A 102,929-nucleotide genomic window follows, 5' to 3' on the forward strand; every position below is an offset into this window, starting at 1 on the left:
GTACCGCAAGCACACTTCCGAACTGAGTCCGCTGGTCGAATTCACCGTGGAATGATGATTTCCCCTGTAGGCGCTGCCGAAGGCTGCGATCTTCTGATCTTGAAAAAGCAGGATCAAAAGAACGCAGCCTTCGCCAGCGCCTACGGGGACATGCTCATTAAGGTCATTCGGGTTTATGATGCCCAACGGCAGAATAATAGAAGTCCCCTCAGGGATGAACTCGACCCCTTACGGAGCGCGCAATGCAGACTTTGTACCCGCAGATCAAACCCTACGCCCGGCACGATCTGGCCGTCGACGTGACTCACACGCTGTATGTCGACGAAAGCGGTTCACCGGAAGGTTTGCCGGTGGTGTTCATTCACGGCGGGCCTGGTGCCGGTTGCGACGCGGCGAGTCGTTGCTATTTCGATCCGAACCTCTATCGCATCGTCACGTTCGACCAGCGCGGTTGCGGTCGCTCCACCCCTCACGCCAGCCTCGAAAACAACACCACCTGGGATCTGGTCGCCGACCTTGAACGAATCCGTCTGCACCTGGGCATCGACAAGTGGGTGGTGTTTGGCGGCTCCTGGGGTTCGACCCTGGCGCTCGCTTACGCGCAAACCCATCCGGAGCGCGTGCACGGTCTGATCGTTCGCGGGATTTTTCTCTGCCGTCCGCAGGAAATCGAATGGTTCTACCAGGCCGGTGCCAGTCGTCTGTTCCCTGATTATTGGCAGGACTACATTGCGCCGATCCCGCAGGAAGAGCGCCACGACCTGCTCAACGCCTTCCACAAGCGCCTGACCGGCAACGACCAGATCGCCCAGATGCACGCGGCCAAGGCCTGGTCCACCTGGGAGGGCCGGACCGCGACCCTGCGTCCGAACCCGTTGGTGGTCGATCGTTTCTCCGAACCTCAGCGCGCGTTGTCCATCGCCCGCATCGAATGCCATTACTTCACCAACAACGGCTTCCTCGAGCCCGACCAGTTGATCCGCGACATGGGCAAGATCGCCCATCTGCCCGGCGTGATCATCCATGGTCGCTACGATGTGATCTGCCCACTGGACAACGCCTGGGAACTGCATCAGGCCTGGCCGAACAGCGAACTGCAGATCATCCGTGACGCGGGCCATGCCGCCGCCGAGCCGGGGATCACCGATGCCCTGGTACGTGCTGCCGACCGGATGGCACGACGCCTGCTCGACCTCGCCCCAGACGAAGCATGAAGGGTCTGCTGCAGCGCGTGCGCGGCGCGCGGGTCGAGGTAGCGGGGGAGGTGGTAGGCGCGATCGACCAGGGTTTGCTGGTGCTGGTGGCCGTCGAACCTCAGGACACTCGGGCCAGTGCCGACAAACTTCTCAATAAGCTGCTTAACTATCGGGTGTTCAGCGACGCCGAGGGCAAGATGAATCTGTCCCTGGCGGAGGTGGGCGGCGGTTTGCTGCTGGTCTCGCAGTTCACCCTGGCCGCCGACACCAAGAGCGGGCTGCGCCCGAGTTTCTCGACCGCGGCGCCTCCCGCCTTGGGCGAAGAGTTGTTCGACTATCTATTAGGCAAAGCGAAACAGGTGCATGGCACTGTGGCATCAGGTAGATTCGGCGCGGATATGCAGGTGCACTTGGTCAATGATGGCCCTGTGACCTTCCTGTTACAGAGCTGAAAGCGCTTGAAACATCTTTTTACGCGCTTTTGCGCTGAAAACAGGCGTTTTTCACGATAAATACTTTGTTACCCCTGATGCGTTGTAACGCGGCCTACTAGATAATCGCGCGCTACGGGGATCAGCGTTCGTTGGTCCATTTTGACTTAGGTAGAGACTTGTCTGGATCCGATTGGGGAATCATTTTGCCCCAGCGGAGTCGGAACAATGCTCGCCAACTTGGCAAGAGTGGTCTGCAAGGCCGGTGTTTTTCTACCGGGCACCGTACAGACCCTTTAACTGGCCGTTGGTTTTTTGATCTGTTTTCGGCGAGGGTTGCTCGTGATTGTTAGTCCCTGTAACGCACCAAAATTGTCTGCCAAACGGTTGCGCAACGCCTTGGTAGCGGGCTCTGCCCTGCTTTGCCTGCTCGGCGCCGGCCAGCTTTGGGCATTCAGTCTGGACGATGTGTCGGCCAAGGCAAAAGAGCTGGCCGGTCAGAAGTACGAAGCGCCGCGCAGTAACCTGCCGAACGAATTCCGAGAGATGAAGTTCGCCGACTATCAGAAAATTCGTTTTCTGACGGAAAAAGCCGAATGGGCCGATCAGAAAACCCCGTTCAAGCTGTCCTTCTATCACCAGGGCATGCACTTCGATACGCCGGTGAAAATCAACGAAATCACGGCGAACACCGTCGAAGAGATCAAATACGACCCGACTCGCTTCGACTTCGGCGACCTCAAGTTCGATCCTAAGGCGACCGAACAACTGGGCTATGCCGGTTTCCGCGTGCTGTACCCGGTCAACAAGGCTGATAAACAAGACGAAATCATGACCATGCTCGGCGCGAGTTACTTCCGCGTTGTCGGCAAAGGACACGTCTATGGTTTGTCCGCGCGCGGCATGGCGATCGATACCGCATTGCCGTCCGGCGAAGAGTTCCCGCGTTTTCGCGAGTTCTGGATTCAACAGCCGAAACCGGGCGACAAGCACCTGGTGATTTTCGCGCTGCTGGATTCGCCACGCGCCACCGGTGCCTATCGCCTGACCTTGCGTCCGGGCAGCGACACCATTGTCGACGTCAAGGCGCAGATGTTCCTGCGTGACAAGGTCGGCAAGCTGGGCATCGCCCCGCTGACCAGCATGTACCTGTTCGGCGCCAACCAGCCGTCCAAAGTCCTCAACTACCGTCGTGAACTGCACGATTCGAGCGGTTTGGCGATCCATGCCGGCAACGGCGAGTGGATCTGGCGTCCGCTGAACAACCCGAAACACCTGGCCGTGAGCAATTTCTCGGTCGAGAACCCGCGTGGTTTCGGTCTGCTGCAGCGTGGCCGTGACTTCAGCCACTACGAAGACCTCGATGACCGCTACGACAAGCGCCCAAGCGCCTGGATCGAGCCAAAAGGCGACTGGGGCAAGGGCACCGTCGATCTGGTCGAGATTCCGACCGCTGACGAAACCAACGACAATATCGTGGCGTTCTGGAGCCCGGAAACCATGCCGGAGCCAGGCAAGCCGCTGGACTTCGCCTACCGCATGCACTGGACCATGGACGAGGCCGCGCTGCACGCGCCGGACAGCGCCTGGGTCAGCCAGACGCTCAAATCCACCGGCGACGTCAAACAGTCCAACCTGATCCGCCAGCCAGACGGCAGCGTGGCCTACCTGGTGGATTTCGAAGGCCCGTCACTGGCGGCACTGCCAGCCGATACCGACGTGCGCAGCCAGGTCAGCGTCGGCGACAACGCCGAGCTGGTCGAGAACAGCGTGCGCTACAACCCTGAAACCAAGGGCTGGCGCCTGACGCTGCGGATGAAAATCAAGGATCCGGGCAAATCCACCGAGATGCGTGCGGCGCTGGTGCAGAGCATCGTGCCTGCCGATCTGAAGACGTCGATTCCAGCGTCCACCTCTTCCGTGGCCAAGGCCGACAAGGTTGCTGCCAAGCAAGCGGAAAAAGCGGACAAGGAAGCGAAGGCGGCCGAGGCCAAACAGGCTGACGCCAAGCCGGTCGCCGATGCCAAGGACAAGGCCAACAACAATGACGCCAAGCAGCCTGCTGCTGCCGACGCGGCCCCAGCCACACCGGAATCGGCACCGACTGAAGAAGTCCTGACCGAGACCTGGAGCTATCAGTTGCCTGCCGATGAGTAATTCTCAAGTCCAGCCAGAGACTCTGTCCGAGTACCTGGCCCATTTGCCGATGACCGACCAGCAGCGCGCCGAACTCGCGGGCTGCAAGACCTTCAGCGAACTGCACGAGCGTCTGTCATCCAAGACGTTCGACGCGCCGACCGAAGCCGCCCAGGCTTCGGTGGGCACGCGTCTGACCCTGAGCACCGCCGAAGAATTGCAGGACGCGGAAATGCTGGGGCTCGATGCCAGCGGTCGTGTCGTGCTCAAGGCGACCCCGCCGATCCGTCGCACCAAGGTCGTCCCAGAGCCGTGGCGCACCAATATTCTGGTGCGCGGCTGGCGCCGCATGACCGGTCGCACCAACCCGCCGAAGCCGCCGAAGGATGAAAACGTCCTGCCGGCAGCGCGCTGGCGCACCGTCGGTTCGATCCGTCGCTACATTCTGCTGGTATTGATGCTGGGCCAGACCATCGTCGCCGGCTGGTACATGAAAGGCATCATGCCGTACCAGGGGTGGTCGTTCGTCGACCTTGAAGAAGTCCTGCACCAGCCATTCCTGCAAACCGCCACGCAAGTGCTGCCGTATGCGCTGCAGACCAGCATCCTGATCCTGTTCGGGATTCTGTTCTGCTGGGTGTCGGCCGGTTTCTGGACTGCGCTGATGGGCTTCCTGGAACTGCTCACCGGTCACGACAAATACCGCATTTCCGGCGCCAGCGCTGGCAACGAGCCGATTCCGAAAGACGCGCGCACCGCACTGGTGATGCCGATCTGCAACGAAGACGTGCCTCGGGTATTCGCCGGTCTGCGTGCGACTTTCGAGTCGGTCGCGGCCACCGGTGACCTGGATCGCTTCGACTTTTTCGTCCTCAGCGACAGTAACGACGCCGACATCTGCGTCGCCGAGCAACAGGCCTGGCTGGACGTCTGCCGCGAAGCCGGGGGCTTCGGCAAGATCTTCTATCGCCGCCGCCGTCGCCGCGTGAAGCGCAAGAGCGGCAACCTCGACGACTTCTGCCGTCGTTGGGGCGGTGACTACAAGTACATGGTCGTGCTCGATGCCGACTCGGTGATGAGCGGCGAGTGCCTGACCAGTCTGGTACGCCTGATGGAAGCCACGCCGGACGCCGGGATCATTCAGACCGCGCCGCGGGCGTCGGGCATGGACACGCTTTATGCGCGCATGCAGCAGTTCGCTACTCGCGTATATGGCCCGCTGTTCACCGCTGGCCTGCACTTCTGGCAGTTGGGCGAATCCCACTACTGGGGTCACAACGCGATCATCCGCATGAAGCCGTTCATCGAGCACTGCGCCCTGGCGCCGTTGCCGGGTAAAGGCGCGTTCGCCGGCGCGATTCTGTCCCACGACTTCGTTGAAGCCGCACTGATGCGCCGCGCCGGTTGGGGCGTGTGGATTGCCTACGATTTGCCGGGCAGCTACGAAGAACTGCCGCCGAACCTGCTGGACGAACTCAAGCGTGACCGTCGCTGGTGCCACGGCAACCTGATGAACTTCCGCCTGTTCCTGGTCAAGGGCATGCACCCGGTGCACCGCGCGGTGTTCCTGACCGGCGTGATGTCCTACCTGTCGGCACCCTTGTGGTTCTTCTTCCTGGTGCTGTCGACGGCGCTGCTGGCGGTCAACACGCTGATGGAGCCGCAGTACTTCCTCGAACCGCGTCAGTTGTATCCGTTGTGGCCGCAATGGCACCCGGACAAGGCGATCGCGCTGTTCTCGACCACAATCGTGCTGCTGTTCCTGCCGAAGCTGCTGAGCATCATCCTGATCTGGGCCAAGGGCGCGAAAGAGTTCGGCGGCAAGTTCAAGGTGACCCTGTCGATGCTGCTGGAGATGCTGTTCTCCATGCTGCTGGCGCCGGTGCGGATGATTTTCCACACCCGTTTCGTGCTGGCCGCGTTCCTCGGCTGGGCCGCGACCTGGAACTCTCCGCAGCGTGACGACGACTCCACGCCATGGAGCGAAGCGGTCAAGCGCCACGGTCCGCAAACCTTGCTGGGCTTCTTCTGGGCCTTGCTGGTGATCTGGCTGAATCCGAGCTTCCTGTGGTGGCTGGTGCCGATCGTCGGTTCGTTGATGCTGTCGATTCCGGTGTCGGTGATCTCCAGCCGCGTGGGCCTGGGCCTCAAGTCCCGTGACGAGAGCCTGTTCCTGATCCCTGAGGAATACAATCCACCGCAGGCGTTGCTGGCAACCGACCAGTACACCCATGAAAACCGTTATCACGCGTTGAACGACGGCTTCATTCGTTCAGTGGTCGATCCACAGCAGAATGCCCTGGCGTGTGCATTGGCGACCTCCCGTCACCGTGAGGCCGAGCCGATCGAATGGCTGCGGGTCGAGCGTGTACGGCATGCGATGAAAGTCGGGCCCGATGGCCTGACCAACAACGAGCGTGTGCAGTTGCTGAGCGACCCGGTCGCCCTGGCCCGCCTGCATGATCAGATCTGGAGCGAAGGCCACGCAGAGTGGCTGGACGCATGGCGCAAGTCGGTCAAGGCCGACCCCCACGCCCCGCTGCTACCGCTGCAGCCGATGAGCGTACAGCCTCAGTTGGCCTGAATGAAAAAACCCGCGAAAGCGGGTTTTTTTATGTCTCTACCCTGTGGTCATTTCGGATATCAACGGCTGCGACTCTCCCGCTGCGGTGATGGCCGTTACGCTTACTGCGTATCGAGTGTTTCTGTGCATCAGCGGGTTCAGCGTGGGGCTGACGGTTTTGTAGCTGATTTCATTACCGCCAGGGCCAGTCAGGACAATCTTGTATTCCCTGACCTCTTGCCCATCAACAGGCGGATCCCATTCAAGAATATGTCTTAAAGCCGCGTATCTATAACGGAAGTTATCCGGGCTGGCGGGGTCTTTGATGTCAACGGTGATGGATGAGGCTGTCGAGGCATTCCCGGAATCATCCAGCGCCACCACTTCAAAAAAGTGCGTCCCGGACATCAAGCCGATCGCGACGTACTGAGTCAGCGGCGTCGTATCGAAGTATTCCCTGTTGTTGTAAATGACATATTCGCAGACGCGGATATCGTCGGTTGACGCGTCCCAGCTGAGCGTAGTGGTGTCTGTAATTGTCGATTTCAGATGGGTCGGAGGGGTTGGGGGAGTAGTGTCCTTTAGTTCGTGCTTAAGTAGGGTGGGTTCGGATAGTTGTCCATAGATGTCAAATTTCGAAAAGCTGAAGGTGTATTCGACATCCGTTGCCAGGTTGGGGACGTTTACGCCTGGCAGTAAAAACACGTCGTGCCAGTGCTCATCGTTTATCGAAATACGCACGCCTGATGTTCCTCCTTCGAAAGCGCCCCATTCGAACCTGAGCGAATCGGTGGTCTCTTCAGTGATCGACACGACGGGGGCTGGAGGTGGCGGCAGAGGTGCTTGCCCTGTGGTTTTGAAAATCGTTCTGTCGCTGATTGCGGAGGCGTTGCCGTCTTTGTCCACGGCGCGTACGTTTACGAAGTGAAAGGCGCCGCTGACTAGCTTCGTTAAGGTAAAGCGTGTGTCCGGCGTATTGAACACAAGGAATGCATTGAGGACGACCTGATAGCCCGTCACACCCACGTTGTCACTCGAACGTTCCCACGTCAGCGTCGCTGATGTATCCGTAATGTCGCTGACAACCGGCGTGCCGGGTTTGGTGGGAGGAACCCCGTCGGTCAAGCTTTTTTCCAGCACGCTCTCTTCAGAACTGGCACCGTCGAGCCGGGCGCGAACCTTGAACGTGAAGTGGTGGGGCGCAGGCCCCGGAGAAAGGTCGGCCAGGTTGAAGCTATAGCCGTAGCGTCCTGGATCCGTGTTGAAAATCTTGCCGTTGATCGAGACCTCATGAGACGGCAGTTGCCCGAAAATCGGATTCCACGCCAGCCTGCAGCGCCCGTTTTGATGGCTGAATCTGAGGTTTACCGGTGCAGTCAGCCGGGTTTTGAACGTCACGGAACTCGGCTCGGATACCCCCAACTCATTGAAGGCGCGAATCTCTGCCTGATAATCCCTGTGGCTTCTCAGGTGTGTAATCGTGAACTCGAGCTGATCGGTCTGCGCAATCACAAAGCCGTTCAGGGAAATTCTGTAGCGAACATTCAGGCCCTCCGAGGCCGTCCAGGTCAGCGTCGCGGATTTGTCAGTAAGATGACTCACTGTCGGGGCACCCGGTTTTTCAGGGGGGGCGGTGTCGATGACCAGCGATTCATAAACAGAGGGAACGTCGAAAACGTTGATTGCCCACACCTCAACCAAAAATTTCTGATCTGAGGGCAATTTTTCAAAGGTATGGGTGTTCACCGTGTTCGGAATCAACGTCGGTGCTTCTTCGTTGACGGATATGGCGTAATTGACGACGTTGCCACTGGTCGAAGGGGACCAGGAAATAGAGGTCGCATCGACTGTCTTGGACGTGATCTTCAGGTTGCTGACAGGCTCCGGTGGCGTCGCATCAAACGTGAACTCATAGTCAAACGTGCGGGCCCCCGTCAGGAAGTGTGTAAAAAACATATGACACTGATGCACGATGTGCTCTCCCTGACTGGCCTGGAAGGCAAAGCTGGGGATTTGGCCGGGTTCAAGGATATGGTTGGAGGGAAAGTCTGCTGTCATGACGTTGTAAAACGTGGTCAAGTCAAGCGCAATACTGGTTTCCCATATGATGTTGGCATCATAACGTTTGGTTTGTTCATCGTATTCTTTGATCGATACCCTTGGATTGAGCAGGTAGTGTCTTGGCGGTATTGTTATTGACCCGTACTCGGAATAAAGATCATTGATGTCAACTGCGCGAACTTTTAGGGCATAGCTGTCGTCGGGGTTCAGCGAACTAATGTGAACGGCTGGTTTGACAGTCCCGGAGTTCACGAACTCAAGGAATACGTCTGCGAGATACACTTCATAGCCTCTCACGCCTGCTGCGTCGATGGCATGATCCCATTCGATATAGGCAGAGTCGGGAGTTAGACTAAGAAATATGAAATTCTCAGGGATGGTCGGAGGAATGACGTCTTGTATAAGAACAAAAGTGTTGGACCACTCCGACTCGTTGTCCGTTGTATCAATGGCTTTAACCTGAAACTCATAATTTTTCAGAGTGAAATTTTTACGCTCGTAAGGCATTCTGCTGGTTGAAGCAAAATGTTGGCCATTCGCATAAATGGCGTAATAGCGAACGGCGGTATTATCCACAGAGGGGGTCCACGTAAATCGCAGCGTGTTTTGAAACTTTCCATCGATGACGGCTTCATCCAAGGCAATGACTACCAAGTCGGAGGGTGCCGTCGGAGGGGATTTGTCTGCGGCCCGTAGTTTGTTTAGTTCAACGCACTTGTTGACCACGCTCGTTCTGGCATTTTCGCTGTTGATAAAGTCAATCATCAGGATCTTTACGTTCTGGAATCCCGGTTTGAATGCTTCAGTGCGCACGGGGCTGGTGGGCGGCAAATCCTTGGGCTTGTTGTTTTCGGTGACGGCGGCTGACAGCACTGAGTATTGAGCCAGTGGAGGATGTTTCATCATGTCCGTAACGAGTGATGTTATGCCTTCTTCCGAAGCGTCGGTTGAATTCCATAGGTGTTGGAGGGGGGACCAAAGCTGTTCTTGGGTGACCGTACCGCTCGGCCAGGCAGCGGCCTCGCCTGCGTCATAGCTCATGCATAAAATAACGTTCCGCCCCGGATATTCCTTGCGAAGATCGCCAATGCTCAGATTGCTTGCCAGCGGCGGTATCAGCATGTCCTGCAGTGAGCTGAATTTGGGCAGGCACCGTTTAAAACTGGTGTGTGAATAATTTCGCCCGCGATCATAACTATGGAAATCCATTATTATGAATTCGCCCGGGTTTGCCACAGCAAAACTCCTGACGGCCTCGACCAGATGCTCAAGCCGTCGGCCTACGCTGACAATTCCGTGCTTGAACTCGAAAATCTCGATGAACTTATAAGTTGGGTATTTATTGCCGATGGTTTTTTTATAACTGCTGTCCACCAGGCGAAGATCGAGATAGCGTGCGCCGGCTGCCAACTGTCGAGCAAAGTTATTGTATTGGCAAACCGCCCAGGGCTTACCCACGTCAAAATGCCCATCCTCGTCTACGCCGGAGTTGTGAGCGCCGGGAATTGCCAGTTGATGCAACCTCAAGTGATCGATCTGTGCCGAGATGTCAGTCATCCAGCGGCCTGTATTGACGGTCAGGCCCGAATCATCAGTTGAAGTCGATACCGTGGGTGGCGGAGTGTTGGTCATGATGGTGCTCCCGAGACAAGCAGAGCACCAGTGTGCGGCCAATTAAAAACTGGCGTAACTAGCAGAACTGTTAGTTGCAGAGCACGATGGATATGCTACTGGTTAACAGTTAAATCATCAGTAGCGGGCATCAGACCTTGAACTTACCGACCAGCATCTGCAAATGCGTCCCCAGCCGCGCCAGCTCGACGCTGGAGGCTGCAGTCTCTTCACTGGCCGCCGATGTTTGATCCGACACATCCCGCACATTCAGCACGCTACGGTTGATCTCTTCGGCAACGGCGCTTTGCTGTTCGGCCGCGGCGGCGATCTGCTGGTTCATCGCCTGAATGGCCGAGACGGTACGGGTGATGCTTTCCAGTGAGCCACCGGCGCGGCGGGTCAGCTCGACGCTGCTGTCGGTCAGGCTGCGGCTGTTGTCCATGATGGTCGCCACTTGCTGGGTACCGTTTTGCAGGCCGACGATCAGTTCTTCAATCTCTTCGGTAGATTTCTGAGTGCGCTGCGCCAGGCTGCGCACTTCGTCGGCGACCACCGCGAAACCGCGTCCGGCCTCGCCGGCACGGGCGGCTTCGATCGCCGCGTTGAGGGCCAGCAGGTTGGTTTGCTGGGCCACGGACTTGATCACGTCGAGCACGCTGCCGATCTTGTCGCTCTCGCGCTTGAGCTCACCCATGGCCTCGGTGGAATTGCCCACTTCCAGGGCCAGGCGCTCGATCTGGGCGATGGCTTCACCCACCACCTTGTCACCCTCGCGCGCCTGCTGGTCGGCGGCGACAGCGGCCTCGGAGGCTTCCTCGGCATTGCGCGCCACTTCCTGCACGGTGGCGGTCATCTCGTTCATGGCGGTGGCCACCTGATCGGTCTCGACCTTCTGGCTTTGCACCCCGGCGCTGGTCTGCTCGGTAACGGCGGACAATTCTTCGGCGGCGCTGGCGATCTGCGTCACGCCATCGCTGATGCCGCCGATCAGTTCGCGCAGGCCCTGGGTCATGTTTTGGATGGCCCGCTGCAGCTGGCCCAGTTCGTCCTGGCGTTTGGAGCTCAGGGAGTGTGTCAGGTCGCCGGCGGCGATGCGCTCGGCCACCTTGAGGGCCTGGTTGAGTGGGATCACGATCTGCCGGGTGATGGCCCAGGCCGCGAACAGGCCAAAAACCAGGGCCAGCGTGGTGGCCAGCAACAGCATGTTCTTGGCATGCGCCACGTCAGTATCGCGTACGTTGGTTTGCGAGAGCGTGAGTTTCTTGCTGACGTCCAGCAGGATTTCACCCTGGGCGGCCATGTGCTTGAGCGCTTCGGCACTGGCGACCTGGGAGTCACGGTACTGGCTGACGGCGGCGCGGTAGGCTTTGAGCGAGTCGGTCGCCTGCTGCAGGTTGGCGATGTGCTGCTCCGGCAGTTTCGACGGCAGGCTTTCCAGGTATTTCAACGCATTGTCGATGGCGTCCAGCGCGGGTTGCTCGGCCTCGGTCTTGCCGCTGTAGGTGTAGCCCCGCACCTGGAACCGCGCTTGCTGGATCAGCTTGCTCAGGTCGATGACGCTGTTGAACTGCACAACGCTATCGCCTTGAAGCAGGGTTTTTTCGACTTCGTTGACCTTGGCCACGGCATTGTCGGCGGTGGCGCCCAGTTTGCCGCGAGCATCCTCACGGTTTGCTCCAGCCTGGATCATGGCGGCAAAGGCTTGTTTGTACTGACCGACAGCGGCCAGTTGCTGATCGATCAACGCCACGTCGGCCGGTTGTTCGATCATCTGGCGGGCGGTTTGCAGGCTGCTGTCGAGCTTGCCCAGCATGTCGTTTACGGCACCGGGGCCTTGCTCGCCACGGCGCATTTCGTAGTCGAGGCGGGCGATGCGCAGGTCTTTGGTCATTCCGTTGATGTCGGAAATGAAACCCAATTTATCGCCCCGGCTGCTCACATCGCTCAGGCCGTTCCAGCCTGTGACCGTGATCAGCAGAGTCAGCAGCAACACAAGGCCAAAGCCGACTCCGAGTTTACGATTGACGCTTACATTCCCTAGTTTATCGGCCAGCCATTGGTACATGTTGCAACTCTCCCTGACCACTCATTGGTTTTATGGGAGTTGTATCGGCTGCAGGCAGGCAATCTGTAGGAAAAGTCTGACAGATGGTTAACAGTGGAAAGGGGCTTAGAAGAGGCGGGCCAGCAATGCCGTAACAGCAGTTTCGACCCGCAGGATGCGCTCGCCCAGTTGCACCGGTTGCAGGCCGGACTTGCCCAGCAGGTCGATTTCGTAGGGAATCCAGCCACCCTCGGGGCCGATGGCCAGGGTCACCGGCTCGCTCAGGGCCCGGGGGCAGGGCGGATAGTGACCAGGATGGCCAACCAGGCCGAGGGTGCCTTCGGTAATGGCCGGCAAACGGTCTTCAACGAACGGCTTGAAGCGTTTCTCGATGATCACTTGCGGCAGCACGCTGTCCCGGGCCTGTTCGAGGCCGAGGATCAACTGCTCGCGAATCGCTTCAGGCTCCAGGAAAGGTGTCTGCCAGAAGCTCTTCTCGACGCGATAGCTGTTCACCAGGACGATACGCGGCACACCCATGGCCGAAACGGTCTGAAACACCCTACGGAGCATTTTGGGCCGTGGCAGGGCCAATACCAGGGTCAGCGGCAGCTTGGCGGGCGGTGGCTGGTCGAGAATCACGCGCAGTTCCGCTTCAGCGGCGTCCAGGCGCAACACCTCGGCCGTACCCATCAGGCCGCCAAGGCGCCCGACGCGCATGCTGTCGCCCACTTCGCAGCGATGCACTTCCTGCATGTGGGTCAACCGGCGATCGCGCAGGATCACCCGGTCCGCCGCTATGAAATCGGCGTCTTCGAGCAGCAGCAGGTTCACGCTTGGGTCGCTGGCGGCTGGTCGTTGTGATCGTCAGCCGGCTGATCGTCCGGGTGTTCGCCGCGCTTGCTGATCAGGCCGCCAAACAGCACGCCGATCTCGAACAGCAGCCACATCGGCACCGCCAACAGCGTCTGCGAGAAGATGTCCGGCGGCGTCAGGATCATGCCGACCACGAAGCAGCCGATGACCACGTACGGGCGGATTTTCTTCAGGTATTTGACGTCCACCACGCCGATCCACACCAGCAGCACCACGGCCACCGGGATCTCGAACGCCACGCCGAAGGCGAAGAACAGCGTCATGACGAAATCGAGGTAGCTGGTGATGTCGGTCATCATTTCCACGCCGGCCGGGGTGGCGGCGGCGAAGAATTTGAAGATCAGCGGGAACACCAGGAAGTAGGCGAAGGCCATGCCCGCGTAGAACAGCAGGATGCTCGACACCAGCAGCGGCACGGCAATGCGCTTTTCATGCTTGTACAGGCCGGGCGCGATGAAGCCCCAGATCTGATGCAGGATCACCGGGATCGCCAGGAACAGCGAGACCATCATTGTCAGCTTGAGCGGCGTCAGGAATGGCGACGACACGTCGGTGGCGATCATCGTCGCGCCCACCGGCAGGTACTGGCGCAGCGGCGTGGAGACGAAGGTATAGATCTGCTGGGTAAAGGCGAACAACCCGGCGAAGATGATGAACACTGCCGCTACACAGCGCAGCAGGCGGGTACGCAACTCGGTGAGGTGCGAAACCAGCGGCATGTGCTGGTCGTTTTCAGGAAGATCGCTCATGGGGCTCGCGGCGGCAGTGTAGGGTCTTGAGGGGCCGGCGGGACAGGCGCGGCGGCAGGGACGACGGGTTCGACCGGTGTCGCTGCAAGCACGGGCGCCGCCTCGGCAGGGGCGACGTCGGCGGCAGGCACCGGGGTCGACGTTGCCTCAGGCTGGACCGGGGTCGGCTCCTGCTGAACCGGCGTGAAAATCTTCCGCGCCTCCTGCTCCAGCGACAGAATGTGTTCGTTGTGCAGTTGCCGACGAATTTCGTCGGCACCGATTTCACGTTCAACTTCCTGTTTGATCGCGTTGAAGCTGCGCTTGAGGCGTCCGACCCACAGGCCGGCGGTGCGCGCAGCGCCCGGCAGGCGCTCGGGACCCAGCACCAGCAGGGCAACGAGGCCGACGAGCAGCAGTTCAGAGAAGCTGATACCAAACATTAGTCAGTGCTCACACGTCTTTGCGGATCGGCTCTTCGACTTTTTGCGCCTGCACGTCGATGGTGTGCGGCGGGTTCACGTTCTGAGTGGTCTGCGGCTGAACGGGCGGAACCGGTTGGGCCGGGGTCACGCTCGGGTCGGCCGGTTTTTCGTCATCGTTCATGGCCTTGCGAAAGCCCTTGATCGACTCGCCGACGTCGGTGCCGAGGTTTTTCAGTTTCTTGGTGCCGAATACCAGCACGACAACAACCAGGATGACGATCCAGTGTTTCCAGTCAAAAATGCCCATGTTGCTGCTCCTCTCTAATAATTGTTCAGGCGGACGGACGCGAGGCTTTCTCGACGTGTCCGGAGAGACCGAAGCGACGGTCCAGTTCATCGAGTACAGCCTGGGGATGCTGCCCCAATTGGGCAAGCATGACCATGCTGTGGAACCACAGGTCGGCGGTCTCGTAGATCACATCGCTGCAGTCACCGCTGACGGCGGCATCTTTGGCGGCAATGATGGTTTCGACCGACTCTTCGCCGACTTTTTCCAGAATCTTGTTCAAGCCCTTGTGGTACAGGCTGGCGACATACGAGCTGTCGGCGGCGGCGCCTTTGCGCTCTTCCAGGACGGCGGCCAGACGGGTCAGAGTGTCACTCATGTTTGTGTCCTGCGGAATAGATGGCGTGTGGATCTTTCAGGACCGGGTCGACGGTTGTCCAGTCGCCGTTCTCATAGACGCGGTAGAAGCAGCTCTGGCGGCCGGTATGGCAGGCGATGTCGCCGATCTGTTCGACCATCAGGATGATGACGTCGGCGTCGCAATCGAGGCGCATCTCGTGCAGTGTCTGTACGTGGCCGGATTCTTCGCCCTTGCGCCACAGCTTGCCACGGGAACGCGACCAGTAGATGGCACGGTTCTCGGCGGCGGTGAGCTCCAACGCTTCGCGGTTCATCCAGGCCATCATCAGGACGCGCCCGGTCTTGTGATCCTGGGCAATCGCCGGCACCAGGCCATCGGCGTCCCACTTGATCTCGTCCAGCCAGTTTTTCATCTTTGGTTCCTGAAAAGCAGCGACAAGCTTCGAGCTTCAAGCCGCAAGTAAAAGCCTTTGCGCTTCGGTGTTTCGTATTCTGCAGCGCATATCCACCGGCGTGAATTAAACATGAGTGCTATCAACATCGCTTGCAGCTTATAACTTACAGCTGATTCAGGCTATCGACGCACGACCAGATACAAACCGACGGCCATCATGATTCCCGCTGGCCAATAAGCCAACTGATTCAACGGACCTCCGGCGGCAAGGATGGCGCCGCCGGCCAGATGCGCCGTGCCGAGCAGGCGCAGAAACCAGTCGTCCCGGCGGCGATGCCAGGGTGGCGGCGGGTCGTAGGCGTGGGGCTGGGACATGCGTTCGAGCAGGTCGCGGGCCATGTTGGCCAGGTGCGGCAGTTGTTCGAACTGGCTCTGCACGTTGCCGAGCAGGGCCTTGGGGCTGACGCGCTCGCGCATCCAGCGCTCGAGGAACGGCTGCGCGGTGTTCCACAGGTCCAGGTCCGGGTACAGCTGACGGCCCAGGCCCTCGATGTTCAGCAGGGTTTTTTGCAAGAGAACCAATTGCGGCTGCACTTCCATGTTGAAGCGGCGTGCCGTCTGGAACAGGCGCATCAGCACCTGACCGAAGGAAATATCTTTTAACGGTTTTTCGAAGATCGGTTCGCACACGGTACGGATCGCCGCTTCGAATTCGTTGAGTTTGGTTTCCGCCGGCACCCAGCCCGAATCGATGTGCAGTTGTGCCACGCGGCGGTAGTCGCGCTTGAAGAAGGCGAACAGGTTGCGCGCCAGGTAGTCCTGGTCTTCGGGGGTCAGGCTGCCGACGATGCCGCAGTCGATCGCGATGTACTGCGGGCTCCACGGGCTCACGGTGCTGACGAAGATGTTGCCGGGGTGCATGTCGGCGTGGAAGAAGCTGTCGCGGAACACTTGGGTGAAGAAGATCTCGACGCCGCGTTCGGCGAGCATTTTCATGTCGGTGCGTTGGTCGGCCAGGGTGGCCAGGTCGGTGACCTGAATGCCGTAGATACGCTCCATCACCAGCACTTTCGGCCGGCACCAGTCCCAATAGACTTGCGGCACGTACAGCAGCGGAGAGCCTTCGAAGTTGCGCCGCAATTGGCTGGCGTTGGCCGCTTCACGCAACAGGTCGAGTTCGTCGTAGATGGTTTTTTCGTAGTCGCTGACCACGTCCACCGGGTGCAGCAGGCGCGCATCGGCCGACAGTTTTTCAGCGGCGCGGGCCAGGATGAACAGCCACGCCAGGTCCTGGGCAATGATCGGCTTGAGGCCCGGGCGGATCACCTTGACGACGACTTCTTCGCCTGTTTTCAGTTGCGCGGCATGCACCTGCGCCACCGAGGCCGAGGCCAGGGGTTCGACGTCGAAACGGCTGAACACCTCACTGATCTTTTTGCCCAGTTGCTCTTCGATCAGCTTGACCGACAGCTGCGAGTCGAACGGCGGCACGCGGTCCTGCAACTTCATCAGCTCATCGGCAATGTCCTCGGGCAGGAGGTCGCGGCGAGTGGACAGAATCTGCCCGAACTTGATGAAGATCGGCCCGAGGTCCTGCAGCGCCAGGCGCAATCGCGCGCCACGGCTCAGGTCCAGGGTTTTTCGCGGGAACCAGCGCCACGGCAGGGCGTAGCGCAGCACCAGCAGGAACCAGGGCAATGGCAGGGCGAACAGCAGGTCATCGAGGCGGTAGCGGATCACGACGCGCTGGATGCGCAACAGACGGCGGACGGCAAGCAGCTTCATGCGTTATCGCTTGGGTCGAGGGATCGGGAAAGGCGCGCGAAACGCGCCTCGAGTCGTTCCAGATCGAGTTTGATCCGGTCCAGTTCACTGAATCGGGCTTCGGCTTCGCGCTGACCGACGAGGGTGCGCGATTCTTCGGCCAGGTATTCGCCCAGGTTCTGGCCCAGGCTGGCAAATCCTTGCTGATACCAGCGTGCACGACTGCGCAGGTGACCGCCCACCAGTTGGGTGGCAACGGGACCGAGCCAGCGCGAGAGTTCGTACTCCCAGTCCAGCTCAAGGTCCTGGAGAATCGCCGCCAAATCCAGCAGCACACCGCTGTCGCCTTCGAGCTCGACTTGCGGGCCATGCAGCACGGCCGTCTTGTCTTTGCTCATCGCCAGTTTCAACAGGCTCGAAGCCGGCGCGCGCAAGGTGCAGTCGGCGCCGGTTTCCCACTGGGAGGCGAGCATCAGGCCTTCATCGCTGGGCAGGATGAACAGGTGCAAGGCCGGGCTGCGGCAGTCGACGGCAATCACCTTGCCGCTCAAATGCGCCAGCCGCGGCAGCGCCGTGCTGTCGAGGCGCAGCACCCGGTTCAGACCGAGTTCAACGCTGGCGAACAGTCCGGCGAGCAGCATCAGGGCTTGATGCCGCGGTGCAGGGCGACGATACCCGCGGTCATGTTGTGATAGGTCACGCGGTCGAAACCGGCCTCGACCATCATCGACTTCAGGGTTTCCTGGTTGGGGTGCATGCGGATCGATTCGGCCAGGTAGCGATAGCTTTCCGAGTCGTTGGTGATCAGCTTGCCCATCAACGGCATGAAGGCGAACGAGTAAGCGTCGTAGGCCTTGGACATCAGTGCGTTGGTCGGTTTGGAGAACTCCAGCACCAGCAGGCGGCCACCGGGCTTGAGCACGCGCAGCATGGAGCGCAGCGCGTCTTCCTTGTGCGTCACGTTACGCAGGCCGAAGGCGATGGTCACGCAGTCGAAATGGTTGTCCGGGAACGGCAGTTTTTCCGCGTCGGCCTGAACGAATTCGACGTTGCCGGCCACACCCAGGTCCAGCAGGCGGTCACGACCGACCTTGAGCATGGACTCGTTGATGTCAGCCAGCACCACCTGGCCGGTGGGGCCTACCAGGTGCGAAAACTTGCGGGTCAGGTCGCCGGTGCCGCCGGCGATGTCGAGCACGCGGTTGCCGGTGCGTACGCCCGACAACTCGATCGCGAAACGCTTCCACAGACGATGCATGCCGCCCGACAGGAGGTCGTTCATCAGGTCGTACTTGGCGGCTACCGAATGGAAAACTTCAGCGACTTTTTCCGCTTTCTGGCTTTCCGGAACGTTTTTGAAGCCGAAGTGAGTGGTGGGTTCGGCATCGCTGCCTTTGCGCTGATCAGTCATATCGCTGTCACCAAGAGAGAATGCGCGACATTCTAATCCCCAAGGGATGCTTTGTCTTGGCAAGGCTGAAGGTAAGATGGATCCCCCTCGGGACGTTTTGCCGCGGTGACGGTCAAGATTCACCGAACACGTATTCATAGAACAGGAGTTGATCGATGGCCCATATCAGTGTTGAGCGTGCCCACAGCCTGGGCAAGGACGCGGCCCGCGAGAAGGCTGACAAACTGGCGCAGAAACTCTCCGACCAATATGGCCTGGAGCCCCAATGGTCTGGCGACACCCTGAACCTCAAGCGTTCGGGGGTAAAAGGGGCGGTGCATGTCGCCGACGATTCGATCCGGGTCGAAGTGGAATTGGGCCTGATGATGTCGGCCATGAGCGGCATGATCAAATCGGAAATCGAGAAGGCGCTGGATAAAGCGTTGGTCTGATCTCTGGGTGAAATGAGATCCCCTGTGGGAGCGGGCTTGCTCGCGAATGCGGTGTGTCATTCAGCATTGTTGTTGACGGATGCACCGCCTTCGCGAGCAAGCCCGCTCCCACATTTGTTTTGTGGCGTGCCCAGGGTTTCATGTCAGTTGTTAGGGTGCCGTTTCTAATTTTTCTCCCTACTTTGTGCATGAGCCCGACACTTTCGCGGGCAGTTCCTCAAACCTTCTGCGCGTGAGGTGCACCATGGCCAAAGTTATTTTGAAGAAAAAAATCGACGCTTCGACTACTGCTTTGAGCGACGTCAAATCCTATGCCCGCAAGATCTGGCTGGCAGGCCTGGGTGCCTACACCAAGGTCGGCCAAGAGGGCAGCGAGTACTTTCAAGAGCTGATCAAGGCTGGTCAAGTTGTTGAAACTAAAGGCAAAAAGGTAGTTGCCGAGAAACTTGAAGCCGCCAACTCCGAGATCGATGAAGCCAAGAGTGAAGTGACCACTTTCAAGGGCAAGGTTGAAGTCCAACTCGACAAGGTCGAGAAGGCGTTCGACTCGCGTGTTGCAAGTGCCTTGAATCGTATCGGCATTCCGTCTAAACATGACGTTGAGACACTCTCTGCTAAGCTCGATGAGCTGACGGCATTGCTCGAACGCGTCGCGCGTAAATCTTAAGGAGAACGGGATGGCTGTTAAAAAGAACACCGAAAAAGAAGGCAGCTCGTGGATCGGGAAAGTCGAAGACTACTCCCGAAAAATCTGGCTGGCTGGTTTAGGCGTGTACTCGAAGATCGACACTGACGGCAGCAAACTCTTCGATGCATTGGTCAAAGACGGCGAGAAAGCCGAGAAGCTCACCAAGAGTGCCGTCGGCAAAAAAGTCGACGCCGCCAAGGACTCTGCTTCTTCGGCCAAATCGCGCATCACTGGCGTGAAAGATCGCGCACTGGGCAAGTGGGATGAGCTGGAAGGGGCTTTCGACAAGCGTCTGAACAGCGCCATTTCCCGTCTGGGCGTGCCGAGCCGCAATGAAGTCAAGGCACTGCACAGCAAGGTCGACACCCTGACCAAGCAGATCGAAAAACTGACCGGTGCCAAGGTTGCGCCTGTTGCGGCGAAAACCGCAGCGGCCAAACCTGCTGCCAAGCCGGCCGCAAAAACTGCAGCCAAGCCACTGGCCAAAGCAGCGGCTAAACCTGCTGCCAAAACCGCTGCCGCCAAACCTGCTGCCAAAGCAGCGGCCAAGCCGGCTGCCAAAACTGCCGCAGCAAAACCAGCCGCCGCCAAAGCAGCGGCTAAACCGGTAGCGGCAAAAACGGCTGCCAAGCCAGCGGCCAAGCCAGCAGCCAAGCCGGCCGCCGCTAAAACTGCAGCGGCCAAGCCAGCAGCCAAACCCGCGGCCAAACCTGCCGCTGCGAAAAAGCCCGCAGTGAAAAAGCCGGCCGCTCCAAAAGCCGCCGCGCCAAAACCTGCCGTGGCCGCCGCCAAACCGGCAACCCCGGCCGCTCCGGTCAGCGCCTCGAACTCTGCGACCGCGCCGACCCCAGCCACCACCCCGACTGCCGCGCCAGCCCCATCGACGCCAACCAGTCAGTCCTGATTGTTCAGGGCTCTAGAAAACGCCCGGCCTGCCAAGGTCGGGCGTTTTTGTTCATGCACGGCCTACACAATACCTGTAGGAGCCGAGCTTGCTCGCGATGGCGTCGTGTCAGTCAACACTGAAGTCGACTGATACGACGCCATCGCGAGCAAGCTCGGCTCCTACAGAGGGCGGTGGGTTATTCGTGTTCTTCCAAGTACTGCATCGCCAAATGCTCGGTCGCCACTTTGATCGGCGGCAACAGATGCGGCGCCACCAGCATCATGATTTGGTAAACCACCAGCCTCACTTCGCCCTCGCGGTCGAGAATCCGCTGATAGTCCAGCGAGAACAGCAGCGTCATGGTGATCTGCTCCACCAGTTGCCCCAGGGCCTGGGTGTCGCTGACCAATTGCCCCTGTGCCTTCAAGCGCGCCAGCAACGAAGCGAGTGTGCGCTTGAGCCCGTTGAGCAGGTTGCGAATGCCCTTGGCCAGCTTCGGCAAACGCCCGGCCAGGTTCGACAGGTCCTGGAACAGGAACCGGTAGTGAGCCAGACGCTCGACGATCAGGTGCAGGAACAGCCAGTAATCCTCGGGGGCCAGTTCGACGTCGGACGGTGGGTCGAGCAGCGGTGCCAGCTCCGCCTGAAAGCGCTCGAACAACCCGAGAATCAGTGGTTCCTTGCCGTGGAAGTGGTAGTAGAGGTTGCCGGGGCTGATGCCCATTTCGTTGGCAACTTCCATGGTGGAGACGTTCGGTTCGCCCTTGTGATTGAACAACTGCAGGGCACATTCGAGGATGCGGTCGCGGGTTTTCATCCAGTCTTCTTAATGATCATGCCAAGTCAATTTCCAATCCTGTGGGAGCGAGCCTGCTGGCGATGGTCGCTAACGATTACGCGGGCTTTCTGAATACCCGCGGCGTCTGCGTGTTCATCGCGAGCAGGCTCGCTCCTGCGGATTTGGATGCGGCGTTGAAGGTTCAGCGCACACGCACGTAGGTACCGGGTGCGGCTTCCATCGGTGGGTAGTTCTGGTTGCCCAGGGCCATGTGGGTTTCTTTCTGCGCGCCGGAACGCTCCTGAATCCAGCCCAGCCATTGTGTCCACCAACTGCCGTCGACCTGCTTGGCATCGTAGTACCAGGCCCGTGGGTCGCTGCTCAGTTTGGCGCCTTCGACGTAGTTGGCTTTCGGGTTGTTCGGCGGGTTGAGGATGCTCTGCACATGGCCGCTGTTGGACAACACGAAACGCCGCTCGCCCCCCAGCAGCAGCGTCGAGCGATACACCGCGTCCCATGGCGTGATGTGATCGTTGATGCCGGCGACGCTGAAACTGTCGACGGTGACTTTCTGCAAATCGATCGGCGTGCCGCACACTTCGAGGCCGCCGGGATGGCTCAGCGGGTTGTGCTTGAAGAAGTCCAGCAGGTCCCCATGCAAGGCGGCCGGCAGGCGCGTGTTGTCGTTGTTCCAATAGAGGATGTCGAACGCGGGCGGCTCCTTGCCCAGCAGGTAGTTGTTGACGAAATAACTCCAGATCAGATCGTTGGGGCGCATCCAGGCGAAGACCTTGGCCATGTCCCGGCCATCGAGCACGCCCTTCTGGTAAGAGCGGCGCTTGGCGGCTTCCAGGGTCTGCTCATCGGCGAACAGGGTGGCCGGGGTGTCCAGCTGGCTGTCCAGCAGGCTCACCAGGTACGTCGCGCTAGACACCCTGCGCAGTTGCCGCTTGGCCTGCAAGTGCCCCTGCAACGCGGCGATGGTCAACCCGCCGGCGCAAGCGCCCATCAGGTTGACTTCTCGGGCGCCGGTGATCGCCCGGCAGACATTCATGGCTTCTTCCACCGCTTCCACATAGGTCGACAGCCCCCATTCACGGTGGCGCACATCGGGGTTGCGCCAACTGATCATGAAGGTTTGCAGGCCGTTCTTGAGCGCGAACTGGACGAAGCTGTTGTGGGGGCTGAGGTCGAAAATGTAGTACTTGTTGATCTGCGGCGGCACCACCAACAGCGGTTTGGAGTACTGCTTTTCGCTCATCGGCTTGTACTGGATCAGCTCCAGCAGTTCATTGCGAAACACCACGGCACCGGTGGTGGTGGCGACGGACTTGCCGACCTCGAAAGCCTGTTTGGTGACTTGGCGGGGCAGGCCATCGTTGTGCAGTAGATCATCGACCAGATGGCTGATGCCACGGACCAGGCTGTTGCCGCCGGAGTTGAAGATCTCCTTGATGGCCAGCGGATTGAGCAGGCTGTTGGACGGCGCCATGGCATCGTTCAGCAAGGAGAAGGCGAAGTGTGCGCGGGTGCGATCGTCGGGGCTCATATTGCTCTCGTCGATCCAGCTTTTGACCTGCTTTTGCCAGGCCAGGTAAGCCTGCAGGCTGCGACGATAGAAGGGGTTGAGGCTCCATGCCGGGTCGGCGAAACGACTGTCCTGAGGGTTGGTGGGGTGCAGGGTCTCACCCAGCAGGACGCGGCCCAGTTGACCCCCCAGTTTCAAGGCGTGCCGCGCGCTGTGCACCGGGTTGCGCAAACCATGGGCGGCAACGCTGCGCAGCGTTGAAAACAGATCGCGGCCACGCAGGCCGGTGATCGCACTCTGTGCGTTGATGAACGCGGCGGGAGAGGGCACCAAGTCCCTCGCTGGTTTGTCACGCATCAGTCAACACTCCTTCGTCTTCAGGCCAAATACAAACACACCGAACCAGAACACCATAGTCGCTGTAGCAGGTTGTTGCGCGGCCCGGCGTCCTGCCGGGCGATGACGAGTCGATTAACCGCCCAGTGGCGACGGATGCGGGTGCATCACCGCGCGCTGGCGCTCCTCCTCGAGAAATTTCATGATGATCGGCGCCACGGCTTCGGCGCGGGTAATCAGGAACAGGTGCCCGTCATCGATGATGTGCAACTGGGCGTTGGGGATGCGCCAGGCCAGCAGGCGCATGTTGACCAGCGGGATCAACGGATCGTCGTCACCGGCCAGCACCAGGGTCGGCTGGTTGATCTTGTGCAGCCAGTGAATGCTGGTCCAGCCAAGGCCCGCGAACAGCTGCCAGTAGTAACCGAGCTTGCCCGCCGAACGCACCTTCGCCGCATGGCTTGCCGCCAGTGTCGGGTCGCGACGGAACGAGCCGCCGTAGATCATCGGCGCGATGCGGATCACGTGCGAAGGCTGGATGTAGCGTCGTGGGCTGGCCATCATCCACAACACTTTCGGCTTGCCCGGCACCATCACCGCACCGGCGGCCGTCGCCGCCAGTACAAGCTTCTTGCAGCGCTCCGGATAGTCGTAGGCGAATTGCTGCGCCAGGGCACCGCCCCAGGACACGCCGATCGCATTGACCTGTCCGTAATCAAGGTAATCGAGCATGCGCGCCGTGAGCTTCGCCAGGCCCGGAAACCGGTACGGACGATTTGGCGTCGACGAACCGCCCACACCGGGAACGTCGAACGCGATGACCTCCAGGTCCGGGTCCAGCGCCGCGACGAACGGGAACACCAGCTCCAGGTTGGCGCCGATGCCGTTGAAAATCAGCAAGGGCGTCAAGTGAGGCTTGCCGGGGCGCACCGCCGTGCGGAGGGTCTGGCCATCCAGGTCGACGGTACGGAATATGAACGGTTGCGGCATGCTCTGGCCCTGTGGGTCACTTTTTCAAATTCTTCCCCGATCCCCTGTGGGAGCGGGCTTGCTCGCGAAAGCGGTCGTTCATTCAGAATCGATGTCGGCCGAGTTGACGCCTTCGCGAGCAAGCCCGCTCCCACAGTGTGGGGCGAGGTGTGTCGGTTACCGCTCGTGTACGTAGGTGCCCGGCGATGCTTCGCCCGCCGGATAGGCCTTGTTGCCCAGTTTGGTCGGGGCCTTCTTCAGTTCACCCGAACGCTGGGCCTGCCAGGCCTGCCAGTGCAACCACCAGGAATCGGTGTGTTTGCTGGAGTTCTCCTGCCACTGCTCGGCGGTCGCTGCCATTTCGGTGCTGGTCATGTACCGGGATTTCGGGTTGCCCGGCGGGTTCAGGATGCTCTGGATATGCCCGCTGCTGGACAGCACGAATTCGACATTGCCACCAAACAGCTGCGCCGACTTGTAGCAGGACTTCCACGGGGTAATGTGGTCGTTGGTGCCGGCCAGGGAAAAGATGTCGGCGGTCACCTGTTTGAGGTCGATGGCGGTACCGCACACTTCCAGTGCATTGGGGCGAATCAGTGGGTTGTTTTTGAACATCTCGATCAGGTCGCCGTGGAACGCGGCCGGCAAGCGCGTGGTGTCGTTGTTCCAGAACAGGATGTCGAACACCGGCGGCTCGTTGCCCAGCAGGTAGTTGTTGACCCAGTAGTTCCAGATCAGGTCGTTGGGGCGCATCCAGGCGAAGACTTTCGCCATGTCGCGACCTTCCAGCACACCGGCCTGGTAGGAATGTCGCTTGGCGGTCTCGAGGGTTTGCTCATCGACGAACAGGGCGACGTCGCTGTCCAGGGTGGTGTCCAGCACGCTCACCAGCAGGGTGAGGGCATTGACCTTGTTCTCGCCGATCGCGGCGTAGTGGCCTAGCAGCGCGGTGCAGGTGATGCCGCCGGAGCAGGCGCCCAGCATGTTCACGTCTTTGCTGCCGGTGATGGCCGTCACCACATCGACCGCTTCCTTGAGCGCTTCGATGTAGGTCGACAGGCCCCACTCGCGTTGTTCCTTGGTGGGGTTGCGCCAGCTGACGATGAATGTCTGCACGTTATTGCGCAGGCAGAAGCGCGCCAGGCTCTTGTCGGGGCTCAGGTCGAATACGTAGAACTTGTTGATCTGCGGTGGCACCACCAGCAATGGACGCTCATGGACCTGCTCGGTGATCGGTTTGTACTGGATCAGCTCCAGCACGTCGTTGCGAAACACCACCGCGCCTTCGGTCACGCCCAGGCTCTTGCCGACCTCGAACGCGCCCATGTTGACCTGGCTCGGCATACCGCCGTTGTGCACCATGTCCTTGGCCAGGTGCGAAAGGCCATCGAGCAGGCTTTTGCCGCCGGTTTCGAAGAAGCGCTTGACCGCCGCCGGGTTGGCCGCGGTGTTGGTCGGGGCCATGGCTTCGGTCATGAGGTTGATCACGAAATGCCCGCGGGCGACGTCCTTGGGCGAGAGGTTGCTGTCGTCGATCCAGTCGTGGAGTTCCTTGCGCCACGCCAGGTAGGTTTGCAGATAACGTCTGTAGAGCGGGTTCTGGCTCCAGGCCGGGTCGGCGAAGCGACGGTCGTCGCTGGTCGGTTGCAGCTCGGATTTGCCGAACAGCACGTTCTTGAGTTCAAGTCCGAAATGCGCAACGTGCTTTGCACTGTGCACCGGTTGCCTGATGGCCTGCCTGAGCACCATGCGAGCAGAAGCCAGTAGATCCTTTCCACGCAGCCCAACGACAGGATTCAGTCCCAAGGTGTTTTCCGAGGCCTGATACTTCAAGTCATCGTTATTCTTGTTACTCATCTACGACGCTCCATTGTCCTGAGACGAGTACCCGGTCCTGCTGTGTAGTCACACAGCGAATGCCAGGTACTACTGCTCGGGTGACCGTTAATTCTGCATCGCTGCTTTTTTCAATCGCAGAGAGCACTGCAGGGAACTTGCCAGCTCCATTGGTTACCCGAGTTTAATTTTTTTCGCAAGCGGGCCTGTCGCCTGCCTTGGAGCGGAGCATTCAAACAGATGAAATTAGAAAATGCCCTCTAAAGAGCAAGAGGCTCGGACTAGAGCATCAGCTTGACGACCGATTCGTTCGGGTCGCGGGTTTTTCCGGCGGCTTTGAGCTCGGCCAGATAATCCTCCCAGAGTGCGTCATGACGTCGCCCCAGTTCGTAGAGGTATTCCCAGGTGAACAGGCCGCTGTCGTGGCCATCGTCGAAGGTCAATTTCAGTGCGTACTGACCGGCCGGTTCCAGCTTGGTCAGGCCGACGTTGATCTTGCCAAATTGCAGGATGGGTTTGCCGTGGCCCTGGACCTCGGCGGAAGGTGAATGCACGCGCAGGAATTCGGCAGGCAGGGTGTACTCCTCGCCGGACGCGTAGGTGAGCGTCAGGGTTCTCGAGGCTTTGTGCAGTTTGATGTCGGTGGGTAGTTGGGTTGTCATGGGGCCGGTCTTCCGTCTTATTGAGGCCCTGTGTCGGCGGGTGATCCTGTGGCGAGGAAGCTTGCTTCCGCTCGGCTGCGCAGCAGTCGTAAGTCCAGAGAGTGCGGTCTTTCTGATGGACCGCATCGCTGGCTTTGGGGCCGCTTCGCGACCCAGCGGGAGCAAGCTCCCTCGCCACAGGAGCCCGCTCACACAGAATGTGACCTACAGGATATAACGGGACAGGTCTTCGTTCTGCGCCAATTCGCCCAGGTGGCTGTTGACGTAGTCGGCGTCGATCTGGATCGCCTTGTCATCGTGGGCGCTGGCCAGGTCGCCGGCGCTGAACGACACTTCTTCGAGCAGACGCTCAAGCAAGGTGTGCAGGCGACGGGCACCGATGTTCTCGGTTTTCTCGTTGACCTGCCAGGCGATCTCGGCGATGCGCTTGATGCCGTCCGGCTGGAACTCGATGGTCAGGCCTTCGGTTTTCAGCAGTGCGCAGTATTGCTCGGTGAGCGATGCATGCGGTTCGCTGAGAATGCGTTCGAAGTCCTGCGGCGACAAGGCCTTGAGCTCGACGCGAATCGGCAGGCGACCTTGCAGTTCCGGCACCAGGTCGCTCGGTTTGCTCAGGTGGAACGCACCAGAAGCGATGAACAGGATGTGGTCGGTCTTGACCATGCCCAGCTTGGTGTTGACGGTGCAGCCTTCGATCAGCGGCAGCAAGTCGCGCTGCACGCCTTCGCGGGACACGTCGGCGCCGCCGACATTGCCGCGCTTGGCGACTTTGTCGATTTCGTCGATGAACACGATGCCGTGCTGCTCGACCGCTTCCAGGGCCTTGGCTTTCAACTCTTCGTCGTTGACCAGGCGGCTGGCTTCTTCATCGCGCACCAGTTTCAGCGCTTCCTTGACCTTGAGCTTGCGGCTCTTGCGTTTGCCCTTGCTCATGTTGGCGAACAGGCTTTGCAGCTGGTTGGTCATCTCTTCCATGCCCGGAGGCGCGGAGATATCGACACCGGACATTTCCGCGACTTCGATCTCGATTTCCTTGTCATCGAGCTGACCTTCGCGCAGGCGCTTGCGGAACAGCTGACGGGTGTTGGAATCGGAGGCCGGCGCGTCGTCGTTGCTGAAACCCATGCGGGCCGGTGGCAGCAAGGCGTCGAGGATGCGCTCTTCGGCGGCATCTTCGGCGCGGTGGCGAACCTTGGTGATTTCCTGTTCGCGCAGCAGCTTGATCGCGGCATCGGCCAGATCGCGAATGATCGACTCGACGTCGCGGCCGACATAGCCGACTTCGGTGAACTTGGTCGCTTCGACCTTGATGAACGGTGCATTGGCCAGTTTGGCCAGGCGACGGGCGATCTCGGTTTTACCGACACCGGTCGGACCGATCATCAGAATGTTCTTGGGGGTGACTTCAACGCGCAGCTCTTCAGGCAGCTGCATCCGGCGCCAGCGATTACGCAAGGCAATGGCGACGGCGCGCTTGGCATCGTCCTGGCCGATGATATGGCGATTGAGTTCGTGGACGATTTCACGGGGAGTCATGGACATAATATTTGACGGACCTTTAACGAAATGAGTCGTGGCGTGCAGCCGAAACAGACTTACTCGTCGCCTTTGGCGCAGTCCTGCTCCTCAATGGTCTGAGTGTGGTTGGTGAATACGCAGATGTCGCCGGCGATGCCGAGGGCGGTCTCGACGATTTCCCGGGCCGACAGGTCGGTTTTTTTCAGCAGCGCGCTGGCCGCAGCCTGAGCGTAGGCGCCACCGGAGCCCATGGCGATCAGGCCGTTTTCTGGCTCGACCACGTCACCGTTGCCAGTGATGATCAGGGAAGCGTCCTTGTTGGCGACCGCGAGCATCGCTTCCAGGCGGCTCAGGGAGCGGTCGGTGCGCCATTCTTTGGCCAGTTCGACGGCAGCACGAACCAGGTGGCCCTGGTGTTTCTCCAGTTGACCCTCGAAACGTTCGAACAGGGTAAAGGCATCTGCCGTGGCACCGGCAAAACCGGCAAGAACTTCACCGTGGTACAGGCGACGGACCTTTTTGGCGTTGCCTTTCATCACGGTATTGCCCAGAGATACCTGGCCGTCGCCGCCCATGACGACTTTGCCGTGGCGGCGAACTGAAACGATGGTGGTCAAGGGAAGAGTCTCCACACAGCGGGGCGAAAGTGCCTTATGCCCATTCATATGGGGGTGGTGGAGAGGATTTCAACTGCGGGGCGGGAGAGGGGACGAGCGGTGTCTATCAAACGGGGATATGTAGTGTTGGACATGACACCATCGCCAGCAGGCTGGCTCCCACAGGGGGGGGCGCCAAACCTGTGGGAGCCAGCCTGCTGGCGATGAACGATGACGCGGTGTTGATCGTTCCCACGCGGAGCGTAGGAACGATCGGAGAAAGGGTCAGCGGCTCTGGCGTTGTTGTAACAACAAATTGCTGAACCCGGCGCCCGCCAGTTGCTTCTGCGCGGTGGTCAGTTGCTCGCGGTTGCTGAACGGCCCCACCAAAACCCGATACCAGGTCTCGTCCTTCACGGTGCCGGACTCCACCGCCACTGCCTGCCCCAGCAGGATGATCTGCGCCCGAACCTTGTCCGCATCGGTTTCCTTGCGGAACGAACCGGCCTGCAGGAAGAACTTGGTCACCGGCGCCGCCTTGGTCACGGGCGGCGCTGGCGGCGGGGTGATCCCGGACAGGGCGGCCTGGGCGCGGGCAGTGTCTATTTTTGCCGCTTCCGCTGGCGTCACCGGCGTGGTCGGCACGGCCGGCACTTGCGGTGTCGGCAGGGTTTTTTCCGGCACCGCATCCGGCGGCACAATCACCTCGGATTCCGGCAGCAGGGTGTAGAAGTCGTACTTGGGCTTCACCGGTTGCGTCGGGCTCGGCGGGGTCTTGTTGGCCTCGGCGATCTTGGTGGCTTTCTGTTGCTGCTCCACTTTCTCGCGCTTGACCGTGTCACTGCCCTTGCCCGGCTCCAGCTTCATCAGGAACACGATGAACGCGCCGACCGTCAGGCCGATCGCCATCCACAGCCAACCCGGGATCGGTTGCTTCGCTGGAGCTTGGTAACGGCTGGCGCCACGTTTGGGTGCAGGTTTTTTCTTGGCAGCCAACTTACATACGCTCCAGAGTTTCCAGACCCAAGAGTTCCAGGCCTTGCTTGAGGGTGCGTCCGGTCAGCGCGGCGAGGCGCAGGCGGCTCTGCATTTGTTCCGGGGTCTCGGCGGCGAGGATCGGGCAGTTCTCGTAGAAGCTGGAGAACAGGCCGGCGACGTCGTACAGGTAGGTGCACAGGATGTGCGGCGTGCCCTTCTCGGATACGTTGTTGAGCACTTCGCCGAACTGCGCCAGTTTCGCTGCCAGTTCGTGCTCGTGCGGCGCCTCCAGGACGATCTGGCCTTCGACTTCGCTGAAGTCCTTGCCCAGCTTGCGGAACACACCGGCCACGCGGGTGTAGGCATACAGCAGGTACGGCGCGGTGTTGCCTTCGAAGTTGAGCATCAGGTCGAAGTTGAAGCTGTAGTCGCTGGTGCGGTGTTTGGATAGGTCGGCGTATTTCACTGCGCCGATACCCACCACCTTGGCGATGTTGCGCAGGTCGGCTTCGGCCAGTTCCGGGTTCTTGTCCTTGACCAGGGTGTAGGCGCGCTCCTGGGCTTCGGTCAGCAGATCGATCAGCTTCACAGTGCCGCCGTCGCGGGTCTTGAACGGACGGCCATCGGCACCGTTCATGGTGCCGAAGCCCATGTGTTCCATTTCCATCGGGTGCGTCACGAAGCCGGCCTTGCGGGCCACGGCGAACACTTGCTGGAAGTGCAGGGCCTGGCGCTGGTCGACGAAGTACAGGGCGCGGTCGGCCTTGAGGGTGCCGCTGCGGTAGCGCACGGCCGCCAGGTCGGTGGTGGCGTAGAGGTAACCGCCGTCCGCCTTGACGATGATCACCGGCAGCGGGTCGCCGTCGGCATTCTTGAATTCATCGAGGAACACGCACTGCGCGCCGTTGCTTTCGACCAGCATGCCGGCGGCCTTGAGGTCGTTGACCACGTTGATCAGGTCGTCGTTGTAGGCGCTTTCGCCCATCACGTCGGCCATGGTCAGCTTGACGTTCAGCAGTTCGTAGATTTTCTGGCAGTGGGACAGCGAGATGTCCTTGAACTTGGTCCACAGCGCCAGGCAATCGGCGTCACCGGCCTGCAGCTTGACCACCAGGCCTCGGGCGCGGTCGGCGAATTCTTCGGATTCGTCGAAGCGCTGCTTGGCGGCGCGGTAGAAGTTTTCCAGGTCCGAGAGTTCGTCGCTGGTGATCGGGTTTTCCTGCAGGTAGGCCATCAGCATGCCGAACTGGGTGCCCCAGTCGCCCACGTGGTTCTGACGGATGACGGTATCGCCCAGGAACTCCAGGACGCGGGCCACGCCGTCGCCAATGATGGTCGAGCGCAAGTGGCCGACGTGCATCTCTTTGGCCAGGTTCGGCGCCGACAGGTCAACCACGGTGCGCTGCGCCGGGCCGGCCTTGCGTACGCCGATGTGCGCATCGGCCAGGGCGGCGTCCAGGCGGGTTGCCAGGGCATCGGTGTTCTGGAAAAAGTTCAGGAAGCCTGGGCCGGCGATTTCGGCCTTGCTGACGTTTTCGTCGGCCGGCAGGGCCGCGATGATTTTCTCGGCCAGATCGCGCGGCTTCATGCCCGCAGGCTTGGCCAGCATCATTGCGATGTTGCTGGCGAAGTCACCGTTCTTCTTGTCGCGGGAGTTTTCCACCTGGATCGCCGGCGACAGGCCTTCAGGCAACACACCTTCGTTGACGAGTTGGGTGATGGCTTGTTGGATCAGCTGGCGAATGGTGTCTTTCATGGTCTTCTCTTTCGACCGCAAGCGCGGCGGCGCAAGGTGCGCTGGTGGAAAAACTGGGCATTATCCGTTGCGAAGGCGGGCTTGCCAACCATTGTAGGTTCATTGCGGACTTACGGCGGATGATTACCCGTGGCGAGGGAGCTTGCTCCCGTTGGGCCGCGAAGCGAGCCTGAACTCAGGGGGTTCGATTCATCGCAAGCCTCGATATTTTTGCGACTGCTTCGCGGTCGAACGGGAGCAAGCTCCCTCGCTACCGGTTGCCTGGTTAATACAAATCAACGGGATCAACATCCAGCGACCAGCGCACCGCCCGCCCGCTCGGCATCTGCTCCAGCATCAACAACCAACTGGCCAGCAGCCGATGCAACGGCGCCCGGGCCGTGGCTTGCACCAATAGCTGCGCGCGATAGCGCCCGGCCCGGCGTTCCATCGGCGCGGGTACCGGCCCCAGCAACTCAATACCGGTCAGGTTCTGTTCAGTCAACAGGCGTTCGGCCTCGCTGCACGCTTCGTCGAGAAATCCTTCGGCCTGACCCGGTTTGTGCGCTTCGGCCCGCAGCAATGCCAGGTGCGCAAAGGGCGGCAGGCCCGCCGCGCGGCGCTCGCTCAGGGCCTGTTCGGCAAATGCGAAGTAGCCTTGCTCGGTCAGTTGTACCAATAACGGATGGTCGGCCAGGTGCGTCTGAATGATCACCTTGCCCGGCTCTTCCGCGCGGCCAGCGCGCCCGGCCACCTGGACGATCAGTTGCGCCATGCGTTCGCTGGCGCGGAAGTCGCCGGAGAACAGCCCACCATCGGCATCGAGAATCGACACCAGGGTTACCCGCGGAAAGTGGTGCCCTTTGGCGAGCATCTGCGTGCCCACCAGAATGCACGGCTGGCCCTTCTGGATGGTGGCGAACAGTTGATTCATCGCGTCCTTGCGCGAAGTGCTGTCGCGGTCGACGCGTAATACCGGATAGTCCGGAAACAGGATCGCCAGGCGCTCTTCGGCCCGTTCGGTGCCGGCGCCCACCGGCCGTAAATCGACCTTGTTGCACTTCGGGCACTGGCGCGGCACTCGCTCGACATAGCCGCAATGGTGACAGCGCAGTTCGCCATATCGCTGATGAACGGTCATGCGCGCATCGCAGCGCTGGCACTCGGACATCCAGCCGCAATCATGGCAGAGCAGCGTCGGCGCGAAGCCTCGGCGGTTGAGAAACACCAGCACTTGCTGGCCGGCTGCAAGGGTTTGGCCAATTGCCTGTTGCATCGGCCCGGAAATGCCGCTGTCCAGCGGCCTGCTTTTAACGTCCAGGCGCAGAAAGCGCGGTTGTTTGGCACCGCCGGCGCGCTCGTTCAGCCGCAGCAGGCCATAGCGCCCGGTATAGGCGTTGTGCAGGCTTTCCAGAGAAGGCGTGGCCGAGCCAAGCACAATCGGAATGTTTTCCTGTCGGGCGCGCACCAGCGCCAGATCCCGGGCGTGGTAGCGCAGGCCTTCCTGCTGTTTATAGGAGCCGTCATGCTCTTCGTCGATGATGATCAGCCCCGGGTTTTTCATCGGTGTGAACAGCGCCGAACGGGTGCCGATGATGATATCGGCCTCGCCGTCGCGGGCAGCCAGCCATGCGTCCAGTCGCTCGCGATCGTTGACCGCCGAGTGAATCAGCGCGATGCGGGCGTTGAAGCGCTGTTCGAAGCGCGCCAGGGTCTGCGGGCCGAGGTTGATCTCCGGGATCAGCACCAGTGCCTGTTTCCCGGCCTCCAGTGTTTCGCGGATCAGCTGCAAATACACTTCGGTCTTGCCGCTGCCCGTCACGCCGGCCAGCAGGAAAGCGTGATAACTGTCGAAACCGGCGCGAATCGCTTGACACGCGGCCTGTTGCTCGGGGTTCAGCGGCAGCTCCGGCTGGGCCAGCCAGTGTTCGTGGCGGGCGCCGGGGGCGTGCTTGCGCACTTCGACCTGCACCAGGTTCTTGGCCAGCAACAGATCGAGGCTGTCCTTGCTCAGCATCAATTTGCTCAGCAGTTGATGGGCCACGCCATGGGGGTGCTGCGCCAGAGTCGCCAGGGCCTCTCGCTGGCGCGGGGCACGGGCGATACGTGGGTCGTCGAGGCTGGCGCCGGGAGCGGCGGACCAGAAGCGCTCCTGGCGCGCCTCCGCCAGTTCGCCCTGACGCAGCAACACCGGCAACGCCCAGCTCAAGGTGTCGCCCAGGCTGTGCTGATAATACTGGGACGTCCACAGGCACAGCTTGAACAGTGCCGGTGGCAACGGTGGCGTGGCGTCGAGCAGCGCCAGGGCGGGCTTGAGCTTTTCCGCCGGCACTTCGCTGGTATCGGTGATCTCCACCAGGATCCCGATCATCTCCCGCCGGCCAAATGGCACCCGCAGGCGCATGCCAGGCTGCAACTGGGCGCGCAGGACCCCGGCGGGAGCACGGTAGTCGAACAGACGGCGCAGCGGCGAAGGCAGGGCGAGGCGCAAAATGGCGTCGGGCACGCGGGGAATTCTCGATAAGCGGGCAATGAAAGAGGGGCTGGGCATGACCTGTGGGGGCGGGCTTGCTCGCGAAGACGTCGTGTCAGTCGACGTTATTGCGGGCCGATACACCGCTTTCGCGAGCAAGCCCACTCCCACAATGGCATCGCGCTCAAGGTCGGGAGCCTAGCAGACGGTCGGTAGAAGCGACAGCTTGCGCGAATGGCATTGTCTGGTAGAATCCGCGGCCTAATTACGTGCGGTATTCAACAATAGTGTTGGGTGGCGGCACGCTAGCCTGAGGAAGACACCATGAAAGCTGATATCCATCCAGAATACCCAGCAGTTGCTGTTACCTGCAGCTGCGGCAACAAGTTCGAAACCCGTTCGACCTTCGGCAAAGCCCTGGCGATCGACGTGTGCAACGAATGCCACCCGTTCTACACCGGTAAGCAAAAGACTCTGGACACTGGCGGCCGCGTACAGCGCTTCGCCGACCGTTTCGGTGCTTTCGGCGCGAAAAAGGCCTAAGGCCTGTCAACTTGGGAAGCCGCTACGGTTTTTCCATGCTGATGAAAAAGGCGTCCCTTGTGGGCGCCTTTTTTGTGTCCGCGATTTGGCTATCGTCAGCCCAGGCCTTGTGCCCGGCGCCGGGCGGCCTGTCGTCAGTGACGGTGCAGCGGGTGGTGGATGGCGACACATTGCGCCTGAGCGACGGCCGCAGTGTGCGCATGATCGGCTTGAATACGCCTGAGCTGGGCAAGAAAGGCCGCTCCGACGAGCCGTTTGCCGTGGCGGCGCGCAAACGCCTCGAAGCCCTGGTGGCGGCAAGCGACGGACGGGTCGGTTTACTGCCCGGTAAAGAAAGCCAAGACCATTACGGCCGAACCCTGGCCCATGTCTACGGTGCCGATGGCGCCAACCTCGAAGCGCAAATGCTCGCCGAAGGCCTCGGTTTTCTGGTGGCGGTCCCTCCGAATGTCGATTTGGTTGGCTGTCAGCAAGCTGCGGAGCGCAGTGCCCGTCGGGCGGGACTCGGTATCTGGCGGCAGTCGCCGGTACTGAAGGCGGATCAGATCAAGACCTCCGGCTTTGCGGTGCTCAGCGGCCGAGTGAGCAGGGTGCAGCGTAATCGAGGCGGGATCTGGATCGAGTTGCAGGATTCGCTTGTATTGCGTGTTGCACCCAATTTGCTCGGCCATTTCGATGCCGCGGCGCTGGAAAAGCTCAAGGGCAGGCAAGTCGAGGCGCGCGGCTGGGTGCTGGATCGTTCGCGGCGCGGTGGGTTGCAGGATGGTCAGGCGCGCTGGATGTTACCGCTGACCGATCCGGCGATGCTCGAAGTGATCCGGTGATAAAAAATTGTAGACATTTTTTATGCCGATTGTGAACAGTCCACCCCTTGTGTTCCGCGGCTCTTGGCCAAAAGTCGTAAAGCAGGGCGGTTGACAGGGGTGACCGGTCAGTCTTGTGGGGATTTTGCCAGGCGCGTATCCTCGCTGACCAGTCTGTCCAACAGTAAAAGCGGAATGCCCCCATGTCTGATTTGAAAACTGCCGCTCTCGAATATCACGCCAATCCTCGTCCAGGGAAACTGAGCGTCGAGCTCACCAAAGCCACCGCTACCGCCCGCGACCTGTCGCTGGCCTACAGCCCCGGTGTAGCCGAACCAGTACGCGAAATCGCCCGCGATCCTGAACTGGCCTACAAATACACCGGCAAAGGCAACCTGGTTGCAGTCATTTCCGATGGCACCGCGATTCTGGGCCTGGGTAACCTCGGCCCATTGGCTTCCAAGCCAGTGATGGAAGGTAAGGGCGTACTGTTCAAGCGCTTCGCCGGCATCGACGTTTTCGACATCGAAGTCGACTCCGAAAGCCCGCAAGCCTTCATCGACACCGTCAAGCGCATCTCCATCACCTTCGGTGGCATCAACCTGGAAGACATCAAGGCGCCAGAGTGCTTTGAGATCGAACGCGCTCTGATCGAGCAGTGCGACATTCCGGTGTTCCACGATGACCAGCACGGCACCGCGATCGTCACCGCCGCCGGCATGATCAACGCCCTGGAAATCGCTGGCAAAACCCTGCCGGAAGCCAAGATCGTCTGCCTGGGCGCCGGTGCGGCCGCCATCTCCTGCATGAAGTTGCTGGTGAGCATGGGCGCCAACATCGAAAACATCTACATGATCGACCGTACCGGCGTGATCCACTCCGGCCGTGACGATCTGAACCAGTACAAGGCTGTCTTCGCCCACGCGACCGACAAGCGCACCCTGGCTGACGCCCTGGAAGGTGCAGACGTGTTCGTTGGCCTGTCCGGCCCGAACCTGCTGAGCCCTGAAGGCCTGAAGTCCATGGCGGCCAACCCGATCGTGTTCGCGTGCTCGAACCCGGACCCGGAAATTTCGCCGGAGCTGGCACACGCCACCCGTAGCGACGTGATCATGGCCACCGGCCGTTCGGACTACCCGAACCAGGTCAACAACGTACTGGGCTTCCCGTTCATCTTCCGCGGTGCCCTGGACGTTCGCGCCAAGCGCATCAACGAAGAAATGAAAGTGGCCGCGGCCAACGCCCTGCGTGAACTGGCCAAGCTGCCAGTGCCTCAGGAAGTCTGCGATGCCTATGGCGGCATCAAGCTGGAATTCGGTCGTGAGTACATCATCCCGAAACCAATGGACGCCCGCCTGATCACCCTGATCTCCGACGCCGTGGCCAAAGCCGCGATCGAGACCGGTGTGGCGACCCTGCCGTATCCGAAGCACTACCCGCTCAAAAGCGTGGATGACGTGTTCAACGGCTAACAGCAGCCGGCCATAAAAAAACCCAGCCAAGTGCTGGGTTTTTTTATGGGCTCTGTAGGAGCGAGCTTGCTCGCGATGAACTCAAGGGCGACGCGTTTATTCACAACACGCGTTAGCGTTAACGTCCATCGCGAGCAAGCTCGCTCCTGCAGATGCCTTTTAGAACAAATCGATCGGCGCCGCTTCGTCCGCCGGCAGCGGGCTGCCCGGCGCGCTGCCGTTGCCCAGCTCATTGACCGACGGTGGCGTGTCTTCGGCCTTGAACAGTTCGAAGTAGGCACCAGGCGTCCCCGGGCTCGCAGCACGACCGCTGACCGGGTCTACGCGCAGGCTCAGGATGCCTTCAGGCTCTGGCTGGGTGTGGGGTGGCAGGCCCTTGAGCGCGGCACCCATGTAGTTCATCCAGATCGGCAGAGCGACAGTGCCGCCGAATTCTTTGCGGCCCAGGCTTTCCGGCTGATCGAACCCGGTCCAGACGGTGGTCACGTAATCGGCGTTGTAGCCGGAGAACCAGGCGTCCTTGGATTCGTTGGTGGTACCGGTCTTGCCGGCGATGTCGCTGCGGCCCAGGGCCAGGGCGCGACGGCCGGTGCCGAGCTTGATCACGTCCTCGAGCATGCTGTTGAGGATGTAGGTCGTACGGCCATCGACAATGCGCTCAGCCACGGCCGGAGCCTGGGGCGCCGGTTGGGCTGTCAGTGCGTCAGCTGGCGTGGCGTTGACCGTAAAGGCCTCGGCCACTGGCGCGGCAATGCCGTCGCTGGCGGCGCCACCCTTCGGAACGCTCGGCGGGTTGGCGACGAACAGCGTATCGCCGTTGCGGCTCTCGACCTTGTCGATGATGTACGGAGTGATCTTGTAGCCGCCGTTGGCGAAGGTGCTCCAGCCGGTGGCGATTTCCATCGGGGTCAGGGTCGCGGTACCCAGGGCCAGGGACAGGTTGCGTGGCAGGTCCTGCTTGTTGAAACCGAACTTGCTGATGTAGTCGATGGTCCGGTCAACGCCCAGCGCCTGCAGCAAGCGGATCGATACCAGGTTGCGCGACTTGTACAGCGCTTCGCGCAGGCGGATCGGACCCAGGAAGGTGTTGGTGTCGTTCTTCGGCCGCCAGACCTTGTCCAGGTACTCATCGACAAACACGATCGGCGCGTCGTTCACCAGGCTGGCGGCGGTGTAGCCGTTATCCAGCGCAGCGCTGTAGACGAAGGGCTTGAAGCTCGAGCCCGGCTGGCGCTTGGCCTGCAAGGCGCGGTTGTAGTTGCTCTGCTCGAAGGCGAAACCGCCGACCAGCGAGCGGATGGCGCCGTTCTGTGGGTCGAGGGACACCAGCGCGCCCTGGGCTTGCGGGATCTGGCTGAATTTCAGCGAGTCGTCCGCCTGGCGCTGTACGCGAATCAGATCACCGACCTGGGCCACATCCGACGGCTGCTTGGGGTTGGGTCCCATGCTGTTGGTATTGAGGAACGGGCGAGCCCATTTCATCGTTTCCCAGCTGACGTGTTCATTGCCGGTGCGGGTCAGGACCTGCAGACCGTTCTTGTCGACCTGGGTGACGATGGCCGGCTCAAGGCTGCTGATAGTGCGCTGTTTGGTCAGTTCGGTCGCCCAGGCCTCACGGGTCTTGCCCGGCAGGCGCGATTCCGGCCCGCGATAGCCGTGACGCTGATCGTAGGTCATCAGGCCTTCATGAACGGCACTGTTGGCCATTTCCTGCAGGTTGCTCGGCACCGTGGTGGTGACGCGGAAACCTTCGGTATAGGCGTCGCTGCCGTAACGGCCGACCATTTCGGCCCGAGCCATTTCGGCGATGTAAGGGGCGTTCACTTCCGGGGTCGGCACGTGATAGCTGGCGTTCAGCGGCTCGTTGATCGCGGCGGTGTAATCGGCCTCGCTGATTTTGCCAAGCTTGTACATCCGCCCCAGGATCCAGTCGCGGCGCTCCTTGCTGCGTGCCGGGTTGGCCAGCGGGTTGAAGCGTGACGGGGCTTTCGGCAGGCCGGCGATCATCGCCATCTGCGCCAGGCTGACGTCACGGATCGACTTGCCGTAGTAGACCTGTGCCGCGGCCTCGATGCCGTAGGCACGGTTGCCCAGGTAAATCTTGTTGACGTACAACTCGAGGATCTCGTCCTTGGTCAGCTGGCGTTCGATCTGCAGCGCCAGGAGGATTTCCGTGGTCTTGCGTGAGAAGCTGCGTTCGCTGGTCAGGAAGAAGTTCTTCGCCACCTGCATGGTGATGGTGCTGCCGCCCGACTGTATGTGTCCGCTCTTGACCAGTTGAGTGGCGGCGCGCATCAGGCTGCTCGGGTCGACGCCGTAATGGTTGGCGAAATTGTCGTCTTCAGCACTTAGTAACGCATTGATGAAGTTGGGGGGAATGTCGGCGAAACGGATTGGCGTACGGCGCATTTCGCCGAATTCAGCGATCAACTTGTTATCGCTGCTGTAGACGCGAAGCGGAATCTGCAACTGAATGCTTCTCAGCGCCTCCACGGATGGCAATCCGGGGCTAAGGTAAAGAAACGCCCCGCTCAGACCCAGAAGCAGTCCGCAGAAAACCGCGACGATGGACCAACCGAAAAATTTCAGCAGACGAATCAAGGCTTTTGGATATCCAGGGTCAAAATTGAAAGAGGCATCAGGGTTCAGGGTAAAGGCGAACGGCCCGCGCTTGAGGAAAGCGGAAAAAAACGCTGGGCATTATAAGCATTTTTCCAACGCGGGCGTCATTGGCGGCTAATGTCAAGACGGGTGGATGGAACGCAAGACACATTACAGAGTCCGTAACTCACGGATAGTCATAGGGAATTGCTAGTGCCAGGACTCTTCAATAAAAAAGCCAGTACGCTTCTGGGTATCGACATCAGCTCCACATCAGTGAAATTGCTGGAGTTGAGCCGCCAGGGCGATCGCTATCGTGTCGAGGCCTACGCGGTCGAACCCCTGCCCCCCAGTGCGGTGACCGAGAAGAACATCGCCGAGCTCGAGGGCGTGGGTCATGCCCTGGCCCGTGTGGTGATCAAGGCTCGGACCAGCGTCAAGAACGTCGCGGTGGCGGTCGCCGGTTCGGCGGTGATCACCAAGACGATCGAGATGGATGCCGGCCTTTCCGACGACGAGATGGAAAGCCAGCTCAAGATCGAGGCCGATCAATACATTCCCTATCCGCTGGATGAAGTCGCCATCGATTTCGAGGTTCAGGGTGCATCGGCGCGTAACCCTGAGCGGGTCAACGTGCTGCTCGCGGCCTGTCGCAAGGAAAACGTCGAAGTGCGTGAGGCCGCGCTGACCCTGGCGGGCCTTACCGCCCGGGTGGTCGACGTCGAAGCCTATGCCCTGGAACGTTCTTTCGGCCTGCTGGCCAATCAGTTGATGGTGACCCCGGAGCGCCTGGTAGCGGTGGTCGATATCGGTGCCACCATGACCACCCTGAGTGTGCTGCTGGGCGGACGAATCATCTACACCCGGGAGCAACTGTTCGGCGGCCGCCAGTTGACCGAAGAAATTCAGCGTCGATACGGACTGACCGTCGAGCAGGCCGGGCTGGCGAAGAAACAGGGCGGTTTGCCCAGCGATTACGTCAGCGAAGTGTTGCAGCCCTTTCGCGAGGCGCTGGTGCAACAGGTGTCCCGTTCCTTGCAGTTTTTCTTTGCCTCCGGCCAGTACCACGCGGTCGACCATATCGTGCTGGCTGGCGGTACGGCGTCGGTCGCCGGGCTGGATCAGCTGATCGAGCACAAATTGGGCACGCCGACCCAGGTGGCCAACCCGTTTGCCGATATGACGTTGAACAGCAAGGTCAACGCCGCGGCCCTGACCAGTGACGCCCCCGCCATGATGATCGCCTGCGGGTTGGCCCTCAGGAGTTTCGACTGATGGCGCGGATCAATCTTCTACCCTGGCGCGAAGAGCTGCGCGAAGAGCGTCGCAAGCGCTTCCTGCTGATTCTGGCGGGCGTGTTGGTGGGCTCGGCAGGTGCCGTGCTGGTCGCCAACCAGGTGATCAACAGCGCCATAGACCGGCAGATTGCCCGCAACGATTACATCGGCAAACAGATCGTGGTGGTCGACGAGCGAATCAAACAGATCAGCGATCTCAAGGCTCGCCGCCAGCAGTTGGTCGAGCGCATGCGAATCATCCAGGACCTGCAAGGCAACCGCCCCATCAGTGGGCGAATTTTTGACCAGTTGGCGCGCACATTGCCCGACGGGGTGTATTTCACGGAAGTGAAAATGGCCGGTAAAACCTTGTCGATTGCCGGTGCGGCAGAATCGAACAATCGGGTTTCCGACCTGATGCGCAATCTGGAAGCATCCGACTGGTTCGATGCGCCCAGCCTGACGGAGGTCAAGGCGACCACCGCCGGTCAATTGGATCAGGCCAACGTGTTCCAGCTGACCGTTCGTCAGACCCAGCCCGCAGCCGTGGAGGACGGGAAATGAGTCTGTCCGCATGGCTGGAGGGGTTGCGCAAGATCGATATCAACGACCTGGACACCAATAACATCGGCTCCTGGCCGCCGGCGATCAAGGTGGTGGTGGGTGCTCTGGTCATGGTCCTGGTAATGGCCCTGGGCTACAGCTTTTCCACCAGCGAGCTCGAAAATCAGCTGCATCTGAAGCGTGAAGAAGAGTCGACACTCAAAGAGCAATTTGCCAGCAAGGCGCACATGGCGGCGAATCTGGAGCTCTACACCCAGCAGATGAAAGAGATGGAGAACTCTTTTGGCGTGCTGCTGCGGCAACTGCCCAGCGATACCGAAGTCCCCGGCCTACTGGAAGACATTACCCGTACCGGCCTGGGCAGCGGTCTGGAATTCGAGGAGATCAAGCTGCTGCCCGAGGTGACCCAGCCGTTCTACATCGAATTGCCGATCCAGATCACCGTCACCGGCGCCTATCACGACCTGGCCACTTTCGTCAGCGGTGTGGCGGGGCTGCCGCGCATTGTCACCCTGCATGATTTCGACCTGGCGCCAGTCAGTCCGGAGGGTGGGCCCAAATTGCGCATGAGCATCCTGGCCAAGACCTATCGCTACAACGACAAGGGGCCGCAGCCATGAGCCCGATCAGCAGGGTTTGCCTGGCCTTGGTGCTGGCCGTCCTGGCCGGCTGCGGCGGCGATAGCGACTTCAGCGACCTGGACGCCTACATGAACGAAATGCGCCTGCGGGCGCCGGGCAAGATTGAACCAACGCCCACATTCCGGTCTTACCCGACATTCACCTACAACGCGGCCAACCTGCGCAGCCCCTTTTCGCGGCAGGTCCGGGTCGATCTGGCCGGCCAGAAGCACGGCTCGCGCAACGTCAAGCCGGACCCGAATCGGGTCAAGCAATACCTCGAGGGTTTCAACATCGAGCAGTTTGAAATGGTCGGCACGATCTCCAATGCATCGGGCTCCTTCGCGTTGTTGCGCGGTGCGGGCGGGGTGCATCGGCTGAAAGTTGGCGATTACCTGGGGCGCAACGATGGACGGATCGTCGCCATCAACGCTTCACAAGTCGATGTGGTCGAAATCGTCCCGGACGGCCAGGGCGCCTGGCTGGAGCGGCCGCGGACCATCCCTTTGAAAGAACACTCATAGTGGAACTCGAACAATGAACAGGATTTTCTCCACCCTCGGGATGTCGCTATGGATAGCGCTGCTGTCGCCGATGGTATACGCGGCCAACCTCAAGGCGCTGGACGTCGCTGCGCTGCCCGGGGACCGCGTCGAGTTGAAGCTGGCGTTCGATGCACCGCCGCCGACGCCCCGTGGCTACACCACCGAGTCGCCCGCACGGATCGCGCTGGACTTGCCGGGGGTGACCAGCCAATTGAAGAGCAAGACCCGCGACCTCGGCAGCGGCAATGCCCGAAGCGCGACGGTGGTCGAAGCCAATGACCGCACGCGGGTGATCGTCAATCTGACCCAGTTGACCCCCTACGACCTGCGTGTCGAAGGCAACAACCTGTTTGTGGTGATAGGGCAGGGAGCCAGGAGCACGGCATCCAGAGCGCCGGCTGCCGCGGTGGCTACCCCGGCTCCGGCCCGTGCCCCCGTAGCAAGCTCGAAAACCATCCGGGCCGTGGATTTTCAGCGCGGAACCCAGGGCGAAGGCAATGTGGTGATCGACCTGTCGGATCCCTCCATCGCACCAGAGATCCAGGAGCGCGAAGGCAAGATCGTGCTCGGCTTTGCCAGGACCCGCCTGCCTGAACCGCTGCGGGTGCGCCTGGACGTCAAGGACTTCGCCACGCCGGTGCAGTTCGTCAATGCCAGTGCCACCGGTGACAGGGCCACCATCACCATCGAGCCCAGCGGTGCCTTCGATTACTCGACCTATCAGACCGACAACAAGCTGACCGTCAGCATCCGGCCGATGACCGTCGACGATCTGCAGAAACGCAATGCCAGCCGTCAGGCGTACACCGGTGAGAAGTTGTCGCTCAATTTCCAGGACATCGATGTGCGTTCGGTGCTGCAACTGATCGCCGACTTCACCAACCTCAATCTGGTGGCCAGCGATACGGTGCAGGGCGGTATCACTTTGCGCCTGCAGAACGTGCCCTGGGATCAGGCACTGGACCTGGTGTTGAAAACCAAGGGCCTGGATAAGCGCAAGATTGGCAACGTGCTGCTGGTGGCCCCGGCCGATGAAATCGCCGCCCGGGAGCGTCAGGAGCTGGAGTCGCAAAAGCAGATCGAGGAACTGGCGCCGTTGCGCCGCGAGTTGCTGCAGGTCAACTATGCCAAGGCGGCGGACATCGCCAAGCTGTTCCAGTCCGTCACCAGTGCCGAGGCGAAAGTCGACGAACGGGGTTCTATCACCGTCGATGAGCGGACCAACAACATCATTGCCTACCAGACCCAGGACCGGCTCGACGAATTGCGTCGCATCGTGGCGCAACTGGACATTCCGGTGCGTCAGGTGATGATCGAGGCGCGGATCGTCGAGGCCAACGTGGATTACGACAAGAGCCTGGGCGTGCGCTGGGGCGGTTCGATCCAGAACAAGGGCAACTGGAACACCTCCGGCGTCAGCAACGGGGCCAACGGTTCAACGACCATCGGTACACCGGGCAGTACCAGTACCAACTCGCCGTTCGTCGACATGGGCACCGCAGCCAACACCTCTGGCATCGGTATCGCGTTCATCACCGATAACGTCCTGCTCGACCTCGAACTCACGGCCATGGAGAAGACCGGCAACGGCGAAATCGTCTCCCAGCCGAAGGTGGTTACCTCCGACAAGGAAACCGCCAAGATCCTCAAGGGCACCGAGATTCCCTATCAGGAAGCCAGCTCCAGCGGTGCCACATCGGTGTCGTTCAAAGAGGCTTCGCTGTCCCTGGAAGTCACGCCGCAAATCACTCCGGACAACCGGATCATCATGGAGGTCAAGGTCACCAAGGATGAACCGGACTACCTCAACAAAGTGCAGGATGTACCGCCGATCAAGAAAAACGAGGTCAACGCCAAGGTGCTGGTCAACGACGGCGAGACCATCGTGATCGGGGGCGTTTTCTCAAATACTCAAAGCAAGGTTGTAGATAAGGTGCCATTTCTTGGCGATGTGCCGTATCTTGGCCGCCTTTTCCGGCGTGACGTGGTTTCGGAGAAAAAATCCGAGCTGTTGGTGTTTCTCACTCCGCGTATCATGAATAACCAGGCGATTGCTGTGAGTCGTTGATTCTGTGCGAAATTTGATTCTTGTAGGACCGATGGGCGCTGGAAAAAGCACCATCGGCCGGTTGCTGGCCAAAGAGCTGCGCTTGCCGTTCAAAGATTCCGATAAGGAAATTGAATTGCGCACGGGCGCCAATATCCCATGGATCTTCGATAAAGAAGGTGAACCGGGCTTCCGTGATCGCGAGCAGGCAATGATCGCCGAGCTGTGCGATTACGACGGAGTGGTATTGGCGACGGGCGGTGGCGCTGTCATGCGCGAAGCCAATCGTCGGGCACTTCATGCTGGCGGGCGGGTGGTCTATTTGCATGCTTCCGTCGAGCAGCAGGTCGGGCGCACCTCCCGCGACCGCAATCGACCCTTGCTGCGCACTGCCGATCCGGCCAAGACCCTGCGCGACCTGCTGGCAATCCGTGATCCGCTCTATCGGGAAATCGCCGATCTGGTGGTGGAAACCGATGAGCGGCCACCGCGCATGGTCGTGCTCGATATTCTCGAACGCTTGCAGCAGCTGCCTCCCCGTTAATGCGCAGCGCGAAATGCGCTATCCTCGGCGTCCTGCCACAACCGCTCAGGATTGTGGCGGATGGCTCTGGTGCGGCGTCACACCAGCAGATGCCACGGACTTTCGATAACTCAAGGCAGGACGCCTGATTCCATCTTCACTGTGGGGACACATGCAGACACTCAAGGTCGATCTAGGCGAGCGCAGCTACCCGATTCATATTGGCGAAGGTTTGTTGGATCGGCCCGAGTTGCTGGCCCCGCACATTCGCGGACGGCAAGTAGCGATCATCTCCAACGAAACCGTTGCGCCGCTCTATCTTGAACGTCTGACCCGCAGCCTCGCGCAGTTCTCGGTGATTTCCGTGGTGCTGCCCGATGGTGAAGCGTTCAAGACCTGGGAAACCCTGCAGCTGATTTTCGATGGCCTGCTGACCGCACGGCACGACCGGCGCACCACGGTGATAGCCCTCGGTGGCGGTGTGATCGGCGACATGGCTGGCTTTGCGGCTGCGTGCTACCAGCGCGGCGTGGATTTCATTCAGGTCCCCACAACCTTGCTGTCGCAAGTCGATTCCTCGGTTGGCGGCAAGACCGGCATCAACCACCCGCTGGGCAAAAACATGGTCGGTGCGTTCTATCAGCCGAATGTGGTGCTGATCGATACCGCCTCGCTCAATACCCTGCCGGCCCGCGAGCTGTCAGCCGGTCTGGCCGAAGTCATCAAATACGGCCTGATTTGCGACGAACCGTTCCTGACCTGGCTCGAAGACAACGTCGATCGCCTGCGCAATCTGGATCAGCAGGCCCTGACCTATGCCATCGAGCGCTCCTGCGCGGCCAAGGCAGCGGTGGTCGGTGCCGATGAAAAAGAGACCGGCGTGCGCGCCACGCTGAACCTGGGACACACCTTTGGGCACGCCATCGAGACCCATATGGGTTACGGTGTGTGGCTGCATGGTGAAGCGGTCGCTGCTGGCACCGTGATGGCTCTGGAGATGTCCGCGCGTCTTGGCTGGATCAGCGAGCAGGACCGTGATCGCGGCATTCGCCTGTTCCAGCGCGCCGGTTTGCCGGTCATCCCGCCGCAAGAGATGACCGAGGCCGATTTCCTCGAACACATGGCAATAGATAAAAAAGTGATCGACGGTCGCTTGCGCCTGGTGCTGCTGCGCCGCATGGGCGACGCGGTGGTGACCGACGATTATCCGAAAGAGGTTCTACAGGCCACGCTGGGAGCGGATTACCGCGCTCTGGCTCAGCTTAAAGGTTAATAAGAAAGCGATGACTAGTTTGCATGCCGACGAGGCTTTCCTCGGCCATTACCAGTTGAACCATGACCCCTTTGCGCCACGGGTCCCTGGCTTCAAGTTTTTCCCGGCCCAGCGCAAACCGGTGCTCGGGCAGTTGCATCACCTGGCGCGCTACAGTCAGTTGCTGCTGGTGGTCACGGGCCCTCAGGGCAGTGGCAAGACGCTGCTGCGTCAGGCGCTGGTGGCCAGCACCAACAAACAGTCGGTGCAGAGTGTGGTGGTGTCCGCCCGTGGCGCCGGCGACGCCGCAGGCGTGCTGCGCCAGGTCGCCCAGGCCCTGGATATTGCCCAGGCCGAGATTGGCGCCATCCTGGATCAGGTGGTGCAATTGGCGCTGACCGGCCAGGAAGTCTATCTGCTGGTGGATGACGCCGAGCAACTCGACGAATCGGCTCTGGAAGCCTTGATGGCGTTGGGTGCCGGTGCGCCGGAAGGGCGTCCCCATGTGTTCCTGTTCGGTGAGTCGTCACTGATCGCTCAGCTCGAAGCCTTGCAGCTTGAGGAGGAGCGTTTTCACGTCATCGAACTGCAGCCTTACACCGAAGAAGAGACCCGCGAATATCTGGACCAGCGGCTTGAAGGCGCGGGCCGGGGTATCGAACTTTTCACCGCGGATCAGATCTCTGATATTCACGAAAGCTCCGAGGGTTGGCCTGGCAACATCAACCAGGTCGCCCGCGATGCGATGATCGAAGCCATGATTGCCAGCCGCTTAGCGGTCAAGCGTCCAAGTATGGGGTTCAATATGCCGAAGAAACACGTATTGGCGATTTCCGCCGTCGTCGTGGTCGCGGTAGCCGCCGCCTGGTTGATGCCAGGTCGCAGCAAGGCACCGACCACGGGTGCACCGGCCAATGAACAGGCGCAACTGCCGCTTGGCCAGGGTCAGCCGCAAGCGGGCGGTGCGCCGGCCGTCGAATTCGCCGGCAACACGCAGCCGATGCCATTGCCGTTGGTCGGTAATTCGCAGCCGGTCATGCGTGGCCCATTGGCCGAAGCGGCGGGCGGCATCACCGAGGGCGACGATGGCGTGCCGGTTGAGGGCTCCAGCCAGACGCCGCCGACCGTAACCACGACCGCGCCGCCTGTGGGCGTCCCGGCCGGTCCTGCCCCGACTCCAGCGGCCAAGCCGACACCGGCGCCGACCCAGGTCGCCACCGCCAAGCCTGCACCAGCCCCTGCGCCTGTGGCCAAACCGGCTCCAGCCCCGGCCAAACCCGCGGTTGTCGCCACTGCCAAGCCTGCCGAGAAGCCGGCCGCCGCACCCGCCAAAGCCGCTGGCGGTACCTGGTACGCCGGTCAACCGACCAGCAACTACGTTGTACAGATCCTCGGCACCAGTTCCGAGGCCACCGCCCAGAACTTCGTCAAGGAACAGGGCGGCGAGTACCGTTATTTCAAGAAAGTGCTCAACGGCAAGCCGCTTTACGTCATCACCTACGGCAACTTCGCCAACCGCGATGCAGCCGTCACCGCCATCAAGGCCTTGCCAGCGAAGGTTCAGGCTGGTAAACCTTGGCCTCGCACTGTCGCCAGCGTCCAACAGGAACTGGCAACAACTCGCTGAAGATTCGGCGGCCTTACCCAGGCCGCCTCTCCCGGCACCTCAAAATTTCTGCAAGCGCATGCCGCCTCTTCAGGCCGCGTGCCTTGTGGTGTCTGCGTCACAGTAGTCTTTGAGTCGTTGCGGTCAAAATTAAAAAAGTTTTGACTAGCACAGCAGATCGCTTTAAACCTTTCACAAATGCGACATAGATTTGCGACATTTCGTCGTCAAATTTGTGAGGCCAAGTGTCGGTGTGTACAATGACCTCCCTTTTGCCCCCGCAAAGCTGGCGTACGTTCGGCGCGGATGGTAAGTGGTTGAATTGAAAAGAAATTTGCCTCGTTAAGGGGCAGCCTGGTGAGAAAGTGTCTATGAAAGCAGGTCTGTACCAACCAGATGAATTCAAGGATAACTGCGGTTTCGGCCTGATAGCCCATATGCAGGGCGAGCCCAGTCATACCCTTTTGCAAACGGCCATCGAGGCCCTGACCTGCATGACCCACCGCGGTGGGATTAATGCCGACGGCAAGACCGGTGACGGTTGCGGTCTGCTGATTCAAAAGCCGGACGTGTTCCTGCGAGCCATCGCCCAGGAAACCTTCGGCGTCGAACTGCCCAAGCAATACGCCGTGGGCATGGTTTTCTTCAACCAGGACCCGGTCAAGGCCGAAGCCGCTCGCGCGAACATGAACCGCGAGATCCTGGCCGCCGGCCTGCAGCTGGTCGGCTGGCGCAAAGTGCCGATCGACACCAGCGTCCTCGGCCGTCTGGCCCTCGAGCGCCTGCCGCAGATCGAACAAGTGTTCATCGGCGGTGAAGGCCTGAGCGATCAGGACATGGCGATCAAGCTGTTCAGTTCCCGTCGTCGCTCGTCCGTGGCCAACGCCGCCGACGTCGATCACTACATCTGCAGCTTTTCCCACAAGACCATCATTTACAAAGGCCTGATGATGCCGGCGGACCTCACCGCCTTCTATCCAGACCTGAGCGATGAGCGCCTGAAAACCGCAATCTGCGTGTTCCACCAGCGCTTCTCCACCAACACCCTGCCGAAATGGCCGCTGGCTCAACCGTTCCGCTTCCTGGCGCACAACGGCGAGATCAACACCATCACCGGCAACCGCAACTGGGCCGTGGCCCGTCGCACCAAGTTCGCCAACGACCTGATGCCCGATCTCGAAGAACTCGGTCCGCTGGTCAACCGCGTCGGTTCCGACTCCTCCAGCATGGACAACATGCTCGAGTTGATGGTTACCGGTGGCATCGACCTGTTCCGTGGCGTGCGGATGATCATTCCGCCAGCGTGGCAGAACGTCGAAACCATGGACCCGGACCTGCGTGCGTTCTATGAATACAACTCCATGCACATGGAGCCGTGGGACGGCCCGGCCGGCGTCGTGATGACCGACGGTCGCTACGCGGTGTGCCTGCTCGACCGTAACGGTCTGCGCCCGGCGCGTTGGGTCACCACCAAGAACGGTTTCATCACCCTGGCTTCGGAAATCGGCGTCTGGAACTACCAGCCTGAAGATGTGATCGCCAAAGGCCGCGTAGGCCCGGGCCAGATCTTCGCCGTGGACACCGAAACCGGGCAGATCCTCGATACCGACGCGATCGACAACCGTCTCAAGTCCCGTCATCCGTACAAGCAATGGCTGCGCAAGAACGCCCTGCGCATTCAGGCGACCATGGAAGACAACGACCACGGTTCGGCTTTCTATGACGTCGACCAGCTCAAGCAATACATGAAGATGTACCAGGTCACGTTCGAAGAGCGCGACCAGGTGCTGCGCCCGCTCGGCGAGCAAGGCTATGAAGCTGTGGGCTCGATGGGCGACGATACGCCGATGGCCGTGCTGTCCCAGCGCGTGCGCACGCCGTACGACTATTTCCGTCAGCAGTTCGCCCAGGTGACCAACCCGCCGATCGACCCGCTGCGTGAAGCCATCGTCATGTCGCTGGAGATCTGCCTCGGTGCCGAGCGCAACATCTTCCAGGAGTCGCCGGAACACGCCTCGCGCGTGATCCTCAGCTCGCCGGTCATTTCCCCGGCCAAGTGGCGCTCGCTGATGAACCTCGATCGCCCGGGCTTCGAGCGCGCGATCATCGATCTGAACTACGACGAAAGCGTCGGCCTCGAAGCGGCCATCCGCAACGTCGCCGATCAGGCTGAAGAAGCTGTGCGCGCCGGTCGTACCCAAGTGGTACTGAGCGACCGTCACATCGCTCCGGGCAAGTTGCCGATCCACGCCTCCCTGGCCACCGGCGCGGTGCACCACCGTCTGACCGAAAAAGGCCTGCGTTGCGACTCCAACATCCTCGTGGAAACCGCCACCGCTCGCGACCCGCATCACTTCGCCGTGTTGATCGGTTTCGGCGCCTCTGCCGTTTATCCGTTCCTGGCCTACGAAGTGCTGGGCGACCTGATCCGCACCGGGGAAGTGCTGGGCGACCTCTATGAGGTGTTCAAGAACTACCGCAAAGGCATCACCAAGGGCCTGCTCAAGATCCTGTCGAAGATGGGTATCTCGACCATCACGTCGTACCGTGGTGCGCAGTTGTTCGAGGCCATCGGCCTGTCCGAGGAAGTCTGCAACCTGAGCTTCCGTGGCGTGCCAAGCCGCATCAAGGGTGCGCGTTTCGTCGACATCGAAGCCGAGCAGAAAGCCCTGGCCACCGAAGCCTGGAGCCCGCGCAAGCCGATCCAGCAGGGCGGCCTGTTGAAGTTCGTCCACGGTGGCGAATATCACGCGTACAACCCCGACGTGGTCAACACCCTGCAGGCCGCCGTGCAGCAGGGCGACTACAGCAAGTTCAAGGAATACACCTCGCTGGTGGACAACCGTCCGGTGTCGATGATCCGCGACCTGCTCAAGGTCAAGACCCTCGACACGCCGCTGGACATCAGCGAGATCGAACCGCTGGAATCGGTGCTCAAGCGCTTCGACTCCGCGGGCATCTCCCTGGGCGCGCTGTCGCCGGAGGCTCACGAGGCCCTGGCCGAAGCCATGAACCGCCTCGGTGCGCGCTCCAACTCCGGCGAAGGCGGTGAAGATCCGGCGCGCTACGGCACCATCAAGAGCTCGAAAATCAAGCAGGTCGCCACCGGCCGTTTCGGTGTGACCCCGGAATACCTGGTCAACGCCGAAGTGCTGCAGATCAAGGTTGCCCAGGGCGCCAAGCCGGGCGAGGGTGGTCAACTGCCGGGCGGTAAAGTGAACGGTCTGATCGCCAAGCTGCGTTACGCAGTGCCGGGCGTGACCCTGATCTCGCCGCCACCGCACCACGACATCTACTCGATCGAAGACTTGTCGCAGCTGATTTTCGACCTCAAGCAAGTCAACCCGAAGGCACTGGTCTCGGTGAAGCTGGTAGCAGAAGCGGGCGTCGGCACCATCGCCGCCGGTGTGGCCAAGGCCTATGCCGACCTGATCACCATCTCCGGCTACGACGGCGGTACCGGTGCGTCGCCACTGACCTCGATCAAATACGCAGGCGCTCCGTGGGAACTCGGCCTGGCCGAAACCCACCAGACCCTGCGTGGCAACGACCTGCGCGGCAAGGTCCGGGTACAGACCGACGGCGGCCTGAAAACCGGCCTCGACGTGATCAAGGCGGCGATTCTCGGCGCTGAAAGCTTCGGCTTCGGCACCGCGCCCATGATCGCCCTGGGTTGCAAATACCTGCGTATCTGCCACCTGAACAACTGCGCCACCGGCGTTGCCACTCAGAACGAGAAGCTGCGCAAGGACCACTACATCGGCACCGTCGACATGGTGGTGAACTTCTTCACCTACGTCGCCGAAGAGACCCGTGAGTGGCTGGCCAAGCTGGGCGTGCGCTCCCTTGAAGAACTGATCGGCCGCACCGATCTGCTGGAAGTGCTCGAAGGCCAGACCGCCAAGCAGCATCACCTGGACCTGACCCCGTTGCTGGGCAGCGACCACGTGCCGGCGGACAAACCGCAGTTCTGCGGCGTGGAACGCAACCCGCCGTTCGACAAAGGCCTGCTGGCCGAGAAAATGGTCGACATGGCCACCTCGGCGATCAACGACCTGAGCGGCGCTGAATTCGCCCTGGATATCTGCAACTGCGACCGTTCCATCGGTGCGCGGATCTCTGGTGAAATCGCTCGCAAGCACGGCAACCAGGGCATGGCCAACGCGCCGATCACCTTCCGCTTCAAGGGCACGGCTGGCCAGAGCTTCGGCGTATGGAACGCCGGCGGCCTGAACATGTACCTGGAAGGCGACGCCAACGACTACGTCGGCAAGGGCATGACCGGCGGCAAGCTGGTGATCGTTCCGCCAAAAGGCAGCATCTACAAGACTCAGGACAGTGCCATCATCGGCAACACCTGCCTGTACGGCGCCACGGGCGGCAAGCTGTTCGCCGCCGGTACCGCGGGTGAGCGTTTCGCCGTGCGTAACTCCGGTGCCCACACCGTCGTGGAAGGCACTGGCGATCACTGCTGCGAGTACATGACCGGTGGTTTCGTCTGCGTCCTGGGCAAGACCGGTTACAACTTCGGCTCTGGCATGACCGGCGGTTTCGCCTACGTGCTCGACCAGGACAACACCTTCGTTGACCGGGTCAACCACGAACTGGTGGAAATCCAGCGGATCAGCGGCGAGGCGATGGAAGCCTACCGCAGCCATTTGCAACGCGTGCTGAACGAGTACGTCGAGGAAACCGACAGCGAGTGGGGTCGTGAACTCGCCGAGAACCTCGATGATTACGTGCGCCGTTTCTGGTTGGTCAAGCCCAAGGCTGCCACCCTGAAATCGTTGCTTTCCAGCACCCGTGCCAACCCGCAGTGATATGCGCCTGAAGAGTTTGATGAGGTTTTAAAATGGCTGAACGTCTGAATAATGACTTCCAGTTCATCGAGGTCGGGCGCAAGGATCCGAAGAAGAAACTGTTGCGTCAACGCAAGAAAGAGTTCGTGGAAATCTACGAACCCTTCAAACCCCAGCAGTCGGCTGACCAGGCCCACCGCTGCCTGGGTTGCGGTAACCCGTATTGCGAATGGAAGTGCCCGGTGCACAACTTCATTCCCAACTGGCTGAAACTGGTGGCCGAGGGCAACATCCTTCAGGCCGCCGAGCTGTCGCACCAGACCAACACCCTGCCGGAAGTCTGCGGCCGGGTGTGCCCGCAGGATCGGCTGTGCGAGGGTGCCTGCACCCTCAACGACGGCTTCGGCGCGGTGACCATCGGTTCGGTGGAGAAGTACATCACCGACACCGCGTTCGCCATGGGCTGGCGCCCGGACATGTCCAAGGTCAAGCCGACCGGCAAGCGTGTCGCGATCATCGGCGCGGGCCCGGCGGGCCTGGGCTGTGCCGACGTACTGGTGCGGGGTGGCGTGACCCCGGTGGTGTTCGACAAGAATCCGGAAATCGGCGGTCTGCTGACCTTCGGCATCCCCGAGTTCAAGCTGGAAAAAACCGTACTGAGCAATCGCCGTGAGGTGTTCAGCGGCATGGGCATCCAGTTCCGCCTCAACACCGAGGTGGGCAAGGACGTGACCATGGAACAACTGCTCGAAGAATACGATGCCGTGTTCATGGGCATGGGCACCTACACCTACATGAAGGGCGGTTTTGCTGGTGAGGACCTGCCCGGCGTGTATGACGCGCTGGACTTCCTGATCGCCAACGTCAACCGCAACCTGGGCTTTGAAAAGTCGCCGGAAGATTTTGTCGACATGAAAGGCAAGAAGGTCGTGGTACTCGGTGGTGGCGACACGGCGATGGACTGCAACCGTACCTCGATCCGCCAGGGCGCCAAGTCGGTGACCTGCGCCTACCGTCGTGACGAAGCGAACATGCCGGGCTCGCGCAAAGAGGTGAAGAATGCCAAGGAAGAAGGCGTGAAATTCCTCTACAACCGCCAGCCGATCGCGATCGTCGGTGAAGACAAGGTCGAAGGCGTGAAAGTGGTCGAGACCCGTCTTGGCGAACCGGATGCCCGTGGCCGTCGCAGCCCCGAGCCGATCCCGGGCTCCGAAGAGATCATCCCGGCCGACGCCGTGGTCATCGCTTTCGGTTTCCGCCCGAGCCCGGCGCCGTGGTTCGAACAGTTCGACATCCAGACCGACAGCCAGGGCCGCGTCGTGGCACCGGAACAAGGTCAGTACAAGCACCAGACCAGCAACCCGAAAATCTTCGCCGGCGGCGACATGGTGCGCGGTTCCGACCTGGTGGTGACGGCGATCTTCGAAGGCCGCAATGCCGCAGAAGGGATCCTGGATTACCTGGGGGTCTAAGCACCCGATCCAGACTTGAAATGCAGTGAAAATGTGGGAGCGGGCTTGCTCGCGAAAGCGCTGTGTCAGGCAACTGTAATGTCGACTGACACGACGCCTTCGCGAGCAAGCCCGCTCCCACAGTTGCTTTGTGGTGTTGCGAATGATGGGTTTCCCCGCGACAAATTGACCCGATAGACAAAAGGCGCGGCTCTTGCCGTGCCTTTTGCGTCGCGCTCTGAGAAAATGCCCGCACTTTTTTTCCGGATGCCGACATGACTGCCCTGAAGAACGACCGTTTCCTGCGCGCCCTGCTCAAGCAACCTGTGGACGTCACCCCTGTGTGGATGATGCGTCAGGCCGGCCGCTACCTGCCTGAATACCGCGCCAGCCGTGCCAAGGCCGGCGATTTCATGAGCCTGTGCATGAACCCGTCGTTCGCCTGCGAAGTCACCCTGCAGCCGCTGGACCGCTATCCGCAACTGGACGCGGCGATCCTGTTCTCCGACATCCTGACCATCCCCGACGCCATGGGCCAGGGCCTGTACTTCGAGACCGGCGAAGGCCCGCGCTTCAAGAAAGTCGTCAGCACCCTGGCCGACATCGAAGCACTGCCGATCCCCGATCCGCAGAAAGACCTGGGCTACGTGATGGACGCCGTCAGCACCATCCGCCGCGAACTGAACGGCCGTGTACCGCTGATCGGCTTCTCCGGCAGCCCATGGACCCTGGCCACCTATATGGTTGAAGGCGGCTCGTCGAAAGACTTCCGCAAGACCAAGGCCATGCTCTACGACAACCCGCAAGCCATGCACCTGCTGCTGGATAAGCTCGCGCAGTCGGTCACCAGCTACCTCAACGGCCAGATCATGGCCGGCGCACAGGCAGTGCAGATCTTCGATACCTGGGGCGGCAACCTGTCGGCGGCGGCGTACCAGGAGTTCTCCCTGGCCTACATGAAGAAGATCGTCAGCGGCCTGATCCGCGAGCACGAAGGACGCAAGGTGCCGGTGATCCTGTTCACCAAGAACGGCGGCCTGTGGCTGGAAAGCATTGCCGACGCTGGCGCCGATGCCCTGGGCCTGGACTGGACCTGCGACATCGGCAACGCCCGCGCCCGTGTCGGCGATAAAGTCGCCCTGCAGGGCAACATGGACCCGACCGTGCTCTACGCCAAGCCGGAAGCGATTCGCACCGAAGTCGGCCGCATCCTGGCCAGCTATGGCAAGGGCAGTGGCCACGTGTTCAACCTCGGCCACGGCATCACGCCTGAAGTTGACCCAGAACACGCCGGCGCCTTCCTGCGCGCGGTGCATGAGTTGTCGGCGCAGTATCACGAGTGATCACCGCCCAATAAAAAACGCCCGGCCTATGCCGGGCGTTTTTGTATGTCGGAGAATCCGTAGGAGCGAGCTTGCTCGCGAAAAACCCGAGAGCGCCGAGGCGTATCAGGTGCCCAGCGTCATCGTTAACGACCATCGCGAGCATGCTCGCTCCTACAGGGGGGAGCGGTCAGGCCTTGACCTCGCCGAGTGGCGGCAACTTCGCCAACCTCAATGCCATCAACAACGCCACCACCAGCAACGAACCGATAAACAGCCCAATCCCGTTCCAGCCACCCAGGTGCCAGAAAAAGCCGCCCGCGGTACCGGCAATGCTGCCCCCGGCGTAATAGCAGAACAGGTAGAGCGACGACGCCTGGCCCTTGGCCTTGATGGCGCGACGGCCGATCCAACTGCTGGCCACCGAGTGCGCGCCGAAGAAGCCGAAGGTGAATACCAGCATCCCGAAAATCACCAGCGGCAGCGGCGTGAACATGGTCAGGGCCAGGCCGCCGATCATCAGTGCAATGGTGCTCCACAGCACTTTTCGCCGGCCGAGTTTGTCGGCCAGGGAGCCGATTTTCGCTGAGCTGTAGATGCCCGACAGGTACACGATCGAGAGCAGCCCGACGAAAGCCTGTTCCATGTGATACGGCTCGGCCAGCAGGCGATAACCGATGTAGTTGAACAGCGTGACGAACGCACCCATCAACACGAAGGCTTCGAGGAACAGCAGCGGCAGGCCGGCATCACGAAAGTGCATGGTGAACCCGTCGAGCAGGCTGCGCGGATGCAGCGAGCGGGGGCGGAAGTTGCGCGATTCGGGGAGGATTTTCCAGAACACCGTCGCCGCGATCAGCGCCAGGCCACCGATCACCAGCATCGCGGTGTGCCAACTGACGAAGTCGATCAACACGCCGGTGATCAAGCGCCCGCTCATCCCGCCGATGGCATTGCCGCCGATATACAGGCCCATCGCCAGGCCGATGTGCTGCGGGTGAATCTCTTCACTCAGGTAAGTCATGGCGACCGCCGCCAGGCCGCTCAATGACAGACCGATCAGCGCGCGCATCACCAGCACGCCTTCCCAGCTCGGCATCATCGCGCTGGCCATGGTGCACAGTGCCGCGCAAAACAGCGCCGTTACCATCACCGGTTTACGACCGATCCGATCGGAAATCGGGCCGGTGATCAGCAGGCCGATGGCGAGCATGCCGGTGGCCACCGAGAGAATCAGGCTGCTCTGCGCCGCATTGATGGAATATTCGTGGGACAGCAGCGGCATCATCGGTTGCACGCAGTACAGCAACGCGAAGGTGGCAAAGCCGCCGCAGAACAGTGCCAGCACCGTGCGCATGAAAGCCGGCGTACCTTTTTCGATGTAGATATCCATCAGCTCGCTGACAACATCGGCGGGTGCAGCTTCATGGGCGAGTGGAGCAACGGCAGTTTTCACGGGGGACCTCGGAGGCGCTCGGCCGGGCAGGCAATGAAAAAAGCATATAGCTGGCTAATGATTCAATCCAATATATTGTTCGACCTGTTTGATAGCTTTGACGACCTAATGGGGTATTCATGGAATTGCGTCACTTGCGCTACTTCATCGCGGTTGCCGAAGAACTGCATTTTGGCCGCGCCGCACAGGTATTGGGCATTTCTCAGCCACCCCTGAGCCAACAGATACAGGCGCTGGAACAAGAGGTCGGTGCGCGCCTGTTCGAACGTACCAATCGTCGGGTCGAGTTGAGCGAAGCCGGTCGACTGTTCCTTGAAGAGGCGCGGTTGGTGCTCGCCCAGGTCGACAAAGCCGCGGATGTCGCCCGACGGGCGCAACTGGGTGAGTTGGGTGAACTGAAAATCGGCTTCACGTCGTCGGCGCCGTTCAACTCAACGATTCCACAGGCGATTTTCTCGTTCCGTCAGCGTTTCCCGGCGGTGCATTTGAATTTGCGTGAAATGAGCAGCACCCAGGTGGCTGAGGCGTTGATGGACGAATCCATCGAAGTCGGCATCATGCGGCCCCTGGTGCTGCCCGATTCGCTCAGTGTGGTCGAGTTGATGCGCGAGCCCCTGGTTGCCGTGCTCAGCGCCAAGCACCCATTGGTCCAGGACAGTGAAGAGGGGTTGTTCCTGTCAGCCCTGGCGTTGGAACCCTTCGTCTTTTTTCCCCGCAGTTATGGCAGCGGTCTATACGCACAACTGCTCAGCCTGGCCCGCGACGCCGGCTTCAGCCCGCACTTCGCCCAAGAGGCCGGCGAAGCGATGACCATCATCGGCCTGGTGGCGGCTGGGCTCGGCGTCTCGGTGCTCCCGGCGTCCTATCAGCGGATGCGCATCGACGGCGTGGTCTATCGTCCATTGCTCGACCCGGCCGCGGTGTCATCAGTGTGGCTGGTACAACGCAAAGACCAGAAATCGCCGATGGCCAGGGCCTTTGTGGAGTTGTTGACGAGGAAGGTTGAGCCGCTGGGACCGTGACGGCTATGCCGTCGATCGCGAGCAGGCTCGCTCCCACAGGTAGCGTGACATGAACACGGTCTGCGCCACGCCGTTGAACCACTGTGGGAGCGAGCCTGCTCGCGATGGACCGAAAAACGCCGCGATTACCGAGGCGAACCGAGTCCTCGTTTACACCCAGCGCTTGAAAATCAGCGACGTATTGACCCCGCCAAACGCAAAGTTGTTGTTCATCACGTACCGGTTGCTCATCTGTCGGAACTCGCCGCGCAGGTAGTCGAGTTTGCCGCAGTTCGGGTCGACATGGTCGAGGTTGAGGGTGTGGACGTAGAGGTCGCGGTTGAGCATTTCGATGCTGAACCAGGACTCCAGCGCACCGCAGGCGCCGAGGGTGTGGCCCAGGTAGCTTTTCTGCGAACTGATGGGCATGTGTTCGCCGAACAGGCTGCTGGTGGCCAGGGTTTCGGCGATGTCGCCTTGCTCGGTGGCGGTGCCATGGCCGTTGACGTAGCCGATGTCGGACGGCTGAAGGCCTGCGTCTTCCAGTGCCAGTTCCATCGCGCGGCGCATGGTGATTTGTTCGGGGCGGGTGGTGTGCTGGCCGTCGGCGTTGCTGCCAAAGCCGACGATTTCGGCGTGTATGTGCGCGCCGCGTGCCAGGGCATGTTCCAGTTCTTCGAGCACCAGCATGCCGCCGCCTTCACCGATCACCAGGCCGTCGCGCCCGGTGTCGTAAGGGCGGGGCGACAAATGTGGCGTGTCGTTTTTCAGGCTGGTGGCATACAGCGCGTCGAAGACCATGGCTTCGGTCGGGCACAGCTCTTCGGCGCCGCCGGCGAGCATCAGCGGCAGGCGGCCGAACTTGATTGCCTCGTAGGCGTAGCCGATGCCCTGGCTGCCGCTGGTGCAGGCGCTGGAGGTCGGGATCAAGCGGCCGGTCAGGCCGAAGAAGATGCTGATATTGGCCGCCGTGGTGTGCGGCATCATGCGCACGTAGGAGTTGGCGTTCAGGCCTTCGGCCACCGAGTTGAGCAGCATGTTGCCGAAAGCCTTGATCTCGTCGGTGCTGCCGGTGGACGAACCGCAGGCCACACCCATGCGCCCGTCCTTGATCGATTCGTCACCCAGCAACCCGGCATCGGCCAGCGCCTGTTCCGCCGCGCCAACGGCCAACCGCGAGACCCGGCCCATGCTGCGCAGTTGTTTGCGGGTCCAGTGGCTCGGCACCTTGAAATCATCGATGGGCCCGGCCAAACGGGTGTTGAGTTCGGTGAAGCGATCCCACTCGTCCATGCGCCGGATGCCGCTGCGGTTGGCCGCAAAATGGCCGGCGATGGTCTCCCAATCGTTGCCCAGTGAGGTGATGCCGGCCATGCCGGTGACGACGACACGCTTCATCAGCACAGGCCTCCGTTGACGGCCAGAACCTGCCGGGTGATGTACGAGGCTTCCGCCGACATCAGGAAATTCACCGCGCCGGCCACCTCTTCGGGGGTGCCCATGCGTTGTGCGGGAATCATTTTCATCAGTTCTTCCACCGGCACGTTTTCGTCGAGCATCGCCGTGTCGATCAGGCCGGGGGCGACACAGTTGACAGTAATCTTGCGCTTGGCCAGTTCGACCGCCAAGGCCTTCGCCGCGCCGATCAACCCGGCCTTCGAGGCGCTGTAGTTGACCTGGCCGCGGTTGCCGATCAGCCCGGACACCGACGTGATGCAGACAATTCGCCCGGCGGCCCGACGACGGATCATCGGCATCATCACCGGGTGCAGCACGTTGTAGAAACCGTCGAGGTTGGTGCGCATCACCACATCCCAATCATCCTCGCTCAGCGCTGGAAAAGCACCGTCACGGGTCAGGCCGGCGTTGAGCACCACGCCGTAATAGGCGCCGTGAGCTTCCACATCGGCTTCAAGCGCGCTTTTACAGGCAGCGCGGTCAGACACGTCGAATTGCAGGACCCGCGCCGTGCGGCCCAGGGCTTCGATTTCAGCCTGCACCGCGACAGCGTCCGCCAGGCCGCTGCGGCAATGCAGCACGATGTCGTGCCCGGCCTGAGCCAGGCGCAGGGCGATGGCGCGGCCGATGCCACGGCTGGAACCGGTGACCAGTACGGATTCAGTCATGACTGGACTCCTGGGGTTTCATCAAGATATTGGGCCGGCCGAGGCGGGCGGTACACATTCAGACGGGCGGTGGCGTGAATGCCGGGGGCGTGGATATGGCATTCGAAAACGCCCATGCCGTTGTCATCTTCCAGCGAGCGCAGGCCGTGGATGGTCAGCTCGGTGCCGGCTGGAAAACTTTCGACGTTGCATTCGAACTTGCGGCTGCCCAACAGGAAACCCAGCTCCACCGCATCGCCGCGCTGGCGCGCATGGCAACCGGCAAACGCTGCGACGCTCTGGGCCATCAGTTCGATGCCGACCCAGGCCGGCAGGCTGCCATCGGGGCGATTGAACAGCCCGTCGGGCTTGACCCTGAGTTGGGTGTGAATCTGCTCGTCATCGAACGTCAGGATCCGGTCGATCAGGATCATGTCGCCGGCGTGGGGCAGCAGTTCGGCGAGCGGCCAGTCAATCATGGGGCGTCTCCGATAATCAGGCTGACGTTGTTGCCACCGAAAGCGAAGGAATTGCTCATCAGGTAGCGGGGACCAGTGGACGCCAGGCGAGTGGCCGGGGTCACCCAGTTCAGCGCGGGCAACTCGGGGTCCGGCTGGGCGTCCCAGACATGCGGTGGCAAGGCGTGTTCGCGATTGTCGGCGCTCAGGCTCAACCAGCAGAACGCCGCTTCCAGTGCTCCCGCCGCGCCAAGGGTGTGGCCGGTCATGGGTTTGGTCGACGAGCAGGGCACGCCATTGGGGAACAGCGTATGCACCGCCAGGCTTTCCATGGCGTCGTTGTGTTGCGTGGCGGTGCCGTGCAGGTTCAGGTAGCTGATCTGTTGCGGTTGCAGCCCGGCGCGGCTCAGGGCTTTGCCCATGGCTTGCAAGGCACCGCGACCGCTCGGCTCCGGCGCGGAAATGTGATGCGCATCGGAACTGGCGCCGCTGCCGAGCAGGGCTATCGACCGGTTGCCGTCAACCTGCCTGCTCATCGAAAACAGCACCGCCGCTTCGCCGATGTTGATGCCGTTGCGGTTCACCGAGAACGGGTTGCAGCGTTGATCGCTGACAGCTTCCAGCGAAGAAAATCCATTGAGGGTCAGTTTGCACAGGCTGTCGACGCCGCCACACAACACCACGTCGCAGACGCCAAGGTCGAGCAAGCGTTGGGCGCTCATCAGGGCCCGGGCGCTGGAGGTGCAGGCCGTGGAAATCACATAGGCCGGGCCGCTCAGTTGCAGCCATTCGGCGAGGAAATTGGCAGGCGCACTCAGCTCCTGTTGCTGGTAGTCGTACTCGGCCGGAAATTGGCCGTCACGCAGGTAATCCGCCAGGCCCCGGCTGGCTTCATCGATGCCCGAGGTGCTGGTGCCGAGCACAACGCCGACTCGGTCGCGACCGTAAGTCTCGATGGCTTGATCGATGTCCTGGCGAATTTGCAGGGCGGCTTCCAGCAGCAAGCGATTGTTGCGCGTGTCGTGCCGGGACAGCTCCGCAGGAATGGCCGCCAGTTCGCCACGCACCGCACCTACCGGCAAGGCGCGTTCGGGCACCCAGCCGCTTTCGCTGCGCATGCCGGAACAGTCGCCAGCGAACAGATTGCGCGCGACTTCGTCCTTGCCACGGCCCAGGGAGCAGATGACCCCGAGGGCGTTCAGGTAGGCGGTCATGGCGTCTCTCCACTCAACGAGGTGACGTGGTATTTCGGGCCTTTGGGCAGATTCAATTCAAAGTTCATCGGTTGTGCATAACGAATGTCCCAACGCTCGGGAAGCGAGCGCTGCGCACCGTGTTGCCAGGCGGTCGGGTAGTTGCCGATCAACTCGTCCCTGGGCGTCAGCGCGAACAGCAAGGCGGCGAACAACTCCCGCGCTTGCGGATTGGGCGGCAGCAAGCCGTCGGCCTGCCATTGACCATCCTGTAATTTTTGACGGGCCTGGGGAATGCCCAGCAAGTCCATCATCGACCAGCGAATGGCCGGGCCTTCACGCTGGATCACCAGTACCCAGTCCTGGCGCTGGTCGTCCTGCAGGCGCTCGATGTGCAGTTGCAAGGGCAGCGCCAGCGTCGGTGTCTGCTCGGGCAGTGGCGGGCGGCTGGCGCAGCCACTGAGCAGCAGAAAGACAACCAGCAACAGAGCGCAGACGATCCCTGTGGGAGCGGGCTTGCTCGCGAAGACGGCGGCACACTCAACATTGATACCGGCACACCGACCGCTTTCGCGAGCAAGCCCGCTCCCACAGGTCATGCATTGCGTGTGGTTCATGGTGAACATCACAGAGTACCCTCGAGAGGCTTGCGCGCCACCACATTGACCAAGGTCTCTTCGCGCTGGCCAAAGGGTTTCGGCTTGCGCAGGCCGAGGTGTTCCAGCAGCCCGAAATCCGTCGCCCGGCTCCACCACAAATAGGGATAGGACACGTTCTGTGGCCCGAATTCGAAACCCTGTTGGCGAATCATTTCCAGATACTGTGCGGCACTTTTCTGCACCTGCATCGGGTGGCGGAACAGCCAGCGGATGACCCAGGTATCAATGTAAGCCTCGGTGGATTCGGCGAACAGCAGGTAACCGCCGGGCTTGAGCACGCGGTAGAACTCCGCCAGCGCCTTGTCCTGTTCCACAAGATGATGAAAGGTCTGGTGACAGAACAACAGGTCGACGCTGGCATCGGCCAGCTGGAGGCTCGCACAGTCGCTACCGATCAATTCCACCTTCACGCCCTGGTTGACCGCTTCTTCGCGGCAACGGTCCAGGCTCGCCGGGTCGGCGTCCACACCAATCAGGCGTCCCGGCATGAACGCCTGGCGCAGCAGTTGGAAGGATTTGCCCTGACCGCAACCGGCATCCAGCAACACCGGCTGGCTCGGCGGGGCTTCGCTGAACAGGCTGCGCAAATCGTTGATCGCCACCCGCAATACATAGTGCTGCCAGGTACGGCTGCGCAGGAACCACAGACCGAAACGGGTTTCTTCGACGTAGTTGTCACTCGAGTAGCTCATGTCGCCGTCCTTGCGCAGAGTTCTGAAATCACCTTCAACCGGCGTTTGGCTTCGCTGACGAACGGGTTGCGTTCGTCCCAGGCGTAACCGGCCAGGATCGAGCTGATCATGCGGCGGATATCCGGTGAGCTGCTCTCGTGAAAAATCACGTCCTGGAAGGTCCCGGCGTACCAGCCTTCGACGTAGCAGCGGAACGTATCGACGCCGCGCTTGAGCGGTTCAGCGAACTCCCGTTGCCAGTCGACCGTTTCGCCCTGCAACTGGCGGTGCAGCACGCCTGCGGCCATGCTCGCCGAACGCATGGCGATGGTCACGCCGGAGGAAAACACCGGGTCGAGGAATTCCGCCGCATTGCCCAACAGCGCGAAGCCCGGGCCGTGCAGGGTTTTGACGTTGGCCGAGTAACCGCCGATGGTCCGCGCCGGCGTATCCCACCGGGCATTGGTCAGCACGCTGCAAAGGCTCGGCGTTTGGGCGATGAACCCACGCAGGCAGGCATCAAGATCATCGCTGCGGCCCTCGAAATGTTCCTGTGCCGCCACCACGCCGACCGAGCAGCGGCCGTTGCTGAACGGGATGGTCCAGAACCAGATATCCCGTTGCGTCGGGTGGGTGGTGACGAGGATCTTGGTGCGGTCGAAATTCGGATGGTCGATAAGGTCTTCGACGTGGGTGAACACCGCCTGACGCACCGGGAAGTTCGACGGTGCTTCAAGGTCGAGCAAACGCGGCAGGACGCGACCGTAGCCGCTGGCGTCGAGCATGAAGTCCGCCTCGATGCGGTAATCACTGCCGTCCTCGCGACGCACGCCCAACTGCGGTTTGTCCCGTGAAATATCAACGCTGACGATGGTTTCGCCATAGCGGATCTCCACCCCTTGCAGCGTGGCCTGATCGGCCAGCAACTGGTCGAAATCGGCGCGCTGCACCTGGAAGGTGGTCGGCTTGCCGGGGGTGAAGGTGTCACCGAAATCGAAGGTGCTGTAGTGCTCGCCCCAGGCGAATGCGGCGCCAGTTTTCAATTGAAAACCCGCCGCATTGACCGCCTCGAGCATGCCCGCTTCCTCGACGAAATCCAGGCAATGGGACAACAGGCTTTCACCGATGGAGAACCTCGGGAAATGCTGGCGCTCGATCACCAGCACGTCGTGGCCCTTGCGCTTGAGCAGCGCGGCGGCGATGGCACCCGAAGGGCCTGCGCCGATGACCACGATCTGGCGGCGTTGCGTTTCAACGGTTGGCATGGGGGCTCCTTGCCGGGGCGGCAGCGTTCAGGGGAATGCGGTGCATGCCGGCCAATGCCGGCAGCAGTGTCGCCACCAGGCCCATCAACATCAGCGCAAAGTACAGCGCCGGGCTGATGAGCTGTTGTTGCAGCAGCAGATTGAGAAACACGATTTCGCTCAGGCCGCGAATGTTCAGCAGCACGCTTTCCCGCCAGCGGCTGGCGCCCTGAAAGGACGCGCCGGCCCAGCCCAGTCCTAGCCAGTTGCCCAGCAGTTTGCTGGCGATCGGCAACAGCAACAGGGCCGCCAACTGCAGCCAGCCAAGGCTGTCCATGGCGCTGTGGACGTTGATCTGCACGATGCCGAAAGTGAGGATCAGCGGAATGGCGATCCAGGTTTGCAGGCGGGTCATCCAGATGGCCGGCAGCGGCAAGGTCAGCGGCGCCTTCAGTGCGGCCATGATCAACACGTAGCCGATGCCGAAGATCAGGGCATTGAGCTTGTAGTGCTCGGCCACCACCAGCAGCGCGAAAAAGCCCAGGCTGTACAGCCACTGTTGGCGCAGGCCCAGCAGCCGCAACAGCAAGGGCAGGCAGGCACCGGCCAGCGGCAGCAGCAGACTGCTCAGGTGCAGGGTGCCCTGGGCAATGGCGAACAGGGTCCAGCAGCTGAGATCGATGACAATCGCGGTCTGCACCAGTCGCCGGGTCGCCGCGTAGGGGTAATCGATGTGCCGCAGGTACAGGTACAACACCGGGATCGCAGTAATGGCGAACACCAGGCCGATGGCCAGAGAACTGAGCCAGGGCTGCGGCGGCAACAGCCAGATCGCAGTGACCAGACCGCAGGCAAACGGAATGCAGAAACTCGGCAGGGCGATTTTCAAGCTCTGGCGGTCCAGTTGCAGATCGATCACGTCGCTTAGGATGTAACCGAGCAACAGCGCGAAACTGAGGCTGTAGAGGTTCTTCAGCCAGACCGGTGACACCAGCGCCGCGCCGCTCAGTTGCCATTGCGGTTCGATCCAGAAGTACATCAGCAGCGGCAGACCGACGGTCGCCAACAGCAACTGGCTGACGATCGGGATCAGGCCGAAGTGTCGACCGACCCGGGTCGCCACCGCGAACAACATCAAGGCCATGACCCAGAACAACGCAATCATCATGCTGTCGGCTCCGCGACCGTGGCCGTATGCGTATGACGACCGGCCCACGGCGCGAGCATGAAGCTGAACATCAGGCCCAGGCTCACCGACAGGCCGAAATTGCTTACCGCCGGCGTGCTCGACAACGCCAGCAGGCCAAACGAAAGCCATGTGGTCAGCGCCGCCAGCAAGGTGCCCAAAAGGCTCACGGCCGCGCCGCCGACCTGTTCGCGCATGAGGATTGCGTAGTCGACGCTGATCGCCGTCACCAGCAGCAGGCCGAACAGACTGAACAGGGTCAATGGCTGCCCCAGCCAGCCGAGGCTGGCCAGGCTGCACAGCGCGGCCAGCAGCGGCAGCGACACGATGCGCAGTGCGCCGCCGAAACCGAACGGCAGGATCAACACCAGCACGATCAGTACGCAGGAAGCGAGTTTCAGTTCCGCCGCGCTGACCTGAGTCGCAGCGAATACGCTGTTCAATTCGCCCAGCCGATCCACCAGCGTCACGCCCGGCAAGTCCTTCGCCTGGATTTGCAAGAGGGTAGGGTTATTCAGGCCTTGCAGGCTGACCATCGCTGCCACTCCATTCCCGGTAGGTCCCAGCCATAGCAGGCGATAGGGTTCAGCCAGGGGCCCGGCCAGCGCGCTGTCGATGTCTTCGACGGGCAGTGCCTGGAGTTTGGCCAGTTCCGCTTGCAGCGCTTCGATCGGCACCCCGACATCGAGCAACGGCTGCCAGTATTGCGGCAACTTGCCCAACGCCTCGCGCACCTGGCGCTGTTCGCTCGGCTGGCTCACCAGTTGCTTGAGCGACAGGTAACCCTGCAGCTTGTCCAGATTGATCAACTGATCCAGGCGCTCATTCAGGGCGGTCTGGCGGTCGAGCAGTTGCTGTTCGTTGGCAGCCTGCACCAGGAAGAACTGGCTGGTGGGTTGATAGCCAGTGATCCGCGCAATCGTCTGCGCCTCGTCGGTCAATTGCCGAGGCATGTCGACCCACTGGCGAATGTCGTTTTTCGTTTCCAGCTTCAGTAGGCCGCCGGCGCAAAAAGCGATCAGCAACGCCAGCAAAACCGGCGTCTGCAAACGTTTGAGCAGGGCTTCGTGAAGCCGCAGAAGGCCTGTGGATAGCCGCAGCGGCCATTGCGCCGGGCGCAGCTCCACACCCTTGAGCAGCGCTGGCAGCAGGCACACGGCGCACAGATACGCGCCCAACAGACCGGCGGCGGAGAACACCGCGATCTGGGTCAGCGCCGGGAACGGGGTCCAGGCCAATGCCAGGTAACCGATGGTGCTGGTGATCAGGCTCAACGTCAGGCCGGGCAAGGTCAGGCGCAAGGCCGGCCAGCTGTGCCAGGGCTTCAGGCTCCAGCTCTTGGACAGGTAATGCAGCGGATAATCGACGGCGACGCCGATCAGGCTCGAACCCAGCACCAGGGTCATCACGTGCATATGGCCGAACAGCGCCACGCAAGCCACCGCACCGAACAGCATGCCCACCAGCACCGGAACGAAGGCCAGCAGCACCCGCCAGCGACGGAAGGCCAGCAACAGCAGCAACAGGATGCCGACGGTGGCGCCACCACCCACCCAGGTCATTTCACGGGTGGCTTGTTTCTGACCGTTGGCGGCGTACAGCAGGCCGCTGGCAGCCAGCAGTTGCACCCCGGACTCGGCGGCTTCTTCGCGACTATGGGCCAGCAGGTCGGCCACTTGCAGCGGCAGGTTCATGTCGAAGGCGTTGCCGGTGGTGCGCGAACGCAGCAGCACCCAGCTCTTGCCGTCGGCATCGGCGATCAAGGCACCGCTGCCGATGTCCAGCTGCACCGCGCCGTGTTGCGGCTGGCTGTTCTGGATGCGTCCGGTCAGGCCCAGCCAGTCGTCCTGGCTGGGCACCAGGGTGAAACCGGTGAAGGGATCGAACAACGTCTGCACACGTTGCTGAATGAAGGCATCGGGGTGTTCGATCAGTTGCTGGCGATCATCCGCCGACAACATCGCCACGCGACCTTGCAACAACTGAGTGCGCAGCGCCGGCAAGTCCGCCTGCAGGTTCCACTGGACCTTTTCGAACAGGCCGCTGGCTTGCCATTGATCGCCCAGTTTCTGCGCCATGGCGATGGCTTGCTGGCGGTCGGCGTGGCCGACCAGCACCAGCATTTCGCGGTTCAGCGGTTCCTGCATGCGTTGTTCGGCGCGCAGCTCCAGGGCATCCGGCGCGGTGCCGGGTACCAGATCCATCAGGTTGGCCGACAGCGGTGCGCCGTCACGCCACTGCCAGCCGGCGAATGCCAGCATCGCCAACAGCAGGGTCAGGAACAGGCGCGGGAGCAGGCGTTCACTCGGCAAAGTCATGTTGCTCCGCGTCACTCAAAGGAAGGGCGCTGGTGCTGTCCTGCATGCGCAACAGGGTGCTGTCGCCCTGTGTCTCCAGCAGTTCGATGCTGTGCACCAGTTCTCCGCCGGTGATGTTGATCTGATTGAACACTTGCTTGAGCAGCATCGAACGCGGCACCAGTGCGAGTTTCCAGCGCTGCGCATCGCCGCTCAGGGACAGTTCGAAATCCCGTTGCAGCCCGCTGCTGTCGCCTTGCAGCACGGCGAGGAACAAGCGGTTCTGCTCGGCACCGGCGCTCTTGCCCGGCAGCATCTGCCAACCGCTGGTATCACGTCGGGCGATGCCCTTGGCGGTGATGCGGTAATCCTGTTGCAGCGGGGTTTTCAACAGCCACAGCAAACCGTGGTTTTTTGCCAGCACGAACGTGCCCTTGCTGGTGAGAGGCTGTGGCAGTGCGCGCAGGTGTTTTTCCTGGATGAAGTTGCCGTGGATCACCTCAGGTTTGGCCAGTTGATCGCTGAGTTGTTGCAGGTCGAAAGCCTGCGCCAGCCCCGACATACCGAGCAGCACCAGCGCAGCGAAGTATTGGAATGCTGCCAACCGTGGCGAGCGAGCTTGCTCGCGCCGGGCTGCGCAGCGGCCCCAATACGCTGGCAAGGTCTGGCGCAATGGTGAGTGCTGCGCACTCAAGCGCGAGCAAGCTCGCTCGCCACAGGGAACGCGCATGTCATCAGCATTGGTGTCGAATTCTGAAATCATGGCAGTGCTCTCTGAACGGCATCGGTAAAGACCTTCGGCGAAGCCAGTTGCATCTCGCGGCTGCTCATGTCGACGGCAACCTGCACGGACATGGCGCGGGTCAGACGTTCGCCGGTTTGCAGGTCGCTGATCAGGTAGTTGATCTTCAGACGGTTCTCCCATTCCACCAGATTGGCGCGCACGTTCAGTGTTTGCCCGAACACCGCCGCGCGCACGTAGCGCAGTTGCAGGTCGATCACCGGCCAGGCATAGCCCGATTCGGACATGGCCGTGTAGTTGTGGCCGATCCGGTCCAGTAACGCGCAACGGGCGACTTCCAGGTACTTGATGTAATGGCCGTGCCAGACGACGTTCATGCTGTCGACGTCGAAGAACGGCACGAGGATTTCCGTATCGGTGTGGAGCACTCCCTTGCTACGCATGCAGCCTCCAGTGTTGCTCGGCGATTCGTTGCAGGCACAGGCGCAGTTCGCCTTCCAGGGCACGGTCTTCGATGACCGGCGCAAAATCCCTGGCCAATTCTTCATGCATGGCGGCAAGGGCGGGCGGCAGTGGCCGCGCATCTTCAGCCTTGCTGCGCAGCCACACGCCCTGATTGGCCGCCAGCAGCGTGGCGGCGGCTACCTGTTCGGTCAGCTCCAGCACTCGGATTGCATCCCGCGCGGCGATGGTGCCCATGCTCACCTTGTCCTGGTTGTGGCACTCGGTGGAGCGCGAGAACACGCTGGCCGGCATGGTGTTTTTCAGCGCTTCGGCGGTCCAGGCGCTGGTGCCGATCTGCACCGCCTTGAAGCCGTGATTGAGCATCGCGCGATCGGCGGTGGCGCCGGACAGATTGCTCGGCAAGCCGTGGTTGTAGCGCTCATCCACCAGCAGGGCCAGTTGCCGATCGAGCAGGTCGGCCACGTTGGCCACCAGGTTTTTCAGGCTGTCCATGGCAAAGGCGATATGGCCGCCATAGAAATGCCCGCCGTGCAGCACGCGTTCGGCTTCGGCATCGATGATCGGGTTGTCGTTGGCGCTGTTGAGCTCGATTTCGATGAACGAGCGCAGCCAATTCAGGCTGTCGGCCAGCACCCCGAGAACGTGGGGCGCGCAGCGCAGGGAGTAGCGGTCCTGAAGGCGATGCAGCGGCGCGGTCGGTGCGTCGATCGCCAGGTCCTTGCGTAACCACGCAGCGACCTGCATTTGCCCCGGATGCGGCTTGGCGGCGAACAGGCGTTCGTCGAAGTGTTCCGGATTGCCTTGCAGGGCGACCACGTTCAACGCGGTGATGCGCGTGGCCAGTTGCAGCAGGTAGTCGGCGCGGGCGAAGGCCAGGCAGGCGAGGCCGGTCATCACGGCGGTGCCGTTCATCAAGGCCAGGGCTTCCTTGGGCCGCAACACCAAGGGCTGCCAGCCAAGTTCTCGGTGCACATCCGCCGCTTGCCGGCGTACGCCACGGAACATCACTTCACGTTCGCCGGACAGGGTCGCGGCCACATAGGACAGCGGTGTCAGGTCGCCGCTGGCGCCCACCGAGCCTTCCTCCGGAATCAGCGGCAGGATGTCGTGTTCAAGGAACGCCTGAAGACGCTCCAGCAGTTCCACGCGCACCCCGGAAACCCCGTGGCACAGCGACTGCAAACGCGCCGCGAGCACGGCGCGGGTGGCTTGGGCATCGAGCAGTTTGCCGAGCCCGCAGCCGTGGAAGGTGTACAGATGACGCGGCAACGCCTCGACGTGATGCAAGGGTACTGCGACCACGCAGGAGTCACCGTAACCGGTGGTCACGCCATAGATCACGCCTTCCTTGTCCAGCAGCGAGTCGAGGAACCGCGCACCCTTGGCGATGCGTTCGCGGTAGGCGGGGTCGCTCTGCAGTTGCGTCGGCGCCAGGCGGTTGGCCAGGGCCAGCACGTCTTCGATGCGCAAGGGGAGTTCGCCGAAGGTTACCGGCTCAAGCGTTGGCGTCGTCATCGGTTTTCCAGAAAGGGTAAAAGTTGAACCATTGTTGAGGCGCTTGCAGGCAATAGTGACTCAGGCGCTCGGCATAGCGGGAGGCCCACTGATGAATGACCTGCTCGCGGTCGCTGCGTTTCCAGGTGATCGACTCGGCGAAGGGCTCCAGGGTCAGTCGGTAATCGCCGTCGGGTTTTTTCAGGCACAGCAGCAGGTTGACCGGGCATTTGAGCACGCCGGCCAGCAGCCACGGGCCTTGCGGAAATCTGGCCGGGTGGCCCAGGAAATCCACGGTCACGCTGCGTCCGCCATGCAACGGCACGCGGTCGCCGGCAATCGCCAGCCACTCGCCGCGTTCCAGGCGTTCGTGCAGTTGCAGCATGATCACCGGGTCCAGTTCGCTGACCTGGATCAGGCGCAGGTTGGTGGCGCCGGCTTCACCCAGCAAGCGGTTGAACTGCTCGGCATGCTTGGTGTGCACCAGCACGTTCATCGTCACCTTTTCGCCGATCTCCGCCAGCGCGCGACAGACTTCCAGATTGCCCAGGTGCGCGCCCACCAGCATCTGCCCACGGGTGCCGCGCAACTGATTGCGCAGCAGTGCAGGGTCGATGATTTCGATCTGCTCGATGCTCAGCTTGCCGTTCCATACGTCGAGTTTGTCGAGCATCGAATCGGCAAAGGCCATGAACTGGCCGAACACGCGCCAGTGGGTGGGGCGCAGGTCGGGGCGAGCGCTCCAGTCGGCGAGCCGTTGCTGGTATTGCCAGGCGCTCTGGCGGGCGCTGCGGCCGAACAGGAAAAAATACAGGACGATGCCATACAGGATCGGGCTCAACAGGCGTCGGCCGAGGATTTTGGCGCCCAATGCAGTGAGCTTCATCAGCCAGAAGCTGCCTCGCTCCTGGCGATCGGCCCAGTGCTGCTTGTCGGTGCTCATGTGCGCCACCGCTGCCAGAGGATCCGGGGCGAGCGCAGCAACATGCCGAAGAACAGGCGGGTGTGCATGCTCGAGATCAGCACGTTGTCGTGGAACATGCGGAAATGTGAGACACCGTCCAGCGGGTAGTGGACCTTGGTCGGCAACCACTGCATCGGCTGATTGCGCCAGGCCAGACGCACCAGGATGTCGGAATCGAAGTCCATGCGCCTGCCGATTTTCGCGGTGTCGATCAGCGCCAGCACCGGGGGTAACGGATAGACGCGGAAGCCGCACATGGAGTCGCGAATCTGCAGCGACAGGGTGTTGATCCAGACCATGACGTGGGTCAGGTAGCGAGCGTACAAGCGGCCCTTGGGCACGCTGGCGTCGTACTGCGGATAACCGCAGATCACCGCGTCGGGGTGGGCACTGGATTGCTCGATGAAGGTCTGCACGTCCTGCAGGTCGTGCTGGCCGTCGGCATCCACCTGCAAGGCGTGACTGAAACCCAGGCGCGACGCTTCCCGCAGACCGGTCATCACCGCACCGCCCTTGCCCTGGTTGGCGGCCAGGCGGATCAGATGCACCTTGTCGCGCAGGGCCAGTTGGTCGAGCACGGCGGCGCAGGTTTTACCGCTGGCATCGTCCACCAGGATGCACGGCAGATCGCAGGCGAGCAGGGCATTGACCACGGTGGTGACGGCCGTTTCGTGGTTATAGACCGGGACGATGGCGCAGGGGTTATGCATGATCTGAAAACTCGACAAAACCCCTGTGGCGAGGGAGCTTGCTCCCGTTCGAGTGCGAAGCGCTCGCCATGAAATCGATGTTGCATTCGTTTTGGGCCGCTTCGCAGCCCAGCGGGAGCAAGCTCCCTCGCCACAAAAAGCACGGTCGCCACGGATTATTCATCACCTGCCGCCTCCAGCAAAATCCGCCCGCTGGAGCAGGTGGCGGTTTCGTTGCGGTAGGCGAAATACAGTTTGCTGCGCACCGCATCGAAGCGCAGGTGCAACTGGACTTCATCCCCTGGGCGTATCAGTTGCTGGAACTTCAATACTTCCATGCCCGCAAACCTGGCTGGCAAGTTCATCAATTGCTGACCCAGGTTCATTGCCCATTCAACTTGCACCACGCCCGGCAACACTGGGGCTTTCGGAAAATGCCCGCTGAAGTAGGCAAGATCCGGCGGTACCGCCAGTTGCAGGCTCCACTCGCCCTCGGTGTCGGCCTGTTCCAGGACTTGCGGTGCCTTGGGGCGCGGCGCCAGCAGCAGGGCTTCGACATCGGCCTGGGGCAGCTTGCCTTGAGGGTTCAGGGGCAATTGCCGCAGCAGGCGCCAGCGTCGAGGCAAGGCCAGGGCTTCGCAATGCTGGCTCAGGTGTTGGCGCAGGGTTTCGGTGAGGCTGCGTCGGCCTTGATTGCGCAAAACATGCAGTCCGGCATCGGTCAGCACCAGCAGTGCACCCAGCGAGGCACGGTTTTCCTGGACGACGCCCAGCCGTGCCTCGGCAACCCAGGGGTGGGCCATCAGCGCCTGCTCCAGCATCGGCAGCGAAATGCGTTTCTCTTCGAGCTTGACGATCCGGTCCAGCCGCCCCAACAGCTCGAAACGGCCGTCCGCCGCGATGCGTGCGGCATCGGCGGTGTGCTCGACATGGCCGGCAGGCAAATAGGGTGAGGTGATCAGTAGTGCGCCATCAGGGTCTTGATTGAGCACCACGTCGGCAAAGGGTTGCCACAGGTCAGGTCCCTGGCGCCAGGCAATGCCACCGGTTTCCGAGCTGCCGAAAATCTCCGTCGGCCACTGTCCCAGGCGTTCGTGAAGGCTCTGCGCCGCCTCGGCCGGCAATGCCCCCCCGGAAGAAAACACCCTTCGCACTGCGCTCAGGGCCGGCCAGTCAAGGTTGTCACCCATGCGCTTGAGCAGCGCCGGGCTGGCGACCCAGGCGAAGGCCGGGTGCTCGCGGCTGGCCCGTTGCAGGTCTTCGGGAAACGCCAGTTGCTTGCGCAGGAACGGACGCCCGGCGCACAGCGGCCACAGCACGCGGAACAGCAGGCCATAAATGTGTTGGGTGGCAACGCTGCCGATGATGCACGCCGGGCCCAGGTCTGCCCCCCACAGCCGTTCCAGGGCTTGGACTTCAGTGACCAACTGGCGCAGGCTTTTTTCGATGCGCTTGGGCTCGCCGCTGGAGCCGGAGGTGCACAGGCTCAGGGTGCAGCGATCCAGATCCAGCGCTGCAGCGTCGAGCGGCGGGTGCTGAAAATCGTTCAGGCGGGCGTCGGCGGGGTGATCGGTCAGCCACAGGTCGACGTCGCTCGACCAGCGTTGGCGGGTCTGAGGTTGCAGGTCTGCCGGCAACAGCACGCTGACCCCGGCGCGCCACGCACCCAACAGGGCAATGGCGAGGTCAGCGGCATCCTCGAGGTGCACCGCAATGCGCCGCACGCCCCGGGCTTGCAAGTCGGCAGCGAGCCCCAAAGATTGTTCGCACAGCTGCGTGTGATTCAGCGCCGGTTCCGTCGTGATGACACGTTGCGGCGCGGGCTTGAGCAACAGGTGCTCAAGTTTTATCCAATTCATGGGCGGCCTCTTACCCGTTGTCGTATGAGCCATTCAATGGCAAACATCAGGCCTATCAATCCGTAGGAAATCAGGCCGGTGTACAACATCCACCAGCTCAGCGGCGCCCACAGCGTGAGGGCTGCGGCGCACAAACCGTTGCAGAAAAAAAACACACTCCAGGCGATGGTCACCTGTCGGGTATAGCGAATGCCCTCGGCGGGCAGATGGCCTTCACGCAGTCGGGCCAGCCGCTCCACCATCGGCGGGCCGTACACCAGGCTCAGCCCGAACAGCGCCAGCATGAAGGCGCTGATCAGCACCGGGTACCAGCGCAGCAGTTGCGGGCTGTCGAACAGCGCCAACAGCAGGCAAAAAATAATGGCCACTATGGCCATCCACAGGCTGCCGGGCCGGCGTCTGCCGGTCAGTGCCCGGGCCAGCCACAGGCCGCCCAGCAACAGACCGAACTGCCACGGCGCGAAATGCTCCATGCCGAAATACACCGCGAAGGGGTACAGCAAGCCTGCCAGCAGCAGGCCAAGGCCGATCAATCGGCTCATGCGGCCGGTTGAACCAGACGGTAGACCGCCTCGACCACATCGCTGACGGTACGCACCGATTTGAATTCCTCGGCGGCGATCTTTTTACCGGTCTGACGCTTGATGTGATCGATCAGGTCGACCGCATCGATGCTGTCGATTTCCAGGTCTTGATAAAGATTGGATTCGAGGCTCACGCGCTCGGGGTCCAGTTCGAACAGCTCGACCAAGGCATCGCGCAGGGTGTTGAAAATTTCGTCACGAGTTTGCATGGTCCGGTCTCAAGCTGCCTGTTTTGCAGTGACGAACGCCGCAAGGCTCGCCACGTTGCTGAAGTGATTACGAGTGTCCTTGGCGTCGGCGTCGATCTTGATGCCGTACTTTTTTTGGATGGCCAGGCCCAGTTCCAGGGCGTCTACCGAGTCAAGGCCCAGCCCTTCGCCAAACAGGGTCTGTTGGTCGCCGATGTCTTCGGCGCTGATGTCTTCGAGGCCCAGGGCTTCGATGATCAATTCTTTGATGTCCCGGTTCAGGCTATCGGTGTTCAGATCGCTCATCTTCGGCGAGCTCCTTAATGTAGTAGGCATGCAAATGATCGTTGAGCTTGCGCGAGGCCTGGGGCGCGGGGCCCAGCGCGGCGAAGGCCTGTGGGTCTATATCGGCGCCGACCCGGAAACTGAAGTGCACGCGGCGTTTGGGAATGCGGTACCAGGGTTCGGCCTTGGTCAGTGTCGTGGGGCTGACCTTGATGACGACCGGGGTGAGGATTTTCGCACCGCGCACGGCAATTGCCGCGCCCCCCCGATGAAAGGCCGGGGGCTGGCCCGGTTGGGTGCGGGTGCCTTCGGGAAAGATAATCAGGGTCTGGCCGCTTTTCAGGGCATCGGCGGCGGCATCGAGCATGTCCATGCTGCCATCGTTGCTGATGTATTGGGTACGGCGCAGCGGGCCGCGGGTGAAGGGGTTGTCCCAGAGACTTTGCTTGACCACGCAGTTGGCGTGGCGCACGAGGCCGATCAGGAACACCACGTCGATCAGTGACGGGTGATTGGCGACGATCATCTGCCCGGGGCGGCCGAGTTTTTCCGCGCCCTGTATGTCGTAGGTCAGCACGCCGGCACGGGCCATGAAGCGGACAAAAAACCAGAAGCAACGACTGACGGTCTGCCGCGCACGCAACCGTCGGGTTATGGCATCGCCCGGCAGGCAGCCCAGCAACGGGAAAACCACCAGGCGCAGGCACATCCCGCCGAGCCCGAACAAGGCAAAGCTTGCGGCGGTGGCCAGCAGTCGCCAGTGGTAGGCGTCGCGGTTTTTTTCGGTCACAGGTTGCGTTGCCAGGTCCATACACGATTTTTCCAGGCATGTTGGCAGTGGGTTTGCTGGCCCAGCAGTGCGCGCAACAGGTTCAGCGCGTGCGGCCAGCGGGGTTTGGACAACGCATCCGTGGGGCTGTTCATGGACAGCCGCCAGTCGGTACCGGGTGTGATCAGCAGACCGACCGCATAGGCAAACGGCACATCATCGATCCATGTCGAATAAGCCTGGGGCGGCTGCTCTTCAGTGATCACCAGCAATACCGCTGGCGCACCTTCAGCCAGCAGGGCTGCGGCCTCCAGCATGCCCTGTTCCAGGCCATCGCCGGCGGCGGCAAGGGCGGTCATTTCGCTGGTTTCGCCGCGCATGATCGACCACAGACCGATGATCGCGTTATGCACCGACAGGCTGAACTGGGTCGGCGACAGTGGCTGGTCAGCAGCCAGGTCGCTGAGGATATCGACGGTGCGCGGTGTTTCGCCGTGGCGGGAGACGAAGACCAGCGGCAGATCCTGATGACCTTCGGCCAATGGCCAGCCGACACTGAAGGCCATCCGCGCCAGTCGGCTGAGACGCCGGCGTTGCATGGCGGGCAAGAATGACACGTCGGGAACGGCATCGCTGACAGGCAACTCGACCGGATGCCGGCTCCAGGCCTGCCAATCGTCCACGCTTTCGAGCCCCGGGGCCCATGCGCGCCACTGGGCGATGTTGAAATTGATCACAGACATTCATCCCGCCCCTGCGGGCTTGCTTGACGCGCGAAGTGGCAGATAGCTGCACTCACGTTACGTGGCGCTTGGCGCCGAGTGGTGCGCATTATCCCGGTGCCGGGAACCTGTAGCAAATGCTGGTTACATTTTGCACAGTCAGTGCATCGGTCGATTCGCAAAATCTGAGCGTTTGGCAATTATTCACATCTGGCCGTCTGTCGGCTCCTGCTGACGCTCACGGTCGAGCTTGCCGTGTTTTGCGCAGCAGATTGCCGATCACCGTGTAGTCCCTGGGCCAGCGAGCTAGCTAAGCGATACCGTGGACTACTACACTCGGTCATTCTTTGATACACGGAGGTTTTGACATGCGGCGCGTGGTGTTCAATCAGAAAGGTGGTGTGGGCAAATCCAGCATTGCCTGCAATCTGGCGGCGGTCAGCGCCAGCGAGGGCTATCGCACCCTGTTGGTGGATCTCGATGCCCAGGCCAACTCCACTCAATACCTGACGGGACTCACCGGTAACGATATTCCGATGGGGATTGCCGATTTCTTCAAGCAGACCCTGTCGTCCGGGCCGTTCTCCAAAAAGAACCAGGTCGATATCTACGAAACCCCGTTCGACAATCTCCACGTCATCACGGCCACCGCGGAACTGGCGGACTTGCAGCCCAAGCTCGAGGCCAAGCACAAGATCAACAAGCTGCGTAAGTTGCTCGAAGAGCTCGACGAAGATTACGACCGGATTTACCTGGATACCCCGCCGGCATTGAACTTCTATGCAGTTTCGGCGCTGATTGCCGCTGATCGCGTGTTGATCCCCTTCGACTGCGACAGTTTCTCCCGTCAGGCGCTATACGGTCTGCTGGCGGAAATCGAAGAGTTGAAGGATGACCATAATGAAGGCCTCGAAGTCGAAGGGATTGTCGTCAATCAATTCCAGGCCCGTGCCAGCCTGCCGCAACAGATCCTCGATGAGCTGATCGCCGAGGGGTTGCCGGTATTGCCGGTGTACCTGGGCAGCTCGGTGCGCATGCGCGAATCCCACCAGGCCAACACACCGCTGATCCACCTCGACCCACGGCACAAGCTGACGCAGCAGTTTGTCGAGCTGCATAACCTGCTCGAAAACGCCTGAGTCCTGTCTGTCACATCAAGCAAACCTGTGGGAGCAGGCTTGCTCGCGACAGCGCAATGTCAGTCACTATCAATGTCGACAGGCACACCGCCTTCGCGAGCAAGCCCGCTCCCACATTGGAATGTGTGCAGCCCTTAAATCCCCTGACTACGCAACCAGCTCATCAGCTGCGGCAACGGCAAAGCCCCGCTCTGGCGCGCCACTTCGCGACCGTTCTTGAACAGAATCAGACTCGGAATCGAGCGAATCCCCAGCTGCGCCGACAACTGCTGGTTCGCCTCGCTGTCGAGCTTGGCCAACCGACACTTGCCCGCCAACTGCCCGGCCGCCTGCTCGAACACCGGAGCAAACGACTTGCACGGCCCGCACCAGTCCGCCCACACGTCTACCAGCAACGGCAGATCGCCCTTGATCTGGCTGGCGTAGTCGCCCTGTTTCAGTTCGAAAGGTGTGTTCAGCAAGACCTCGGCCTTGCAGCGCCCGCATTTGGGGTGATCGTTGAGTCGCTCGCCCGGGATGCGGTTGAGGCCATTGCAGTGGGGGCAGGGGATCAGGAGTGGGTCGGTCATGAGGAAGATCCTGTTAAGAAGCGGATGACTGCTATTTGGAGACGTTTGCTCATCTTTTCAATCGCGCCCTGTCTGTCGGTGAAACTAGGCTGTGTCGTACTGAGCGAGACCATTGGTCTGTTCAGGGGTTATCGCGATTTGCGATATTTTCGATCTGTGATTAACTTCCCATAGCAAAATGCGATAAGGATGTTGCATGCGAGTGTTTTCAGAAAAACTCTTCATTTCCCGCAACAGACAAAGTCGGAGAGCTTCATGTTTTCGATATTGGTGGCAACAAATTGCGGCTAATCGCCTACGTTCGATATCGGCAACAAAAAATTTACATCAAGCATTTGCTGGATCACCGCGAATACGACCGCGGCAAATGGAAGGAGGGAAGGGTATGAGCATCCTGATAAAAAACGCAGTGGAGCACTGGGAGTTTGTAGCGCCATTGCTTCGCAAACCCAAAAGCGAACAGGACTATGACACGCTGGTGCAGGCCCTCGACGAGTTACTCGAGATGACCGGGGTTGACGAATCGCACCCTCTGATGAGTTTGGTGGACATCCTCGGTGACTGGATTGAAGAGTGGGATCACAAGCACCACCCAATGCCCGAGGCCACCGGTGCTGAAGTGCTTGGTTACATGATGCGCGAGCATGGTTTGACTCAAAGCGACCTGCCTGGGGTCGGCCCTCAGTCGGTCGTTTCCGAGATCCTGAGCGGCAAGCGCCAGCTCAACCTGCGCCAGATCCGCTGGTTGGCCGAGCGCTTCAATGTGCCGGTGGATGTCTTTATCTGACGCGCCTTAGGACGAACAACTGATCTCCAAATGCTTGCCCCACTCCGGCGGCCGCTCGGCATACCCCTCCATCCCCGGTTGTTCCTCGAACGGCTTGCTCAGCACCGCGTGCAGCCGGCGAACTTCCGAGTAGTCGCCTTGCTCAGCCGCGTCGATAGCCTTTTGCGCCAGGTAGTTACGCAGGATGTACAGCGGGTTGACGGCGTGCATCCGTTGACGACGCTGCGTCTGGTCGAGTTCGCCTTCGCGGGCAACCCGGGCGGTGTAGCGCTCGCCCCAGGCATCGAAGCCCTTGATGTCGACGAAGTCGTCGCGCAGGCGATGGATGGCCGCTTCGGGTGATTCTTCGCCCAGTCGGCGCAGGAACAGGCTGTAGTCGACGCCGCTGTTCTGCATCAGTTGCAGCAGTTGTTCGAGCAGCGCCTGGTCGTCGTCTTCGGCAGTGGTCAGGCCCAGGCGGCGGCGCATCAGGTCCAGGTAGTGGGCCTGGAACAGCGGCAGGTAGAGGCCCAGGGTTTCGCGCAAGGCTTCGACGCTGATGAACGGCGTCAATGCCTGGGCCAGGGCGCTGAGGTTCCACTGGCCGATCGGCACCTGGTTGCTGAAGGAATAGCGACCCTGGTCGTCGGAATGGTTGCAGATGAAGTGGGTGTCGAAGTCGTCGAGGAAGGCGAATGGACCGAAGTCGAAGGTGATGCCCAGGATCGACATGTTGTCGGTGTTCATCACCCCATGGCAGAAACCGTAGGCCTGCCATTTGGCGATCAGTTCGGCATTGCGTTCGACAATTTCACGGAACATCGCCAGGTACGGTTCCGGTTGTTCAAGGCACTCGGGGAAATGCATGGCCAACACATGGTCGCCGAGGGCTTTCTGCTGTTCCGGGCGCTTGGTGTAGTAGAAATATTCGAAATGGCCGAAGCGTACATGGCTCGGCGCCAGGCGCAGGACCATGGCTGCGCGTTCCTGCTTCTCGCGCCACACCGGGGTGTCGGAGCCGATCACGCACAGCGCCCGGGTGGTCGGAATGTTCAAGGCATGCAGGGCTTCAGAAGCTAGAAATTCGCGGATCGACGAACGCAGCACCGCCCGCCCGTCACCCATGCGCGAAAACGGCGTCTGGCCGGCGCCCTTGAGGTGCAGATCCCAGTGCTCGCCGGCCTCGTTGTACACCTCACCCAGCAACAGGCCGCGGCCGTCGCCCAGTTGCGGGTTGTAGGAACCGAACTGGTGGCCGGAATACACCATGGCCCTCGGAACCGCGTCGGCCCAAAGCTTGTGGCCGCTGAACAGCTCGGCGAACTCCGGGGTGTCGGCCACGGCCGGGTCCAGATCCAGCAGCGCCATGGCGGCGGGGCTGGCCACGACCAGGCGCGGGTTATCGATCGGCTCAGGCAGCACATGGGCGGAAAACGCATCGCCCAGGCGGTCGAAGCGGTTGTCGAAGGTCAGTTCGTCGAGGGCTTTCAAAGACCGTCTCCAGCAGAATGTCCGAGCATTCTGCTGGGGAATTCCCGGTTAGTCGAGTTTGGCGGCGGGCGGTGCGAGGGGCGGTTGCTTGCCATCGGTCAGCGGCACGATGGTTTTGCTCTCGGGCTCGATCGGCACCATCTTGTATTCCTGGCCATGAAGATTCTTGAGATAGACCTCCATCTGCCGGAACGAGATATTGATGTGCTGCTTCTTGAACTCACGGTTGATGAAGCGGTTGACCTCATCGAGCACCGGGTTACGGTCACCCAGGTCGCGCACATGCATGCGCAACTCGTGGTCGAGGGTGCTTTCGCCGAAGTTCAGGAAATACACATGGGGTTCAGGATCCTTGAGCACCCGCGGATTTTCACGGGCAGCCTTGAGCAGCAGTTCTTTGACCAGGTCCAGGTCCGAGCCGTAATCGACCCCCAGCTTGAGGGTGACCCGGGTGATGGTGTCGGTCAGCGACCAGTTGATCAATTGCCCGGTGATGAACGTTTTGTTCGGAACGATGATGTCCTTGCGGTCGAAGTCGGTGATGGTCGTGGCGCGGATGCGGATCTTGCTCACCGTGCCCGACAGGTTGCCAATGGTGATGGTGTCGCCGATCCGCACCGGGCGCTCGAACAGGATCATGATGCCGGAGATGAAGTTGGCGAAGATCTCCTGCATGCCGAAGCCCAGGCCTACCGACAGCGCGGCCACCAGCCATTGCAACTTGTCCCAGCTCACGCCAAGGGTCGACAGCGTCGACACGAAGCCGACACCGGCGATCACGTAGGACAGCAGCGTGGTGGTGGCGTAGGCGCTGCCTTGGGCCAGGTTCAGTTTCGACAGCACGAACACTTCAAGCAGGCCGGGCAGGTTGCGCGCCAGGGCGAAGGTGATGCCGATGATGATCAGCGCGCCGAGCATGTCGCCGATGCTGATCGGCACCATGCTCATGTTGGCGCCGGTGCCGCTGGTGTATTCGTAGAGGGTGATGTTGTCCAGGTACGAGAACACCGTGATCAGGTCGGCCCAGACCCAGTACAGCAATGCCATGAAGCCACCAAGCAGGGCCAGGCGGATCAGGCGCAGGGACTGCTCGTTGACCTTCTCGATGTCCAGGGTCGGCTCTTCGATCACCGCTTCGCCGTCGCCGGCCTCTTTGGCGGCCTGGCGTTTGGCCAGTGCACGCTGGTAGGCCAGGCGGCGTGCCGCGACACTCAGGCCGCGCACGAAAGTGGCTTCGATCACCAGCCAGAACATCAGCAGGTACAGGGTGTTGATCAGTCGGTCGCTGAGTTTCAGCGCGGTGTAGTAGTAGCCGAAGCACACGGCGACGAACAGGGCCACCGGCAGGGCGGTGAACATGACGCCCACGGCCTTGCGGAACAGCGAGGCGTTTTCGTGGGTGGGACTGCTGAGCAGCAGTCGACTGAGCAGCCACGTCATCAAGGCATAGCAGATGAGGACCACCGGCATACCCAACACGTCGTCGGCCAGTGCCGCGGGTTGCAGCTCGGCCACCGCCACCACCGCCACCAGCGCCATCACCACCATGCCGAGCCGGCGGACCCAGCCGCGCAAGAATTCGACCTGAGGTTTTTCCCAGCGAAAATGCAGTTCCGCCACGCCGCCGGGCGCCAGCACCCGATACGCGGTGTAGAACACCAGCCAGGCCCCGGCCATTTGCAGCAGCGCCGCGCCCATGTTGGCGTTTTGCCCTCGGGCGTCGATTTGCAGAGCCAGGCCGCACAAACCCAGGCCCAGCGAGACCGGCATCGCCAGCAAAATGTTGATCAGGATCGCCTGGGGCGTATGCCACTGGCTGTCGCGCTTGAAGTGGCCGATGTCCAGGTGAACCTTGTTCAGCCGGGCATACAGTTGCTTGCGGCGCCACAACAATGCACCGATCAGCAGCGCCAGGGGCAGGAACAGCAGCGGCCGCTGGGTCAGGCCGTCGACCAGTTCACTCAGGCTCGAAGCCAGGGGCAGGGTCTCGACCTGACGTTGCAGGCGATCCGGAACGCTGCGCATCCATTCCACGTCCAGCGGCTTGTTGCTGGGAATCCAGAACATCTGCTCGTCCAGGGTCGCGCGCAGGCTTTGCGCGGTGCTGAGCAGCTGTTTCTGGTTCAGTTGCAGGGTGATGGATTCGTTGAGCACCGCACTCAATTCGCGGTTCAGCCGCTCCAGCAGGTCGGCCCGGGTGGTGGCCAGTTCCAGCAGGCTTTTGCGCAGTTGCGGGGTGACTTGCTCGGGCGGCTGGTTGGCCAGCAGGTTGTCGACGTAGGTGATCGGGTTGCTGAGCAGTTCCCGTTGCTGGCTGACTTCGAACTGATACAGGCGAATGTCAGCGATCTGGTCGGCCAGATCACGGTCGACCTTGAGACGCGGCAGGGCCTGTTTCTGTTTGTAGAGAATTTTCGATAGCAGCAGGCTGCCTTTGAGCACGTTGATCTGCTCGTCCAGCGCTGAATCGCTCTGGGTCACGCTGTCCAGTTGCTGCTTGGTTCGCAGGTTCTGCTGGGTGACTTCATTGAGGCGGTCGGTGCTCTTGAGCAGGTAGTCCGAGAGTTTGAGGTTGGCCGCGCTTTCGGTGGCCAGCAGGCTGCTGCCGCCGGCTTTTTGCGCTTCGATGGACTGCTGCGTCACCGTCTCCTGGGATTGCGCCAGGCGTTTCTGGTTGATCAGGTTTTGCAGGTCCTGGATTTCCCGGTCCATCCGACTGGACTTCTCCGATAACAGATCATGCTGACTGTTGCCCAGGTCTTGCAGTTGGGTATTGCCGGCCAGTTCCTGGCGACGCAGCGGAATCAGCGCGTTGAGGGCCGCGAGTTCAGCGTTGAGCTGATCGCGCTGCTCGGTGCTCAGGCTCTTGCCGGCGTCCTTGCCCGTCTTGAGGACATTGTTGATCTGCTGAATGCGCGTCTGACTGCTGGAAATCTCGGCCTGGGCGCGCTCGGGGCGGGTCTGGGCGGTGATGACCAGGCTGTTAGCGTCGGCGAGCTCCTTTTGCAGATCGCTTTGCTGGGTCGAGCGCTCGGTGAGCATTTGCTCGAGCTGCTGAATCGACTCTTTGGTATAGCGTTGCGCAACCGGCACCACGGTACTGGCCTTGAGGCGCGTGAGCTCTCGCTGGTTCTCGATGGTCTGCTTGGGCGCGGTGGCCAGTTGCTGCTTGAGGTCGCTGAGTTTTTGTTCGTAATCGCGCTGATTGTTGAGCTGCGTGAGCGTGCCTTGCAGGACCGACTGCAGGGCTTTTTGATCAGCCTCCGGCAGTTTGCGGTCGGCGATCTTGTCCAGGCTGGCCTGGACGCTTTCGCGGGTGGGTGGTTCGGCGGCTTGCAATGTGCCGACGGATAGGCTCAGGCCCAACAGGACCATGACGAAAAAGGTGCGCAGGCTTGACATAAAGACCGATCGAAAGACGAGGCGAAGAATGGAGTTTAGAGGAAGAGTCCGGGGCCCGGGCGACTTCCTTCGGGGAATCTGACGCCCACTTTGCCGATCTTGTTCCCGTCCATGACCGCGACGGTCCAGATGGTATTGTTCCACTCCACCTGGTCGCCGACCACCGGTGCGCCCCCCACTTTCTGGGCGATGAAGCGACCCAGTGACATGTCCGGATCGATGCCTTCGACCTTCAACCCGTACAAGGCGGCAACCGCGGCCAGCTGGGCGTCTCCTTCGAGTACGAAGTCGCCGAAGAAACGCAGATCGAGGCCCCGTTGCGGCGCCTGGCTGAACAGTTTTCCGAGGGCCGGAAGGTTGTGTTCATGGCCGATCACGCAGAGCAAATCGTCGACTTCCAGCACGGTACTACCCGACGGATGGAGCAGTTGCTGGCCGCGAAACAGGGCGGCAATACGGGTGCCTTCGGGCATGTTCAGTTCGCGAAGGGGCGAACCGATGCACCATTTTTCAGCGCCGAGGCGATAAACGAACAGCTCCCACTCGCTGGTGACGTGCACCTCCAGCGCCGAACGCGAGATGGGCGCAGGCTCGGGCGGCACCGTCACTTTCAACAACTTGGCCACCCACGGCAGGCTCGTGCCCTGCACCAGCAGCGATACCAGCACAATAAAGAACGCGAGGTTGAAGTAGAGCTGGGCATGGGGCAGTCCGGCCATCAACGGGAACACGGCCAGAATGATCGGTACCGCGCCGCGCAAGCCCACCCAGGAAATGAACGCCTTCTCCCGACCATGGAACGCCTTGAACGGCAACAGCCCGACAACCACCGAAAGCGGCCGGGCGAACAGAATCATCCACAGCGCCAGGGCGAGGGCGGGCAGGGCGATCGGCAGCAGGTCGTGGGGCGTGACCAGCAGCCCCAGCACCAGGAACATGCCGATCTGCGCCAGCCAGGCCATGCCGTCGAGCATGTGCAGGATGCCGTGGCGGCTGCGCACCGGGCGGTTGCCGATCACCAGGCCGCACAGGTACACCGCCAGGAAGCCGCTGCCATGCAGGGCGTTGGTCAGGGCGAACACCAGCAGGCCGCCGGCGATCACCAGAATCGGATAAAGGCCGGTGGCCAGGTTGATGCGGTTGACCAGTTGCAGCATCAGCCAGCCGCCGCCCAGGCCGATGACGCCACCGATGCCAAACTCACGCAGCAGGTGGGTCAGCAGGCTCCAGTGCAGGCCGGTCTGGCCGCTGGCGAGCATGTCGATCAGGGTCACGGTGAGGAACACCGCCATCGGGTCGTTGCTGCCGGACTCGATCTCAAGGCTGGCGGTGACCCGCTCGTTCAGACCTTTGCCGCCCAATAGAGAGAACACCGCGGCGGCGTCGGTGGAGCCGACGATGGCGCCGATCAGCAGGCCCTGGATCAGGTTCAGGTCGAACAGCCAGGCCGCCGCCATGCCGGTCAACCCCGTGGTAATCAATACCCCGACCGTGGCCAGCGACAAGGCCGGCCAGAGCGCCACGCGGAAACTCGAGACCCGGGTGCGCAACCCGCCGTCGAGCAGGATCACCGCCAGTGCGAGGTTGCCGACCAGATAGGCCGTCGGGTAGTTGTCGAAGATGATCCCGCCGCCATCGACGCCGGCGGCCATGCCCACGGCCAGGATGATCACCAGGATCGGGATGCCCAGGCGCGATGACAGTGAGCTCACCAGAATGCTTGCACCTACCAGCAACGCGCCGATCAAGAACAGGCTGTTGATGGTCGTCGCATTCAAAGGCAGTACTCCAGGAAGCTGAAAGGCGGGCACAAACTGACCATGCAGTCTGCGTGCCAGCGATTCTAACCTGTTGAAATGTGATGCTGTCAAAAAGCTTTTGCCGGCCGGCCATGTCGCTGTGTTGAGGGAGCTTGCTCCCGCCGGGGCGTGCAGCGGCCCCCAGTAAGCACCGCGTAGCGTCAGGTACTGCGCGGTGTGTCGATTTGCGGTTGCTTCACAACCGAACGGGAGCAAGCTCCCTCGCCACGGGTCTTGAGTCAGCTGTCAGAGGCTGAACCGCCCAACCATGGTGTTCAGGTCCACCGCCAACCGCGACAGCTCACTGCTCGCCGCGCTGGTCTGGCTGGCGCCGGTGGCCGATTGCACCGACAGGTCGCGGATGTTCACCAGGTTGCGGTCCACTTCGCGGGCCACTTGCGCCTGCTCTTCGGCGGCGCTGGCGATCACTAGGTTGCGTTCGTTGATTTCGACGATGGCGCTGTTGATGGTCTCCAGCGACATTCCTGCGCCACGGGCGATGTTCAGGGTCGATTCGGCGCGCTCGGTGCTGTTGCGCATCGAGTCCACCGCATGTTCGGTACCGCTCTGGATGCTGCCGATCATGCGTTCGATTTCGCTGGTCGACTGCTGGGTGCGGTGGGCCAGGGCGCGGACTTCATCGGCCACCACCGCAAAACCGCGACCGGCTTCACCGGCACGAGCCGCTTCGATGGCGGCGTTGAGCGCCAGCAGGTTGGTCTGGTCGGCCAGCCCGCGAATCACGTCCAGCACCTTGCCGATATCCCGGGACTCATTGGCCAGATCGCCGATCAGCGTCGCGGTGCTCTGTACATCGGCGCTCATGCGCTCGATGGCGCTGACGGTTTCCTGCACCAGATCGCGGCCGTCACCAGCGGACGTGGTGGCGTTCTTGGAGGCCTCGGAAGTGCTGACCGCGTTGCGCGCGACTTCTTCCACGGCGCTGGTCATCTCGTTGACCGCGGTGGCGGCCTGTTCGATCTCGTTGTTCTGCTGGGTCAGGCCACGGGCGCTTTCGTCGGTGACACTGTTGAGCTCTTCGGCGGCGGAAGCCAGTTGCGTGGCCGAGCCGGAAATCCGCTGCAGGGTATCGCGCAGCTTGTCCTGCATCTTTGACATGGCCATCAGCAAACGCCCGGCCTCGTCCTCGCCGTCGACCTTGATCGGCTGCGTCAGGTTGCCTTCGGCAATGTGCTCGGCGGCATTCAAGGCGTTGGCGATCGGTCCGGTGATGCTGTTGGTCAGCAACCAGGCGAACAGCAGGGTCAGGGCGGTGGCGATGACCAGCAGCACGACCACCAGGTTGAACGCCGTATCGTATTGATCCGCCGCTTGTTGGTTGGTATCGAGGGTCTGTCGGGTATTGATCTCCAGCAACTTGGCCAGCACGGCGTTGATCGCTTCGGAATTGCTCAGCAGATCGGCGTTGAGCAGGCTGCGCAGGTCATCGACCTGATTGTTGCGCGACAGGGTCTTCATCCGCTCTTCGATCTGCCGGTATTGCCCCAGCAACTGCACGTATTGATCGTAGGCCGTGCGCTCCTGAGGGCTGGCGATCAGTTTTTCGTAGATGCCCTGGGCCGTGCGGATCTGCTGGTTGCGCTGCTCCAGCAGTTCCATGGTTTTCTGCTGCACGTCCGGCTCGCGATTGACCAGCAAGCGATAGGACAAGACCCGCAGACGCAGCGTCAGTTGCGTGAACTCGTCGAGGCTCTTGATGCTCGGGACGCTGTTATTGGTGATGTCTTGGGCGGCGCCACGGATCTTGCTCATCTGGTTCAAGGCAAACACCCCCAGCACCATCATCAAGCCGCCGATCAGGGCGAAACTGAGGAACGCTCGAGGGGCGATATTCATATTGCGAAGGGACATGGCGGGTACCAAAAAGAGCGCGTCCGTGCGGGGCTGAGTCTGCTGTATGGATGACTTATCGGTCACGTGCGTGAAGTCTTGAGCCCGGCGTGGTGGCCCCCGACAACCGTTGCGGCGACGAAGTGCAGGAACCAGATCGGCCAATCACAGTCTTTTAAGTTCGCCGGAACGGTCACTGGTCAGGAAAATCAAGGCCTTGAGCCGGTTTAACCCTGGCATACCCAGAGACTTTTCTTTATCGTACGCGCCCTTTGAAAATGCCTGGAAAATCAAAATGTTGGAAGCATCCCTAAGCCAATTGGAACAGCTGGTCAGCGACCTGGTGCAACAGAACCAGAGCCTGCTCGGCACCAACCAAGCCCTGAGCGCCGAACTGGCTCAGGCAAAGGATGAAAACGAAAGCCTGCAACTGAGCCTGATGGAACAGGAAGAGAAACAAGGCGCCACCGCCGCACGCATCCAGGCCCTGGTTGAGCGCGTCAGCGCCGGCCCAGTCAGCGCATGAGTTACGGCGCGGGGGTGAAAGTCGTCTCGATCCTGGGGGAGGACTATTCGATCAGGGCGCCGGCCGGTGAAGAGCAGGCGCTGCTCGACGCTGCAATGATGTTGAAGGCCGCCCTGGCCGAGACCAAAAAGAAGTACCCGACCCTGATCGGTGACCGACTGCTGGTACTGGCCGCGATGAACCTGTGTTCTCAACAGATCGAAATGCAAAAGCAGCACAAACTCGAACTCGACCGTTACCAAGAGCAAGTCAGCGCCACGGTCGAAGTGATCTCCAAGACGATCAATCAGGCCTGATCGGCTTTGCGCACAACCAAAGAATAGATTGTCGATATAGATGTATACAATCGGCACGGCTGTTGCAGTGTTTCAGCCTCTTATTCTTTGGGGGTGCTCCATGCAGTTCTGGCGACGCAGTATTCAATGGCAGTTGATCCTGAGCATGGGCGCCGCCCTGTTGCTCAGCATTCTGATCGTGGTTGGCGTTTATACCCTCGTGGTCAACCGTCTTGCCCAGCGCTATCTGGTCGAACAAGCGCTGCCGTCCAGCATCGAAGCGATGCGCAACGACATCGAACGCATCCTCATCCAACCCCTTACCGCCGCCAAGGACATCGCCAGCAACAGCATGGTGCGCGACTGGCTGGCCGGGGGTGAAAGCCCGGCTGAGACTCCCGCTTTCATCCAGTATCTGGAGGGCATCCGTGCCGAACACAAAGCATTTACCGCGCTGATCGTCGGCACGGCGTCCAACCACTATTTCACCGAAAAAGGCCTTGATCGCTCCCTCAGCCGCGCCAACCCCAAGGACGCCTGGTTCTATTCCTTTCTCGACAGCGATCAGCCGCGCACCCTCAACATCGACCATGACACCGCCACCGGAGAATTGGCGCTGTTCATCGATCTGAAGGTCGAGCAGGCCGGCAAGGTTGTGGGCGTTGCCGGCCTGGGATTGAGCATGAAGGAGCTCTCGGAGCTGATTCACAACTTCAGCTTCGGTGAGCGCGGCAAGGTCTATCTCGTGCGTTCCGACGGTTTGATCCAGGTGCATCCCGAGGCGCAATGGAGCGGCAAGCGCACCTTGGCCGAGCAGATTGGCGCGTCGGCGGCGCAAACGGTCCTCGGTCAAAAAACTGTCACGTTCGTCCGCGACGGTGAAGACTTTCTCGCGTTGAGCCTGCCCCTGCGGGATTTGGGGTGGACCCTGGTGGCCGAAGTGCCGCAGTCGCAGATCTATGCCGAAGCCCGCCGCGCGATGTGGATGAGCAGCGGCATCGGCCTGGCGGTGGCGCTGGTGTGCCTGTTGCTGGTGGTGTTGCTGGCCCGCGGCCTGGTGCGGCCGATTCGTCAGGTAACAGCGGCGCTGGTGGCCATCGGTAGCGGTGGGGGAGATTTGACCCAACGGCTCGATGCCAGCCGCGCCGATGAGTTGGGCGACCTGGCCCGTGGCTTCAACCGCTTCCTCGACAGTCAGCGCGACATGATCGGCGAAGTGCTGACCACCAGTGAGCGCTTGCGTACGGCGGTCGGACAGGTGGCGCGGGTGGTGGACAACACCGCCGAGCGTTCCGGTCGGCAGCAGGAAATGACCGACATGGTCGCCACGGCCGTTCATGAAATGGGCCTGACCGTGCAGGAAATTGCGCAGAACGCGGGTAACGCAGCGGTTGCTTCCCAGAACGCCCGGGAGGAAGCGATGCAGGCGCGGCAAGTGGTTGGCGGGTCGATCCGGCATATCGAAAGCATGTCCGACGAAATCGGCCTCGCCGCCAGCGCGGTCGGGGAATTGGCCGAGCAGGTAGCCTCAATCGATCAGGTGCTGGCGGTGATTCGCGGCATCTCTGAGCAGACCAACCTGCTGGCCTTGAACGCGGCCATCGAAGCGGCGAGGGCCGGGGACATGGGCCGAGGATTTGCCGTAGTGGCTGATGAAGTCCGCACCCTGGCACGCCGCACCCAGGCGTCTACCGATGAGATCCAGCAGATGATCGGCAGCCTCAAGCAGGGCGCGGAAAACGCAGTGTCATCCATGCACAGCGGGCAAGCGGCCACCGGCACGGGCGTTGAATCCAGCCAGCGTACCGGCGCGTCACTGACCGCCATCACCGGGCAGGTCGAGCGCATCAGCGACATGAACCATCAGGTGGCGACGGCGACGGAAGAACAGTCGGCGGTGACGGAAGAGATCAATCGCAATGTGCAGGGGATCTCCGATCTGGCCCGGGCAACGGCGGGGGAGGTCAGGGCTTGTCGTGAGGACTGCCAGACGTTGCAGCGCCTGGCCGATGATCTGGCGCGGCAGATGGGTGGGTTCAGGTTGAGTTGAAATCGCGTTGGCAGTGCTGACGCCTTCGCGAGCAAGCCCGCTCCCACAGTAGTCCGCGATCATCCAGATAATGCGGTCAACAGTGGGAGCGGGCTTGCTCGCGAATGTCTGTCAGCAGTACAACACGTTTCTGGTCAGAACCACTCATCCTGCATCCCAAGGCACACATCATCCCGGGCTTCAAGGATCGCCAGTTCATGGTGGCACGCCGGAATTTCCCACGTCAGGAAATAGCGCGCCGCCTGCAACTTGCCTTTGTAGAAACTCACGTCGGCCGCATTACCCTTGGCCAGACCCTCTTCGGCACGGATCGCCTGTTCCAGCCAGCGCCAGCCGATCACCGTATGCCCGAACACTTTCAGGTACAGCGCCGAGTTCGCCAGGCTGCTGTTGACCTTGCCCTGCGCCAGATCGGTCAGCAGGCCGATGGTCACGGTTTGCAGGCGCGCCACCAGGTTTTCCAGTGGCTCGCGCAGTGCAGTCAGCGATTGATGGGCTTGCGCACGAGCGCCGGTATCGGCGATCAGGCGGATCAGTTGCTTGAGCCCGGCGCCGCCGTTTTGTGCGAGTTTGCGGCCCAGCAGGTCCAGGGACTGAATGCCGTGGGTGCCTTCGTGGATCGGGTTCAGGCGGTTGTCGCGGTAGTACTGCTCCACCGGGTATTCGCGGGTGTAGCCGTGGCCGCCGAGGATCTGGATGGCCAGTTCGTTGGCCTTCAGGCAGAACTCCGATGGCCAGGATTTGACGATCGGCGTCAGCAGGTCCAGCAGTTCGTGGGCCTGCTTGCGCTCGGCTTCGGTCTCCAGGGTGGTGGTGTCATCGAACAGCCGCGCGGCGTACAGCCCGAGGTCGAATGAGCCTTCAACGTAGGCTTTTTGCGTCAGCAGCATGCGCTTGACGTCAGCGTGCTGGATGATCGCCACCGGCGCGGTGTTCGGGTCCTTGCTGTCCGGCACCCGGCCCTGCGGACGCTCGCGGGCGTATTCCAATGAGTACAGATAACCCGCGTAACCGAGCATTACCGCGCCCATGCCGACGCCGATCCGCGCTTCGTTCATCATCTGGAACATATAGCTCAGGCCCTGGTGCGGCTTGCCCACCAGATAGCCAACGCATTCGCCGTTATCGCCGAAATTCAGTGCCGTGGACGTGGTGCCGCGCCAGCCCATCTTGTGGAACAGACCGGCCAGCAACACGTCATTGCGCTGGCCCAGGCTGCCGTCATCGTTGACCAGGAACTTGGGCACGATGAACAACGAAATACCTTTCACCCCGGCCGGCGCATCCGGCAGCTTGGCGAGCACCATGTGCACGATGTTTTCCGACAGCGGGTGATCGCCGCCAGAGATGAAAATCTTGTTGCCCTTGAGGCGATAAGTGCCGTCGGACGCCGGTTCCGCGCGGGTACGAATGTCCGACAACGATGAACCGGCGTGGGGTTCGGTCAGGGCCATGGTGCCGAAGAAACGGCCGTCGATCATTGGTTGCAGAAAGCGGCGCTTCTGCTCGTCGGTGCCGAAGCTTTCGATCAGGTTGGCCGCACCCATGGTCAGGAACGGGTACGAAGTCGATGCCGCGTTGGCCGACTGGAAGTGGGCGAAGCAGGCCTGGGACAGCAGGGTCGGGAGCTGCATGCCACCCGCCTCGAAACTGCGTGCGGCATTGAGGAAGCCGGCTTCGAGAAAGGCGTCCACGGCCGGTTTCACTTCCGGGATCAGTATCGCCTGACCGTCCTCATAGCGCGGCTCGTTCTCGTCGCCCTTGCGGTTGTGCGGGGCGAAGAACTTCTCGGCAATGTTGCGGGCGGTGCCGAGGGCGGCATCGAAGGTTTCGCGGTTGTGCTCGGCAAACCGCTCACGCTGGGTCAGGCCCTCGGCATCAAGGACTTCATACAGCTCGAAAGCCAGATTGCGGGAACTGAGCAACGTCTCGGACATGGCGGCCTACCTTTTATTGAAGTGGACCGAGTCTAGGCGTGGGAATAGAGGCTGAACAGGATGATTGATGAGGGTGATGGTGCAGTTGGCGCCGATCAAATGTGGGAGCGGGCTTGCTCGCGAAGAGGCCGGTACATCCAACATCCTGGTTGAATGACAGTCCGTTTTCGCGAGCAAGCCCGCTCCCACAAGGGGTCTTGCTCAGGATTAGCCGATCGTCATCAGGCTGGCGTTACCACCGGCTGCCGCCGTGTTGACGCTCAACGCGCGCTCGATCACCAGACGCTCCAGCGCTATGTTGGACTCGCCCTGGGACAGACCCTGGACGCCAACGATGGCACCGGCACGCTTGGCAACCTGCTGGCAGACCGCACGCAACTGGTCGGAATGGCCGTGATGCAGCACTGCATCAAACACCACTTCATCCTTGTTCCAGTCAGACACCAGCTTGATCCGCGCCTGAATTTCTTTCGGCAGGCGTGCGAACAATGCCTTGCTCAGCTCAGTTTCCGGCCATACCGCCGAACCGCCGACGGCCAACACCGCCGCCAGTTGCGTCAGCAGATCGCCTTCGACGTCCGCCAGGCACAGCACGTGCTCGCGCGGCAGGATCGCATAGCTGTTGCGCTCGCCGGTCGGGCCGGCCAGGACGCGGGTGATGCCGCTTTGCGACTGCGCGGCGAACTGCACGCACAGGGCGCTGAGGTCGGCGAACTTGTTGCTGTCAGCCCAGGCTTTCAGGGCGGTCAGCGGCTTGCTCATGGCCTCACGCAGACGCACGTCCGGAGCAGTCACGGCATCGCCACGGGCGAAGGAATGTTCGATCGCATCGACAGGGCGGGTCGACAGCAGGCGATACAGGTACAGCGGACCACCTGCTTTCGGACCGGTGCCCGACAGGCCTTCGCCGCCGAACGGCTGCACGCCGACCACGGCACCGACGATGTTGCGGTTCACATAAACGTTCCCGGCGTTGACGTTGTCGATCACCTTGGCGATGGTCTCGTCGATGCGGGTGTGCACGCCCAGGGTCAGGCCGTAGCCGGACGCATTGATCTGGCCGATCAGTTGGTCGATGTCCTTGCGCTTGTAGCGAACCACGTGCAGCACCGGGCCGAAGATCTCCCGTTGCAGTTCGTCGAAGCTTTCCAGTTCGATCAGGGTCGGCATCACGAAGGTGCCGCGTTTGACTTCCTCGGCATCGGCGATGGCCACCTGATACACGCTGCGACCTTTGTCGCGCATGGCCTGGATGTGCTTCTCGATGCCGGCCTTGGCTTCGGCGTCGATCACCGGGCCGATGTCCACGGACAGGCGCTCCGGATTGCCGAGACGACTTTCCGCCATCGCACCCTTGAGCATTTCGATGACGCGGTCGGCGGAATCTTCCTGCAGGCACAGCACGCGCAGTGCCGAGCAACGCTGGCCGGCGCTGTCGAAGGCCGAGGACACCACGTCGATGACCACTTGTTCGGTCAGCGCCGAGGAGTCGACGATCATCGCGTTCTGGCCACCGGTTTCGGCGATCAACGGAATCGGACGACCCTGGTTATCCAGACGCCCGGCGATGTTGCGTTGCAGCAGGCGAGCCACTTCGGTGGAGCCGGTGAACATCACGCCTTTGACGCGATCGTCGCCCACCAGGCCGGCACCGACGGTTTCGCCACGGCCCGGCAGCAATTGCAGCACGCCTTCCGGGATCCCGGCTTCGAGCATCAGGCGCACCGCTTGAGCAGCCACCAGCGGGGTTTGTTCCGCAGGCTTGGCGAGCACCGGGTTACCGGCGGCCAATGCAGCGGCGACCTGGCCGCTGAAGATCGCCAGCGGGAAGTTCCACGGGCTGATGCACACCACAGGGCCCAGCGGGCGGTGGGCGTCGTTGGTGAAATCGTTGCGTGCCTGCACCGCGTAGTAACGCAGGAAATCCACGGCTTCACGCACTTCGGCGATGGCGTTGGCGAAGGTCTTGCCGGCTTCACGGGCCAGCAGGCCCATCAGTGGTTGGATTTCGCCTTCCATCAAGTCGGCGGCACGCTCCAGGATCGCGGCGCGTTCGGCCGGCGGGGTGGCCTGCCAGATCGGTGCGGCGTTCAGGGCGCATTGAATGGCGTTGTCGACGTCTTCGACGGTGGCTTCCTGTACGTGGCCGACCACGTCACGCAGATCCGACGGGTTGAGCACCGGCACCGGGTTTTCAGCGCTGGAGGCGCAACCGAGCATCGGCGCGGCTTTCCAGTGGTTGTGCGCGGTGGCCAGCAGCGCGCAGGACAGCGACGCCAGGCGATGTTCGTTGGCCATGTCGATGCCGCTGGAGTTGGCGCGCTCGGCGCCGTACAGGTCGCGGGGCAGCGGAATGCGCGGGTGTGGCAGACCGAAGCCGCCTTCCACCGTGGCCATCTGCTCGATGCTGGCGACCGGATCGGCCACCAGTTCCTGGATCGAAATCGACTGGTCGGCGATGCGGTTGACGAACGAGGTGTTCGCGCCGTTTTCCAGCAATCGACGCACCAGGTAGGCGAGCAGGGTTTCGTGGGTGCCGACCGGTGCGTACACGCGGCACGGACGGTTCAGCTTGCCTTCGGAAACTTTGCCTACCACCTGTTCGTACAGCGGTTCACCCATGCCGTGCAGGCACTGGAACTCATACTGGCCCGGGTAATAGTTCTGACCAGCGATGTGGTAGATGGCCGACAGGGTGTGGGCGTTGTGGGTGGCGAACTGCGGGTAGATGACTTCCGGCACCGACAGCAGTTTGCGCGCGCAGGCGATGTAAGAAACATCGGTGTACACCTTGCGGGTGTACACCGGGTAGCCTTCCAGGCCTTCGACCTGGGCGCGCTTGATTTCGCTGTCCCAGTACGCGCCTTTCACCAGGCGGATCATCAGGCGATGACGGCTGCGGCGCGCCAGGTCGATCACGTAGTCGATCACGTACGGGCAACGCTTCTGGTAAGCCTGGATCACGAAACCGATGCCGTTCCAACCGGTCAGTTGCGGCTCGAAGCACAGGCGCTCGAGCAGGTCCAGGGACAGCTCCAGGCGGTCGGCTTCTTCGGCGTCGATGTTCAGGCCGATGTCGTATTGCTTGGCCAGCAGGGTCAGCGACAGCAGGCGCGGGTACAGCTCGTCCATGACGCGCTCGTACTGGGCGCGGCTGTAACGCGGATGCAGCGCCGACAGCTTGATGGAAATGCCCGGGCCTTCATAAATCCCACGCCCGTGGGACGCTTTGCCGATCGAGTGGATGGCCTGTTCGTACGACGCCAGGTACTTCTGCGCATCGTGCTCGGTGAGGGCGGCTTCACCCAGCATGTCGTAGGAATAACGGAAGCCCTTGGCTTCGAACTTGCTGGCGTTGGCCAACGCTTCGGCGATGGTTTCACCGGTGACGAACTGTTCGCCCATCAGGCGCATGGCCATGTCGACGCCCTTGCGGATCATCGGCTCGCCGCTCTTGCCGATGATGCGGCTCAGGGACGAGGTCAGGCCGGCTTCGTTGTGGGTGGCAACCAGTTTTCCGGTCAGCAGCAGGCCCCAGGTGGCGGCGTTGACGAACAGCGACGGGCTATTGCCCAGGTGCGGCTGCCAGTTGCCGGTGCTGATCTTGTCGCGGATCAGTGCATCGCGGGTGCCTTTGTCCGGGATGCGCAGCAGCGCTTCGGCCAGGCACATCAGCGCCACGCCTTCCTGGGACGACAGGGAAAATTCCTGCAACAGGCCCTGAACGATGCCCGCACGACCGCCGGCGCTTTTCTGATTGCGCAGTTTTTCGGCAATCGAAGCGGCGAGCTTGTTGGTGGCTTCGGCCATGGCTGCCGGCAGGCGAGCCTGTTCCATCAGCATCGGGACCACTTCCGGTTCCGGGCGACGGTAAGCGGCGGTGATCGAGGCGCGCAGTACCGATTGCGGCAGGATGCTTTCAGCGAATTCAAGGAAGCACTGGTGTGCGTGATCGACGTGGACGTCGCCGGCGTCGTCAGCATCCTTGGCGGTCAAACCGCTCAGCTCGGTCAGGGTTGCACCACCCTCGAGTTTTTCCAGGTAATTGAAAATTGCCTGCTTGATCAGCCAGTGCGGCGTGCGATCGATCGAGTTTGCGGCGGCCTTGAGGCGTTCGCGGGTCGGGTCGTCGAGTTTGACCCCGAGGGTGGTGGTAGCCATGTTTTTATCCTCATGTTTGCCACTGTTGCGTGGCATCAGCTGGCGGCAAGGTTAGCCGTGCGATGAAGGAGGTGCAACCGGGTGCAACCCTTTTTTTGTCGGAAAAATACACATTGGGTCATGAATATAATTCTGGTACGTCAGTGCCGCATCACCTTGGTGCTTTTTGGTTAGGATGGCGGCTGTTCTTGCTTCGTAAAGGAGCAAAAACCGGGGGCTTCATGGGTGTTTTGATAAGGTGCAACTAATTCTCGAGAAATGGGTTGCACCTTATTTGCTTTGTTGCATAGCATTCGCGCCCCAAGGTGCAACCGTTTGAAGAGACGGGTGTGTCGGGCCGATGGCTTTCCTGGGGAAACATCGGTCATAAATGCGCGAGCTTGCCGGTCGCCTGTCCAACGTCATCGTTAGGCAGCGGTCTGCCAGTCGCTGCTACATAAAAACAAAGCCAGGGCGTCACTTAATGAGCGTAAGCAATCCAACCCTGATCACCTTCGTGATCTACATCGCAGCCATGGTGCTGATCGGCTTCATGGCCTATCGCTCCACCAACAACCTATCCGATTACATCCTGGGCGGTCGCAGCCTGGGCAGCGTCGTCACGGCATTGTCCGCCGGTGCCTCCGACATGAGCGGCTGGTTGCTGATGGGCCTGCCGGGCGCCATCTACATGTCCGGCCTGTCCGAAAGCTGGATCGCCATCGGCCTGATCGTCGGTGCCTACCTGAACTGGCTGTTCGTTGCCGGTCGTCTGCGTGTGCAGACCGAGCACAACGGCGACGCCCTGACCCTGCCGGATTACTTCTCCAGCCGTTTCGAAGACAAGAGCGGCTTGCTGCGGATCATTTCCGCCGTGGTCATCCTGGTGTTCTTCACCATCTATTGCGCCTCCGGCATCGTGGCCGGTGCCCGTCTGTTCGAAAGCACCTTTGGCATGTCCTACGAAACGGCGCTGTGGGCCGGCGCTGCGGCGACAATCGCCTACACCTTCGTCGGCGGTTTCCTGGCCGTCAGTTGGACCGACACCGTGCAAGCCACGCTGATGATCTTCGCCCTGTTGCTGACGCCGATCATCGTCCTGCTGGCCACCGGCGGGGTCGACACCACCTTCCTGGCCATCGAAGCGCAGGATCCGAGCAACTTCGACATGCTCAAGGGCACCACTTTCATCGGCATCATTTCGCTGATGGGCTGGGGTCTGGGCTACTTCGGTCAGCCGCACATCCTGGCGCGCTTCATGGCGGCGGATTCGGTCAAGTCGATCGCCAATGCCCGTCGCATCTCCATGACCTGGATGATCCTGTGCCTGGGCGGCACCGTGGCGGTCGGGTTCTTCGGCATCGCCTACTTCTCGGCGCATCCGGAAGTGGCGGGCGCTGTGACCGAAAACCACGAGCGCGTGTTTATCGAGCTGGCCAAGATCCTGTTCAACCCATGGGTGGCCGGCGTGCTGCTGTCGGCCATCCTGGCGGCGGTAATGAGTACTCTGAGCTGCCAGTTGCTGGTGTGCTCGAGCGCCCTGACCGAAGACTTCTACAAGACCTTCCTGCGTAAATCGGCGTCCCAGGTCGAGCTGGTCTGGGTCGGCCGCGCCATGGTGCTGCTGGTAGCGCTGATCGCCATCGCCATGGCCGCCAACCCTGAAAACCGCGTGCTGGGTCTGGTCAGCTATGCCTGGGCCGGTTTCGGCGCCGCCTTCGGTCCCGTGGTGTTGATCTCGGTGATCTGGAAAGACATGACCCGCAACGGCGCACTGGCCGGGATCCTGGTCGGCGCGATCACCGTGATCGTCTGGAAGCATTTCGAGCTGCTGGGCCTGTACGAAATCATCCCGGGCTTCATCTTCGCCAGCCTGGCGATCTACATCGTCAGCAAACTGGGCGCGCCGACTCACGGCATGCTGCAGCGTTTTGCGGCGGCCGAGGCAGATTTCCGCCTGAACAAGTAACCGCAATGAGCGAAGGCTCTGAACGATGACTTGAATGAAAACGGCCCGCTTCCTTTGGAGGCGGGCCGTTTTTTCTTTCGGGCAGTGTCAGCAGGTACGCCGGCATCGCGAGCCAGCTCGGCTCCTACAGGGGTGTGAGTGTTTCTGAGGGAATGTCTGTCGCCAGAAGAGCCGCTTTCTGAAGGCCAACGCTTCAAATGAAGTAGGGCGTTTCTGTTTTTCCTGTCCGTCGTTCATACCTCTTGCCGCTCATGCAGAATCGCTCGCTCCCTTCTGCAGAGACACACCGGATGTCCACTTCTGCTAATCAACCTCGCTTCACGCTGACCGTCGATGACTTTCACGATGAACTTGCGGTGCTCGAATTCACCGGCAAAGAGGCTGTCAGCCAGCCGTACCGTTTTGACCTGGAACTGGTCAGCGAACGGCCGGACCTCAAGCTCGAAGACCTTCTTCACCGTATGGCGTTTCTGAGTTTCGATGGCCGGCGCTCGGGTGTGCACGGCCAGGTTTTTTGCGTGGGACAGGGCGATTGCGGCGATCGCCTGACGCGCTATCAGGTCAGTCTGGTGCCCCGTCTGAGCTACCTGGGCCGGCGAATCAATCAGCGGGTTTTCCAGAAAATGAGCGTGCCGATGATCATCACGCAAATTCTCAAGGACCATGGCATCCTCGCCGACGCCTTCGAGTTCCAGCTGGGCGGTGAATACCCAGACCGCGAATATTGCGTGCAATACGCCGAAAGCGACCTGGCGTTCGTCCAGCGTCTGTGTGCCGAACTCGGCATTCACTTCCACTTCCAGCACAGCGTCGACAGGCATCTTCTGGTGTTTGGCGACGACCAGACGGTTTTCCCCGATTTACCCGAACCCACCTTGTATCTGCCGGACAGTGGCATGGCGCTGCCAGTGCCAGTCATCAGGCGCTTCAGCGTGCGCCTGGAAACCCGCACCACCGCCGTGACCCGCCGCGATTACGACTTCCATGCACCGGGCTTTGAACTGGGCAGCCGTCGTGACAGCGGGCAATGGCCGGTGCTGGAGGATTACGCTTTTCCCGGGCAATTCAATGATCGCGAAGTCGGCGGTCGCCTGGCGGAACGGGCGCTGGAACGCCATCGCGCCGACTACCGTCAGGCGCACGGCAGCGGCAATCAGGCGGCCCTGCGCAGCGGCCATTTACTGCGGCTGGATGACCATCCGCGCCAGCATCCCCGGGACAAGTGGCTGCTGACTGAAATCGAACACCATGGGCGGCAGCCGCAAGTATTGGAAGCGTTGCTGGGCAATGATGGCGCGGAGGGTTTTCAGGGGTACCGCAACCGCTTTGTGGCGACGCCGTCGGACGTGGTGTTTCGTCCGCCACTGATCGAGAAACCCCGTGTCGCAGGGTATCAATCGGCAGTGGTGACCGGCCCGGCGAACAGTGAAATCCATTGCGACCCGTACGGTCGGGTCAAGGTGCGGTTGATGTGGGATCGCGGCAGTCCGCTGAGCGAGCATTCCAGTTGCTGGCTGCGGGTGGCCAGCGGTTGGGCCCATGATCGATACGGCGCTGTGATGATCCCCCGAGTGGGTATGGAGGTGTTGGTCGGGTTCGTCGATGGCGACGCCGACAAGCCCTTGGTCATGGGGTGCGTGCCCAACGCGGCGACCCCGGTGCCGCTGGACCTGCCGGCGGACAAGACCCGCAGTATTTTCCGCAGTCAGAGCAGTCCCGGCGGCGGTGGCTACAACGAATTGCGCATCGAGGATCGCAAGGGCGCCGAGGAAATTTTCCTGCGTGCCCAGCGAAACTGGAAACAGCAGGTGCTGAACGATATGCACCTGCAGGTCGGGCAAGACCAGCACCTGCATGTCCAGGGTGATCGGCACATCAGTGTGAGCAGTCAGTCCGTCAGCGCGAGTGGTCAATTTTCGATCAGGGCAGGCGGCCAGGTGGTGATCGACGGCGGCGTGCGCGCGACGATTCAGGCCGGCGGGCACTGGATCAACATTGGCCCGGAAGGCATTTTCAGCAGCGTGCCGATTGTGGTGGGGGGAGCACCGATGCTGGCCAGGGGCGCGTCGAGCCCGCAGGTGCCAGCCGTTGCGCTGAGCCTGGCGCAGAAGCTCAACCTGCAAGGCAACGCGCCTTTTTGTGCGGTGTGTCAGGTTTGCGAAGGAGGTGCGTGTGCAGCGTGATCCTTTATCACCTCAAGCCTGGCTGCAGCGCCAGCCGTTGCAGGCTTCTGAGCAACTGTTCGCGATATTCAGCAACGCCAGCGCGGCCAATCCCCTCGAAGCCTGGCGGCGCTTGGAGCCCTCAACAGTGCCCATCCCGATCTGGGCCAATACGGCCTATGCGGAGTGGGAAGCGGTTATGCCCGTTGTTTCAGTCATCCCGGCGGCCAGTGAGTTTTTACACTGGGCGGCGACCACCACGTCTCGCGACTGGGGTTGGTTGGCGGTTTCCTCGGCTGAACCGCAAGCGCTGGTCGAGCACCTGCGTAGCCTCACGCAGGTCCTGTTGCCCGATCGCAACGCGGTGTTTTTCCGCTTTTGGGATGGGCGCCATCTGTTGCCGATACTTCAGTGCGCCGAGGTCGACAGCGCGCAACTGCTGCCGGTGATGGGGCGATGCTGGATCAATGGGCAAGGCGTCGAGATTGCGGGGCGCGCGCAAAACGCCAGCAAGGTTTTCCCCTGGTGGGAGGTGCCGGAGGCGCTGTTACAGCAGCTTGGCGCTGATGCCTCCACCACGTTGGTCAGCAACTTGATGCAATGGTTGAGTGAAGAGCAGCCGGGCGTATTCGAGGCGTTTCCTGAGACGGTATTGCGCTGCAAGGTCGCGAATGCCCTGGCGGGGCGTGATTCGTCCCCGGTATCGAAAGAGCCATTGTTGGCGTATCTGATGGAGGAAATGCAGTAGGGGTTGCGTGAAGGGGTGGACGGCGGCACTTGCAGGAGCGTTCGCAGGTGCAGTGCCAAGCGGCTGCTTTGTGGTGATGAGGGTTCATTCGTGGTGAGGGGATGAATCCCCTCACCACAAGCAGTCTCCCTGATAGCAGGTATGAATCCTGGCCAGCACAACGCCGCTCAGTCGCCTGCGCCTGACTTGAAGGCCGGTAAAAGGTAAACTTCCCGGCCTTCGCAGGAGCAGCCATGAATTATCGTCACGCCTTCCATGCCGGCAATCACGCCGATGTGTTCAAACACCTGACCTTGACCCGCCTCATCGCCCTGATGTCGCGCAAGGAGCAGCCGTTTGCCTATCTCGACACCCACGCCGGCATTGGCCTGTACGACCTTCAGGGCGATCAGGCCAGCCGTACCGGTGAGTACCTGGAAGGCATTGCGCGCTTGTGGGATCAACCGGATCTGCCGATCCTGACCGCCGATTACATGCAGGTGCTGCACGAGATGAATCCGGATGGCCAGTTGCGCTATTACCCGGGCTCCCCTGAACTGGCACGTCGCCTGACCCGCCCGCAGGATCGTGTGTTGCTCAACGAAAAACACCCCGAGGACGGCCTGCTGCTCAAGGACAACATGGCCGGCGATCGTCGGGTCAAGGTGCACTTGGGCGAAGGCTGGCATGTGCCGCGGGCATTGCTGCCGGTGCCGGAAAAACGTGCGGTGATGCTGATCGATCCGCCGTTCGAAAAGCTCGACGAGATGCAGCGCTGTGCGGCGTCACTCAAAGAGGCGATCGGCCGGATGCGTCAGACCGTGGCGGCGATCTGGTACCCGGTGAAGGATCAGCGCGCGCTGCGCCGCTTCTATCAGGACCTGGCCGGCACCAGTGCGCCGAAGTTGCTGCGAGTGGAGTTGCTGGTGCATCCGCTGGACACGCCCAACAGCCTTAACGGCTCGGGCCTGGCGATTGCCAATCCGCCGTGGGGCCTGGAGGAGGAGTTGCGGGAACTGCTGCCGTGGTTGTCCGAGAAGCTTGGACAGACCCAGGGTGGCTGGAAGATGGATTGGTTGATTGCTGAGAGTTGATTCTGTAGGAGCGAGTTTACTCGCGATGGTCGTGAACGATAACGCGTAAAACCTGATGCCCAGTGGCGTCCTTGGTTTTTTCGCGAGCATGCTCGCTCCTACAGGTCTATCAGATCGGGCAGGTCACGCCAGTGCCGCCAATCCCGCAGTAGCCTTCAGGGTTCTTGGCCAGATACTGCTGATGATAGGTCTCGGCGAAGTACACAGTCGGCGCCTGGTCGACTTCGGTGGTGATTTCACCGAAACCGGCTTTGTTCAGCTCGGCCTGGAACGCCTGTTTACTGGCTTGTGCCTTCTCCAGTTGCTCAGGGGTGGTGCAGTAGATCGTCGAGCGGTACTGGGTGCCGATGTCGTTGCCCTGGCGCATGCCCTGGGTCGGGTTGTGCAGTTCCCAGAACATCTTCAGCAAGTCGTCGTAGCTGACTTTATCCTTGTCGTACACCACCAATACCACTTCGGCGTGGCCGGTCAGGCCCGAGCAGACTTCTTCATAGGTCGGGTTCGGCGTGAAGCCGCCGGCGTAGCCCACCACCGTACTGACCACGCCTTCACGCTGCCAGAACCGCCGCTCGGCGCCCCAGAAGCAGCCCAAGCCAAAAATGGCGAACTCGACGTCGTTGAAAAATGGACCCAGCAGCGGGGTGTCTTTGAATACGAAGTGATTCTCGGGCAGGACCATCGGGGTTTCGCGGCCAGGCAGAGCTTGTTCTTTGGTAGGGAGCACGTTTTTGTTCACCAGAAGTTCCGAGCGCAGAACCATTGTCAGTCCTCAGTCAGGATGGAATGTAAATAGACAGACTATCAGTGTGCCGAATGCCGACGCGTTACGCACTATCCCTGTGGGAGCGGGCTTGCTCGCGAAAGCGGTGGGTC

82 protein-coding genes and 3 pseudogenes are annotated in these 102,929 nt (G+C 61.3%); 33 read left to right on the top strand and 52 right to left on the bottom strand.

Features of this window, described 5'->3' with window-relative positions; all coding sequences use genetic code 11:
* Positions 1 to 242 precede the first annotated feature (242 nt).
* The 4 genes from pip to mdoH all read left to right on the top strand — a co-directional run bounded on the left by pip (position 243) and on the right by mdoH (position 6,347).
* Positions 243 to 1,214 (top strand): prolyl aminopeptidase, encoded by a 972-nt coding sequence (pip, locus tag B0W55_RS05490; RefSeq protein ID WP_077045005.1) that lies wholly within the window; start codon positions 243 to 245, stop codon positions 1,212 to 1,214.
* The gene (gene dtd / locus B0W55_RS05495; protein WP_077045006.1) at positions 1,211 to 1,648 is read left to right on the top strand and encodes a D-aminoacyl-tRNA deacylase; all 438 of its coding nucleotides are present in this window, start codon (positions 1,211 to 1,213) and stop codon (positions 1,646 to 1,648) included. Before pip ends, dtd begins: the two co-directional genes overlap by 4 nt.
* Before the next feature lie 321 nt (positions 1,649 to 1,969).
* Positions 1,970 to 3,784: a glucan biosynthesis protein G gene (locus B0W55_RS05500; protein ID WP_077045007.1), complete on the top strand. Its 1,815-nt coding sequence runs from the start codon at positions 1,970 to 1,972 to the stop codon at positions 3,782 to 3,784.
* Complete coding sequence (gene mdoH / locus B0W55_RS05505; RefSeq protein ID WP_077045008.1) at positions 3,777 to 6,347, top strand: glucans biosynthesis glucosyltransferase MdoH; 2,571 nt, start codon at positions 3,777 to 3,779, stop codon at positions 6,345 to 6,347. The genes B0W55_RS05500 and mdoH overlap by 8 nt, the downstream gene beginning before the upstream one ends.
* 36 nt (positions 6,348 to 6,383) lie before the next feature.
* On the opposite strand, the gene B0W55_RS05510 is transcribed toward mdoH, so the two are convergent.
* The 11 genes from B0W55_RS05510 to ubiE all read right to left on the bottom strand — a co-directional run bounded on the left by B0W55_RS05510 (position 6,384) and on the right by ubiE (position 18,289).
* The gene (locus B0W55_RS05510) at positions 6,384 to 10,019 is read right to left on the bottom strand and encodes a fibronectin type III domain-containing protein (protein ID WP_139340872.1); all 3,636 of its coding nucleotides are present in this window, start codon (positions 10,017 to 10,019) and stop codon (positions 6,384 to 6,386) included.
* 130 nt (positions 10,020 to 10,149) lie between these two features.
* Entirely contained in the window at positions 10,150 to 12,066 is a 1,917-nt protein-coding gene (locus B0W55_RS05515; protein ID WP_077045010.1) for a methyl-accepting chemotaxis protein, read from the bottom strand.
* Positions 12,067 to 12,171: 105 nt separating this feature from the next.
* On the bottom strand, positions 12,172 to 12,879 hold the full coding sequence (locus B0W55_RS05520) for a 16S rRNA (uracil(1498)-N(3))-methyltransferase (protein ID WP_077045011.1): 708 nt from the start codon (positions 12,877 to 12,879) through the stop codon (positions 12,172 to 12,174).
* A complete protein-coding gene (tatC, locus tag B0W55_RS05525; protein ID WP_077045012.1) occupies positions 12,876 to 13,670 on the bottom strand; it encodes a twin-arginine translocase subunit TatC in 795 nt (264 codons plus the stop codon). The genes B0W55_RS05520 and tatC overlap by 4 nt, the downstream gene beginning before the upstream one ends.
* Positions 13,667 to 14,092: a Sec-independent protein translocase protein TatB gene (tatB, locus tag B0W55_RS05530; protein WP_077045013.1), complete on the bottom strand. Its 426-nt coding sequence runs from the start codon at positions 14,090 to 14,092 to the stop codon at positions 13,667 to 13,669. Before tatB ends, tatC begins: the two co-directional genes overlap by 4 nt.
* A 10-nt stretch (positions 14,093 to 14,102) precedes the next feature.
* Positions 14,103 to 14,381: a twin-arginine translocase TatA/TatE family subunit gene (locus B0W55_RS05535; protein ID WP_077045014.1), complete on the bottom strand. Its 279-nt coding sequence runs from the start codon at positions 14,379 to 14,381 to the stop codon at positions 14,103 to 14,105.
* Between the two features lie 25 nt (positions 14,382 to 14,406).
* Positions 14,407 to 14,739 (bottom strand): phosphoribosyl-ATP diphosphatase, encoded by a 333-nt coding sequence (locus B0W55_RS05540; RefSeq protein WP_077045015.1) that lies wholly within the window; start codon positions 14,737 to 14,739, stop codon positions 14,407 to 14,409.
* On the bottom strand, positions 14,732 to 15,133 hold the full coding sequence (hisI, locus tag B0W55_RS05545) for a phosphoribosyl-AMP cyclohydrolase (RefSeq protein WP_007989281.1): 402 nt from the start codon (positions 15,131 to 15,133) through the stop codon (positions 14,732 to 14,734). The genes B0W55_RS05540 and hisI overlap by 8 nt, the downstream gene beginning before the upstream one ends.
* 161 nt (positions 15,134 to 15,294) lie before the next feature.
* Positions 15,295 to 16,899: a ubiquinone biosynthesis regulatory protein kinase UbiB gene (gene ubiB / locus B0W55_RS05550; RefSeq protein ID WP_077045016.1), complete on the bottom strand. Its 1,605-nt coding sequence runs from the start codon at positions 16,897 to 16,899 to the stop codon at positions 15,295 to 15,297.
* Positions 16,896 to 17,519 carry an SCP2 domain-containing protein gene (locus tag B0W55_RS05555; RefSeq protein WP_077045017.1) on the bottom strand — a complete coding sequence of 208 codons (624 nt, stop codon included), beginning with the start codon at positions 17,517 to 17,519 and terminating at the stop codon, positions 16,896 to 16,898. Before B0W55_RS05555 ends, ubiB begins: the two co-directional genes overlap by 4 nt.
* On the bottom strand, positions 17,519 to 18,289 hold the full coding sequence (gene ubiE / locus B0W55_RS05560) for a bifunctional demethylmenaquinone methyltransferase/2-methoxy-6-polyprenyl-1,4-benzoquinol methylase UbiE (protein ID WP_007989286.1): 771 nt from the start codon (positions 18,287 to 18,289) through the stop codon (positions 17,519 to 17,521). The genes B0W55_RS05555 and ubiE overlap by 1 nt, the downstream gene beginning before the upstream one ends.
* Positions 18,290 to 18,444: 155 nt before the next feature.
* On the opposite strand from ubiE, the gene B0W55_RS05565 reads away from it, so the two are divergent.
* The 3 genes from B0W55_RS05565 (at position 18,445) to B0W55_RS05575 (ending at position 20,312) form a co-directional block, all read left to right on the top strand.
* Positions 18,445 to 18,720, top strand: a complete 276-nt coding sequence (locus tag B0W55_RS05565; RefSeq protein WP_077045018.1) for a polyhydroxyalkanoic acid system family protein — start codon at positions 18,445 to 18,447, stop codon at positions 18,718 to 18,720.
* A gap of 244 nt (positions 18,721 to 18,964) precedes the next feature.
* Positions 18,965 to 19,387, top strand: a complete 423-nt coding sequence (locus B0W55_RS05570) for a phasin family protein (RefSeq protein WP_077045019.1) — start codon at positions 18,965 to 18,967, stop codon at positions 19,385 to 19,387.
* 10 nt (positions 19,388 to 19,397) lie between these two features.
* Positions 19,398 to 20,312, top strand: a complete 915-nt coding sequence (locus tag B0W55_RS05575; protein ID WP_077045020.1) for a phasin family protein — start codon at positions 19,398 to 19,400, stop codon at positions 20,310 to 20,312.
* 178 nt (positions 20,313 to 20,490) lie between these two features.
* Here the strand turns inward: B0W55_RS05575 and B0W55_RS05580 are convergent, their stop codons facing one another.
* The 10 genes from B0W55_RS05580 to B0W55_RS05625 form a co-directional block, all read right to left on the bottom strand.
* Entirely contained in the window at positions 20,491 to 21,111 is a 621-nt protein-coding gene (locus B0W55_RS05580; protein ID WP_077045021.1) for a TetR/AcrR family transcriptional regulator, read from the bottom strand.
* Positions 21,112 to 21,274: 163 nt separating this feature from the next.
* Entirely contained in the window at positions 21,275 to 22,957 is a 1,683-nt protein-coding gene (gene phaC / locus B0W55_RS05585) for a class II poly(R)-hydroxyalkanoic acid synthase (protein WP_077045022.1), read from the bottom strand.
* Positions 22,958 to 23,071: 114 nt separating this feature from the next.
* Entirely contained in the window at positions 23,072 to 23,926 is an 855-nt protein-coding gene (gene phaZ / locus B0W55_RS05590; RefSeq protein ID WP_077045023.1) for a poly(3-hydroxyalkanoate) depolymerase, read from the bottom strand.
* A 156-nt stretch (positions 23,927 to 24,082) separates the two neighbouring features.
* Positions 24,083 to 25,762 (bottom strand): class II poly(R)-hydroxyalkanoic acid synthase, encoded by a 1,680-nt coding sequence (gene phaC / locus B0W55_RS05595; RefSeq protein WP_077045024.1) that lies wholly within the window; start codon positions 25,760 to 25,762, stop codon positions 24,083 to 24,085.
* A 260-nt stretch (positions 25,763 to 26,022) separates the two neighbouring features.
* The gene (locus B0W55_RS05600; protein ID WP_077045025.1) at positions 26,023 to 26,403 is read right to left on the bottom strand and encodes a gamma-butyrobetaine hydroxylase-like domain-containing protein; all 381 of its coding nucleotides are present in this window, start codon (positions 26,401 to 26,403) and stop codon (positions 26,023 to 26,025) included.
* A gap of 204 nt (positions 26,404 to 26,607) precedes the next feature.
* Entirely contained in the window at positions 26,608 to 27,945 is a 1,338-nt protein-coding gene (hslU, locus tag B0W55_RS05605; RefSeq protein WP_077045026.1) for an ATP-dependent protease ATPase subunit HslU, read from the bottom strand.
* Positions 27,946 to 27,998: 53 nt separating this feature from the next.
* Complete coding sequence (gene hslV / locus B0W55_RS05610) at positions 27,999 to 28,538, bottom strand: ATP-dependent protease subunit HslV (protein WP_077045027.1); 540 nt, start codon at positions 28,536 to 28,538, stop codon at positions 27,999 to 28,001.
* Positions 28,539 to 28,802: 264 nt separating this feature from the next.
* Positions 28,803 to 29,513 carry an SPOR domain-containing protein gene (locus tag B0W55_RS05615; RefSeq protein WP_077045028.1) on the bottom strand — a complete coding sequence of 237 codons (711 nt, stop codon included), beginning with the start codon at positions 29,511 to 29,513 and terminating at the stop codon, positions 28,803 to 28,805.
* Position 29,514: 1 nt separating this feature from the next.
* Positions 29,515 to 31,251, bottom strand: a complete 1,737-nt coding sequence (argS, locus tag B0W55_RS05620) for an arginine--tRNA ligase (RefSeq protein WP_077045029.1) — start codon at positions 31,249 to 31,251, stop codon at positions 29,515 to 29,517.
* A 265-nt stretch (positions 31,252 to 31,516) separates the two neighbouring features.
* Positions 31,517 to 33,736, bottom strand: a complete 2,220-nt coding sequence (locus tag B0W55_RS05625; protein ID WP_077045030.1) for a primosomal protein N' — start codon at positions 33,734 to 33,736, stop codon at positions 31,517 to 31,519.
* Between the two features lie 291 nt (positions 33,737 to 34,027).
* Between B0W55_RS05625 and rpmE the strand changes: the two genes are divergently transcribed.
* The 3 genes from rpmE to B0W55_RS05640 all read left to right on the top strand — a co-directional run bounded on the left by rpmE (position 34,028) and on the right by B0W55_RS05640 (position 36,521).
* Positions 34,028 to 34,246 (top strand): 50S ribosomal protein L31, encoded by a 219-nt coding sequence (gene rpmE / locus B0W55_RS05630; protein ID WP_008047849.1) that lies wholly within the window; start codon positions 34,028 to 34,030, stop codon positions 34,244 to 34,246.
* 35 nt (positions 34,247 to 34,281) lie between these two features.
* On the top strand, positions 34,282 to 35,070 hold the full coding sequence (locus B0W55_RS05635) for a thermonuclease family protein (RefSeq protein WP_077045031.1): 789 nt from the start codon (positions 34,282 to 34,284) through the stop codon (positions 35,068 to 35,070).
* A 182-nt stretch (positions 35,071 to 35,252) separates the two neighbouring features.
* Positions 35,253 to 36,521, top strand: a complete 1,269-nt coding sequence (locus tag B0W55_RS05640; RefSeq protein ID WP_077045032.1) for a malic enzyme-like NAD(P)-binding protein — start codon at positions 35,253 to 35,255, stop codon at positions 36,519 to 36,521.
* A gap of 159 nt (positions 36,522 to 36,680) precedes the next feature.
* Here B0W55_RS05640 and B0W55_RS05645 read toward each other — a convergent pair whose 3' ends face one another.
* On the bottom strand, positions 36,681 to 39,119 hold the full coding sequence (locus tag B0W55_RS05645; protein WP_371807253.1) for a penicillin-binding protein 1A: 2,439 nt from the start codon (positions 39,117 to 39,119) through the stop codon (positions 36,681 to 36,683).
* 216 nt (positions 39,120 to 39,335) lie between these two features.
* Between B0W55_RS05645 and B0W55_RS05650 the strand changes: the two genes are divergently transcribed.
* From B0W55_RS05650 to hemE, 11 genes are all read left to right on the top strand, one after another.
* Positions 39,336 to 40,397 carry a pilus assembly protein PilM gene (locus B0W55_RS05650; RefSeq protein WP_077045034.1) on the top strand — a complete coding sequence of 354 codons (1,062 nt, stop codon included), beginning with the start codon at positions 39,336 to 39,338 and terminating at the stop codon, positions 40,395 to 40,397.
* The gene (locus B0W55_RS05655; RefSeq protein WP_077045035.1) at positions 40,397 to 40,963 is read left to right on the top strand and encodes a PilN domain-containing protein; all 567 of its coding nucleotides are present in this window, start codon (positions 40,397 to 40,399) and stop codon (positions 40,961 to 40,963) included. The genes B0W55_RS05650 and B0W55_RS05655 overlap by 1 nt, the downstream gene beginning before the upstream one ends.
* Positions 40,960 to 41,583 carry a type 4a pilus biogenesis protein PilO gene (pilO, locus tag B0W55_RS05660; RefSeq protein WP_077045036.1) on the top strand — a complete coding sequence of 208 codons (624 nt, stop codon included), beginning with the start codon at positions 40,960 to 40,962 and terminating at the stop codon, positions 41,581 to 41,583. Before B0W55_RS05655 ends, pilO begins: the two co-directional genes overlap by 4 nt.
* The gene (locus B0W55_RS05665; protein WP_077045037.1) at positions 41,580 to 42,107 is read left to right on the top strand and encodes a pilus assembly protein PilP; all 528 of its coding nucleotides are present in this window, start codon (positions 41,580 to 41,582) and stop codon (positions 42,105 to 42,107) included. Before pilO ends, B0W55_RS05665 begins: the two co-directional genes overlap by 4 nt.
* A 13-nt stretch (positions 42,108 to 42,120) precedes the next feature.
* Positions 42,121 to 44,196 (top strand): type IV pilus secretin PilQ, encoded by a 2,076-nt coding sequence (gene pilQ, locus B0W55_RS05670; protein ID WP_077045038.1) that lies wholly within the window; start codon positions 42,121 to 42,123, stop codon positions 44,194 to 44,196.
* Between the two features lie 4 nt (positions 44,197 to 44,200).
* The gene (aroK, locus tag B0W55_RS05675; RefSeq protein ID WP_056725695.1) at positions 44,201 to 44,719 is read left to right on the top strand and encodes a shikimate kinase AroK; all 519 of its coding nucleotides are present in this window, start codon (positions 44,201 to 44,203) and stop codon (positions 44,717 to 44,719) included.
* Between the two features lie 151 nt (positions 44,720 to 44,870).
* On the top strand, positions 44,871 to 45,971 hold the full coding sequence (gene aroB / locus B0W55_RS05680; RefSeq protein WP_077045039.1) for a 3-dehydroquinate synthase: 1,101 nt from the start codon (positions 44,871 to 44,873) through the stop codon (positions 45,969 to 45,971).
* 10 nt (positions 45,972 to 45,981) lie between these two features.
* Positions 45,982 to 47,577, top strand: coding sequence for an AAA family ATPase (locus B0W55_RS05685; RefSeq protein ID WP_077045040.1), 1,596 nt, complete (start codon positions 45,982 to 45,984; stop codon positions 47,575 to 47,577).
* A gap of 350 nt (positions 47,578 to 47,927) precedes the next feature.
* Positions 47,928 to 52,376 carry a glutamate synthase large subunit gene (gltB, locus tag B0W55_RS05695; RefSeq protein ID WP_077045041.1) on the top strand — a complete coding sequence of 1,483 codons (4,449 nt, stop codon included), beginning with the start codon at positions 47,928 to 47,930 and terminating at the stop codon, positions 52,374 to 52,376.
* 32 nt (positions 52,377 to 52,408) lie between these two features.
* Positions 52,409 to 53,827: an FAD-dependent oxidoreductase gene (locus tag B0W55_RS05700; protein ID WP_077045042.1), complete on the top strand. Its 1,419-nt coding sequence runs from the start codon at positions 52,409 to 52,411 to the stop codon at positions 53,825 to 53,827.
* A gap of 254 nt (positions 53,828 to 54,081) precedes the next feature.
* On the top strand, positions 54,082 to 55,149 hold the full coding sequence (hemE, locus tag B0W55_RS05705; RefSeq protein WP_077045043.1) for a uroporphyrinogen decarboxylase: 1,068 nt from the start codon (positions 54,082 to 54,084) through the stop codon (positions 55,147 to 55,149).
* A gap of 169 nt (positions 55,150 to 55,318) precedes the next feature.
* Here the strand turns inward: hemE and B0W55_RS05715 are convergent, their stop codons facing one another.
* Positions 55,319 to 56,524, bottom strand: coding sequence for an MFS transporter (locus B0W55_RS05715; RefSeq protein ID WP_371807254.1), 1,206 nt, complete (start codon positions 56,522 to 56,524; stop codon positions 55,319 to 55,321).
* A gap of 179 nt (positions 56,525 to 56,703) precedes the next feature.
* On the opposite strand from B0W55_RS05715, the gene B0W55_RS05720 reads away from it, so the two are divergent.
* Entirely contained in the window at positions 56,704 to 57,606 is a 903-nt protein-coding gene (locus B0W55_RS05720; RefSeq protein ID WP_077045046.1) for a LysR family transcriptional regulator, read from the top strand.
* A 150-nt stretch (positions 57,607 to 57,756) separates the two neighbouring features.
* Here B0W55_RS05720 and B0W55_RS05725 read toward each other — a convergent pair whose 3' ends face one another.
* The 20 genes from B0W55_RS05725 to B0W55_RS05820 form a co-directional block, all read right to left on the bottom strand.
* Positions 57,757 to 58,983 (bottom strand): beta-ketoacyl-ACP synthase, encoded by a 1,227-nt coding sequence (locus B0W55_RS05725; RefSeq protein WP_077045047.1) that lies wholly within the window; start codon positions 58,981 to 58,983, stop codon positions 57,757 to 57,759.
* Positions 58,983 to 59,711 (bottom strand): 3-oxoacyl-ACP reductase FabG, encoded by a 729-nt coding sequence (fabG, locus tag B0W55_RS05730; RefSeq protein WP_077045048.1) that lies wholly within the window; start codon positions 59,709 to 59,711, stop codon positions 58,983 to 58,985. Before fabG ends, B0W55_RS05725 begins: the two co-directional genes overlap by 1 nt.
* On the bottom strand, positions 59,708 to 60,169 hold the full coding sequence (locus B0W55_RS05735) for a hotdog family protein (RefSeq protein WP_077045049.1): 462 nt from the start codon (positions 60,167 to 60,169) through the stop codon (positions 59,708 to 59,710). Before B0W55_RS05735 ends, fabG begins: the two co-directional genes overlap by 4 nt.
* Positions 60,166 to 61,362, bottom strand: coding sequence for a beta-ketoacyl-[acyl-carrier-protein] synthase family protein (locus B0W55_RS05740; protein WP_077045050.1), 1,197 nt, complete (start codon positions 61,360 to 61,362; stop codon positions 60,166 to 60,168). Before B0W55_RS05740 ends, B0W55_RS05735 begins: the two co-directional genes overlap by 4 nt.
* Positions 61,359 to 61,967, bottom strand: coding sequence for a hypothetical protein (locus tag B0W55_RS05745; RefSeq protein ID WP_077045051.1), 609 nt, complete (start codon positions 61,965 to 61,967; stop codon positions 61,359 to 61,361). Before B0W55_RS05745 ends, B0W55_RS05740 begins: the two co-directional genes overlap by 4 nt.
* Positions 61,967 to 62,692, bottom strand: coding sequence for a class I SAM-dependent methyltransferase (locus B0W55_RS05750; protein ID WP_077045052.1), 726 nt, complete (start codon positions 62,690 to 62,692; stop codon positions 61,967 to 61,969). The genes B0W55_RS05745 and B0W55_RS05750 overlap by 1 nt, the downstream gene beginning before the upstream one ends.
* Positions 62,689 to 63,936: an NAD(P)/FAD-dependent oxidoreductase gene (locus B0W55_RS05755; RefSeq protein ID WP_077045053.1), complete on the bottom strand. Its 1,248-nt coding sequence runs from the start codon at positions 63,934 to 63,936 to the stop codon at positions 62,689 to 62,691. The genes B0W55_RS05750 and B0W55_RS05755 overlap by 4 nt, the downstream gene beginning before the upstream one ends.
* The gene (locus tag B0W55_RS05760; RefSeq protein ID WP_077045054.1) at positions 63,923 to 65,083 is read right to left on the bottom strand and encodes a sodium:proton antiporter; all 1,161 of its coding nucleotides are present in this window, start codon (positions 65,081 to 65,083) and stop codon (positions 63,923 to 63,925) included. Before B0W55_RS05760 ends, B0W55_RS05755 begins: the two co-directional genes overlap by 14 nt.
* Positions 65,080 to 67,419, bottom strand: a complete 2,340-nt coding sequence (locus tag B0W55_RS05765) for an MMPL family transporter (protein ID WP_077045055.1) — start codon at positions 67,417 to 67,419, stop codon at positions 65,080 to 65,082. Before B0W55_RS05765 ends, B0W55_RS05760 begins: the two co-directional genes overlap by 4 nt.
* Positions 67,403 to 67,960 carry an outer membrane lipoprotein carrier protein LolA gene (locus B0W55_RS05770; protein WP_077045056.1) on the bottom strand — a complete coding sequence of 186 codons (558 nt, stop codon included), beginning with the start codon at positions 67,958 to 67,960 and terminating at the stop codon, positions 67,403 to 67,405. Before B0W55_RS05770 ends, B0W55_RS05765 begins: the two co-directional genes overlap by 17 nt.
* A gap of 197 nt (positions 67,961 to 68,157) precedes the next feature.
* Complete coding sequence (locus tag B0W55_RS05775) at positions 68,158 to 68,583, bottom strand: thioesterase family protein (RefSeq protein ID WP_077045057.1); 426 nt, start codon at positions 68,581 to 68,583, stop codon at positions 68,158 to 68,160.
* Positions 68,576 to 70,120 (bottom strand): histidine ammonia-lyase, encoded by a 1,545-nt coding sequence (gene hutH / locus B0W55_RS05780; RefSeq protein WP_077045058.1) that lies wholly within the window; start codon positions 70,118 to 70,120, stop codon positions 68,576 to 68,578. The genes B0W55_RS05775 and hutH overlap by 8 nt, the downstream gene beginning before the upstream one ends.
* On the bottom strand, positions 70,101 to 71,042 hold the full coding sequence (locus tag B0W55_RS05785) for a glycosyl transferase (protein WP_077045059.1): 942 nt from the start codon (positions 71,040 to 71,042) through the stop codon (positions 70,101 to 70,103). Before B0W55_RS05785 ends, hutH begins: the two co-directional genes overlap by 20 nt.
* On the bottom strand, positions 71,039 to 71,773 hold the full coding sequence (locus B0W55_RS05790; protein WP_077045060.1) for a glycosyltransferase family 2 protein: 735 nt from the start codon (positions 71,771 to 71,773) through the stop codon (positions 71,039 to 71,041). Before B0W55_RS05790 ends, B0W55_RS05785 begins: the two co-directional genes overlap by 4 nt.
* 155 nt (positions 71,774 to 71,928) lie before the next feature.
* The gene (locus B0W55_RS05795; protein ID WP_077045061.1) at positions 71,929 to 73,611 is read right to left on the bottom strand and encodes an acyl-CoA synthetase family protein; all 1,683 of its coding nucleotides are present in this window, start codon (positions 73,609 to 73,611) and stop codon (positions 71,929 to 71,931) included.
* Entirely contained in the window at positions 73,608 to 74,153 is a 546-nt protein-coding gene (locus B0W55_RS05800) for a hypothetical protein (RefSeq protein WP_077045062.1), read from the bottom strand. Before B0W55_RS05800 ends, B0W55_RS05795 begins: the two co-directional genes overlap by 4 nt.
* Entirely contained in the window at positions 74,150 to 74,404 is a 255-nt protein-coding gene (locus B0W55_RS05805) for an acyl carrier protein (protein ID WP_077045063.1), read from the bottom strand. The genes B0W55_RS05800 and B0W55_RS05805 overlap by 4 nt, the downstream gene beginning before the upstream one ends.
* Before the next feature lie 9 nt (positions 74,405 to 74,413).
* Positions 74,414 to 74,689 carry a phosphopantetheine-binding protein gene (locus tag B0W55_RS05810; RefSeq protein ID WP_077045064.1) on the bottom strand — a complete coding sequence of 92 codons (276 nt, stop codon included), beginning with the start codon at positions 74,687 to 74,689 and terminating at the stop codon, positions 74,414 to 74,416.
* The gene (locus B0W55_RS05815) at positions 74,667 to 75,479 is read right to left on the bottom strand and encodes a 1-acyl-sn-glycerol-3-phosphate acyltransferase (protein ID WP_077045065.1); all 813 of its coding nucleotides are present in this window, start codon (positions 75,477 to 75,479) and stop codon (positions 74,667 to 74,669) included. Before B0W55_RS05815 ends, B0W55_RS05810 begins: the two co-directional genes overlap by 23 nt.
* Positions 75,455 to 76,180 carry a beta-ketoacyl synthase chain length factor gene (locus B0W55_RS05820; protein ID WP_077045066.1) on the bottom strand — a complete coding sequence of 242 codons (726 nt, stop codon included), beginning with the start codon at positions 76,178 to 76,180 and terminating at the stop codon, positions 75,455 to 75,457. Before B0W55_RS05820 ends, B0W55_RS05815 begins: the two co-directional genes overlap by 25 nt.
* 347 nt (positions 76,181 to 76,527) lie before the next feature.
* Between B0W55_RS05820 and B0W55_RS05825 the strand changes: the two genes are divergently transcribed.
* A complete protein-coding gene (locus B0W55_RS05825; RefSeq protein ID WP_077045067.1) occupies positions 76,528 to 77,298 on the top strand; it encodes a ParA family protein in 771 nt (256 codons plus the stop codon).
* Positions 77,299 to 77,432: 134 nt separating this feature from the next.
* On the opposite strand, the gene trxC is transcribed toward B0W55_RS05825, so the two are convergent.
* Entirely contained in the window at positions 77,433 to 77,867 is a 435-nt protein-coding gene (gene trxC / locus B0W55_RS05830) for a thioredoxin TrxC (RefSeq protein WP_077045068.1), read from the bottom strand.
* A 218-nt stretch (positions 77,868 to 78,085) separates the two neighbouring features.
* Here trxC and B0W55_RS05835 point away from each other — a divergent pair.
* Positions 78,086 to 78,256: pseudogene (locus tag B0W55_RS05835) on the top strand (type II toxin-antitoxin system HigB family toxin); the annotation flags it as partial.
* The gene (locus B0W55_RS05840) at positions 78,253 to 78,654 is read left to right on the top strand and encodes a type II toxin-antitoxin system HigA family antitoxin (protein WP_077045070.1); all 402 of its coding nucleotides are present in this window, start codon (positions 78,253 to 78,255) and stop codon (positions 78,652 to 78,654) included. The pseudogene B0W55_RS05835 and the gene B0W55_RS05840, both read left to right, overlap by 4 nt.
* Before the next feature lie 6 nt (positions 78,655 to 78,660).
* Here the strand turns inward: B0W55_RS05840 and selO are convergent, their stop codons facing one another.
* From selO to B0W55_RS31480, 5 genes and pseudogenes are all read right to left on the bottom strand, one after another.
* Entirely contained in the window at positions 78,661 to 80,124 is a 1,464-nt protein-coding gene (gene selO, locus B0W55_RS05845) for a protein adenylyltransferase SelO (protein WP_077045071.1), read from the bottom strand.
* A 48-nt stretch (positions 80,125 to 80,172) separates the two neighbouring features.
* Positions 80,173 to 83,526: a mechanosensitive channel MscK gene (gene mscK / locus B0W55_RS05850; RefSeq protein ID WP_077045072.1), complete on the bottom strand. Its 3,354-nt coding sequence runs from the start codon at positions 83,524 to 83,526 to the stop codon at positions 80,173 to 80,175.
* A gap of 35 nt (positions 83,527 to 83,561) precedes the next feature.
* On the bottom strand, positions 83,562 to 85,304 hold the full coding sequence (locus tag B0W55_RS05855; RefSeq protein WP_077045073.1) for a potassium/proton antiporter: 1,743 nt from the start codon (positions 85,302 to 85,304) through the stop codon (positions 83,562 to 83,564).
* A gap of 267 nt (positions 85,305 to 85,571) precedes the next feature.
* On the bottom strand, positions 85,572 to 86,450 hold the full coding sequence (locus B0W55_RS31475; RefSeq protein ID WP_371807255.1) for a methyl-accepting chemotaxis protein: 879 nt from the start codon (positions 86,448 to 86,450) through the stop codon (positions 85,572 to 85,574).
* A pseudogene (locus tag B0W55_RS31480) lies at positions 86,427 to 87,197 on the bottom strand (MCP four helix bundle domain-containing protein); the annotation flags it as partial. The gene B0W55_RS31475 and the pseudogene B0W55_RS31480, both read right to left, overlap by 24 nt.
* Before the next feature lie 274 nt (positions 87,198 to 87,471).
* On the opposite strand from B0W55_RS31480, the gene B0W55_RS05865 reads away from it, so the two are divergent.
* The 4 genes and pseudogenes from B0W55_RS05865 to B0W55_RS31490 all read left to right on the top strand — a co-directional run bounded on the left by B0W55_RS05865 (position 87,472) and on the right by B0W55_RS31490 (position 90,027).
* On the top strand, positions 87,472 to 87,702 hold the full coding sequence (locus B0W55_RS05865) for a hypothetical protein (RefSeq protein WP_077045075.1): 231 nt from the start codon (positions 87,472 to 87,474) through the stop codon (positions 87,700 to 87,702).
* On the top strand, positions 87,699 to 87,998 hold the full coding sequence (locus B0W55_RS05870; RefSeq protein ID WP_077045076.1) for a cell division protein ZapA: 300 nt from the start codon (positions 87,699 to 87,701) through the stop codon (positions 87,996 to 87,998). The genes B0W55_RS05865 and B0W55_RS05870 overlap by 4 nt, the downstream gene beginning before the upstream one ends.
* Positions 87,999 to 88,143: 145 nt before the next feature.
* Positions 88,144 to 89,163, top strand: a pseudogene (locus B0W55_RS31485) (cache domain-containing protein); the annotation flags it as partial.
* 132 nt (positions 89,164 to 89,295) lie between these two features.
* Positions 89,296 to 90,027 (top strand): methyl-accepting chemotaxis protein, encoded by a 732-nt coding sequence (locus tag B0W55_RS31490; protein WP_371807256.1) that lies wholly within the window; start codon positions 89,296 to 89,298, stop codon positions 90,025 to 90,027.
* A 134-nt stretch (positions 90,028 to 90,161) separates the two neighbouring features.
* On the opposite strand, the gene B0W55_RS05880 is transcribed toward B0W55_RS31490, so the two are convergent.
* Both B0W55_RS05880 and putA read right to left on the bottom strand, forming a co-directional pair.
* The gene (locus B0W55_RS05880) at positions 90,162 to 91,964 is read right to left on the bottom strand and encodes an acyl-CoA dehydrogenase (RefSeq protein WP_077045078.1); all 1,803 of its coding nucleotides are present in this window, start codon (positions 91,962 to 91,964) and stop codon (positions 90,162 to 90,164) included.
* A gap of 207 nt (positions 91,965 to 92,171) precedes the next feature.
* Positions 92,172 to 96,125 (bottom strand): trifunctional transcriptional regulator/proline dehydrogenase/L-glutamate gamma-semialdehyde dehydrogenase, encoded by a 3,954-nt coding sequence (gene putA / locus B0W55_RS05885; protein WP_077045079.1) that lies wholly within the window; start codon positions 96,123 to 96,125, stop codon positions 92,172 to 92,174.
* Between the two features lie 463 nt (positions 96,126 to 96,588).
* Here putA and putP point away from each other — a divergent pair, with 463 nt between their 5' ends.
* The 4 genes from putP (at position 96,589) to B0W55_RS05905 (ending at position 102,056) form a co-directional block, all read left to right on the top strand.
* Positions 96,589 to 98,073: a sodium/proline symporter PutP gene (putP, locus tag B0W55_RS05890; protein WP_077045080.1), complete on the top strand. Its 1,485-nt coding sequence runs from the start codon at positions 96,589 to 96,591 to the stop codon at positions 98,071 to 98,073.
* Between the two features lie 290 nt (positions 98,074 to 98,363).
* A complete protein-coding gene (locus B0W55_RS05895) occupies positions 98,364 to 100,256 on the top strand; it encodes a type VI secretion system tip protein VgrG (RefSeq protein WP_077045081.1) in 1,893 nt (630 codons plus the stop codon).
* Positions 100,246 to 100,983, top strand: a complete 738-nt coding sequence (locus B0W55_RS05900) for a DUF4123 domain-containing protein (protein ID WP_077045082.1) — start codon at positions 100,246 to 100,248, stop codon at positions 100,981 to 100,983. The genes B0W55_RS05895 and B0W55_RS05900 overlap by 11 nt, the downstream gene beginning before the upstream one ends.
* Positions 100,984 to 101,216: 233 nt before the next feature.
* The gene (locus tag B0W55_RS05905; protein ID WP_077045083.1) at positions 101,217 to 102,056 is read left to right on the top strand and encodes a 23S rRNA (adenine(2030)-N(6))-methyltransferase RlmJ; all 840 of its coding nucleotides are present in this window, start codon (positions 101,217 to 101,219) and stop codon (positions 102,054 to 102,056) included.
* Between the two features lie 109 nt (positions 102,057 to 102,165).
* Here the strand turns inward: B0W55_RS05905 and msrA are convergent, their stop codons facing one another.
* Positions 102,166 to 102,816, bottom strand: a complete 651-nt coding sequence (gene msrA, locus B0W55_RS05910) for a peptide-methionine (S)-S-oxide reductase MsrA (RefSeq protein WP_077045084.1) — start codon at positions 102,814 to 102,816, stop codon at positions 102,166 to 102,168.
* Between the last annotated feature and the right edge of the window lie 113 nt (positions 102,817 to 102,929).

The sequence above is a fragment of the Pseudomonas sp. KK4 genome (genome assembly GCF_001984065.1).
Classification (GTDB): domain Bacteria; phylum Pseudomonadota; class Gammaproteobacteria; order Pseudomonadales; family Pseudomonadaceae; genus Aquipseudomonas.

Bases quoted from the DNA above. Each gene is read 5' to 3' on its own strand.
- B0W55_RS05575 (WP_077045020.1), top strand. From the start codon at position 19,398: ATGGCTGTTAAAAAGAACACCGAAAAAGAAGGCAGCTCGTGGATCGGG.
- phaC (WP_077045024.1), bottom strand. From the start codon at position 25,762: ATGAGTAACAAGAATAACGATGACTTGAAGTATCAGGCCTCGGAAAAC.
- B0W55_RS05725 (WP_077045047.1), bottom strand. From the start codon at position 58,983: ATGAAGCGTGTCGTCGTCACCGGCATGGCCGGCATCACCTCACTGGGC.
- B0W55_RS05795 (WP_077045061.1), bottom strand. From the start codon at position 73,611: ATGAATTGGATAAAACTTGAGCACCTGTTGCTCAAGCCCGCGCCGCAA.
- B0W55_RS05825 (WP_077045067.1), top strand. From the start codon at position 76,528: ATGCGGCGCGTGGTGTTCAATCAGAAAGGTGGTGTGGGCAAATCCAGC.
- B0W55_RS05895 (WP_077045081.1), top strand. From the start codon at position 98,364: ATGTCCACTTCTGCTAATCAACCTCGCTTCACGCTGACCGTCGATGAC.
- B0W55_RS05905 (WP_077045083.1), top strand. From the start codon at position 101,217: ATGAATTATCGTCACGCCTTCCATGCCGGCAATCACGCCGATGTGTTC.
- B0W55_RS05770 (WP_077045056.1), bottom strand. From the start codon at position 67,960: ATGTCGGGGCTGGCGCAGGCTTTCGACCTGCAACAACTCAGCGATCAA.
- phaZ (WP_077045023.1), bottom strand. From the start codon at position 23,926: ATGCCGCAACCGTTCATATTCCGTACCGTCGACCTGGATGGCCAGACC.
- B0W55_RS05600 (WP_077045025.1), bottom strand. From the start codon at position 26,403: ATGACAACCCAACTACCCACCGACATCAAACTGCACAAAGCCTCGAGA.
- B0W55_RS05720 (WP_077045046.1), top strand. From the start codon at position 56,704: ATGGAATTGCGTCACTTGCGCTACTTCATCGCGGTTGCCGAAGAACTG.
- B0W55_RS31475 (WP_371807255.1), bottom strand. From the start codon at position 86,450: ATGGCCATGTCAAAGATGCAGGACAAGCTGCGCGATACCCTGCAGCGG.
- pilO (WP_077045036.1), top strand. From the start codon at position 40,960: ATGAGTCTGTCCGCATGGCTGGAGGGGTTGCGCAAGATCGATATCAAC.
- B0W55_RS05870 (WP_077045076.1), top strand. From the start codon at position 87,699: ATGAGTTACGGCGCGGGGGTGAAAGTCGTCTCGATCCTGGGGGAGGAC.
- B0W55_RS05785 (WP_077045059.1), bottom strand. From the start codon at position 71,042: ATGAGCACCGACAAGCAGCACTGGGCCGATCGCCAGGAGCGAGGCAGC.
- rpmE (WP_008047849.1), top strand. From the start codon at position 34,028: ATGAAAGCTGATATCCATCCAGAATACCCAGCAGTTGCTGTTACCTGC.
- B0W55_RS05665 (WP_077045037.1), top strand. From the start codon at position 41,580: ATGAGCCCGATCAGCAGGGTTTGCCTGGCCTTGGTGCTGGCCGTCCTG.
- gltB (WP_077045041.1), top strand. From the start codon at position 47,928: ATGAAAGCAGGTCTGTACCAACCAGATGAATTCAAGGATAACTGCGGT.
- B0W55_RS05700 (WP_077045042.1), top strand. From the start codon at position 52,409: ATGGCTGAACGTCTGAATAATGACTTCCAGTTCATCGAGGTCGGGCGC.
- B0W55_RS05565 (WP_077045018.1), top strand. From the start codon at position 18,445: ATGGCCCATATCAGTGTTGAGCGTGCCCACAGCCTGGGCAAGGACGCG.
- ubiB (WP_077045016.1), bottom strand. From the start codon at position 16,899: ATGAAGCTGCTTGCCGTCCGCCGTCTGTTGCGCATCCAGCGCGTCGTG.
- B0W55_RS05755 (WP_077045053.1), bottom strand. From the start codon at position 63,936: ATGCCAACCGTTGAAACGCAACGCCGCCAGATCGTGGTCATCGGCGCA.
- B0W55_RS05840 (WP_077045070.1), top strand. From the start codon at position 78,253: ATGAGCATCCTGATAAAAAACGCAGTGGAGCACTGGGAGTTTGTAGCG.
- B0W55_RS05820 (WP_077045066.1), bottom strand. From the start codon at position 76,180: ATGTCTGTGATCAATTTCAACATCGCCCAGTGGCGCGCATGGGCCCCG.
- hisI (WP_007989281.1), bottom strand. From the start codon at position 15,133: ATGAAAAACTGGCTGGACGAGATCAAGTGGGACGCCGATGGCCTGGTG.
- trxC (WP_077045068.1), bottom strand. From the start codon at position 77,867: ATGACCGACCCACTCCTGATCCCCTGCCCCCACTGCAATGGCCTCAAC.
- aroB (WP_077045039.1), top strand. From the start codon at position 44,871: ATGCAGACACTCAAGGTCGATCTAGGCGAGCGCAGCTACCCGATTCAT.
- B0W55_RS05640 (WP_077045032.1), top strand. From the start codon at position 35,253: ATGTCTGATTTGAAAACTGCCGCTCTCGAATATCACGCCAATCCTCGT.
- B0W55_RS05815 (WP_077045065.1), bottom strand. From the start codon at position 75,479: ATGGACCTGGCAACGCAACCTGTGACCGAAAAAAACCGCGACGCCTAC.
- B0W55_RS05765 (WP_077045055.1), bottom strand. From the start codon at position 67,419: ATGACTTTGCCGAGTGAACGCCTGCTCCCGCGCCTGTTCCTGACCCTG.
- tatC (WP_077045012.1), bottom strand. From the start codon at position 13,670: ATGAGCGATCTTCCTGAAAACGACCAGCACATGCCGCTGGTTTCGCAC.
- hslU (WP_077045026.1), bottom strand. From the start codon at position 27,945: ATGTCCATGACTCCCCGTGAAATCGTCCACGAACTCAATCGCCATATC.
- putA (WP_077045079.1), bottom strand. From the start codon at position 96,125: ATGGCTACCACCACCCTCGGGGTCAAACTCGACGACCCGACCCGCGAA.
- hutH (WP_077045058.1), bottom strand. From the start codon at position 70,120: ATGACGACGCCAACGCTTGAGCCGGTAACCTTCGGCGAACTCCCCTTG.
- B0W55_RS05810 (WP_077045064.1), bottom strand. From the start codon at position 74,689: ATGAGCGATCTGAACACCGATAGCCTGAACCGGGACATCAAAGAATTG.
- ubiE (WP_007989286.1), bottom strand. From the start codon at position 18,289: ATGACTGATCAGCGCAAAGGCAGCGATGCCGAACCCACCACTCACTTC.
- mdoH (WP_077045008.1), top strand. From the start codon at position 3,777: ATGAGTAATTCTCAAGTCCAGCCAGAGACTCTGTCCGAGTACCTGGCC.
- B0W55_RS05655 (WP_077045035.1), top strand. From the start codon at position 40,397: ATGGCGCGGATCAATCTTCTACCCTGGCGCGAAGAGCTGCGCGAAGAG.
- phaC (WP_077045022.1), bottom strand. From the start codon at position 22,957: ATGCGTGACAAACCAGCGAGGGACTTGGTGCCCTCTCCCGCCGCGTTC.
- argS (WP_077045029.1), bottom strand. From the start codon at position 31,251: ATGAAAGACACCATTCGCCAGCTGATCCAACAAGCCATCACCCAACTC.
- hemE (WP_077045043.1), top strand. From the start codon at position 54,082: ATGACTGCCCTGAAGAACGACCGTTTCCTGCGCGCCCTGCTCAAGCAA.
- pip (WP_077045005.1), top strand. From the start codon at position 243: ATGCAGACTTTGTACCCGCAGATCAAACCCTACGCCCGGCACGATCTG.
- B0W55_RS05865 (WP_077045075.1), top strand. From the start codon at position 87,472: ATGTTGGAAGCATCCCTAAGCCAATTGGAACAGCTGGTCAGCGACCTG.
- fabG (WP_077045048.1), bottom strand. From the start codon at position 59,711: ATGACTGAATCCGTACTGGTCACCGGTTCCAGCCGTGGCATCGGCCGC.
- B0W55_RS05570 (WP_077045019.1), top strand. From the start codon at position 18,965: ATGGCCAAAGTTATTTTGAAGAAAAAAATCGACGCTTCGACTACTGCT.
- B0W55_RS05515 (WP_077045010.1), bottom strand. From the start codon at position 12,066: ATGTACCAATGGCTGGCCGATAAACTAGGGAATGTAAGCGTCAATCGT.
- B0W55_RS05800 (WP_077045062.1), bottom strand. From the start codon at position 74,153: ATGAGCCGATTGATCGGCCTTGGCCTGCTGCTGGCAGGCTTGCTGTAC.
- pilQ (WP_077045038.1), top strand. From the start codon at position 42,121: ATGAACAGGATTTTCTCCACCCTCGGGATGTCGCTATGGATAGCGCTG.
- B0W55_RS05635 (WP_077045031.1), top strand. From the start codon at position 34,282: ATGCTGATGAAAAAGGCGTCCCTTGTGGGCGCCTTTTTTGTGTCCGCG.
- B0W55_RS05540 (WP_077045015.1), bottom strand. From the start codon at position 14,739: ATGAGTGACACTCTGACCCGTCTGGCCGCCGTCCTGGAAGAGCGCAAA.
- B0W55_RS05685 (WP_077045040.1), top strand. From the start codon at position 45,982: ATGACTAGTTTGCATGCCGACGAGGCTTTCCTCGGCCATTACCAGTTG.
- B0W55_RS05880 (WP_077045078.1), bottom strand. From the start codon at position 91,964: ATGTCCGAGACGTTGCTCAGTTCCCGCAATCTGGCTTTCGAGCTGTAT.
- B0W55_RS05580 (WP_077045021.1), bottom strand. From the start codon at position 21,111: ATGAAAACCCGCGACCGCATCCTCGAATGTGCCCTGCAGTTGTTCAAT.
- B0W55_RS05555 (WP_077045017.1), bottom strand. From the start codon at position 17,519: ATGCTGCTCGCCGGACTGTTCGCCAGCGTTGAACTCGGTCTGAACCGG.
- B0W55_RS05805 (WP_077045063.1), bottom strand. From the start codon at position 74,404: ATGCAAACTCGTGACGAAATTTTCAACACCCTGCGCGATGCCTTGGTC.
- putP (WP_077045080.1), top strand. From the start codon at position 96,589: ATGAGCGTAAGCAATCCAACCCTGATCACCTTCGTGATCTACATCGCA.
- B0W55_RS05760 (WP_077045054.1), bottom strand. From the start codon at position 65,083: ATGATGATTGCGTTGTTCTGGGTCATGGCCTTGATGTTGTTCGCGGTG.
- tatB (WP_077045013.1), bottom strand. From the start codon at position 14,092: ATGTTTGGTATCAGCTTCTCTGAACTGCTGCTCGTCGGCCTCGTTGCC.
- B0W55_RS05775 (WP_077045057.1), bottom strand. From the start codon at position 68,583: ATGCGTAGCAAGGGAGTGCTCCACACCGATACGGAAATCCTCGTGCCG.
- B0W55_RS05740 (WP_077045050.1), bottom strand. From the start codon at position 61,362: ATGACCGCCTACCTGAACGCCCTCGGGGTCATCTGCTCCCTGGGCCGT.
- B0W55_RS31490 (WP_371807256.1), top strand. From the start codon at position 89,296: ATGGTCGCCACGGCCGTTCATGAAATGGGCCTGACCGTGCAGGAAATT.
- B0W55_RS05750 (WP_077045052.1), bottom strand. From the start codon at position 62,692: ATGAGCTACTCGAGTGACAACTACGTCGAAGAAACCCGTTTCGGTCTG.
- mscK (WP_077045072.1), bottom strand. From the start codon at position 83,526: ATGTCAAGCCTGCGCACCTTTTTCGTCATGGTCCTGTTGGGCCTGAGC.
- B0W55_RS05735 (WP_077045049.1), bottom strand. From the start codon at position 60,169: ATGATTGACTGGCCGCTCGCCGAACTGCTGCCCCACGCCGGCGACATG.
- B0W55_RS05745 (WP_077045051.1), bottom strand. From the start codon at position 61,967: ATGTTCACCATGAACCACACGCAATGCATGACCTGTGGGAGCGGGCTT.
- B0W55_RS05535 (WP_077045014.1), bottom strand. From the start codon at position 14,381: ATGGGCATTTTTGACTGGAAACACTGGATCGTCATCCTGGTTGTTGTC.
- B0W55_RS05790 (WP_077045060.1), bottom strand. From the start codon at position 71,773: ATGCATAACCCCTGCGCCATCGTCCCGGTCTATAACCACGAAACGGCC.
- msrA (WP_077045084.1), bottom strand. From the start codon at position 102,816: ATGGTTCTGCGCTCGGAACTTCTGGTGAACAAAAACGTGCTCCCTACC.
- dtd (WP_077045006.1), top strand. From the start codon at position 1,211: ATGAAGGGTCTGCTGCAGCGCGTGCGCGGCGCGCGGGTCGAGGTAGCG.
- B0W55_RS05510 (WP_139340872.1), bottom strand. From the start codon at position 10,019: ATGACCAACACTCCGCCACCCACGGTATCGACTTCAACTGATGATTCG.